Annotated in this window: 102 protein-coding genes, 1 tRNA gene and 7 pseudogenes (1 of these 110 only partly in view); 63 read left to right on the top strand and 47 right to left on the bottom strand. The window is 70.0% G+C overall.

What is annotated here, in order from left to right; translation table 11 throughout:
• From ACFYO2_RS31480 to ACFYO2_RS31525, 10 genes and pseudogenes are all read left to right on the top strand, one after another.
• On the top strand, positions 1-354 hold a 354-nt coding region (locus ACFYO2_RS31480), incomplete at its 5' end, for an ATP-binding protein (RefSeq protein ID WP_388355770.1).
• Positions 355-613: 259 nt separating this feature from the next.
• Entirely contained in the window at positions 614-1,702 is a 1,089-nt protein-coding gene (locus tag ACFYO2_RS31485) for a protein kinase family protein (RefSeq protein WP_388355772.1), read from the top strand.
• Between the two features lie 161 nt (positions 1,703-1,863).
• On the top strand, positions 1,864-2,010 hold the full coding sequence (locus ACFYO2_RS31490) for a hypothetical protein (protein WP_388355773.1): 147 nt from the start codon (positions 1,864-1,866) through the stop codon (positions 2,008-2,010).
• Between the two features lie 216 nt (positions 2,011-2,226).
• Positions 2,227-2,460, top strand: a pseudogene (locus ACFYO2_RS31495) (amidohydrolase family protein); the annotation flags it as partial.
• 468 nt (positions 2,461-2,928) lie between these two features.
• Entirely contained in the window at positions 2,929-3,156 is a 228-nt protein-coding gene (locus ACFYO2_RS31500; protein ID WP_388356025.1) for a phosphatase PAP2 family protein, read from the top strand.
• A 131-nt stretch (positions 3,157-3,287) separates the two neighbouring features.
• On the top strand, positions 3,288-3,707 hold the full coding sequence (locus tag ACFYO2_RS31505) for a phage holin family protein (RefSeq protein WP_388355775.1): 420 nt from the start codon (positions 3,288-3,290) through the stop codon (positions 3,705-3,707).
• A complete protein-coding gene (locus ACFYO2_RS31510; RefSeq protein WP_388355777.1) occupies positions 3,704-4,174 on the top strand; it encodes a DUF3618 domain-containing protein in 471 nt (156 codons plus the stop codon). The genes ACFYO2_RS31505 and ACFYO2_RS31510 overlap by 4 nt, the downstream gene beginning before the upstream one ends.
• Positions 4,171-4,437: a DUF4235 domain-containing protein gene (locus ACFYO2_RS31515; RefSeq protein WP_388355779.1), complete on the top strand. Its 267-nt coding sequence runs from the start codon at positions 4,171-4,173 to the stop codon at positions 4,435-4,437. Before ACFYO2_RS31510 ends, ACFYO2_RS31515 begins: the two co-directional genes overlap by 4 nt.
• 541 nt (positions 4,438-4,978) lie before the next feature.
• The gene (locus tag ACFYO2_RS31520; RefSeq protein WP_388355781.1) at positions 4,979-5,212 is read left to right on the top strand and encodes a hypothetical protein; all 234 of its coding nucleotides are present in this window, start codon (positions 4,979-4,981) and stop codon (positions 5,210-5,212) included.
• A gap of 73 nt (positions 5,213-5,285) precedes the next feature.
• Entirely contained in the window at positions 5,286-5,681 is a 396-nt protein-coding gene (locus ACFYO2_RS31525) for a DUF2267 domain-containing protein (RefSeq protein ID WP_388355783.1), read from the top strand.
• Positions 5,682-5,754: 73 nt separating this feature from the next.
• Here the strand turns inward: ACFYO2_RS31525 and ACFYO2_RS31530 are convergent, their stop codons facing one another.
• From ACFYO2_RS31530 to ACFYO2_RS31540, 3 genes are read right to left on the bottom strand one after another with little or no spacing between them, the layout of a single operon-like run.
• On the bottom strand, positions 5,755-6,945 hold the full coding sequence (locus ACFYO2_RS31530) for an SMP-30/gluconolactonase/LRE family protein (RefSeq protein WP_388355785.1): 1,191 nt from the start codon (positions 6,943-6,945) through the stop codon (positions 5,755-5,757).
• Positions 6,946-6,961: 16 nt separating this feature from the next.
• Positions 6,962-7,882: a sugar kinase gene (locus ACFYO2_RS31535; protein WP_388356027.1), complete on the bottom strand. Its 921-nt coding sequence runs from the start codon at positions 7,880-7,882 to the stop codon at positions 6,962-6,964.
• A gap of 50 nt (positions 7,883-7,932) precedes the next feature.
• Positions 7,933-8,553, bottom strand: coding sequence for a bifunctional 4-hydroxy-2-oxoglutarate aldolase/2-dehydro-3-deoxy-phosphogluconate aldolase (locus ACFYO2_RS31540; RefSeq protein ID WP_388355787.1), 621 nt, complete (start codon positions 8,551-8,553; stop codon positions 7,933-7,935).
• 148 nt (positions 8,554-8,701) lie between these two features.
• Here ACFYO2_RS31540 and ACFYO2_RS31545 point away from each other — a divergent pair.
• Positions 8,702-9,370: pseudogene (locus tag ACFYO2_RS31545) on the top strand (RNA-guided endonuclease TnpB family protein).
• Between the two features lie 84 nt (positions 9,371-9,454).
• Here ACFYO2_RS31545 and dgoD read toward each other — a convergent pair.
• Genes dgoD through ACFYO2_RS31560 form a run of 3 tightly spaced genes read right to left on the bottom strand, consistent with a single transcriptional unit; the run spans position 9,455 to position 12,160 of the window.
• Positions 9,455-10,600: a galactonate dehydratase gene (gene dgoD, locus ACFYO2_RS31550; protein ID WP_388355789.1), complete on the bottom strand. Its 1,146-nt coding sequence runs from the start codon at positions 10,598-10,600 to the stop codon at positions 9,455-9,457.
• Entirely contained in the window at positions 10,597-11,340 is a 744-nt protein-coding gene (locus ACFYO2_RS31555; RefSeq protein ID WP_388355791.1) for a FadR/GntR family transcriptional regulator, read from the bottom strand. The genes dgoD and ACFYO2_RS31555 overlap by 4 nt, the downstream gene beginning before the upstream one ends.
• Before the next feature lie 58 nt (positions 11,341-11,398).
• The gene (locus tag ACFYO2_RS31560) at positions 11,399-12,160 is read right to left on the bottom strand and encodes an SDR family NAD(P)-dependent oxidoreductase (protein ID WP_388355793.1); all 762 of its coding nucleotides are present in this window, start codon (positions 12,158-12,160) and stop codon (positions 11,399-11,401) included.
• Positions 12,161-12,277: 117 nt separating this feature from the next.
• Here ACFYO2_RS31560 and ACFYO2_RS31565 point away from each other — a divergent pair, with 117 nt between their 5' ends.
• The 4 genes and pseudogenes from ACFYO2_RS31565 to ACFYO2_RS31580 all read left to right on the top strand — a co-directional run.
• Positions 12,278-14,317: a beta-galactosidase gene (locus ACFYO2_RS31565; RefSeq protein ID WP_388355795.1), complete on the top strand. Its 2,040-nt coding sequence runs from the start codon at positions 12,278-12,280 to the stop codon at positions 14,315-14,317.
• A 218-nt stretch (positions 14,318-14,535) separates the two neighbouring features.
• Positions 14,536-14,726: pseudogene (locus ACFYO2_RS31570) on the top strand (PEP-utilizing enzyme); the annotation flags it as partial.
• Positions 14,727-14,799: 73 nt separating this feature from the next.
• Positions 14,800-15,711 carry an NAD-dependent protein deacetylase gene (locus ACFYO2_RS31575; RefSeq protein WP_388355797.1) on the top strand — a complete coding sequence of 304 codons (912 nt, stop codon included), beginning with the start codon at positions 14,800-14,802 and terminating at the stop codon, positions 15,709-15,711.
• A 149-nt stretch (positions 15,712-15,860) separates the two neighbouring features.
• Positions 15,861-15,953, top strand: a pseudogene (locus ACFYO2_RS31580) (aminoglycoside adenylyltransferase domain-containing protein); the annotation flags it as partial.
• A gap of 37 nt (positions 15,954-15,990) precedes the next feature.
• Here ACFYO2_RS31580 and ACFYO2_RS31585 read toward each other — a convergent pair.
• Positions 15,991-16,854 carry an oxygenase MpaB family protein gene (locus ACFYO2_RS31585; protein ID WP_388356029.1) on the bottom strand — a complete coding sequence of 288 codons (864 nt, stop codon included), beginning with the start codon at positions 16,852-16,854 and terminating at the stop codon, positions 15,991-15,993.
• 687 nt (positions 16,855-17,541) lie between these two features.
• Between ACFYO2_RS31585 and ACFYO2_RS31590 the strand changes: the two genes are divergently transcribed.
• The 4 genes from ACFYO2_RS31590 to ACFYO2_RS31605 all read left to right on the top strand — a co-directional run bounded on the left by ACFYO2_RS31590 (position 17,542) and on the right by ACFYO2_RS31605 (position 21,366).
• The gene (locus ACFYO2_RS31590) at positions 17,542-18,384 is read left to right on the top strand and encodes a UbiA family prenyltransferase (protein ID WP_388355799.1); all 843 of its coding nucleotides are present in this window, start codon (positions 17,542-17,544) and stop codon (positions 18,382-18,384) included.
• 314 nt (positions 18,385-18,698) lie between these two features.
• Positions 18,699-19,787 (top strand): type III polyketide synthase, encoded by a 1,089-nt coding sequence (locus ACFYO2_RS31595; protein ID WP_388355800.1) that lies wholly within the window; start codon positions 18,699-18,701, stop codon positions 19,785-19,787.
• Entirely contained in the window at positions 19,784-20,302 is a 519-nt protein-coding gene (locus ACFYO2_RS31600; protein ID WP_388355802.1) for an isoprenylcysteine carboxyl methyltransferase family protein, read from the top strand. The genes ACFYO2_RS31595 and ACFYO2_RS31600 overlap by 4 nt, the downstream gene beginning before the upstream one ends.
• Positions 20,303-20,313: 11 nt before the next feature.
• Positions 20,314-21,366, top strand: a complete 1,053-nt coding sequence (locus tag ACFYO2_RS31605) for an NAD(P)/FAD-dependent oxidoreductase (RefSeq protein ID WP_388355804.1) — start codon at positions 20,314-20,316, stop codon at positions 21,364-21,366.
• A 12-nt stretch (positions 21,367-21,378) separates the two neighbouring features.
• On the opposite strand, the gene ACFYO2_RS31610 is transcribed toward ACFYO2_RS31605, so the two are convergent.
• Entirely contained in the window at positions 21,379-21,774 is a 396-nt protein-coding gene (locus ACFYO2_RS31610; RefSeq protein WP_388355806.1) for a DUF6223 family protein, read from the bottom strand.
• Positions 21,775-22,029: 255 nt separating this feature from the next.
• Between ACFYO2_RS31610 and ACFYO2_RS31615 the strand changes: the two genes are divergently transcribed.
• Together ACFYO2_RS31615 and ACFYO2_RS31620 are read left to right on the top strand one after the other, a co-directional pair.
• Positions 22,030-23,157 (top strand): sensor histidine kinase, encoded by a 1,128-nt coding sequence (locus ACFYO2_RS31615; protein WP_388355808.1) that lies wholly within the window; start codon positions 22,030-22,032, stop codon positions 23,155-23,157.
• On the top strand, positions 23,154-23,813 hold the full coding sequence (locus tag ACFYO2_RS31620; RefSeq protein ID WP_388355810.1) for a response regulator: 660 nt from the start codon (positions 23,154-23,156) through the stop codon (positions 23,811-23,813). The genes ACFYO2_RS31615 and ACFYO2_RS31620 overlap by 4 nt, the downstream gene beginning before the upstream one ends.
• Before the next feature lie 221 nt (positions 23,814-24,034).
• Here the strand turns inward: ACFYO2_RS31620 and ACFYO2_RS31625 are convergent, their stop codons facing one another.
• Genes ACFYO2_RS31625 through ACFYO2_RS31640 form a run of 4 tightly spaced genes read right to left on the bottom strand, consistent with a single transcriptional unit; the run spans position 24,035 to position 27,083 of the window.
• Complete coding sequence (locus tag ACFYO2_RS31625) at positions 24,035-24,454, bottom strand: VOC family protein (RefSeq protein WP_388355811.1); 420 nt, start codon at positions 24,452-24,454, stop codon at positions 24,035-24,037.
• Positions 24,451-25,248, bottom strand: a complete 798-nt coding sequence (locus ACFYO2_RS31630; protein WP_388355812.1) for a metalloregulator ArsR/SmtB family transcription factor — start codon at positions 25,246-25,248, stop codon at positions 24,451-24,453. Before ACFYO2_RS31630 ends, ACFYO2_RS31625 begins: the two co-directional genes overlap by 4 nt.
• Before the next feature lie 34 nt (positions 25,249-25,282).
• Positions 25,283-26,377 carry a sensor histidine kinase gene (locus ACFYO2_RS31635; RefSeq protein WP_388355814.1) on the bottom strand — a complete coding sequence of 365 codons (1,095 nt, stop codon included), beginning with the start codon at positions 26,375-26,377 and terminating at the stop codon, positions 25,283-25,285.
• Between the two features lie 10 nt (positions 26,378-26,387).
• Complete coding sequence (locus ACFYO2_RS31640) at positions 26,388-27,083, bottom strand: response regulator transcription factor (protein WP_388355816.1); 696 nt, start codon at positions 27,081-27,083, stop codon at positions 26,388-26,390.
• An 86-nt stretch (positions 27,084-27,169) separates the two neighbouring features.
• Between ACFYO2_RS31640 and ACFYO2_RS31645 the strand changes: the two genes are divergently transcribed.
• The 7 genes from ACFYO2_RS31645 (at position 27,170) to ACFYO2_RS31675 (ending at position 37,596) form a co-directional block, all read left to right on the top strand.
• Positions 27,170-28,201, top strand: a complete 1,032-nt coding sequence (locus tag ACFYO2_RS31645) for an endonuclease/exonuclease/phosphatase family protein (protein WP_388355818.1) — start codon at positions 27,170-27,172, stop codon at positions 28,199-28,201.
• A gap of 471 nt (positions 28,202-28,672) precedes the next feature.
• Positions 28,673-29,758 carry a LacI family DNA-binding transcriptional regulator gene (locus ACFYO2_RS31650; protein WP_388356031.1) on the top strand — a complete coding sequence of 362 codons (1,086 nt, stop codon included), beginning with the start codon at positions 28,673-28,675 and terminating at the stop codon, positions 29,756-29,758.
• 431 nt (positions 29,759-30,189) lie between these two features.
• A complete protein-coding gene (locus ACFYO2_RS31655) occupies positions 30,190-31,548 on the top strand; it encodes an ABC transporter substrate-binding protein (RefSeq protein WP_388355820.1) in 1,359 nt (452 codons plus the stop codon).
• A 1-nt stretch (position 31,549) separates the two neighbouring features.
• Positions 31,550-32,446 carry a carbohydrate ABC transporter permease gene (locus ACFYO2_RS31660; RefSeq protein ID WP_388355822.1) on the top strand — a complete coding sequence of 299 codons (897 nt, stop codon included), beginning with the start codon at positions 31,550-31,552 and terminating at the stop codon, positions 32,444-32,446.
• On the top strand, positions 32,443-33,381 hold the full coding sequence (locus ACFYO2_RS31665) for a carbohydrate ABC transporter permease (RefSeq protein ID WP_388355824.1): 939 nt from the start codon (positions 32,443-32,445) through the stop codon (positions 33,379-33,381). Before ACFYO2_RS31660 ends, ACFYO2_RS31665 begins: the two co-directional genes overlap by 4 nt.
• A 74-nt stretch (positions 33,382-33,455) precedes the next feature.
• Positions 33,456-35,633, top strand: a complete 2,178-nt coding sequence (locus ACFYO2_RS31670) for a beta-galactosidase (RefSeq protein ID WP_388355825.1) — start codon at positions 33,456-33,458, stop codon at positions 35,631-35,633.
• Positions 35,634-35,790: 157 nt separating this feature from the next.
• Positions 35,791-37,596, top strand: a complete 1,806-nt coding sequence (locus ACFYO2_RS31675) for an RICIN domain-containing protein (RefSeq protein WP_388355826.1) — start codon at positions 35,791-35,793, stop codon at positions 37,594-37,596.
• Between the two features lie 346 nt (positions 37,597-37,942).
• On the opposite strand, the gene ACFYO2_RS31680 is transcribed toward ACFYO2_RS31675, so the two are convergent.
• From ACFYO2_RS31680 to ACFYO2_RS31690, 3 genes are all read right to left on the bottom strand, one after another.
• A complete protein-coding gene (locus ACFYO2_RS31680; protein ID WP_388355828.1) occupies positions 37,943-38,293 on the bottom strand; it encodes a signal peptidase I in 351 nt (116 codons plus the stop codon).
• A 338-nt stretch (positions 38,294-38,631) separates the two neighbouring features.
• On the bottom strand, positions 38,632-39,189 hold the full coding sequence (locus tag ACFYO2_RS31685) for a GtrA family protein (protein WP_388355830.1): 558 nt from the start codon (positions 39,187-39,189) through the stop codon (positions 38,632-38,634).
• A gap of 14 nt (positions 39,190-39,203) precedes the next feature.
• The gene (locus tag ACFYO2_RS31690) at positions 39,204-39,875 is read right to left on the bottom strand and encodes a DUF4097 family beta strand repeat-containing protein (protein ID WP_388355831.1); all 672 of its coding nucleotides are present in this window, start codon (positions 39,873-39,875) and stop codon (positions 39,204-39,206) included.
• A gap of 245 nt (positions 39,876-40,120) precedes the next feature.
• Between ACFYO2_RS31690 and ACFYO2_RS31695 the strand changes: the two genes are divergently transcribed.
• Positions 40,121-40,855, top strand: coding sequence for a helix-turn-helix domain-containing protein (locus ACFYO2_RS31695; RefSeq protein WP_388356033.1), 735 nt, complete (start codon positions 40,121-40,123; stop codon positions 40,853-40,855).
• A gap of 130 nt (positions 40,856-40,985) precedes the next feature.
• Here the strand turns inward: ACFYO2_RS31695 and ACFYO2_RS31700 are convergent, their stop codons facing one another.
• The 3 genes from ACFYO2_RS31700 to ACFYO2_RS31710 form a co-directional block, all read right to left on the bottom strand.
• Positions 40,986-41,447 (bottom strand): MFS transporter, encoded by a 462-nt coding sequence (locus tag ACFYO2_RS31700; protein WP_388355832.1) that lies wholly within the window; start codon positions 41,445-41,447, stop codon positions 40,986-40,988.
• 80 nt (positions 41,448-41,527) lie between these two features.
• Positions 41,528-42,562 (bottom strand): sugar ABC transporter substrate-binding protein, encoded by a 1,035-nt coding sequence (locus ACFYO2_RS31705; protein WP_388356035.1) that lies wholly within the window; start codon positions 42,560-42,562, stop codon positions 41,528-41,530.
• Positions 42,563-42,606: 44 nt separating this feature from the next.
• Positions 42,607-45,063, bottom strand: coding sequence for a SpoIIE family protein phosphatase (locus ACFYO2_RS31710; protein WP_388356037.1), 2,457 nt, complete (start codon positions 45,061-45,063; stop codon positions 42,607-42,609).
• 675 nt (positions 45,064-45,738) lie between these two features.
• Here ACFYO2_RS31710 and ACFYO2_RS31715 point away from each other — a divergent pair.
• The 3 genes from ACFYO2_RS31715 to ACFYO2_RS31725 are packed head-to-tail and all read left to right on the top strand — an operon-like array spanning position 45,739 to position 48,920.
• Positions 45,739-46,827, top strand: coding sequence for a substrate-binding domain-containing protein (locus tag ACFYO2_RS31715; protein ID WP_388355834.1), 1,089 nt, complete (start codon positions 45,739-45,741; stop codon positions 46,825-46,827).
• 33 nt (positions 46,828-46,860) lie between these two features.
• Positions 46,861-47,643 carry an ATP-binding cassette domain-containing protein gene (locus ACFYO2_RS31720; protein ID WP_388355836.1) on the top strand — a complete coding sequence of 261 codons (783 nt, stop codon included), beginning with the start codon at positions 46,861-46,863 and terminating at the stop codon, positions 47,641-47,643.
• Positions 47,644-47,648: 5 nt separating this feature from the next.
• On the top strand, positions 47,649-48,920 hold the full coding sequence (locus tag ACFYO2_RS31725) for a sugar ABC transporter permease (protein WP_388355838.1): 1,272 nt from the start codon (positions 47,649-47,651) through the stop codon (positions 48,918-48,920).
• Positions 48,921-49,028: 108 nt separating this feature from the next.
• Here the strand turns inward: ACFYO2_RS31725 and ACFYO2_RS31730 are convergent.
• Positions 49,029-49,198, bottom strand: a pseudogene (locus ACFYO2_RS31730) (helix-turn-helix domain-containing protein); the annotation flags it as partial.
• 167 nt (positions 49,199-49,365) lie between these two features.
• On the opposite strand from ACFYO2_RS31730, the gene ACFYO2_RS31735 reads away from it, so the two are divergent.
• The 3 genes and pseudogenes from ACFYO2_RS31735 (at position 49,366) to ACFYO2_RS31745 (ending at position 52,137) form a co-directional block, all read left to right on the top strand.
• Positions 49,366-50,178, top strand: a complete 813-nt coding sequence (locus tag ACFYO2_RS31735; RefSeq protein WP_388356039.1) for an oxidoreductase — start codon at positions 49,366-49,368, stop codon at positions 50,176-50,178.
• A gap of 129 nt (positions 50,179-50,307) precedes the next feature.
• Positions 50,308-50,754: pseudogene (locus ACFYO2_RS31740) on the top strand (nuclear transport factor 2 family protein); the annotation flags it as partial.
• A 270-nt stretch (positions 50,755-51,024) separates the two neighbouring features.
• Entirely contained in the window at positions 51,025-52,137 is a 1,113-nt protein-coding gene (locus tag ACFYO2_RS31745) for an ABC transporter substrate-binding protein (RefSeq protein ID WP_388355840.1), read from the top strand.
• Positions 52,138-52,406: 269 nt separating this feature from the next.
• Here the strand turns inward: ACFYO2_RS31745 and ACFYO2_RS31750 are convergent, their stop codons facing one another.
• On the bottom strand, positions 52,407-53,081 hold the full coding sequence (locus ACFYO2_RS31750; RefSeq protein WP_388355841.1) for a hypothetical protein: 675 nt from the start codon (positions 53,079-53,081) through the stop codon (positions 52,407-52,409).
• A gap of 384 nt (positions 53,082-53,465) precedes the next feature.
• Between ACFYO2_RS31750 and ACFYO2_RS31755 the strand changes: the two genes are divergently transcribed.
• The 4 genes from ACFYO2_RS31755 to ACFYO2_RS31770 all read left to right on the top strand — a co-directional run bounded on the left by ACFYO2_RS31755 (position 53,466) and on the right by ACFYO2_RS31770 (position 57,411).
• Entirely contained in the window at positions 53,466-54,113 is a 648-nt protein-coding gene (locus tag ACFYO2_RS31755) for a cysteine hydrolase family protein (protein ID WP_388355843.1), read from the top strand.
• Between the two features lie 117 nt (positions 54,114-54,230).
• The gene (locus tag ACFYO2_RS31760) at positions 54,231-54,971 is read left to right on the top strand and encodes a cysteine hydrolase family protein (protein WP_388355845.1); all 741 of its coding nucleotides are present in this window, start codon (positions 54,231-54,233) and stop codon (positions 54,969-54,971) included.
• Between the two features lie 187 nt (positions 54,972-55,158).
• Positions 55,159-56,901, top strand: a complete 1,743-nt coding sequence (locus ACFYO2_RS31765; RefSeq protein WP_388355847.1) for a regulator — start codon at positions 55,159-55,161, stop codon at positions 56,899-56,901.
• A 93-nt stretch (positions 56,902-56,994) separates the two neighbouring features.
• The gene (locus ACFYO2_RS31770; RefSeq protein WP_388355849.1) at positions 56,995-57,411 is read left to right on the top strand and encodes an AtzH-like domain-containing protein; all 417 of its coding nucleotides are present in this window, start codon (positions 56,995-56,997) and stop codon (positions 57,409-57,411) included.
• Positions 57,412-57,661: 250 nt separating this feature from the next.
• Here ACFYO2_RS31770 and ACFYO2_RS31775 read toward each other — a convergent pair whose 3' ends face one another.
• The 3 genes from ACFYO2_RS31775 to ACFYO2_RS31785 form a co-directional block, all read right to left on the bottom strand.
• Positions 57,662-60,016 (bottom strand): DUF4132 domain-containing protein, encoded by a 2,355-nt coding sequence (locus tag ACFYO2_RS31775; RefSeq protein ID WP_388355851.1) that lies wholly within the window; start codon positions 60,014-60,016, stop codon positions 57,662-57,664.
• Entirely contained in the window at positions 60,013-62,523 is a 2,511-nt protein-coding gene (locus ACFYO2_RS31780; protein WP_388355853.1) for a DUF4132 domain-containing protein, read from the bottom strand. The genes ACFYO2_RS31775 and ACFYO2_RS31780 overlap by 4 nt, the downstream gene beginning before the upstream one ends.
• Before the next feature lie 488 nt (positions 62,524-63,011).
• On the bottom strand, positions 63,012-64,259 hold the full coding sequence (locus tag ACFYO2_RS31785) for an acyltransferase family protein (protein ID WP_388355855.1): 1,248 nt from the start codon (positions 64,257-64,259) through the stop codon (positions 63,012-63,014).
• Positions 64,260-64,595: 336 nt separating this feature from the next.
• Between ACFYO2_RS31785 and ACFYO2_RS31790 the strand changes: the two genes are divergently transcribed.
• Complete coding sequence (locus tag ACFYO2_RS31790) at positions 64,596-67,274, top strand: glycosyl hydrolase (protein WP_388355857.1); 2,679 nt, start codon at positions 64,596-64,598, stop codon at positions 67,272-67,274.
• Positions 67,275-67,700: 426 nt separating this feature from the next.
• Here ACFYO2_RS31790 and ACFYO2_RS31795 read toward each other — a convergent pair whose 3' ends face one another.
• Positions 67,701-68,210 carry a hypothetical protein gene (locus ACFYO2_RS31795; protein ID WP_388355859.1) on the bottom strand — a complete coding sequence of 170 codons (510 nt, stop codon included), beginning with the start codon at positions 68,208-68,210 and terminating at the stop codon, positions 67,701-67,703.
• Between the two features lie 578 nt (positions 68,211-68,788).
• On the opposite strand from ACFYO2_RS31795, the gene ACFYO2_RS31800 reads away from it, so the two are divergent.
• Both ACFYO2_RS31800 and ACFYO2_RS31805 read left to right on the top strand, forming a co-directional pair.
• Positions 68,789-69,049 carry a hypothetical protein gene (locus ACFYO2_RS31800; protein ID WP_388355861.1) on the top strand — a complete coding sequence of 87 codons (261 nt, stop codon included), beginning with the start codon at positions 68,789-68,791 and terminating at the stop codon, positions 69,047-69,049.
• Between the two features lie 323 nt (positions 69,050-69,372).
• Complete coding sequence (locus tag ACFYO2_RS31805; protein ID WP_388355863.1) at positions 69,373-70,248, top strand: PhzF family phenazine biosynthesis isomerase; 876 nt, start codon at positions 69,373-69,375, stop codon at positions 70,246-70,248.
• Here ACFYO2_RS31805 and ACFYO2_RS31810 read toward each other — a convergent pair.
• Positions 70,245-70,532, bottom strand: a complete 288-nt coding sequence (locus ACFYO2_RS31810) for a hypothetical protein (protein WP_388355865.1) — start codon at positions 70,530-70,532, stop codon at positions 70,245-70,247. The genes ACFYO2_RS31805 and ACFYO2_RS31810 overlap by 4 nt on opposite strands.
• A 382-nt stretch (positions 70,533-70,914) precedes the next feature.
• On the opposite strand from ACFYO2_RS31810, the gene ACFYO2_RS31815 reads away from it, so the two are divergent.
• Complete coding sequence (locus ACFYO2_RS31815; protein WP_388355867.1) at positions 70,915-71,358, top strand: hypothetical protein; 444 nt, start codon at positions 70,915-70,917, stop codon at positions 71,356-71,358.
• Positions 71,359-71,509: 151 nt separating this feature from the next.
• Here the strand turns inward: ACFYO2_RS31815 and ACFYO2_RS31820 are convergent, their stop codons facing one another.
• The 3 genes from ACFYO2_RS31820 to ACFYO2_RS31830 form a co-directional block, all read right to left on the bottom strand.
• Positions 71,510-72,124 (bottom strand): dihydrofolate reductase family protein, encoded by a 615-nt coding sequence (locus ACFYO2_RS31820; RefSeq protein ID WP_388355869.1) that lies wholly within the window; start codon positions 72,122-72,124, stop codon positions 71,510-71,512.
• A 290-nt stretch (positions 72,125-72,414) separates the two neighbouring features.
• On the bottom strand, positions 72,415-73,032 hold the full coding sequence (locus ACFYO2_RS31825) for a TOPRIM nucleotidyl transferase/hydrolase domain-containing protein (protein WP_388355871.1): 618 nt from the start codon (positions 73,030-73,032) through the stop codon (positions 72,415-72,417).
• Between the two features lie 100 nt (positions 73,033-73,132).
• Positions 73,133-73,570 carry a cupin domain-containing protein gene (locus ACFYO2_RS31830; RefSeq protein ID WP_388355873.1) on the bottom strand — a complete coding sequence of 146 codons (438 nt, stop codon included), beginning with the start codon at positions 73,568-73,570 and terminating at the stop codon, positions 73,133-73,135.
• Positions 73,571-73,757: 187 nt separating this feature from the next.
• On the opposite strand from ACFYO2_RS31830, the gene nsrR reads away from it, so the two are divergent.
• From nsrR to ACFYO2_RS31855, 5 genes and pseudogenes are all read left to right on the top strand, one after another.
• Complete coding sequence (nsrR, locus tag ACFYO2_RS31835; RefSeq protein WP_388355875.1) at positions 73,758-74,198, top strand: nitric oxide-sensing transcriptional repressor NsrR; 441 nt, start codon at positions 73,758-73,760, stop codon at positions 74,196-74,198.
• 94 nt (positions 74,199-74,292) lie between these two features.
• Positions 74,293-75,486, top strand: a complete 1,194-nt coding sequence (locus tag ACFYO2_RS31840) for a globin domain-containing protein (protein WP_388355877.1) — start codon at positions 74,293-74,295, stop codon at positions 75,484-75,486.
• Positions 75,487-75,601: 115 nt separating this feature from the next.
• Positions 75,602-76,030, top strand: a complete 429-nt coding sequence (locus tag ACFYO2_RS31845) for a hypothetical protein (RefSeq protein WP_388355879.1) — start codon at positions 75,602-75,604, stop codon at positions 76,028-76,030.
• 81 nt (positions 76,031-76,111) lie between these two features.
• Positions 76,112-76,599: pseudogene (locus ACFYO2_RS31850) on the top strand (nucleotidyltransferase domain-containing protein); the annotation flags it as partial.
• Positions 76,600-76,690: 91 nt separating this feature from the next.
• A complete protein-coding gene (locus ACFYO2_RS31855; RefSeq protein ID WP_388355881.1) occupies positions 76,691-77,551 on the top strand; it encodes an alpha/beta fold hydrolase in 861 nt (286 codons plus the stop codon).
• A 263-nt stretch (positions 77,552-77,814) separates the two neighbouring features.
• Here the strand turns inward: ACFYO2_RS31855 and ACFYO2_RS31860 are convergent, their stop codons facing one another.
• From ACFYO2_RS31860 to ACFYO2_RS31875, 4 genes are all read right to left on the bottom strand, one after another.
• A complete protein-coding gene (locus ACFYO2_RS31860) occupies positions 77,815-78,537 on the bottom strand; it encodes a VOC family protein (RefSeq protein ID WP_388355883.1) in 723 nt (240 codons plus the stop codon).
• A gap of 152 nt (positions 78,538-78,689) precedes the next feature.
• Positions 78,690-79,715: an amidohydrolase family protein gene (locus tag ACFYO2_RS31865; protein ID WP_388355885.1), complete on the bottom strand. Its 1,026-nt coding sequence runs from the start codon at positions 79,713-79,715 to the stop codon at positions 78,690-78,692.
• Positions 79,716-79,945: 230 nt separating this feature from the next.
• Complete coding sequence (locus ACFYO2_RS31870) at positions 79,946-81,157, bottom strand: glycoside hydrolase family 1 protein (protein WP_388355887.1); 1,212 nt, start codon at positions 81,155-81,157, stop codon at positions 79,946-79,948.
• Between the two features lie 29 nt (positions 81,158-81,186).
• Positions 81,187-82,536: a mucin-1 gene (locus ACFYO2_RS31875; RefSeq protein ID WP_388355889.1), complete on the bottom strand. Its 1,350-nt coding sequence runs from the start codon at positions 82,534-82,536 to the stop codon at positions 81,187-81,189.
• Positions 82,537-82,717: 181 nt separating this feature from the next.
• Between ACFYO2_RS31875 and ACFYO2_RS31880 the strand changes: the two genes are divergently transcribed.
• Positions 82,718-83,740, top strand: a complete 1,023-nt coding sequence (locus ACFYO2_RS31880) for a LacI family DNA-binding transcriptional regulator (RefSeq protein ID WP_388355891.1) — start codon at positions 82,718-82,720, stop codon at positions 83,738-83,740.
• Between the two features lie 85 nt (positions 83,741-83,825).
• Complete coding sequence (locus ACFYO2_RS31885) at positions 83,826-85,166, top strand: ABC transporter substrate-binding protein (protein WP_388355893.1); 1,341 nt, start codon at positions 83,826-83,828, stop codon at positions 85,164-85,166.
• Between the two features lie 124 nt (positions 85,167-85,290).
• On the opposite strand, the gene ACFYO2_RS31890 is transcribed toward ACFYO2_RS31885, so the two are convergent.
• The 4 genes from ACFYO2_RS31890 to ACFYO2_RS31905 form a co-directional block, all read right to left on the bottom strand.
• Positions 85,291-85,623 (bottom strand): DUF202 domain-containing protein, encoded by a 333-nt coding sequence (locus ACFYO2_RS31890; RefSeq protein ID WP_388355895.1) that lies wholly within the window; start codon positions 85,621-85,623, stop codon positions 85,291-85,293.
• Entirely contained in the window at positions 85,620-86,012 is a 393-nt protein-coding gene (locus tag ACFYO2_RS31895) for a YidH family protein (protein WP_388355897.1), read from the bottom strand. Before ACFYO2_RS31895 ends, ACFYO2_RS31890 begins: the two co-directional genes overlap by 4 nt.
• A 150-nt stretch (positions 86,013-86,162) precedes the next feature.
• Entirely contained in the window at positions 86,163-86,678 is a 516-nt protein-coding gene (locus ACFYO2_RS31900; protein ID WP_388355899.1) for an NUDIX hydrolase, read from the bottom strand.
• A 59-nt stretch (positions 86,679-86,737) separates the two neighbouring features.
• Positions 86,738-87,625 carry a DMT family transporter gene (locus tag ACFYO2_RS31905; RefSeq protein ID WP_388355900.1) on the bottom strand — a complete coding sequence of 296 codons (888 nt, stop codon included), beginning with the start codon at positions 87,623-87,625 and terminating at the stop codon, positions 86,738-86,740.
• 425 nt (positions 87,626-88,050) lie between these two features.
• Between ACFYO2_RS31905 and ACFYO2_RS31910 the strand changes: the two genes are divergently transcribed.
• The 4 genes from ACFYO2_RS31910 to ACFYO2_RS31925 all read left to right on the top strand — a co-directional run bounded on the left by ACFYO2_RS31910 (position 88,051) and on the right by ACFYO2_RS31925 (position 92,179).
• Positions 88,051-89,004, top strand: coding sequence for a hypothetical protein (locus ACFYO2_RS31910; RefSeq protein WP_388355902.1), 954 nt, complete (start codon positions 88,051-88,053; stop codon positions 89,002-89,004).
• 34 nt (positions 89,005-89,038) lie between these two features.
• Positions 89,039-90,577: an APC family permease gene (locus ACFYO2_RS31915; protein WP_388355904.1), complete on the top strand. Its 1,539-nt coding sequence runs from the start codon at positions 89,039-89,041 to the stop codon at positions 90,575-90,577.
• A gap of 158 nt (positions 90,578-90,735) precedes the next feature.
• On the top strand, positions 90,736-91,503 hold the full coding sequence (locus tag ACFYO2_RS31920) for a molybdopterin-dependent oxidoreductase (protein WP_388355906.1): 768 nt from the start codon (positions 90,736-90,738) through the stop codon (positions 91,501-91,503).
• Positions 91,487-92,179 (top strand): cytochrome b/b6 domain-containing protein, encoded by a 693-nt coding sequence (locus ACFYO2_RS31925; RefSeq protein WP_388355908.1) that lies wholly within the window; start codon positions 91,487-91,489, stop codon positions 92,177-92,179. Before ACFYO2_RS31920 ends, ACFYO2_RS31925 begins: the two co-directional genes overlap by 17 nt.
• Positions 92,180-92,214: 35 nt before the next feature.
• Here ACFYO2_RS31925 and ACFYO2_RS31930 read toward each other — a convergent pair whose 3' ends face one another.
• The 4 genes from ACFYO2_RS31930 to ACFYO2_RS31945 are packed head-to-tail and all read right to left on the bottom strand — an operon-like array spanning position 92,215 to position 96,013.
• Positions 92,215-93,240 (bottom strand): L-idonate 5-dehydrogenase, encoded by a 1,026-nt coding sequence (locus ACFYO2_RS31930; protein WP_388355909.1) that lies wholly within the window; start codon positions 93,238-93,240, stop codon positions 92,215-92,217.
• A gap of 17 nt (positions 93,241-93,257) precedes the next feature.
• Entirely contained in the window at positions 93,258-94,016 is a 759-nt protein-coding gene (locus ACFYO2_RS31935; protein ID WP_388355911.1) for an SDR family oxidoreductase, read from the bottom strand.
• Positions 94,017-94,026: 10 nt separating this feature from the next.
• Positions 94,027-95,424 (bottom strand): GntP family permease, encoded by a 1,398-nt coding sequence (locus ACFYO2_RS31940; protein ID WP_388355913.1) that lies wholly within the window; start codon positions 95,422-95,424, stop codon positions 94,027-94,029.
• Between the two features lie 55 nt (positions 95,425-95,479).
• Positions 95,480-96,013 (bottom strand): gluconokinase, encoded by a 534-nt coding sequence (locus ACFYO2_RS31945; RefSeq protein ID WP_388355915.1) that lies wholly within the window; start codon positions 96,011-96,013, stop codon positions 95,480-95,482.
• 143 nt (positions 96,014-96,156) lie between these two features.
• On the opposite strand from ACFYO2_RS31945, the gene ACFYO2_RS31950 reads away from it, so the two are divergent.
• Positions 96,157-96,858, top strand: coding sequence for a FadR/GntR family transcriptional regulator (locus ACFYO2_RS31950; RefSeq protein WP_388355917.1), 702 nt, complete (start codon positions 96,157-96,159; stop codon positions 96,856-96,858).
• A 10-nt stretch (positions 96,859-96,868) separates the two neighbouring features.
• Here ACFYO2_RS31950 and ACFYO2_RS31955 read toward each other — a convergent pair whose 3' ends face one another.
• From ACFYO2_RS31955 to ACFYO2_RS31970, 4 genes are all read right to left on the bottom strand, one after another.
• Positions 96,869-97,294, bottom strand: a complete 426-nt coding sequence (locus ACFYO2_RS31955; RefSeq protein WP_388355919.1) for a YchJ family protein — start codon at positions 97,292-97,294, stop codon at positions 96,869-96,871.
• Between the two features lie 4 nt (positions 97,295-97,298).
• On the bottom strand, positions 97,299-98,642 hold the full coding sequence (locus ACFYO2_RS31960) for a M1 family metallopeptidase (RefSeq protein ID WP_388355921.1): 1,344 nt from the start codon (positions 98,640-98,642) through the stop codon (positions 97,299-97,301).
• An 89-nt stretch (positions 98,643-98,731) separates the two neighbouring features.
• Complete coding sequence (locus tag ACFYO2_RS31965) at positions 98,732-102,598, bottom strand: Pls/PosA family non-ribosomal peptide synthetase (RefSeq protein WP_388355922.1); 3,867 nt, start codon at positions 102,596-102,598, stop codon at positions 98,732-98,734.
• Between the two features lie 278 nt (positions 102,599-102,876).
• Positions 102,877-102,961, bottom strand: a tRNA-Leu gene (locus ACFYO2_RS31970).
• Positions 102,962-103,161: 200 nt separating this feature from the next.
• On the opposite strand from ACFYO2_RS31970, the gene ACFYO2_RS31975 reads away from it, so the two are divergent.
• The 3 genes from ACFYO2_RS31975 (at position 103,162) to ACFYO2_RS31985 (ending at position 105,883) form a co-directional block, all read left to right on the top strand.
• Positions 103,162-104,487: a M20/M25/M40 family metallo-hydrolase gene (locus tag ACFYO2_RS31975; RefSeq protein WP_388355923.1), complete on the top strand. Its 1,326-nt coding sequence runs from the start codon at positions 103,162-103,164 to the stop codon at positions 104,485-104,487.
• Positions 104,488-104,644: 157 nt separating this feature from the next.
• On the top strand, positions 104,645-104,878 hold the full coding sequence (gene chpH, locus ACFYO2_RS31980) for a chaplin ChpH (RefSeq protein ID WP_388355925.1): 234 nt from the start codon (positions 104,645-104,647) through the stop codon (positions 104,876-104,878).
• Positions 104,879-105,106: 228 nt separating this feature from the next.
• Positions 105,107-105,883, top strand: coding sequence for a chaplin family protein (locus ACFYO2_RS31985; protein ID WP_388355927.1), 777 nt, complete (start codon positions 105,107-105,109; stop codon positions 105,881-105,883).
• A gap of 101 nt (positions 105,884-105,984) precedes the next feature.
• Here ACFYO2_RS31985 and ACFYO2_RS31990 read toward each other — a convergent pair whose 3' ends face one another.
• A complete protein-coding gene (locus ACFYO2_RS31990; RefSeq protein WP_005485166.1) occupies positions 105,985-106,173 on the bottom strand; it encodes a DUF5703 family protein in 189 nt (62 codons plus the stop codon).
• Positions 106,174-106,220: 47 nt separating this feature from the next.
• Between ACFYO2_RS31990 and ACFYO2_RS31995 the strand changes: the two genes are divergently transcribed.
• The 3 genes from ACFYO2_RS31995 (at position 106,221) to ACFYO2_RS32005 (ending at position 109,055) form a co-directional block, all read left to right on the top strand.
• The gene (locus ACFYO2_RS31995) at positions 106,221-106,922 is read left to right on the top strand and encodes a hypothetical protein (RefSeq protein WP_388355929.1); all 702 of its coding nucleotides are present in this window, start codon (positions 106,221-106,223) and stop codon (positions 106,920-106,922) included.
• Between the two features lie 279 nt (positions 106,923-107,201).
• Complete coding sequence (locus ACFYO2_RS32000; protein WP_388355931.1) at positions 107,202-108,209, top strand: carbohydrate ABC transporter permease; 1,008 nt, start codon at positions 107,202-107,204, stop codon at positions 108,207-108,209.
• A 3-nt stretch (positions 108,210-108,212) separates the two neighbouring features.
• Positions 108,213-109,055, top strand: a complete 843-nt coding sequence (locus ACFYO2_RS32005) for a carbohydrate ABC transporter permease (RefSeq protein WP_388355933.1) — start codon at positions 108,213-108,215, stop codon at positions 109,053-109,055.
• 654 nt (positions 109,056-109,709) lie between these two features.
• Here ACFYO2_RS32005 and ACFYO2_RS32010 read toward each other — a convergent pair.
• On the bottom strand, positions 109,710-110,678 hold the full coding sequence (locus ACFYO2_RS32010) for a LysR family transcriptional regulator (protein WP_388355934.1): 969 nt from the start codon (positions 110,676-110,678) through the stop codon (positions 109,710-109,712).
• Positions 110,679-110,802: 124 nt separating this feature from the next.
• Here ACFYO2_RS32010 and ACFYO2_RS32015 point away from each other — a divergent pair, with 124 nt between their 5' ends.
• Together ACFYO2_RS32015 and ACFYO2_RS32020 are read left to right on the top strand one after the other, a co-directional pair.
• Entirely contained in the window at positions 110,803-112,050 is a 1,248-nt protein-coding gene (locus ACFYO2_RS32015) for an MFS transporter (protein WP_388355935.1), read from the top strand.
• Positions 112,051-112,253: 203 nt separating this feature from the next.
• Positions 112,254-113,345: a tetratricopeptide repeat protein gene (locus ACFYO2_RS32020; RefSeq protein ID WP_388355937.1), complete on the top strand. Its 1,092-nt coding sequence runs from the start codon at positions 112,254-112,256 to the stop codon at positions 113,343-113,345.
• A 539-nt stretch (positions 113,346-113,884) separates the two neighbouring features.
• Here ACFYO2_RS32020 and ACFYO2_RS32025 read toward each other — a convergent pair.
• Positions 113,885-114,279: the 3' end of an aminotransferase class I/II-fold pyridoxal phosphate-dependent enzyme gene (locus tag ACFYO2_RS32025; protein ID WP_388355939.1), read on the bottom strand. It continues 1,069 nt past the right edge of the window; the window shows 395 of its 1,464 coding nt (coding positions 1,070-1,464); the start codon falls outside the window, past its right edge — the gene reads right to left on this strand; it ends in the stop codon at positions 113,885-113,887.

Raw genomic sequence — 114,279 nt, forward strand, 5'->3', positions numbered from 1 at the left:
CGGATGCTCGGCCAACGGGCACGTCCGGTTCGGCGGGCGGGGACGGGAAAACCGACACTGGAAACAGTGCACGGCGTCTCGTCCCCGACCCAACATATGGAGCTTGACCGTCGCGGGGCGGAGCTCCTGTTCCAGGTATTGACGGAGCGTGAGGAAGAGAATTCTGTGGCGATCGCCTCCAATGAATCCTTCGGAGGGTGGACCAAGACCTTTACGGATCCGAGGCTCTGCGCGGCGATCGTGGACCGGCTGACGTTCGGCGGCAACATCATCGAGACCGGCACCGACTCCTACCGCCTCGCGGCCACCCGCGCCCGCGCCGAACAACAGGCCGCCGCGGTCGCCGCAGGCTGAAGAAGACGGCGCCGTCCTACGGCGCCGGGCGCGTCGGCGCCCTTCTCCAGTCCTCGACTTGCCGGGCAGAACCGACCGGTCAGGCGTCGAATCGCTTCAGCTGCACCTGATCTCCGCATCCTTCGAGAGTTGGTGGGGCCGCCCTGCAACCTGCCCAGTCCGTCGACTCCGCTGATCTCCTCATCGACCTCCATCTACAGTGCAGAGGCAGCAACTGGTGGGCACTCGCGTGCATGGTGGAAACGAGGTCGGCATTCCGATGCAGGTAGCGGTCGAGCATCCCGATATGTCAGAAGACACGCGCTTGGCCGCCTACAGCACAGTCTCCACCTCCCTCGCCCTGCGAAGTGATCGCCGACTGGGCGGGCTCGTGGACGCCGCCGTACCGCTTGGCTCCGGTATCGGCGGGAGGTCTGCGCTGCTGGAGGTTGACGGGAAGCCGGTCTTCGTGAAGCGGGTGCCGCTCACGGATATGGAGCGGCTGCCGGAGCATGCACGGTCCACGGCCAACCTGTTCGGGATTCCCACCTTCTGCCAGTACGGCGTCGGTGGGGGGCCTGGTTTCGGGACGTGGCGGGAGCTCGCCGTTCACACCATGACGACGAATTGGGTACTCGCAGGGCAGTACCAAGGGTTCCCGATGATGTACCACTGGCGCGTGCTGCCGGACACGGCCGCGCTTCCCGAGGAACTCGCGGACGTGGAGCGGGTCGTGGCCTACTGGGGAGGCAGTCCGGAGGTACGCCGTCGTATCGAGGCCCTTCAGCAGTCCTCTGCGAGCCTCGCGCTGTTCCTGGAGTACATCCCTCAGACGCTCGACGAGTGGCTTGCCAAGCAGGTACAGGCTGACGAAAAGTCTGCCGACCGGGCTTGTTCCCTGGTGGAGAGCGAGTTGGAGGCCGGCACGTCCTTCATGAACGCTCGCGGGCTTCTGCACTTCGACGCCCATTTTCAGAACATCCTGGTCGACGGCCGACGCCTCTACTTCGCCGACTACGGCCTCGCCGTCTCCTCCCACTTCGATCTGTCCGCGTCCGAGACCAGCTTCTTCGAACTGCACAGGACCTACGATCGCTGTTACACGCGCAGCTGGCTGGTGAACAGGCTGATCACAGCTCTATACGGCTACGAGCGGAAAGACCGCGAGGCACTTATCCGTGCATGCGCGGAAGGGGAGGATCCGCCGGACGGACCGCAAAAGGCCAGGGCGATCCTCTCCCGCCATGCACCGCTCGCCGCAGTGATGACGGACTTCTACGGCAAAATCCAGGACGAGAACAGGGAGACCCCGTACCCGTTGGAGGCGCTCCGCCGGGCCCTCCATGAGGACAGGTCACGACGCAGCTGAGCAGGTCTCAGGGGTCTTTGCGGCTGGAGATGCAGTCGGTCCAGTTGCCCCTGACCCGGCACGGGCTCAATCCGTCGCAGCGGGGCCCGCCAGGTGGAGTCATTTCTCACCTACAAAATCGGGTCCCCCAGGCACCGGGTGGAGTCAGAACTGACCTACAAGTGGCGTCAACCGTCACCTACGAAGCCACCTATGACGACGTGGTGCGTGTGCTGGAGGAGGAGGGCATCAGCACGTTCACGGCCTCCGGCAACGAGCTCTTCGAGCAACTGGATACCGAACTGAACACCAAGCGAGCCGCCGCCTGATGCAGCCGGTCGCCGGCCGGACCATCCCGGCGAAGCACTCCCGCGACCACCGATCAGCAGACACCGCGGACCGCGCCACCCTCGACCGGCTCCAGGACCCCTGCCATCGGCAAGGCGTACAACCCCGAGACGATGGACCCGATCTCGGCGTTCGAGAAGTCCGCTCGTGAACAGACCGGCGAGCGGCTACCGGTGACGGTGACGGTGACGAACTTTGTGGTCGGCCCGAGCACCGAGGTCATCTCCGGCAACGGCCGGATCCTCACCGCCGGGGGTGTGGACACCCATGTTCACTTCGTCCGCCCCGGGGAGATCCACGAGGCCCTGGCCTCGGGCGTGACCACTCTCATCGGCGGCGGCACCGGCCCCGCGGAGGGCAGCACGGCCACCACCGTGACCCCGGGCGCGTGGCACATCGCCCGACTCTTCGAGGCCCTGGACGAGTACCCGTCGAGGGCGCCGGAGGAGGCCACGCCCCGGACCTGGTCCACCGTGCCGGGCGCCCACTACTCGACCAGCACACGGCCTACGGGGCTGCCAGAACCCGGCTGGGACGGCCCGGCCGTCCTCAACAAGCACCGCGCCGTCGGCCAGCTCCTGCTCGTGGACCCGCGCCTCGACATCCGACGAGAGCCCGTACTCCTCCGCAAAGGCACCAAGGACGGGTGTGCCGTCCTCGCACCGCTGGCAGGCGGCCCCGCACTGCTCGCGACCGCCATCGCACCAACCACCTCGACGCTGCGGGAACTGCTCGACAAGGCACACGCACACGCCCTCACCCGCTAGCACGGACGGCCCGGAGCTCCCCTGGCGGGCGACGGCCCACAGCGTCGGACCAGTCCCACTGAGGTTTGTTCAGCCGCAGCCATCGGCACATGGCGATCATGGCCCACCGACGGATTTTCGAACCCTTTCAATATCCGTCCGCCGCACACCGCCGCGGCCTGCGCTTTCGCGGGTGCCGTCGCGCCGGTGTGGCCGGCTGCCGGTGCCGCCTGTGGGGTGTCGGCGGTGATGGTGGCCGCCGAGCGGGTGCAAGGCGGTGCCCACTACCCCTCCGATGTGGCCGCCGGGGGCGTGATCGGGCCGGCCGCGGCCGCCCTGGTACGCGGGGCACCGCATCTGCTGCGGCGACGTGTCCTCTGACGGGCGGTGATCCGCTGATGTGGGGGTACTCGGACAGCCGGTCAGACCACCGGGCAGGACACGGTCGCGCGAGGACGAACGAACGGCCGCCGGGCCTGCCACAAACGCCGCCGAAGGACAGGTGAGCACCCATGACAGCAGACAGCTCCCACCGCACCGGTGACAGAGCGCAGGAACCTGTGGGCGACCTGGTGCAGCGTGCCTCGCAGCAGTTGTCGCAGCTGGTCCGCGACGAGATGCGCCTGGCGCAGGCGGAGATGACCGAGAAGGGCAAGCGGTTCGGCAAGGGCGGCGGACTGTTCGGCGGCGCCGGGCTGATGGGTGTCCTCACCCTGCAGGCCCTGGTGGCCACCGTGATCGCCGCGCTGTCGCTCGCTATGGATGTGTGGGTGGCGGCTCTGATCGTCACCGGCGTCCTGGCCGCCGTCACCGCGGTGATGGCAGCTCTCGGCAAGCAGCAGGTCAGCAAGGCATCCCCGCCGACGCCCGAGCGGACGGTGGACAGCGTCAAGGCCGATGCGGCCGAGATCAGGGAGAGGGCACAGCGATGACCGAGGACAAGCCGCAGCCGGGCGATGAGGCAACACCTTCCCCTGAGGAACTGCGTGAGCGGGTGGAGGCGACCCGTGAGGAACTCGGTGAGACCGTCGAGGCACTTGCGGCGAAGACCGACGTCAAGACCCGCGCACAGGAGAAGACAACGGCCGTCAAACAACAGGTCGCCGAGAAGACCACACAGGTCAGGACCCAGTTGCGGGACAAGGCCACACACGCGGCCCACGCTGTGCAGGAAAGGACCCCCGAGCCGGTGCGCGCCAAGGCCGCCGCGGCAACCGAACAGGTCCGCGACCAGGCCGTGCACGTCGCCGAGCTGGCCCGGGACAAGGCTCCAGAGCCGCTGCGCGAGAAGGCCGGCCAGGGCATGCGGGCGGCGCGGGCCAACCGCACCCCGCTGCTCGCCGCCGCCGGTGCGCTCATCGCGCTGCTGCTCATCCGCCGCTCCAGGAGGCACCGGTGAAAGCCTCGAAGATCGCTTACAAGCCGGTCGGCATGGCCATGGGCGCCCTCAGCGGCGTCCTGGCCGGCACGGTGTTCAAGCAGGTCTGGAAACAGCTCCGACACGACGAGGACGCCCCCGACGCCACCGATGAGCACCGCACCTGGCGCGAGACCCTGTCGGCAGCCGTCCTGGAGGGCGCGATCTTCGCCGGCGTCAAAGCCGCCGTCGACCGCGGCGGCGCCACCGCCACCCGCCGCCTGACCGGCACCTGGCCCGGCTGACCTTCCCGTCGACGGCGAAAGTGCCCTATGAACTGGGACGATAGGGCTTGTCTGAGGCTTCTGCCGTTCCAGCAGGAAGGCAGATTCTGCATGCACACCACCGGTTCACGCCCCAGGCAAGTCGTGTCGGCCGACGGCAGGCCGTGGAGTCATCAGCCACCGCAGGCCCCGATCGTTCCCCGAAAACTGGGCGAGGACGCTGACCGCCATCACTCGCAGGGGGCGTCACGTCACGTCACCTGGTGCGCCCGGTCACCCCAACGGGCTAGTCGAAGACCTCGCAGCCGGCGGCCGACCAGTGTTGTTGTCACGGCGCCGCAGGGTCGGTCGGCGCCACCAGGGACCCGGCGAGCGGTACTCCCCGTCGGGCGATCTTCAGCTCCCTCGTAGACCCTGATACGGGCGGCTTCCGCGTGGGCGGCCTTTTCTCCGGGACGAGGCTTCCCGCGTGGTTCACCACTGCAGTAACCGGCACCGGCCGTTGTTGCGTCCTCCGGACGAGCGGGGCCGGCCCCACGATCAAGAAGGGCAAGGGTCACCAATGGTCAGTAGCACGGAAACCGGCGACGTCACCGGCACGAAGGACAAGGACTACAACCTGATCTGGTTCGTCGAGGCCTGCCTGAGCAACGCCCTGCGGATGGAGAGCTACCTCCAGGACGCGGAACGCGCAAACGACACCGAAGTCGTGGAACTGTTCCGCAAGGCCCAGGCCGACAGCCGTAAGGGCGCCGAACTCGGCAAGCAGCTCCTGCGCTCCCGGCTCGGCGGCTGACACATCCGAGCACACCGGGCCCGTGTGCCGCCGCGGCGGTACACGGAGGACAACCTGCCTTGGGAGGCCCACTGTGGCGATCACATGGGAAGAATTCCTGACCCAGATCCAAGAACGCGGCGAGTACGCCACCGGCAAGGAAGCCGAACGGGTCGCCCGCGCGGTGCTGGCCACCCTGGGCGCCCACCTCGAAGGCGATGAGCGCACGGAACTCGCCGATCAGCTGCCCGCCCAGTGCGCACCGCTGCTGCTCGATCCGCTGCCGGTGACCAAACCGCTCAGCCCACGGGAGTTCGTCGAGGCCGCCGCTGCATTGATCAAGGGAGCGACCCCGGACACCGCCCGCTGGGACACCGGCGCGGTCCTGAGCACCCTGGCCGACCACACCGACGCCGACCTGCTGCGGCGCATCCTCATCCGGCTCCCGCCCGGCTACGCGCTGCTTTTCGGCCGCGCCGAACTGGCCTGACCGCACCGATGGATCTGCGGGATCGGGGTGACACAACGCCGAACCGGTGGGCGATGTGATCACAGCCCGTCCCTCATTCGAAAGACTCGTCCCCGGCCCACGCTGGTGACCTTCGACCAAGCCCACAGACCGACCCACCGGGAGGTCCTGTGATTCTGCTTGCCCTGCTCGTACCAGCTCTGATGATGCTCTTCCTCTTCGCCGCAGCCGCGCTCGAAGACTTCCTCTTCCCGCCCGAATCGCCCAGAGACGATGTCACCCCGGCCGACAACGCAGGCTCCCCCACGTCCGGCCCGCCGCCCGACCAGTCGTGAATGGCAACGTCGTAGTCGTGCTCGTCGTGGTCGAACAAGGGGAACGTGATCGTCGACGATCCGCGTCCGGCAACCGAGCAGGCTGCCGTTCCTCCGACCGGTACGGGAACGCTCAGCACAGCGCCGGAAGCCGCAGTCGGGTTCTTCACCCGTGCCGGGCCGTGGTGATGAACAGGCGGTTGGCGCTGGGGTGCAGACACACCGACGCGGGGTGGGGGGGTGGGCACGGTCAGGGTGTGGAGCAGGCGTCCGTCCGGGTGGTACCGGCGGACCGCACCGGCGCCCCACATCGCACCCCACAGACAGCCCTCGGCGTCGACGGTCATTCCGTCGGGGCTGCCTTCGCCATCGTGATCGTGCAGGCGGGCGAAGGTCTGCGGACCGCCGGAGAGGTCGCCGGAGACGGGGTCGACGCGACGGCGGAGGATGGTGCCGACGGCGGTGTCGGCGAGGTACATCGTCGTACCGTCTGAGGTGAACGCCGGGCCGTTGGCGATGGTCAGGCCGTCGAGAACGCGTACGACCGTGCCGCTGCGGTCCGTCCTGTAGAGGGAGCCCGCGCCACGGGTGCCGTCGTAAGCCATGCTGCCGGCCCAGAAGCGGCCGGCGGGGTCCGCCACACCGTCGTTCATCCGGCTGGGGACCGGAGTGCGGTCCTCGGGGCGGTCCAGCCATTGCAGTGCGCCGTCGGCCGTGAGCCGCGCGATACCGGTGCCCGCAGCGGCGATCCACGCGTCCGGCCGGTCGCCCACCGGCGCGACGGCACCCAACGGCACGTCCAAGCGGGCCAGTTGGCGCGGAGCCGCCGGTCCGGAGTCGTGGCTCAGCTCGAAGAGTCGGCCGCTGAGGATGTCGACGTACACAAACCGGCCGTCGAACCAGCGGCCGCCCTCCGCGAGTTCGTACCCTCCGTCCACGACGACCGTCGCATGCGCTGCCGTGAATGTCATGAAGCAGTCTCCTGGGTCAGCGAATCGTCGTGCCGTCGGGCTGGTCGAACAGGCCGAGTTCGTCCTGTGTCGGCAGGCCCTCCCAGTCGCCCCGGGTGGCGACGGCGAAGGCCGCGGTGGTGACGGCTCGGTGCAGACGGCCGGGGATGTCCGCGCCGCCGAGGAGTCCGGACAGGTATCCGGCCACGAACGCGTCGCCCGCGCCGACCAGATCGACAGCGTCGACCTGTCGCGCCGCGCAGTCGGTCACCCCGTCGGCGGTGAAGCTGGTCGCGCCGTGTGCGCCACGCTTGACGACCACCTCGCTGACGCCTGCGGCCAGGATGCTGTGCACGGCATCGGATTCGCCTGCGCCGGGTCGTGCCAGCGCCAGCGGCAGCTCGTCCTCGGAGGCTATGAGCAGGTCGGTGCGGGCCAGCAGCGGGCGGAGCGCTGTGCGGGCACGGTCGGCGGTCCACAGCCGGGAGCGGTAGTTGACATCGAGGCATACGGTGATGCCGGCGTCGCCGGCGGTCGTGGCGGCGGCCAGGGCGGCCTCGGCCGCCGACGGACTGAGCGCCGGTGTGATGCCAGTCAGGTGCAGGATGCGGGATCCGGGAGCCAGGGCGGGCAGTACGTCGGCCGGAGAGACGGCCGAACCGGCAGATCCTGCACGGTAGTAGCTGACGCGGGTGAGCGTGCCCAGACGGGGTTCGGTGAGCAACAGCCCCGTGGCGCGGCCGGTGTCGTCGGTGACCGCGTGGTCGATGTCGACGCCCTCGGCGCGCAGTGTGCGCAGTACCAGCGCTCCGAGTTCGTCCGCACCGACCCGGCCGGCCCAGCGCACCCGGTGGCCGAGCCGGGCGAGGCCGATGGCGACGTTGGATTCGGCTCCCGCCACGGACAGGCCGAGGCTGCCGCCGAGCCGCAGCGTGCCGTGCGCCCGCAGCGCCGCCATCGTCTCGCCGAAGGTCACCACCTCGGGCGGAGCCTGGCGATCCGGTGCCGTCACGGCGTCTCCCCTGCGGTCACCTTGCGGAACACGGCCGCGCGGGCGCGGAGTTGGTCCAGGTCGCCGCCGTCGGCCGCGTCCCCGACGAGGGGTGAGCCGACACCCACGGCGATGGCGCCCCGGTCCAGGTAGTCGCGGGCGGCCTGCGCGTCCACTCCGCCGACGGGCACGAAGGGCACGTCCGGGAAAGGGTCGCGCAGGGCTCGCAGATAGCCGGGGCCGCCGAGAGTGCCGGGGAAGAGTTTGACCGCCGCGGCGCCTCGTGCGAGGGCTGTTTCGATCTCGGTCGGCGTCAGGGCTCCCATCAGTACGGGTACGCCGTAGGGCTCCAGCCCGTCGACCAGTGCCGGGGTGACGAGATACGACGCCCCGGCGTCCACGGCGCGGGCGGCGTCCGCGGCCGAGCGCACGGTTCCGGCGCCGAGGAGTGCGTCGGGCCCCAGTTCGGTGCGGGCCTGCCTGATCACTGTCAGGGCGTCAGCGGTGGTCAGGGAGACCTCGATGGCCGCGACGCCCTCCTCGGCGAGCGTGCGTACGGCGCGCAGGGACGCGGCGGGATCCTTGCCACGTACGATCGCCAACAGGCGATGGGCTCGGAGGGATTCCACCAGGTTCATCGGATTCCTTTCGTGGATACCCCCGGCTTGAGCCGGGGGAGGCAACGAAACGCCTGCGGAGCAAGGCAAGGAGCTGGGATGCGCCCCAGGGCGGATCACACTGCCCTGACCGGCAGGTTTGATCTCCACCTGCGGGTCTGGCTAGTTTTTGAGCGTGGCCGTGACCCATGCGAAGCGGGCGTTCAGGTACCGCTTCTATCCGAGTGATGCGCAGGCAGCGGAGCTGTCGCGCACGTTCGGGTGCGTGCGGAAGGTTTACAACCTGGCGCTCGCCGCCCGCACGCAGGCGTAAGCGCGGCAGGAGCGGGTCAACTACAACCAGACCTCGGCGATACGGCGTAAGGTCGCCAGGGTCCATGCGAGGATCGCCGATAGGCGCCGGGACATGCTCCACAAGCTGACGACTCGGCTCGTGCGTGACAACCAAACGCTCGTGATCGAGGACCTGACCGTGCGCAGCATGGTCAGGAACCACACGCCCGCCCGGGCCATTTCGGATGCGAGCTGGAGCGAGTTGCGCTCCATGCTGGAGTACAAGGCGGCCTGGTACGGGCGGGACGTGATCGCGGTGGACCGCTTCTTCCCCTCCTCCAGGCTGTGCTCCGACTGCGGCACTGTGCAGGAGAGGATGCCTCTCAGTGTCCGTACCTGGACGTGCGGCTGCGGTGCGGCCCATGACCGGGACGTGAACGCGGCGAAGAACCTTCTGGCCGCCGGGCTGGCGGCGACAGTCTGTGGAGCCGGTGTAAGACCTCAACGGAGTTCTCCGAGCGGGCAGTCAGCGACGAAGCAGAAAACCCCACGGCGCGAGCCGTAGGAATCCCCCTCGCTCACGAGGCGGAGGAAGTCAAGGGAGCGGGCTGTCCTTAGGCATGAGGTTCGGGAGTCGGCCTGACGGTAGTCACCATTCGGTGAACGCCCCGTCGGGGCCACGCCATACGGGGTTGCGCCAGCGGTGTCCGGTCTCGGCGGCGTGGCGTACCGCCTTCTCGTCGATCTCGACGCCGAGCCCCGGGCGGGTCGCTGCGACGGCGTATCCGTTCTCGAAACGGAAGGGTTCGGGGTCCATCACGTACTCCAGCAGGTCGGCCTGCTGGTTGTAGTGGATGCCCATGCTCTGTTCCTGGATGAGGAAGTTCGGCACGCAGAAGGCGATCTGGAGGCTGGCGGCCAGGGCGATCGGGCCGAGGGGGCAGTGGGGGGCCAGGGCGACGTCGTACGTCTCGGCCATTGCTGCGATGCGTCGTACTTCGGAGATGCCGCCGGCGTGCGAAAGGTCCGGCTGGGCGACGGCGATGCCGCTGGTCATGACCTCGCGGAAGTCCCAGCGGGAGTAGAGGCGTTCGCCGGTCGCGAGCGGGATGCTCGTGGACTCCACCAGGCTGCGCAGGTGGCCGGGGTGTTCCGGCAGGACGGGCTCCTCGACGAACAGCGGGTGCAGCGGTTCCAGCAGGGGGAGCAGGCGGCGTGACATGGCGGTGGAGACCCGGCCGTGGAAGTCGACGGCGATGTCCCGCTGGTCACCCAGTACTTCGCGGACGGCCGCGACGCGCTCGACGACCTCGGCGGTGCGGGCGGGGGTGTCGATCGGGGCGAGTTCGGCCGAGGCGTTCATCTTCACCGCGGTGAAGCCCGCCTTCATCTGCTCCTCGGCCAGCTCCGCGACGTCGCTGGGGCGGTCCCCGCCGATCCATGCGTACATCCGTACGCGGTCGCGTACCGGGCCGCCGAGAAGGCGGTGCACCGGGACGCCGTAGGTCTTGCCTGCGATGTCCCACAGTGCCTGGTCGATGCCGGCGACGGCGCTGGAGAGGATGGGGCCGCCACGGTAGAAGCCGCCCTTGGTGAGCACCTGCCAGTGGTCCTCGATGCGAAGCGGGTCCCGGCCGACGAGGTAGTCGGCCATTTCGTGGACCGCGGCGCGTACGGTCTCGGCGCGGCCCTCGATGACGGGCTCGCCCCAGCCGGTGATGCCCTCGTCGGTGGCGACGCGCAGGAACAGCCAGCGCGGAGCCACCAGGAAGGTCTCAAGTCCGGTTATCTTCAAGGAACTTCCTTCGGCAGGGGGTCGGTCTCGACGTCATCGTGGTCTTCCCGCGCCCGCACAGCCTCCAGGTCGTGGGACGCCTGCGCCAGCAGTGATTCGACGGCGGCCACCGCCGCGTCCGGATCACCCGCCTCGACCGCCTCCAGCAGTTCCTGGTGGACGGGGATGGAGTCGGAGAAGTGCCGGGCGCCGTGCACGATCCGGTCGCGCACGCGCAGGCCGGCCTCGATGACGACCTCCATCCGGCTGAGCAGTTCGTTGTGGGCGGCGTCCAGCAGGGCGCGGTGGAATGCCAGGTCCGCCTCGACCATCGCGTCCGCGTCCGTCCCTGCCGCCGCCATCGCGTCGAGGGCCTGCCGCAGCGCGTCCAGGTCGGATGCGGTGCGGCGAGCCGCGGCGAAGCGGGCTCCCGCGGGCTCGACTATCGCGCGGACCTCGGCGAGGTCTTCCAGGAAGCTGTCGGTGGGAGCATTGCTGCCCTGCCAGCGCAGCAGGTCGCTGTCGAGGAGGTTCCAGTCGGCGCGGGGCCGGATGGTCGTACCGCGTTTCTGCTTCGACTCGAGCAGGCCCTTGGACGCCAGCACCCGCAGCGCCTCCCGCACGACGGTCTTGCTGACGCCGAGCTCGGTTTCGAACTTGACCGGGTCCACGACGGAGCCCGGAGGGTAGTCGCCGCGGATGATACGTCGGCCCAGTTCCTCCACCGCCTGGCCGTGCAGCCCCCTGGTGGGATGGGTCACCACGTTCTCCGTTTCCGTTCAGATCCTTTCGGCGCGTTCCCGGCATGGTGCGCGCTGCTCACGAGGACTCCTTCATGACGCTCCATCCTCCATCGACCACCAGGCTTGCTCCGGTCACGTAGGAGGCGTCCGCCGATGCCAGGAAGGCTACGGCGGAGGCCACCTCCTCCGGTTGCCCGAACCGCCTCGCCGCCGTGGCCGCCACGCTGCGTGCCCGGTCGGGCTCCGGGATCTGCTCCCACGCGGCGGTGAGGATGGGGCCTGGGAGCACTGTGTTGACCCGGATGTCGGGCCCGTACTCGACGGCCAACTGCCGCCCCAGCGAGCACAGCGCGCCCTTCGCGGCAGCGTAGGCGGCATGGCCGGGCAGGCCGATGACCGCGTGCACCGAGGAGGTGAGGACGACGGACCCCGATGCCTCGCGCAGCATGGCCGCGAAGGTCTTCATCCCGCGCCAGGCCGGCTTCAGCAGTACGGCCATCTGGCCGTCCCAGTCGGCCTCACTCAACTCATGGGCGGGCTTGTTGAGTTGGGCGAAGGCGTTGCTGTGCAGCACGTCCAGCCGTCCGTGACGCTCGTCCACGTGACGGGCCAGGTTCTCCCAGTCGGCGGCCGAGGTCACGTCGCACCGTACGTACTGCGCCCGTCCGCCGCCGTCCTCGATGCCCGCGGCGAGCGCCTTGCCCGCCGCGTCGTCCACGTCCGTGACCACGACGGTCGCACCCTCGTCAGCGAGCCTTCGAGCCGTGGCCGCGCCGATTCCGTGCGCGGCGCCGGTGATCACCGCCACGCAGCCCGCCATCCTGCGGCACTCCGTCATCGTGTCCGTCTCCCCATCTGATGTCTGCCCCTCTGACGCCTGCACCCACCATAGCTCTTTCAATTAATTATGAATATATCTTGACGGCGTGGCGATGCCGCTCCAAGACTGACCGGCATGCATCAGGCACCTTCAGTTCCGATCGACGCCCGGCGGCGCCTGCGCCCGGCCGGGATCGCCTTCGGCGGCGACTACAACCCCGAGCAGTGGCCCGAGGAGGTGTGGGCCGAGGACGTCGCGCTGATGAAGGAGGCAGGCGTCTCCATGGTGACGGCCGGCATCTTCTCCTGGGCCAAGGTGGAACCAAGGCCCGGAGAGTACGACTTCACCTGGTTCGACCGGGTCATGGACAACCTCGCCGGGGCGGGTGTGGCCGTATGCCTGGCCACCATGACGGCCTCCCCGCCACCGTGGCTGTCCCGGCTGCACCCCGAGATCCTCCCCGAGACCTCCGACAGCCGCCGGATGTGGCCCGGCGGACGCCAGCACTACTGCCCCTCCAGCGCCGTGTACCGCAAGTACGCCTCACGCCTGGTCGAGCGACTGGCCACCCGGTACGCCGACCATCCCGCGCTGGAGATGTGGCACATCGGCAACGAGTACGGCTGCCACACACCGCAGTGCTGGTGCGACGAGTCGGCCGCCGACTTCCGGCGCTGGCTGTCCGACCGGTACGGCGACATCGAGGCACTCAACGACGCCTGGTCGACGGCCTTCTGGGCACAGCACTACGACACCTTCGACGAGGTGCTGCCGCCGCGGCTCGCGCCCACCTTCCCCAACCCGGCCCAGCAGCTGGACTTCGCCCGCTTCTCCGACGACGCGCTGCTCCAGTGCTATCTGACCGAGAAGGCGGTGCTGCGGCGGATCACCCCGGACGTTCCCGTCACGACCAACTTCATCGGGGTGCACAAGCCCGTCGACACCTTCCGCTGGGCGGCTGAGGAGGACGTCGTCTCGGTCGACGTCTACCAGGACCCGCACGACGAGGACACACACGTCTCGGCGGGCTTCATCTTCGACGCCACCCGCTCCGCCCGCGCCGGCCAGCCGTGGATGCTGCTGGAGCAGGCGCCCAGCGCGGTGAACTGGCGTGACCGCAACGGGCCCAAGCCGCCGGGGCGGATGCGGCTGTGGAGCTGGCAGGCAGTCGCCCAGGGCGCGGACGCGGTGCTGTACTTCCAGTGGCGCCAGTCCCGGGGCGGTGCCGAGAAGTACCACTCGGCCATGGTCCCGCACGGCGGCACCGACACCCGCACCTTCCGTGAAGTGCGTGAACTGGGCCGCGAGTTGGCCTCCCTGCCGCAGATCGCCGGCACCCGCTCCACCGCCGATGTCGCCCTCGTGCTGGACTGGAACAGCTGGTGGGCCCTGGAGCTGGACTCGCACCCGTCCACCGCGCTGAAACAGATGGACATCGCGCTCGCCCACTACCGGCCGCTGTTCGATGCCGGGATCGCCTGCGACGTCGTGCCCCCCGACCGGGATCTCTCCGGCTACCGCCTGGTCGTCGCGCCCAACCTGTATCTGCTGAAGGAACAGGAAGCCCGACACCTCACGGAGTTCGTACGCGGCGGCGGCCATCTGCTGGTCTCGTTCTTCTCCGGCATCGTCGACGAGTGCGACCGCGTCCACCTGGGCGGGTACCCCGGGCCGCTGCGCGAGGTCCTGGGCCTGCGCGTCGAGGAGTTCTGGCCGCTCGCGGAGAAGCAGACGGTCGACGTCCGGCACTCGGACGGCACGGTCAGCCGCGCCGACCTGTGGTCGGAGGTCGTCGTGGCCGAAGGGGCCCAGGCTGTGGCCGAGTTCGACTCCGGGCCCCTTGCCGGACGGCCGGCCGTCACCCGGCACTCCTTCGGCGGGGGAAACACCTGGTACGTCGCGACGCGCCTCGCCCCGGAGGCCATGCGGGAACTGATCGACGACGTCTGCCGTACGGCGTCCGTCGCCCCCGCAATTCCCGGTCTTCCCGAGCACGTCCAGACGACCGTGCGTGAGGGCGACGGGGGACGGTTCGTCTTCCTGCTGAACCACGGTCAGGAAGAGGTCGAGATCAGGCTTCCCGAACCGATGACCGACGCCCTGGCCCGAGCAACGACCCCCGCCGACCGCGTCACGCTGCCCGGAGCCGGAGTTGCCGTACTGGTCGAGCCGTAGACAACCGATCGAGCCGCAGAAGAAGCGTTCGCGCACTGGATCAACAGCGACCCCAAGGCCGTCGACCTCAACGTCGCCGTCGGCTACGGCTGGCCCGCCGCCACCGGCGTCTTCCGCGGATCGGCACTCGACAATCCCGACCCGTTCTTCGGCGGACAGCGGTACAACGACGTCTTCACCGCTTCCGACCGGGCCATCGACACCTCCTGGAAGTGATCTGGTCGCCGCTGTTCGTCGGCATCGCGGGCCTCTGACGGAGGTGGGCGGCCAGATGACCCATGGCGCAGTGATCGCCCGGGAATACGGCTTGCCGGCCGTCGTGGGCGTGGAGCGGGCCACCCGGCTGATCCGGGACGGGCAGCGGATCCGCGTGCACGGAACCGACGGGTACGTCGAGATCCTGCCTTGACCCACCACACCGAGAAGCCCCATCCGTAGGTTCCGACTGCAACGGGGGGCAGCCGGTTCCGTACCCTGGCGGTATGCGCATGCGCCCCACGGTGAGCTGGATCCCTACCGCAGACCTGCCACCTGGCTCCACGGATCTGGAGCCGGTCGCCAGTGTGCTGAGCACTGGTGGTGTGCTGGTGCTCAGCGGGGCGGGCATCTCAACGGAGTCGGGCATCCCCGACTACCGGGGCGAGGGCGGGAGCCTGAGCCGGCACACTCCGATGACTTATCAGGACTTCACCGCCAGCGCCCAGGCGCGGCGCCGGTACTGGGCGCGCAGCCATCTGGGCTGGCGCACCTTCGGCCGCGCCCGCCCCAACGCCGGACACCGGGCCGTGGGCGCGTTCGCGCGGCACGGCCTGATCGCGGGCGTGATCACCCAGAACGTCGACGGCCTGCACCAGGCCGGCGGCGCCGAGGGCGTCGTGGAACTCCACGGAAGCCTGGGTCGAGTCGTCTGCCTTTCCTGCGGCACCGTCAGCCCGCGCCGCGAACTCGCCCGGCGGCTGGAGGAGGCCAACGTGGGCTTCGAGCCGGCGGCCGCCGGAACCAACCCGGACGGTGACGCCGACCTCACCGATGAACAGGTCGGGGACTTCCGGGTGTTGCCCTGCACGGCCTGCGGCGGCATCCTCAAACCGGACGTGGTGTTCTTCGGCGAGAACGTTCCGCCGCCGCGGGTCGAGCACTGCCGCAAACTGGTCCGTGAGGCGGCCTCCCTGCTGGTCCTGGGCTCCTCACTGACCGTGATGTCCGGGCTCCGGTTCGTCCGCCAGGCCGCCCAGGCCGGGAAGCCAGTGCTGATCGTCAACCGGGACCCGACCCGAGGCGACCAGCACGCCCTCACCCGGGTCGCGCTTCCCCTGGGAACAGCCCTCACCACCGTGGCCGACCGGCTGGGCATCCCCGTCGACGACGAGGCGACGGCCCGGGCGAGGGAGTGACGGTGACGGGGCGTCATCGGAGTGCAACGTGTCAGCCCTTGTTGCCTCCCAGGCCGATCACGACCTCGCTGGGACGGACGTGTTGGCGCTCGGGCTGCGGATCCTGGGGGTCCCGGGAGAGCGATCAGGCGCCGTATGGCGGCGGATACAACGTCCTGCTGACCTTCGCCCGCATCTGGGCCACGCTCGCCACCGGCCAGATCAAGTCGAAGGACGCCGCCGCCGACTGGGCCCTCACCCAGCCGCTCTGTCTCAACGTTGACAGGGTGCACTTGGCCCTCACCGGGCGTCGGTCGAGGTCATGCTCCACCTGATCGCCCTGGTGAGGACCTGGCCGGTGAGCGGTATCGCAACGTCCTCGAGCACGGGGACGCGCGGAAGCCCCAGCAGCCTTCGGGCCCACTCCGGGAGGGACGTCACCGCATTGGCGGCGAGCAGGGCGTAGGCCGGCCGGGCGGCAAGCGGCAGCGGTGGCTGTAGCAGCAGGAAGCGCGCGGCCGCGCGGCACTCCGGGGTGGCACGGAGTGCCGGACGGTACGCGGCCAGGCGTGCTTCGAGCTCCGCCCGCGTCCGTGGCGGGTCCGTCACCCCGAGGGCCGTCGCCACCTTCGCCGTGTCCGCCACGTAAGCGTCGTAGTCGGTGGCTGCCAGGGGCCGGGCTCCGAAGCGCTCGTGGGCGCGCAGGAAGCTGTCCGTCTCAGTGACGTGCACCCACTCGAGCAAATGGGGATCGGCGGCCTGGTAGCGCTCGCCCTCCGCTGTCACCCCCCTGACCCGCTCATGGATCACGCGGACCCGTTCAACGGCGCTGCGGGCGTCTTCGGCGGTTCCGAAAGTCGTCACGGCGAGGAACGTACTGGTGCGCTGCAACCGCCCCCAGGGGTCGCCGCGATACCCGGAATGAGCGGCCACGGCGGCCATGGCCAGCGGATGCAGGGATTGCAGCAGCAGGGCCCGCAGTCCGCCGATGAACATTGACGCGTCACCGTGCACGACGCGGATGGGCCGCTCCGCGCCGAACCACCGCGTCCCCGGGGTGTTGTGGATACGAGCCCGCGTCGCGGGACCGTCCGGCCCCGCGACGCGGCTGAAGAGCGCCTTGCCGAGCCTGTCCCGCACGCCGGAAACCGTGAGGACGTCCATGTCCATGGCCCCATTCTGCGGCGTCGTCGTCCGCAGCGGAACAGATGACGGCGTTGTCGAAGTCTCGCGCCACTGATATAGGACTGGTATGACGTTTCCGGCCGCGGCCGCGCGTACATCGGTCCGCTGGGAACGCTGCCCGGAGCCGCAGCCGCGCGTGGTGCTCCCCCCGAAACGGTGGGGTGACCTCCTGCAGGAGCCACGGCGTGATCATCGACAGGATCGACGCCCTGCGCACGTCGGCGAACGAGCCGCTCAGGCGGTGGTGGGCACGACGCACTGCACAGCGAGGGCCGCCGATGCGGCGAACGTCCGGACGTCCGGAGGTCCACCAAATGCCGGAGTGCCTCGTGTGAGCGGGCGGGCAACGTGGCAGCGATCCTGCATGCCCCTCATGGTCACCCGTGCGACGGGAAGCATCGGCTCCGTTGTTGCACGGCCCCCGCATGCCGAGGGCACGCACGACCTCCTCGACCTGGCCCAGCGGCTGGCCGACGGCTCCGGCAGCCGTCGCGTCGACCGGCGCCCCGTCGGTATGAGTGCCAATTCCTGCCACGGGACATCGGCAGCACCCGCCGCGTGCTCCGAGCCGTCGCCAAGGCCGGCGTCCAGCGGCTGTTCGTGCCCCCGTACGGTGTTCGGCGCGCTCGGCGCCCCGATCCGGCACAGGCCGGTTGAGGTGCTGCGATGCCTGTGACCACCCGCGCGGTCCCGGCGCGCCCCGGACCGCCGCCCGTGCTCACGCTGCTCGCCGCCGCCCACGGCGGGCCTGCCCTTGCGGTCACCGCCGTCGCGGGTCTGCTCGCACTCCGCGCCGACCTGCCCCCGCTCGACGCCGTCGCTGTCACCGCGGCGGTGTTCACCGGCCAGCTCACGATCGGCTGGGGCAACGACCTGCTGGACCTCCGCCGTGACCGTGCCGTCGGCCGCACCGACAAGCCGCTGGCCACCGGAGCCCTCCCGGTCAGCCGGGTGGTGGCGGCCCTGGTCGTGGCCGCACTCGCCTGCCTCGTGCTGTCCATGCTGGCCGGCTGGCGCAGCGCGCTGGTCAACGCCACCCTTGCCACCGGTGCGGGCCACGTCTACAACCTTGGGCTCAAGGCGACCGCATGGTCCTGGGCGCCGTACGCCTGCGCCTTTGGGACGCTGCCCTCGGTCGTCACCCTCGCCGACCCCGCCCAGGGCTGGGCGCCGCTGTGGATGACCGGCGCCGGCGCCACGCTCGGTGTCGGGGCGCACCTGCTCAACACGCTGCCCGACCTCGCCGACGACGAACGCACCGGCGTCCGCGGCCTCCCTCACCGGATCGGCGAGCGTCGCTCGCGTGTCCTAGCCGCCGTGCTGCTGCCCGGAGCCTCGCTGCTCGCCGTGCTCGGCCCGGCAGGAACGCCCCCGGCGTGGGCGTGGGCGGTCCTGGCGCTGGTGACCGTCCTCGCACTGCTCACGCTGGTCGCCCGCGGTCGTACTCCCTTCCGAGCCGCGGTGGCCATCGCCCTGCTCGACGTCGTACTGCTCGTGGCGGCCGGGTGATGGCGCCCTCATCCGACCACTTCGACCTCCCGGTGGCCGGCGCCGCCACCCTGGGCCAGTTGCACACGATCCGGGCCGGCGCGTCGCCCTCCTGTACCGGGCGGACCTCACAGCAAACCGTGCCACGCCGCCTCGCCCGCAACACGCGGGTCCTCGGGGCCGGGCGGCGCACCTCGGCCGCCGACCAGCGTGTCCTCGACGGCTCCGTCGAGCTCCGCCTCGCCCGGCGGCCGGCTCACCCCGACCGTCGCGCTCGGCCTCGGTCGGGCACTCGTCGCGTCCACCCGCTCGTCCAGCCGACCACAGGAGCCAGCATGACCATGCGCGTCCTCAGCGTCCGCGGCGCCCTGCCCGAGCACCGCCACCGGCAGGAGGACATCACCGAGGCCTTTACCACCATGCTGGTCCAGGACACGGCCAAACGCGGCATCGTCGAACGCTTCCACCGCAACGTGTGCGTCGAGACCCGGCATACCGTGCTCCCGCTGGCGGAATACGCCCGTCTCGAGACCTTCGGCCAGTCGAACGACGTCTTCATCCGGGCGGGCGTCGAGCTCGGCGCTCGCGCGGTCGTCGACGCGCTCAAGGGCGTCGGCCTCACGCCGGCCGACGTCGACTACATCGTGTCGTGCACAGTGACCGGCCTGGCCGTCCCCTCGCTCGAGGCCCGCGTCGCAGCGGAGATCGGGCTGCGGCCCGATGTGGTGCGCCTGCCCCTCGTCGGCCTCGGCTGCGTGGCGGGCGTGGCCGGTATCGCCCGCCTGCACGACCTGTTGCGCGGCCGCCCGGACGGGGTCGCGGTGCTGATGTCGGTCGAACTGTGCTCGCTCACGCTTCAGCGCGACGACACCTCGGTCGCCAATCTCGTGGCCAGCGGCCTGTTCGGAGACGGCGCCGCGGCGGTGGTCGCCGTCGGGGCCGAGCACGCGCTCGCGCAGTCCGACGATCCGGCTCGTCCCGAGGTCCTCGCGTCGCGCAGCCGTCTCTACCCCGACTCGGAGCGCATGATGGGCTGGGACGTGGGCTCCGGCGGGCTGAAGATCGTGCTCGACCCCTCGGTCCCCGACCTGGTGCGCCGTCACATCGGCGGCGACGTCCGAGGCTTCCTCGCCGACCACCACCTGACCGGCGACAACCTCGGCTGGTACGTGGCGCACCCCGGCGGCCCCAAGGTCCTCGAAGCGCTGCAGGACGCCCTCGGCGTCGACCGGGACGCTCTGGGCATGACCTGGGACTCGCTGCGCCGGATCGGCAACCTGTCCTCCTCCTCGGTGCTGCACGTCCTGGCGGACACGCTCGCCGACCGTCCGCCCCCGCCCGGCTCCTACGGGCTCATGCTCGCCATGGGCCCGGGTTTCTGTTCCGAGTTCGTGCTCCTGCGCGCTCCGGGCGGTGAGCAGTGAGCAGCGAGGTCCTGTTCACCGTCCTGGTCCTGGCCGTCGGCCTGGAGCGGGTCGCCGAGCTGGTCGTGTCCCAGCGCAACGCCGCCCTCAGCCTCGCGCGGGGCGGCGTGGAGTGCGGGCGGGGGCACTACCCGGTCATGGTGGTGCTGCACACGGGTCTGCTCGTCGGCGCCCTCGTGGAGGTGTGGATGCGCCGACCGGACACGGCAGCGGTACTCGCCTGGTCCATGCTCATCCTCGTCGCGGCCTCGCAGGCGCTGCGCTGGTGGTGTATCGCCACCCTGGGGCGGCAGTGGAACACCCGGGTGATCGTCGTACCGGGCGCCGCACGCGTGACGGACGGTCCCTACCGCTGGATCCCGCACCCCAACTACGTCGCCGTCGTCGTGGAGGGGATCGCTCTCCCCCTGGTGCACTCGGCCTGGATCACGGCGGTCGTCTTCACCGCGCTGAACGGGTTCCTGCTCGCCACCCGCATCCGCACCGAGGACGCCGCGCTGGCACAACTGGCCTGAAGGAGACGCACATGGACCTGCTCGTCGTCGGCGGGGGGCCCGCGGGCCTGGCCACGGCCCTGCATGCGGCCCGGGCGGGGCTCGACGTCACCGTGTGGGAACAACGCGCCGGCACCGTCGACAAGGCGTGCGGCGAGGGACTGATGCCCGGTGCCGTCACCGCCTTGGCGGCGCTCGGCCTGCGCCCGCCGGGGCACGCCCTGCGCGGCATCCGCTACGTCGCCGGACCGCGCCGGGTCGATGCCGACTTCACCGCGGGCCCGGGCCGGGGGGTACGTCGCACGACGCTCCACGCGGAGCTGCGCGAGATGGTGCTCGCCGCCGGCGTACGGGTCGAGCAGCGCACCGCGCACCGTGTCGAGCAGGACGAGGCCGGTGTGTCGGTCGACGGCACCCGTGCCGGCCACCTCGTCGCGGCCGACGGACTGCACTCGCCGATCCGCCGGGCCCTGGGGCTGGACCGGCCACGCCGGGCCCGCCCGCGACACGGACTGCGGCGTCATTACGAGCTCGCTCCCTGGAGCGATCACGTCGAGGTGCATTGGTCACGATGCGCGGAGGCCTACGTGACCCCGGTGGCCGACGACCTCGTGGGGGTCGCGGTGCTCACCACCGCCCGCGGGTCGTTCGACGACCACCTCGCCGCCTTCCCCGAGCTGCGGGAGCGGCTGGCCGGGACCGGGCACGCCGGACCGGTGCGCGGGGCGGGCCCGCTCCGCCAGGACACGAGCGCGCGCACCGCCGGGCGAGTGCTGCTCGTCGGCGATGCCGCCGGTTACGTCGATGCGCTGACCGGTGAGGGCATCGCGCTGGCGCTCGCTCAGGCGCCGGCGGCCGTCCGGGCCGTCACCAGCGGTGACTTGGTGCGCTACGAGCGGGAGTGGCGGCAGCTCACGCGGCGCTACCGCTGGCTGACCCACGCGCTGCTCGGTGCGACGCGGATTCCCCCGGCTCGCTCAGCGCTGGTGCCTGTGGCACAGCGGCTGCCGTGGCTGTTCTCCGCGGCCGTCAACGCGCTGGCCTGCCCGGCCTGGCAGTATCAGGCGAGCCGAACGAGTGCATAGCGATCGGCGCGATCACCGGCTTCCGGACCCCCGCTCGTGTCCGACGCGGTCGGCGCTCCGTTCAGTGCGTCGGGAGCGGGCGAGAGCGCGTCGGCCGAGGGCCATGGCGGCCAGCCCCAAGGGGATGGCCACGATGGCTCCCACGATCCCGTTGCCGGTGCCGGGGCCACCACTGGAGGTGGCCAGATGCAGCGCAGCGAGGGCCGTGCCGACCAGGCCCACCGCCATGGCCGCCAGGGCGCCGGTGCGCGCGTTGCCGGTACTGACACGGCCGGCGACGCGGGCCAGCGACAGCCGGCCAATGGCCACGCCGATCAGCCCCACCCCGAGGGCCAGGTTGGCCCCCGTCCGCCCGTCGCCGATGACTCCGCCCTCGGCGGCCACCGTCAGCACATCTGTTGCGCTCATGCCACTCTCCTCCTCTGCGCGCGGCGTATACCGCTCCTCTGTGCGCGGCGTATTCCGCGGTTCAGCTGGGCCTTGAGCATGCTTGCCGACCCCACCGCTGGTCGTCCGGCGGGTGCAGTCTTTTCGGACTGCCGTCGACATGGCAGTCGACTGCTGCGCATGCGGCAGGCGACGGCCAAGTACCGCGGGTGCGGTAGCCGACCGCTCGTCCGCGAGCGGGACTCGCCCGCAGCGGCGTCCGGCTAGGGTGCGCGCATGGACACAAGGCGTTTTCGTGTCCCGGCCGGTGCCATGGACTGGGCGATTGCCGTCAGCGTGGCGGCGCTGCTGCTGGGAACCGGGTTGTCCGGGCAGCACCCGGCCGGGAAGCACGAACTGTTCGGCTCTGTGCTGCTGGCAGCGGGCGGTCTGACGCTGATCGCGCGTCGTAGGGCTCCGATCGCCGTGCTGGCTGTCACCGGCCTGTGCGCGCTGGGGTACGAGGCGGCGGGTTTTGAGGTGCTCTCCGTCTCGTACCTGGTCGCGGTGTACGGCGCCGTGCGGGCAGGGCACCGCACCCTGACGGTGGCGGCATCCGTGTCTCTCCTCGTCGTCCTCCCTCTCACGGCGCTGGTCTTCCGCGACGGGCCGGCCCGCGAGGCGTTCGCGCAGGCCCGGAACGTACTGGAAATCGCCTGGCTGATCGCCGCCGTTGCCGCCGGGGAGGCACTGCGGCAGGCCGAGCGGCGGGCGGACGAAGCCGAGCGCACTCGGGAGGAGACCGCTCGGCACCGCGCCGACGAGGAGCGGCTGCACATCGCGCGGGAGCTGCACGATTCCCTCACCCACCAGATTTCGATCATCAAGGTGCAGTCCGAGGTCGCCGTACACATAGCCCGCAGGCGCGGCGAACAGGTACCCGAGACGCTGCTTGCGATCCAGACGGCCGGACGGGAGGCAACCCGGGAGCTGCGCGCGACCCTGGAGGCCCTGCGCGACGACGACACGACCCCGCCGCAGAGCCTCGAGCACGTACCGGAACTGGTGGAGCGCGCCCGTTCGATGGGCCTGGAGGCGACGCTGACGACAGAAGGGCAACGGCACGACGTGCCGACCGCGGTGGGCCGGACCGCCTACCGCATCGTCCAGGAGGCGCTGACCAACACAGCCCGGCACGCCTGCGCCACCACCGCGGCGGTCCGGATCGAATACCGCACCGACGCGCTGTCCATCCGGGTGGACGACGACGGCAAGGCCACCCCCGACGACGCGCCCGTCCCCGGCCTGGGGCTGCTCGGCATGCGCGAACGCGTCACCGCCCTCGGCGGCCGGCTGCGCGCGCAGCCGCGCACCGAGCACGGTTTCACCGTCCAAGCCGAACTACCCGTGGAACGAACATCATGATCCGTGTCCTGCTGGTCGACGACCAGCCGCTCATCCGCAGCGGCTTCCGCGCGCTGCTCGACCTCGAGGACGACATCGAGGTGGTGGCCGAAGCCGCCCACGGCGAGGAGGGTTTGGCGCTCATCAAGGAGCATGCGCCCGACGTCGCACTCATCGACATCCAGATGCCGGTCATGGACGGCATCGAGGCGACCCGGCGCATCGCAGCGGACCCGGCCCTGGCCGGCGTGCACGTCGTCATGCTGACCAACTACGGCATGGACGAGTACGTCTTCGACGCGCTACGCGCCGGCGCCGCCGGGTTCCTGGTCAAGGACATCGTGCCGGAGGACCTCCTGCACGCGGTACGGGTAGCCGCCCGCGGCGACGCTCTACTCGCCCCGTCCATCACCCGCAAGCTGATCCACCGGTACGTCGCCCAGCCGCTCTCCACCACCAGTGCCGCACTCGAGGAACTGACCAGCCGCGAACGCGAAGCGGTCGCCCTGGCCGCACAGGGCCTGTCCAACGACCAGATCGCCGACCACATGGTGATCAGTCCGATGACCGCGAAAACCCACATCAACCGGGCCATGACCAAACTCCACGCCCGCGACCGGGCCCAACTCGTGGTTCTCGCCTACGAATCGGGCCTGGTCACCCCGCGCACCCGCTGACAACCGACCAGCGGCTGCCGACTTCGCGGTGGCGGGGACAGGTCAGGTGACCGGCCGACGGGGAGGAAGTCAACCAGTGGTACCGGTCCAGCTTGCCGACGCTCCCGGCACGCCTCTACGACACCTGTATCGCAGGACACGGACGGGCCCCGCGACGCACCACCGCGCACGGCGAGCGCGGCAGCCCGCAGCCCGCCGCCGTGCTGGAGGTGAGGGAGCGGTCAGCGTCGCGCCTGATCAGGTCCGGCCGGCGCGGTGGGCCGGCGGGCGGGCTGGAACAGCTCGATGAGGTTGCCTGCCGGGTCGGCCAGCAGGATCTGGCGTCCTCCGGGACCGGCAACGACCTCACTGCGGAAGGAGACACCGGCGCTGCGCAGCCGACCGATCTCGGCATCAAGGTCGTCGTAAGTGAGGTGGATACGATTGCCGCCCGGGACGGCGGCCTCCTTCGGGGTAGCGCGGGCACCCGAGCTCGCCGCACCCGACAGCAACAGCCGCAGCCGGCCACGGACCACGTCGGCGAAGGCAGGGACGGCACTGGAGTGAAGCGTGAAACCAAGGTGCGTGGTGTAGAAGTCGATGGCGGCCTGCACGTCATCGACGAGGTAGCGGACACTGACATATTCGTCGTGAGTGGTCATGGCTCGGACCTCGCAACGGTCTCGGCGGTGTTCAGCACCGGCATCAGGTGCTTGATACGGATGTCTATGTCGGCCGCCGCGTGCTGAAAGGCCTGATAACCGGCCTGGCCGGTGCCGCCGGCTGCGCCCGGGTCGGCCATGCTCCAGTGGACCCGCCCCGGGCCGAACTCCGGGCAGACCTCGCGAGCCCTGTCGCACAAGGTGATCACATGGTCGAAGCGGCGGCCGACCAGATCGTCCACGTGCTGGGTATGCCGACCGGAGAGGTCGATGCCGAACGACTCACGCAGCACCCGGACAGCATGCGGGTGCACCTGCGGCTTGGGACGGGTGCCCGCACTGGCCGCGATGACGCGGCCGGCGGTGTGGTGGCGCAGCAGGGCTTCAGCAATCGGCGAGCGGGCGCTGTTGCCGGTGCACACGAACAGCACCGCCACACGGTGGGCTCGCGCCCGGACGACTGGACGACGCGGCGGTGAGAAGGCCTGGCACAACGCCGGGTGCAGGGCGGCAGCGCCGGCCGCCAGGGCCTCACCGCAGCGCTCCAGGTCCAGGCGGTAGTAGCTGTCCCGACCGTCGAAGCTGCTACGCCTGGCCATGACCAGACCGGCGTCGCGCAGCAGCCGCAGGTGATAGGAGACCAGGTTCTGCGGCTCCCCGACACGCTCCACCAGTTCACGGACCCGATAGTCGCCGTCAGCGAGTTTCGTCAGCAGCCGCCAGCGCAGCGGATGCGCAGCCAGCCGGACGAACTCCGGTGGCGTGACGGCCACGCCACCTGGGTGAGATCCCATACACCGAAGATACATCAAGCCAGGTTGATGCACTTCAGCTGTCGGCGCGCGGGGACGTCGCGGGCAGTTCCACAGTGATACGGATCCCGCCTGCAGAGCGCGGGGCGAGGGTGAGGGTTCCGTCGTGTGCCTGCGTGATGGTTTTGACGATGGCCAGGCCGAGGCCGACGCCTGCGTGGTCGGCGTGTATGCGCTCGGCGCCGCGCTGGAATGGCTCGGTGAGTGTCGAGACCAGCTGTGGGATGACCTTCTCGCCGGTGTTCTCGACAGTGAGCACCACCGTCTTGGGACGGACGCCGGTATTCACCCACACGGTGCCCTGTTCAGGCAGGTTGTGGACGATCGCGTTCTGCACGAGGTTCATGGTCAGCTGCAGCAGGAGCGCTTGCGATCCGATCATGGGGGTGATGTCGCCGGAGGTTTCGATGGTGACGCCACGCTTTTCTGCCAGGGGCAGGAGTGTTTCGGTGGCTTCTTCCGCCAGGAGAGACAGGTCGACAGGCTCTCGGGTGAAGGACCGCTGGTCGGCACGGCTGAGCAGGAGCAGTGCTTCGGTGAGGTCGATGGCTCGGGTGTTGACGGCGTGGAGGCGGTCGATGATTTCGCCGGTGTCGCGGTTCGGATCGCTGCGGGCCACGTCGAGAAGTGCCTGCGAGATCGCCAGCGGGGTGCGCAACTCGTGAGAGGCGTTGGCCGCGAATCTCCGCTGTTCGGCGACGTGTGCTTCGAGCCGCGCGAGCATGGTGTCGAAGGCGTCGGCGAGTTCGCGGAACTCGTCTCTGCGGCCCGGTAGCCGGATCCGGTGGGAGAGTGATCCGTGCGTGGCCAGGCGGGTGGCGTCGGTGACGCGGGTCAGCGGGGCGAGCATCCGGCCGGCGAGGATCCACCCGCCCACCAGGCCGAACACCAGCAGGAACGCCAGTACTGCGGTTGCTCTCGGAGCGAAAACATTCAGGAGGGCGGACCGGATGGGGAAAACACCACCCGTGGGCTTGTCGTCGGGGTTGATGAGCATCGCACGATCGGGGACGTAACGCAGGAGGAACATCCACACCGCCGCGAGCAGCAGGACGCCGGCGATCATGAGGAAGCCGGCGTAGCTGAGGGTGAGTTTGACGCGAACGCTCAAACCAGGCTGCCTATCCACGGTCTCGTCCCTCACGTCCGGTGCCGGGGGCCGTGTCGATGCGGTAGCCGACGCCGGCCACGGTGGCGATCAGCCAGGGTTCGCCGAGACGCTTGCGCAGTGCCGAGACGGTGATGCGCACGGCGTTGGTGAACGGGTCGGCGTTCTCGTCCCACGCCCGCTCCAGGAGTTCTTCGGCGCTGACGACACCGCCTTCGGCGGCGACGAGGACTTCGAGTACGGCGAACTGTTTCCGGGTGAGCGCGACGTAGCGGCCGTCGCGGTAGACCTCGCGGCGGAACGGATCCAGCCGCAGACCGGCGATCTCTCGCACAGGCGGCCTGCTGTGGGCGCGCCTGCGGTCGAGTGCTCTGAGCCTGAGCACGAGTTCCTGGAGATCGAACGGCTTCGTGAGGTAGTCGTCGGCGCCGAGTCCGAATCCGGAGGCCTTGTCGTCGAGACGGTCGGCTGCGGTGAGCATGAGGATCGGCATGCCGCTGCCGGAGGCGACGATGCGTTTGGCGATCTCGTCACCGGACGGGCCGGGGATGTCGCGGTCGAGGACGGCGATGTCGTAGGCGTTGATGCTCAGCAGTTCCAGAGCGGTGTCGCCGTCACCTGCGATGTCCGCCGCGATCGCTTCCAGGCGCAGGCCGTCGCGGACGGCTTCTGCCAGATACGGTTCGTCCTCGACAATCAACACACGCATGCTCCGAGGCTACGAGCCGGCGCATATCGTCGACATATCGAAAACCGGATACGTGCCGGCAACACCGCGCTGCCTTGACTGGCGGTATGGCTTCGACCCCACCATCGGCACGGACACCGACCCGCCGGGCGATCCGCATCGGCTCCCGGCCGGGGCCCTGGAAGCGCGGCCCGGTGCTCGCGCCGCTGGCGCTGCTGCTCGGCCTGCTCATGCTGCTGCACGCGAAGATCCCGAACCGGATCGCGAACCTCGGCAGCCTGGCTGAGACCTTCCTGCCGTGGTTCGGCCTGTTCATCCCCGTGCTGCTGGCCGGGGCGCTGTGGCGCCGCTCCGCTTCCGCGGTGGTCGCGCTGCTGCTGCCGGTCACGGTGTGGCTGAACCTCTTCGGCGGGCTGCTCAGCGACAAGTCCCACCCGGGCAGCGACCTCACCGTGGCCGGCCACAACGTCGGCGCCGACAACCCCGACCCGGCCGGCACCGCCCGCGACCTGGCCGCCTCCGGGGCGGACGTGCTGGCCCTGCAGGAGATGACCGAGCAGGCCCGGGGCACGTACGAGAAGGGGCTGGCGAAGACGTACCCGTACCACACGATCCAGGGCACAGTCGGGCTGTGGAGCAAGCTGCCGCTGTCGGACACCCGGCCGGTCGACATCAAGCAGGACGTCGGGCCGCTGGGGGACACCAAGCCGGTCGACATCAAGATGGGCTACAACCGGGCGCTGCGCACCACGGTGGCCGCCGACCACGGGCCGCTGACGGTCTATGTGGCCCACCTGGGATCCGTACGCGTGAATCCCAGGGCGGGCTTTTGGACGGACTCGCGGGACAGAGGCGCTCAGGCGCTCGGAGAGGCCATCGCCGCCGAGCAGAACAAGCGGGTGGTCCTGCTCGGCGACCTGAACGGCACCATGGACGACCGCGCGTTCGCCGACATCACCTCACAGGTACAGTCGGTGCACGACGCGGCCGGGGACGGCTTCGGCTTCACCTGGCCGACGAAGTTCCCGGTGGCGCGGATCGACCAGATCCTGGTCCGCGGCGTGGAGCCGGAGAGTTCGTGGGTGCTGCCGGCCACCGGCAGCGACCACCTGCCGGTGGCCGCCGGAATCAGCTGGTGAACACCGTGCAAGGGCTTCGATTCCGTCCCTGGATCCGGTGTACGCACGCGACCGGCCCGGCTCGGCGCCGACGGGAACGTGCGGGGGATCACCGGTCCTTGCTCGTCGGCGCAGACGACCCTTGTGCCCTCGGGCGGGCAGGTGCAGAACTCGATGATCCGAGTCCTGTTCCGATCCAGGTCAGGACGTATGCAGCTTGGGGGAAGCCCCCAGGGCCGGCCGAGCCGGTCCGCGCCAGGCCCGAGAAACGCTGCTCCCTGCTGTCCGGCCGCTCCCCTCCTGCCCTGCTCTGACTTCGAACGAGGTTACGGATGTGTTCCGGACTCTTGACGGACGCCTTATGACTGCGTAGACATGGCTGCGCAGTCAGTCGGAAGCCGGCTGACATGATGGGGGCTCGGATCACGATCGTCGGGAGACACCATGACGCGAGGGGCAAGACGGGCCGGAGGTTCCGGCGCACCGCGCAGTGTGGACGTGGCCCAGCTGGCTGGTGTCTCGCAGAAGACGGTGTCCCGGGTCTTCAACGACGAGCCGTACGTCTCCTCCGAAGTGCGCCGACGCGTTCTGGAGGCGGCCGAGGAACTCGGCTACCGGCTGAACAACGCCGCCCGGGCGCTGGCCTCCGGGCGCACCCGGTCCATCGGCGTGGTGACGCTGGGGACCGCCCTGTACGGGCCCGCCTCGCTGATCATGGGGGTTGAGCGCGCCGTACGGGACACGGGATACACCCTCCGTGTGGTCAACACGATGGAAGGCGACCCGGCGGGAGTCGCCGGTGCCGTGGACTCACTCCTCGATCAGGGTGTGGACGGCATCGTCATCTCAGAACCGATCGACGATTGGCACAACGGAGACCTGGCAGTCCGGCTCGACGTGCCGGTCCTCGTCTTCGGTGCGCCACCGCTTCCCGCGCCGAGGGCCTTGGCCGCCGGTGTCGGCGCCGATCAGATGGCGCGCGCGGCCACCGAGCACCTGCTGGACCTGGGGCACGGCACCGTCCACCACCTTGCAGGTCCGCAACGGTGGTATGCCGCCCGGGACCGTCTGGAGGGCTGGCGGGCGGCGCTCGCCGCGCACGGCAGTCCCGAACCGCCCGTCGTCGAGGGCGACTGGTCGGCCGCCTCCGGCTACGCGGCGGGCCGCGAACTCGCCTGCGACACGGAGATGACCGCGGTCTTCGCCGCCAACGACGACATGGCGATCGGCCTGATCCGGGCCCTGGCGGAGGCCGGCCGGCGTGTGCCCGAGGACGTCAGCGTCGTCGGCTTCGATGACATCCCCGTCGCCGCCTACGTGACTCCTCCGCTCACCACGGTGCGGCAGCCCTTCGACGCTGTGGCCCAGGAGGGACTCAAGCGACTCGTGCACGCCATCGAGAACCCGCAGGCAGACCTCTTGCCGGCGAGCGACCCACCGGTCGACCTCGTGGTCCGCGTCTCGACCGCGCCCCCACCGACCCGGATGACCCCAGGTCGTGGTCGGCGTACCGCCTCTCGGTCAAGCGCCGGCCCGCACAGTCCGCCCCCGGGCGGAGGTCCATCCGCCCATGACTGACGAAGGCAGACCAGCCCGAGCAACGGTCTTCACCACGGGCAGGTGATCGCGAGGCAAGCCGCCGTACCGGTCTCTGCTCACACCGCCTCCTCTCCGACCACGCGGTTCGCGGTCACCTCTTTACACGGTTGACGCATCAACTTCTTTCTTGCGACAGCCGCTGAGCAATCTCGCCGCAACGGTTTTCTGCTCCACCCCGCTTTTCCCCGGCCAGGAGCTTCCACCTCGGTAGCAGGTGGAACGCCCACCGGGCGACGTCCGCGAGGACGTGCACCCGTGCCAGGCGACCTCCATGTCCTGGCCGTCACGTCCCAGCTTCTCTTTCCCTCATCACCCCTTGTTCCGCACGCCCTCGCTCGGCGTGCCATTCCCTCAGCCATTGGCGGGAGTTCACCATGCACCGATCCAACTCCACCCCCAGCCTCTCTCAGATGAGCCGTCGGCTCTTCCTCACCGCGACGGGAGCCGTGACGCTGAGTGCCACGCTGTCCGCCTGCGGCGGCAGCGACTCCGGCGGCTCCTCCGCCTCCGCCGCCAAGCCGGTCGGCCAGGCCGACATCGACAAGGCGATGACGACGCCGACCGAGCTGACGTTCTGGACCTGGGTCCCGAACATCGAAAAGGAGGTCGCGCTCTTCGAGAAGAAGTACCCGGCCATCAAGGTCAAGGTCGTCAACGCCGGTCAGGGCACCCCGCAATACACCAAGCTGCGTACCGCGCTGAAGGCCGGCAGCGGCGCCCCGGACATGGTGCAGATCGAGTTCCAGGCCATCCCGACGTTCACGATCACCGACAGCCTGCTGGACCTGCGGCCGTACGGTGCCTCCGCACTCAAGGAGAAGTTCGTCGACTGGACCTGGAGCCAGGTCAGCGGCACCAAGGGCGAGGTGTGGGCGATCCCGCAGGACACCGGCCCGATGGGCATGCTGTACCGGCAGGACATCTTCGACAAGCACGGCATCGACGTGCCCACCACGTGGGAGGAGTTCGCCGCGGCGGCGCGCAAGCTCCACAAGGCCGACCCCGACGCGTATCTGACCAACCTCGCCGCGAACCAGGTCGCCGCCTGGCACGGTCTGCTGTGGCAGGCGGGCGCCAAGCCGTACGTCACCTCCGGCAAGAGCGACATCGCCATCAGCGTCGACGACGCGGTGTCCAGGAAGCTCGGCGACTACTGGGGCGGGCTCGCGAAGGAGGGGGTCATCGGCGTCGAGCCGGACTTCACCGACTCCTGGTACGCCGCCCTCAACAAGGGCAAGTACGCCACCTGGATCACCGCCGCCTGGGGGCCGGTCTTCCTGTCCGGCTCCGCCAAGGCCACCGCGGGCAAGTGGCGGGCGGCCCCGCTGCCGCAGTGGGACGCGGCCAAGCCCAGCTCGGGCAACTGGGGCGGCTCGACCACCGCGGTCATCCGCTCGACGAAGAACCCCATCGCGGCGGCGATGTTCGCGCAGTTCCTCAACACCGACCCGGCCAGCGCCCGGATGTTCGCCACCGAGCAGTTCTTCTTCCCCGCCACCAAGACCCTGCTCACGGACGCCGAGTTCGTCGGCCAGGCGCCGTCGTTCTACGGCGGTCAGAAGGTCAACCAGCTGTTCGCCGACATCAGCTCCACGGTCAACTCCTCCTTCCAGTGGCCGCCGTTCCTCGACCAGGCGGCGACCGACTGGACCGAGACGGTCGGCAAGTCCCTCGCCGGCAAGACCGACACCGTCCGCGCGCTCGGCACCTGGCAGACACGGCTGACCACGTACGCCAAGGACCAGGGCTTCACCGTCAAGGGGAGCTGACATGGCCGTCACCACCGCGGGCTCCGCGAAGGGGAGGCGCCGTGCGGCAGGGCCGCTGTTCGTCGCACCGTTCATGGTGCTCTTCCTGCTGCTCTTCCTCGCCCCGCTCGGCTATGCCGCGTACCTCAGCCTGTTCGAGGAACGCCTCATCGGGGGAACGGCGTTCGTCGGGCTGGACAACTACGTCAAGGCCGTCAAAGACCCGCTGCTCATCCACGGCGTCGGACGGGTCGCGCTGTTCTTCGTGATCCAGGTCCCGTTGATGCTGGTGCTGGCGCTGCTGTTCGCCCTGGCACTCGACAGCGGGCTGCTGCGGCTGGCCCGGGTGATCCGCCTGGGCATCTTCGTCCCGTACGCGGTGCCCAGCGTGGTCGCCTCCCTGATGTGGGGCTACCTGTACGGACCGGACTTCGGCCCCTTCGCCCAGCTGAGCCGGAAACTGGACCTACCGGTCCCCCACTTCCTCAGCGAAGGCTGGATGCTCGGCAGCCTGGCCAACATCGTGACGTGGGAATTCGTCGGCTACAACATGATCATCCTGTACGCCGCCCTGCGCACCATCCCCCAGGAGCTGTACGAGGCGGCCGCGATGGACGGGGCGGGCGCCTGGCGGGTCGCCTGGTCCGTCAAACTCCCAGCCCTCCGGCCCGCGTTGACGCTCACCCTGCTGTTCTCGGTGATCGGCAGCTTCCAGCTGTTCAACGAGCCGAAGCTGCTGCTGAGCATCGCCCCGGACGTGATCAGCAGCTCCTACACCGCCAACCTCTACTCCTACTCCCTCGCCTTCACCGGCCAACGACTCAACTACGCGGCCACGGTGTCCTTCCTCCTCGGCCTCGTCATCGTGATCGCCTCCTACGCCGTCCTGCTCACCGCCAACCGCAGGAGGACCCCGTGACGACAACAGCCGTGCCCCCGGCGACCGCGAGCACGTCGTCGAAGGGCGGCAAGCCTGCCGTCCGTAGTCGGCGCAGGTCCTCCTCCCGGCGCCGCAGTACCCCCCTGACGATCGCCATGCTGGCCGTCCTGGCCTACTTCCTCCTCCCTCTGTTCTGGCTGCTGATCGCCTCGACGAAGAGCACCCAGGACCTGTTCAACAGCTTCGGCCTGTGGTTCTCACATGCCCCGCAGCTGCTGACGAACGTCAAGGAGACCTTCACCCAGGACGACGGGGTCTTCGTGCACTGGCTGCTCAACACGGTCATGTACGCCGTCGTCAGCTCCCTCGGCGCCGCCCTCCTCGCGGCCGCCGCCGGTTACGGCTTCGCCAAGTTCCGTTTCCGCGGCGACCGGGCCGCCTTCAATCTGGTCCTCGGCGCCGTCATGATCCCGGCCACCGCCCTGGCGATCCCGACCTACCTGCTCTTCGCGAAGGCGGGCCTGGTCAACACCCCCTGGGCGATCATCCTGCCCTCCCTCGTCAACCCCTTCGGCCTGTACCTCATGCGCGTCTACGCACAGGACGCCGTCCCCGACAGCATCCTCGAGGCCGCCCGCATCGACGGCGCCGGCGAAGCCCGGATCTTCTTCACCATCGCCCTGCGCCTGCTCGCACCGGGCCTGGTGACGGTCCTGCTCTTCACCCTCGTGGCGACCTGGAACAACTACTTCCTGCCACTGATCATGCTCAACGACCCGAACCTGTACCCGATCACGGTCGGGCTCTCCTCCTGGGCCGCCCAGGCCCAGAACGGCGGGGCCGGCTCCAGCAGCGACATGCTGGCGCTCGTCGTGACCGGCTCGCTGATCTCGATCCTCCCCCTCGTCGTGGCCTTCCTCCTGCTCCAGCGGTACTGGCAGAGCGGCCTGGCCGCGGGCGGCGTCAAACAGTAGGACACACGGGTCCTCGTATCCAGCCGTAGGGCGCAGCCCTCGTCCCACCCCCATCTCCTCGGAGGTTTCCATTCATGGCGGCTCTGCCTGCCCGCGTCCTCTTCGGCGCTGCTTACTACCACGAATACACGCCCGCCTACGATCCCGAGCTGCGGCCCGACGAACGCCTCAAGACCGACCTGGACCTGATGGCCGAAGCGAACTTCACCGTCATCCGGGTCGGCGAGTCGGTGTGGTCGACCTGGGAACCGGAGAACGGCCGCTTCGACCTCGACTGGCTCCAGCCGGTGCTGGACGGCGCCCACGAACGCGGCATCTCCGTCATCCTCGGGACCCCCACTTACGCCGCCCCGCCGTGGCTGGCCCGCCAGTACCCGGAGATCACCGCCGAACACGCCACCGGGCAGCGTCTGGGCTGGGGCGCCCGCCAGGAAATCGACTTCACCCACCCCGCGTTCCGCTTCCACGCCGAACGGGTCATCCGCAAGATGGCCGCCCGCTACGCCGAGCACCCCGCACTCATCGGATGGCAGGTGGACAACGAGCCGGGCCTGCACCTCCTGCACAACCACGGAGTCTTCCAGCGCTTCGTCGACCACCTGCGCGACAAGTACGGCGATGTCGAGACCCTCAACCGCGAATGGGGCCTGGTCTACTGGTCGCACCGGCTGTCCACCTGGGCCGACCTGTGGACGCCGGACGGCAACGCCCAGCCCCAGTACGACGTCGCCTGGCGCGAGTTCCAGGCCGGCCAGGTCACCGACTTCATCGGCTGGCAGGCCGACATCGTCCGCGAGTACGCCCAGCCCGGCCAGTTCGTCACCACCTGCATCTCCTACACCCGCCAGGGGGTGGAGGACGACGAGATGACCGACCGCCTCGACATCGCCTCCGGCAACCCCTACTACGACATGCAGGACGGCCTGCTGCTGCCCGACCCGACACCCGATGCCCATGAACAGAAGTGGAAGACCACCGGAGTCTGGTCGATGTACCAGACCGCCGACTGGATGTTCTCCTCCCGCCAGGAACCCTTCCTGGTCACCGAGACCAACGCGAGCTCCATCGGCTTTCCCTGGGACAACCGCCCCGGCTACGACGGCCAGTGGCGCCAGACCGCCTGGGCGCACGTCGCACGCGGCGCCCGGATGATCGAGTACTGGCAGTGGCAGACCCTGCGCTTCGGCGCGGAGACCTACTGGGGCGGCGTCCTCCCGCACAGCGGCCGACCCGGCCGCACCTACGCCGAAGTGGCGCGTCTGGGAGCCGAGTTCGACAAGGCGGGCCCGCTCGTCGCCGGAATCGAGCCGGACGCCGACATCACGATGGTCTACTCGACGCCGAGCAAGTGGCTCATGCAGAAGTACCCGCCGCTCGCGACACCCGACGGAGAACCGGACCCCGCCGCCTACCACCGCATCTTCGACCCCTTCTACCGCGGCGCCTTCGACGCCGGCCGCCAGGTCCGCATCATCCACGCCCGCCAGCTGCACGACCCGCGGGGCGAACGGGAGGGCATGACACCCGAGGAAGCCGTCCGCCGCCACCCCGTCCTCGTCGCGCCGGCGTTGTACATCGCCGCCGACACGACACTCGACTGGCTCGAGGCCTACGCCCGGGCTGGCGGCCACCTCGTCCTCGGCCCGCGTACCGCCTACGCCGACCACGAGGCCCGCGCGAGGCTCGAACCGGCCCCCGGGCGTCTCGCCGAGGCTGCGGGCGTCACCTACGACGAGTTCAGCAACCTCCCACGCGACATCCCGGTCCGCGCCGTGCCCGGCGGCCCGCTCCGGGTGCCGGCGGGCGCCACGGCAACGCACTGGGCCGAGGGCCTCACGGTCACGGACGCCGACGTCCTCGCCACCTACGAGCACCCGCACCTCGGCCGCTGGCCGGCCGTCACCACCCGCCGCCACGGTGAGGGCCGCGTCACCTGCGTCGGTACCGTGCCCGGCCGGGACCTCGCCCGGACACTGGCCGCCTGGCTGGCTCCGGTCACGCGCAGCGGATGGCAGAGTCTGCCCGCATCCGTGACCGCGACGACCGGCACCTCCCCCGACGGCCGCCGGGTGCACATCGTCCACAACTGGAGCTGGGAGCCCGCCCGCGTCCAGGCCCCGGTGGACCTGTCCGACGCCCTGAACGACGAGCCCGTACCGGCCGGCACCACCCTGGACCTGGGCCCATGGGACGTACGCGTCCTCGTCTGGGCCGACACCACCCCGGTCCCCGAAGCAGGCGTTCCCTCCTGACCGGGCCGGACCGTGCTCCGCGTCTGCTGAGCACCTGAACCCCTTTGTCGGCACTCAGATCCCCGCCCGCCCGGCTACGTGAGCGGGTTGCCGCGCGGACCCCACGCGGTCACCGCGCCGGTGACCGAAAAACGTGTCATCCCCTGAAGGAGGAATCATGCAGAGAAGCAGGCTAGGGAAAACGCTGGGAACCGTCGCCGCAACGTCTGTGTTGCTGGCCATACCCGCGTCCGGTGCGCAGGCGTACGCGCCGACGGGCGGGACCCTGTACCAGCTCGGCAGCGAACCGTGTCTGAAGGGCCGGGGCAACTGCGCGGTCTACCCGAAGTCTGCGCAGCTGCCGAGCGGACGTCTGGTCGCGTCGTTCGAGAAGTCCACGGTCGTGACGGCGACGGGTAGCGCCGACCAGCAGACGCTCCCCGTCTACAAGAGCGACGACGACGGCACATCGTGGCAGCCGCTGTCCGAGGTCAAGGCTCCGGCCTACATCTCCAGCGACCCTCAGTACGCGAAGTACACGAGCAACTGGACCAACCCGTATCTCTACTCGCTTCCGCAGGACGTGGGGAACCTGAAGCAGGGCACGCTGCTCCTTGCCAGCGTCGTGTCGGGGGATGACTACTACTACAAGGAGCACAAGGCCGCCGACCCGAACTGGACCCCGACCAACGACGGGGACCGCAAGGACCTGGCGATCGCCCTGTACTCCAGCACCGACGAAGGGGCGACGTGGAAAATCGTCAACGTCGTCGCAACGGGTGGCTGGCAGGGCGGCAGCGCCGGCGCGGTCGGCCAGAACATCGCGGCCGCCAACACCAACAACCAGGTGGATCCCCTCTGGGAGCCGTACCTGATGGTCTACAAGGGCCAACTCGTCTGCTACTACTCCGACGAGAACGACTACACCGGCTTCAACGCGACCACCGGTGTCCCGACCCTCGACCCCGCCAACAACACCGCCGCGGATTCGCACGGCCAGATCCTCGCCCACAAGACCTGGGACGGCCGCAGCGCGGCGTGGAGCGCCCCGGTCGTCGACATCGCCGGGCTGACCCAGGACATGGGTGGCGGCAAGTCGGAGATCGGCGGCGGCCGTCCGGGGATGGCGAACGTCGTCCGCACGACGGACGGCAAGTGGCTGCTCACCTACGAGTACTGGGCCGGCGGAGCCAACACCAGATACCGGATCTCCGACAATCCGCTGAATTTCTACACCGGCTCTGCCACCGGCACAGGGGTCGACACACTGCCGGTCGACACCGGTTCCCATGCCCTCGCGGCAGGCGGCAGCCCGGTCCTCATCAGGCTTCCCGGCGGGCGCCTGGTCTACAACGCCGCCGGCAGCGGCAACGTCTGGGTCAACGAGAGCGGACGCAGCAACGGCACGTGGAAGGAGTACCAGACGACCTCGCAGGCCGGATACAGCCGCAACCTGCAGTACGTCGATGGCACCGGCCGCATCTCGATCCTCAACAACCAGGGCACCTCGACGCTCAGGTTCGCCGAGGTCGATCTCGGCCACTCCAACGGCCCCTACTACCAGTTGGTGAACCGCAAGACCGACCAGGTGATCGGCACCGGGAACAAGACCAACGACGCGAACATCGGCAACGGCGACGTTCCCGATGTCGTGCTGGAGGCCCCCGGCTCGGCGGCGAACGCGGACACTCAATTCTGGCACCTGACCACCGAGCCGAACGGTGGCGTGACACTGCTGAACAAGTCGGGCGGCCGCGCGGCGGCCATCTGGACGGGGAACGCGACGGCCGGCCAGAAGATCGGCCAGTGGGTGGACAACAGCGCCACGGGCACCTGGAACCTCGTCAAGACCAGCGACGGGTTCTACAAGCTGCAGTCCGTCAAGAACACCAGCCTGTACTTGACCGGTGCGTCCGCCGGAACGCAGCTGACCTTGCAGAACGCGCTCACGGACGGCTCGCAGGACTGGGAGCTCGTCCAGTAGGTCACCTTCCTCCAAGGACCTGACACGACGTGCGGTCGGGGCCCGGCGATCGAGTCGGGCCCCGACCGGGTCCCCTGCCACCTGTCCCCGACAGCCCCACCACCCCCCACACCTCCTGAACCGCCACTTCACCCGCAAACACGGCCGCGACGCCTACTTCGGCAACCCGGAGAGGCGACCTCCATGTGACGACCCCCGTCCGTCACGCAGGGACAGCTCCAGCCGACCACCACGGCCGGCTGGCGCCCCTTCGCCCGAAGCGACGAGGACCGGACCGCAGGACGGGTAATTCCCGAAGGAAGCACGGTGAAATACTCAATTCTACTCACCCGTTCACCCATGCGAACTAATCCCGTGTCACCGCATAACCGGATACGGATGGCCAACGAACCGTCAACAACACAGATTCATCTTCCGCGAACCACGAGTGGTCGACTCCACGACCCCAGACAACGTAATCTCCTTGCTGTTCCAGGAGAACGCTGCGCCCCGGGAAATCCACGCGAAACCGGCCACTAATGAGGACCAGGAGAGCCGTTCGCTCTTCACCCCTCACCCACTGCAGCCGTTCGTCGCCGCGTGGATGAATCCCCCACTTCACCTCTACCGCAGGGGTGTGACGAGGATCATCGACGTCCTTGAAATGACCAAGAAGCCACCCGCTATCCAACGGCGCATCATATATGCGATCATCCATAAACCAGGACTCTATCACCCGCATCAAGAGCACGGTCTACGACTCAGATATCGAGTGGCCGTTCGTGAGGTGCGAGTCGGGCATGGACCACGGACGCCACGATTGCCGATCGGAGCCCTCATCTGGGGCAACTGCCATTCGAGTCACAGCCGGATTCAATTACTCCGATACCGCCGGGCCAATTCAGTGAGCCGACGTTCCAAGGCATCGCATTACCGCCCCGGCGCTGCCGCCACCTGCCAGAGCCTCGCCTCTGTCACCGACGGCAAGGTCCGACACGTCAGCCTCTCCGAGGCCGGGCCGGACACGTTCGCCGCGCTCACGGCTTGACATCAGCATCAGGCGGCGAGCTGCGGCTGCGACTCGTTCGGCCAGCTCTTGCACGGCGACTGCCGCACTCGCGCCGGGTCGGGTAGGGCCACCGCCTCCTGCTGCATCAGCGGTTGTGTGGTCTGGCCGCGGCGGCCGGCGAAGACGTAGAGGCGCAGGATGGTGAAGCGGGCTGCGCCGGCGAGGCTGGAGGCGCTGAGGTAGACGATCTGTTCGGTCAGCATGCCGGACAAGGGCTGCACCACATGCAAGCCGTACACGGCGACGCTGGTGGCCAGGTAGGCGGCGGTTGCCGAGCCCGCGGACTGCCAGTGCTCTCGCCATCGGGCGCTGCGTCCTTTGGCGAAGGTGAAGCGGGCGTGGAGTTCGGTGCACAGCAGGGTGGAAGCGGCGGTGATGACCGCGTTCGCGACCACCCAGGGCATGGTCATGGCCAGCAGCGGTACCGCGATGCTGGCCAGGGCCCCGACGCCACCTCCTAAGATCACAAACCGCATGAAGGCGGCGACGGGGCCAGGGGCGGCCGAAGTCGCCGTCTCGGGCTTGTGTGCGAGCGGCGACTTCATGGTGGGGGCTCCTTTCAGAGGCTGCGGGCGGTGATGTCGCCGTAGGCGGTGGTGGCGTGGATGTCGAGCTGGGCGTCGGCGCCGGCGGTGTTCACCAGCGCGTTGTGGATGCGGCCGTAGGTGGTGCCGGCGTCCAGGGATGCGGAGACGCCGCGGGCGGCACCGACCGAGATCTCGCCGGACTCGGTACGCAGTTCGACCGTGCCGCGCACGGCCTCGGTGATGCGGATGTCGCCCTTTTGGGTGCTGATCCTGGCGCGGCCGCCCAGACGGCCGACCGAGACGTCGCCGGCGAGGAGGGCGAGGCGGGCGCTCGCGGTCTCGTCGAGCTTGACCGTGCCCTGCGCGCCCTCGAAGGTGACGTCGCCGAGGCGTCCGACGCCCCGGAACTCGGCGCCGGCCGCCTTCGCCTCGATGTGGGAGCCGGCGGGCAGTCGGACGGTCACCTCGAGGGATCCGGAGGGGCCGAGGATCCGGTTCTTCGCCACCGGGGTCTCGATCCGCAGGATGCCGTCTCCGTATGCGACCGTGATCTGCTCCGCCGCCTTCACGTCGCGGCTCTTCGAGGCGTCCGCGGGCAGGACCTCGACGGTGGTGTCGGCCCGGTCGGCGGCGATGAACCGGATGCGTCCTGCAGGGATGTCGAGGACGGCGGAGATGGGCGTGGGGGTGTCGAACTTCTGCATCGGGTTCTCCTTCTTCTGCGGCGCGTGGCCCCGTCGGCCCCGCCGTTTCCGATGAGGGAAAAGCTACGTTGCATTCATAGAACTGGCAACGAACTCATTGCAGAGAATAGTCATCTATGCAGCTCAGAGCCGATATATCGTTGCAATGGTTTGGAGGCTAATGCAACAACAGTCACTCTCGTCGTTGCAATGGGTTAACGGTGAACGCTACACTCGAGGCACCACGGACCATGAAGGAGACCGCGATGCCGGGCGGCAGGCTCACCCAGACCGAACGCCAGCAGATCGCGCTGGGGCTGGCCGACGGCCTCGCCTACGCGGAGATCGCCAGACGCCTTGACCGGCCGACCTCGACGATCACGCGTGAGGTGATGCGCAACGGCGGCCCCACCGCCTACCGCGCCGACCTGGCCCACCGCGCCACCGAACACCGCGCCCACCGACGCAGGCAGACCGCGCCGCGGGGGACGGAGGCGCCCCAGCAGGCCCACGGGCGCGACGCCGAGGCCGTGCGCGAGTACGAGGAGGTTTTCACCACCGTCCTCATGGCTTCGGGCATGTCCACGATGACGGCCCGGGTGATGGCCTGCCTGACCCTCACCGACACCGGCAGCCTCACCGCGTCCGAACTCGTCCAGCGCCTGAAGGTCAGCCCGGCGTCCATCTCCAAAGCGATCGCGTTCCTCGACAGCCAGGGCCTCGTGCGCCGGGAACGCGACGAGCGCCGCCGCGAGCGCTACATCGTCGACGACGACGTCTGGTACCAGTCGATGATGGCCAGCGCCCGCTCCCTCGCCCAGGTCGTCGAGATCGCACGCCAGGGCGTCGGCGTCCTCGGCCCCCACACCCCGGCCGCCACCCGCCTCGAGAACGTCGCCCGCTTCCTCGACTTCGTCAGCGAGAGCACCACCCGGGCCGCGGAACAAGCCCGCGAGATTCTCCACACGAAACCCGCAACACCCCCAGACACCACTGCCTGAACGACGTCCGGACCACGGACGGACAGCCGCCTTGACGATCTCAGCCGGATGGGGAGTGGGCCGGTGAATGTCGCTGCGCCGGCCTTGGATACGGCGCGTGCCACCCCGGGCGGCCTGTTCGTTCAGCCGCTCAGCCCGGTACTGACGCCGGGGACTCCGCGTGCCGAAAGCCTGGCAGGACCAGGCACAGCACGGCCGCGACGGCGGTCGTGGCGGCGAAGGCGCCTACCGCCCAGGCGCCGGACATGTGCTGAGTGATCAGGCCGGCGATCAGTGGCGCCAGCGCCGCCAGCGCGGTGGCCGCCATCACCACGGTGCTGATGACTCGGCCGCGCATTTCCTCCGGCGCGCTGCGAAGCACCACCGCAACCAGCGCGCCGTTCGCGGCCGGCACGAGCAACAGCGCCAGGGCGACCGGCGCCGCCACCAGCGGCGACGGGACAAGCAAGGCCTCAGCGCCGAACAGCAGAGCCCCGGCCAGGGTGATCGTGGTGGCCAGGGTCGCCAGGCGCATGCGGCCTTGCAGCCGGGGTGCGACCACCGCGCCGAGCAGCCCGCCGACCGCGATGGCCGCCTGCACCAGGCCGATCACCGCGCTCTGCCCCGTTACCGCAGGGATTCCCCCCCTTCCTGGACACCTCAGCCGCACAGCAGAAACCGGACCGGCACCCCTTATCCAGTAAGTCCGGCCTCATCGCAGGCGGGCCGGAGCTCCCGGGTGCAGATCTGGTCGACGGTGTACACGCCGTTCTTGACGAGGGTCCGCTTGATGTTGCCGGCCGTCACCGCGGTCGGATTGAGCAGGACGGACGGAATGTCCTGGGTGGTGGGACTGTCGGTTGCCGTCCTGGCGACGTCGCGGGCGTCCTCGCCGCGGCCCAGGGCTACAGCCATGGCGGCGGCTGCGGCGGCTTCCGCTCTGAATGGTTTGTACACCGTCATGTACTGCTCGCCCCTGATGATGCGCTGCACAGCCGCGAGTTCGGCGTCCTGGCCGGTGACCGGAGGAAGCTCTCGCACACCGGCGCCTTTGAGGGCGGAGATGACGCCTGCCGCGATGGCGTCGTTGGCGGCCAGGACCCCGCCGATTCGGTCCGGGCCCAGAGCCGACAGGGCGGCAGACATGTTGACGTGGGCGTTCGCCGTGGTCCAGCCCAGGGTGTCGTACGACCTGGCGATCTTCGCCTTGCCCTTGAGGACGGACAGGGCGCCCTTGCGGTACGACGCCGCGTTGGGGCTGGTGGGATCGCCGTTCATCATGACGATGTCCTCATCCTCTGCTTTTTCGCCCATGGCCTTCAGGAGCGCCTCGCCCTGGAGTTTGCCGACCTGAGCACCGTCGAAGCTGATGTAGCCGGAGATCGGCCCTTCGGCGAGCCGGTCGTAGGCGACGACGGGGATACCCTCCTGCTGCGCCGCCCGGATCGAGGAGCGCATCGCCCTGGTGTCGGCGGCGTCGAGGATCAGGACTCCGACCCCCCTGGTGATCATGGAGGTCATCTGTTGCAGCTGCATCGCCGCGTCGTTCTCGGCGTTGGCGTACTGCATCGTGCAGCGGGGACAGAGCTTCTTCAGCTGCTGCTCGATGAATGGCTTGTCGGAGTGCTCCCAGCGCGGGAGCGCTCGGCTGGGCAGCAGCAGGCCGACAGCGAAGCTGTCCGCGCCCGCCTCGTCCTCTCCTCCGCAGGCGGCCAGGGGCATCGTCATGAGGCCGGCGACAAGCGCCGCGGCGACATACCGGATACGTCTCTTCACGGCAGGCCCTCTCGTTCTGCCCGGGGCTCCGAGTCCCTGGGTGCGGACTTGCGGCGCGGCACAGCGACCTCGCTCCACACCTGCTTACCGCCCGCTACGGGCATCGAGCCGAAGGACTCCGACATCGCCTCGACCAGAAGCAGGCCCCGGCCGCCGGTCGACTCCCAGTCCACGATCACCGGCTTGGCGGGCGCCCGCGGCGAGGAGTCGCTCACACTGACGCGCACCCGGTCACCGCGCAGCGTCAGATCCACGCGGACCGGGCCCTGGGTGTGCACCAGCGCGTTGGTGACCAGCTCGGACACGACCAGGAGCAGCGCGTCGGCTGCTTCCTCGGTTTTCCAGCGGCGCAGAGTGCGCGCGGTGAAACGGCGGGCGTGCATGACGGCGTCGGGCAGCCGCCACACCACCCAGTCGGCCCGGATCGGCCGCGTCTTCAGGCCGTCGTAGCGCAGCAGCAACAGCGCCACGTCGTCCTCACGGCGGCCGACGTCGCCGAGCAGTTCGTCGGCCATGCGCCCCGGGTCCGCCGGATCGGCCGCGGCGAGTGCGGTGCGCGTGCGGCGCATACCCTCGTCCAAGGGCAGGTCGGAGGCCTCGACCAGGCCGTCGGTGACCAGGGCGAGCACCGTGCCGGGCTCCAATGCGACGGCGGTCATGGGGAATTCCGCCTCCGCGAGGATGCCGAGCGGAAGCCCGCCTTCGACCTGCACCTCCTCGGTACGTCCGTCAGGATGGCGCACGAGCGGTGAGAGGTGGCCGGCCCGGACGAACAGGGTGTTGCCCTCCTCCAGGTCCAGTTCGACATAACAACAGGTGGCGAACAGATCGGTCTCCATACCGACGAGGAGGCGGTTGGCGTGGGACACGACCACGTCGGGTGGATGGCCCTCCACCGCGTACGCCCTGACCGCGGTACGCATCTGGCCCATGATCGTCGCGGCTCCGGCGCTGTGTCCCTGCACGTCACCGATGACCAGCGCGACCCGCTCCTCGGAGAGGGCGATGACGTCGTACCAGTCACCGCCCACCTGCAGCCCTCTCATGGCGGGCAGATAACGTGCGACGGCCGTGCACCCGGGCAGTTCCGGAAGGCGGCGGGGCAGCAGGCTGCGCTGGAGCATCGTCGCGAGTTCCTGCTCCGCGTCGTGCGCGTGCGCACGCTTGAGGGCTTGTCCGATCAGCGCGGCGGTGGCGGTCAGCAGGGTTCGTTCCTCGGGGACGAACTCGTGCGGCTGGTCCCAGCCGACCAGGCACACACCGGCGACCCGCCCCTTGGCGGGAAGCGGCAGCACGGCCAGACCGCCGCTGCCGATGCCTGCCAGTCCCGATTCGAGGGCCGAACCGGCGGGCCACAGGTCCATACGTCCGTCCTGCAGGGCCATCTGCAGGGTGGGAAGAGCACTGACCGGCGCGTCAGGCCATTCCGAGCGCCACTGCGAACGCCACATCTCCGGCCAGGCGGCGGGCTGCGGCGGATCCAGCACGCTGACCATCAGCCGGTCTTCCTCCAGCTCGGCGAGCGCCACGCGGTCGGCACCCAGCGGCACACGCAGCGCGGTGACGGCCACGCGGCCGACGTCACGGACCGTCGCGGCGCCATCGAGCGCGGCGGTCAGCCACTGGATCCTGGACACGTCATCTGCGCTCCGGCTCAGGACCGAGGTCGCCGTCACCACGCCCAGCACCTGCTCCGGCCGAGCGTCGGTGCCCGCCGCCACCCGGCAGCTCAGACTCAGCCAGCGCATTTCACCGGTAGGGCGCCGGACACGGAACTCCAGCTCCCGCCGGCCGTATGCCTGGCCCCTCGGCTCCAAGACCGACATCAGCGCGTGCATGTCCTCCGGGAAGGCGTGCGCGAGCAGGGTGTCAGCCTTGCCGTCGAAGTCGTCCGGCGTGATGCCGACCAGTTCGAGCAGCGTCTCGTCCGCCTCGATCAGGCCGGTGTCCGGCACCAGGACGAAAGAGCCCACGCGCAGACTCCGCAGCGCGGGATACAGGACCTCGGAAGGATCGGGGCGGCCGGTCCCGGCCTGCAACATGTCGGCGATCGCGTGGGCGTAGCGCTCGAGGAAGAGCCGTTGCTCGGCCGCGAAGCCGTCCACGGACCCACCCATCACGACCAGGCAGCCCAGTCGTCTGCCCCCCGACGCGAGTGGCAGCGCGCCGAGCGCCATCTCCGCTCGCGGCGGCGTCGGCGCGTTCTCGAAGTAGGAGGTGAGTACGGCCGGAGTGAGCCACACCGGCCGGTCGGTGTGGAAGGCGTGCACGGCGGGCGAGCCACCGGACAGAGACAGACGTCTCGGCACCCCCGTCGGCACCCCGTACGGGGAAGTGGGCCCGGCCGTGTCCACCAAACGAAGCGCTTCGTTCTCGGCATCCGGCACATAGACCGCTGCCAGCTCCACTCCGGCGAACGTCAGGGCCCGATCGCTCACGGCGGCCTCCGGCATCGCAGGCTGCGGAGAACCAGTTCCTGCCGTGCCGGCCTCGGCTGCCCGCAGCTCGGTGACTCCGGCCCGGGCCCGGCCGTCATGAGGCATGTCCGCAACGTACCTCCCGCCCATGGCACAGGTGCCGACGCGCTGGGAGAGCCAAGCACCCACCTACCAGAGTCTCATATGCCAACGAAACAGACAGATCCACTTCTGTGGTCTCTGGCCGCGGATCGCCGGTGCATTCGCAGATCGCCGCCCCCGGTGCCACACTGACGACGTGGTCGTCTTGCTACTTCCACGCGGTGCGTTCCCTCCCGACGTTCGGCTTCGGCATCGCGGCGGCCCGCCGACTGCCGATGCCGGGACAGTCGGGCGGAGCCCCCGGCACGCCGCCGCTATGGGCCGCGTCGCGCCGGCCATGGTCCCAGCCGCGCATGGCTGTTCGCGTGAGTCCCTCTGCCGATATGGCGACCCGACTCAACCAAGCGATTGCCGTCGTACCGCGCCACGCCCTGCCGATACGGCTCCGACCTCGTGTGGCCCCCGCACGCCGCGTCCCACGCGCGCGGACCACCGCCGGTCCTGCATGCACCGGTCGCCCGCCACCTGGCGAACGTCGGCGGAGCGCCGCCGCTGGACCTCACGCCCGTCGAAGACCGGTAACGGGAGCCGACCAAGGAGGTCCCCCGCATGAAGGCCTGCACACGGGACGCGGCCCTCGCCATGACCGCCGTCTCCACCGCCGTTACCCTCGCCGCCTGCGGACCCAGCACCGAGAGCGACGCCGACAAGCGCAACGCACCGAGGATCGGTCTGCTCCTGCCGGACGCCACCACGGCCCGTTGGGAGACGCAGGACAGACCCCTGCTCGAAAAGAAGATCGACGAGCTGTGCGCCGACTGCAGGGTCGAGCACGCCAACGCCAAGGGTGATGTGGCCATCCAACAAGAACAGATGGACTCGATGATCACCAAGGGTGTCGATGCCATCGTGCTCGTCGCCGTTGACGCCAGGTCACTCGGCGCCGCGGTCAGGAAGGCCGACCAGGCCGATATCCCGGTCATCGCCTACGACCGCCTCGCCGAGGGCCCGATCGCGGGCTACGCATCCTTCGACGGTGAAGAAGTCGGCAAGCTCCAGGGCAGGGCGCTGCTGAAGGCCATGGGTGACACGGCGCGCGGCAACCAGATCGTCATGATGAACGGCGATCCCAGCGACCCCAACGCGGCGTTGTTCAAGACGGGCGCACTGTCCGTGCTCGAGGGGAAGGTGAGGATCGGCAAGGAGTACGACACACTCCAGTGGAGGACGGAGACTGCGAACATGAACATGTCCGGCGCCATCTCGGCCCTCGGCGTCGGCAGCATCAACGGGGTCTACGCAGCCAACGACGGCCTAGCCGCCGGCAGCATCGCCGCCCTCAAGGCCAACAAGGTCGATCCGCTGCCCCCTGTCACCGGGCAGGACGCCGAACTCGCAGCAGTACGGCGCATTGTGGGTGGTGATCAGTACATGACCGTCTACAAGCCCTTCGGCCCCGAGGCGTCCGCCGGAGCCGCGCTGGCCGTGGCCGCGGCCCGAGATGAAACCCTCACCCGGGTTGCCACGGACAAGGTGAGGGCCAGCACTGGCGAAGAGGTTCCGGCCGTCATGCTCGTCCCCGTGTCCGTGACGGTCCACAACATCAAGGACACCTTGGTCAAAGACGGCATGTACACGATCCAGCAGATCTGTACGCCCCGACTTGGTGCCGCCTGCCGTGAGGCCGGGCTGACCTGACAGGCCGCTTCACGAGGTCCGGCCGGGAAGGAGATGTTCTCCGTGCCGAATCCCCCCTTGCTGGCGCTGCACGGCCTGTGCAAGCGCTTCGGCGTCGTCGAGGTCCTCAGGGACATCGAGCTGGAGATTCGCGCCGGGGAGGTCGTGGCCCTTCTGGGCGACAACGGGGCCGGCAAATCCACCCTGGTCAAAGCGATCTCCGGAGTGACGCCCGCGGACAGGGGCGTCATCGAGTGGGAGGGCCGGACGGTTCACATCAAGCGCCCCCACGACGCCCGGGACCTCGGCATCGCCACGGTCTACCAGGACCTCGCACTGTGCGGAAACCTCGACGTCGTGGGCAATGTCTACCTCGGGCGGGAGATCCGCCGGTTCGGCTTCCTCGACGAGGTGGAGATGGAGCGCCGCACCAGACACCTGTTGGAGGGCCTGACCAGGGGCATCCCCGATCTGCGTGCCCCCGTCGTCTCACTGTCCAGCGGTCAGCGGCAGACGGTCGCCATCGCCCGCTCGCTCCTCGGTGACCCGCGGCTCCTCCTCCTGGACGAACCGACCGCAGCGCTCGGCTTCGACCAGACGACCGAGGTCCTGGACCTCGTCGACCAGTTCCGTGACCGCGGTCTGGGAGTACTGCTCATCAGCCACAACATGGGGGACGTCAAAGCTCTCGCAGACCGGGCCGCCGTCCTGCGGCTCGGTCGCAACAACGGCTTCTTCAACGTGAACACCGCTTCTCAGGAACAGATCATCTCCTCCGTCACCGGCGCCACGGAGAACGTGCCTCGCCGGATGGCCCACCGGGAGGCGGGATGGTGAAAGGGATGCGCAACATGGCGGACAACACGCAGCCCGAACCCGCCGCGCCCACCGCCAAGCCCCCTCAGCCGCACCGCGGGCAGGCCGTCACCCGTGCGGTGCAGGGCTGGGGTGCCGTCTTCCGGCGCAAGCTGAGCGCCGGCGAACTGGGCTCGCTCCCTGTCGTCCTCGTCCTCGCCACGGTCTGGATCATCTTCCAGGCCCTCAACGAGAACTTCCTCTCGCCCCGGAACCTGTCCAATCTCAGTGTGGACATCGTGGGCACGGGACTGATCGCGGTCGGAATCGTCTTCGTGCTGCTGCTCGGTGAACTCGACCTGTCGGTCGGCTCGATCAGCGGCCTCGCGGCGGCCGTCTTCGCCGTCCTGAATGTGAACAACGGCGTGCCGGAATGGCTCGCCCTCATCATCGCGGTGCTCGCGGGCACCGCGACGGGAACCGTTCAGGGCTTCTCCTTCGCCAGGACCCGGGTACCGGCGTTCGTCGTCACGCTCGCGGGGCTGCTCACGTGGAACGGCTTCATGCTCTTGATCCTCGGGACCAGGGGCACCATCAACCTCGACGAGAACGGGCTCGTGGCCAAGCTGACCAGCTACTACTTCACCAATGACGGCGCCGCCTACGGCGTGGCTGCGGGCGCAGCGGGGGTGGTCTTCCTCGTGTCCGACCAGGACAGACGGCGGCGCATGGCCGTCGGCATGCCGCACCGCTCGCTCGCCGGAATCGTGGCACGCACGGGAGCACTGGCGGTGATCGCGTTCGCGGCCGCGTATGTGCTCAACCGGTTCCAGGGCCTGCCGCTCGCTCTCCTGCTCTTCCTCGCACTCGTGGCCGGTCTCGACGTCGTTCTCCGCCGTACGCACTACGGGCGTCAGGTCTACGCACTGGGCGGCGGCGTCGAGGCGGCCCGCCGCGCCAGCCTCAGCGTGACTCGGGTACGAACCGCGGTCCTCGCGGTCTCGGGCACCATGGCGGCGATCGGCGGCCTGTTCCTGGCCTCGCGGATCACCTCCGTGAGCCAGAACTCCGGCTCCGGCATCCTGCTGCTCAACGCCATCGCCGCAGCCGTCATCGGCGGCGCCAGTCTGTTCGGGGGACGCGGTTCGCCGTGGAACGCGGTGCTCGGCATCCTGGTCATCCAGTCGATCGCCTCAGGCATGTCGATCACGGACACCCCCACCGCCGTCCAGTTCATCATCACGGGCGGAGTGCTCTTCGCCGCGGTGGTCATCGACTCCCTGTCACGACGCTCACACGAGGCACACGGCCGGGCTTGACTCTCTGGGCAATGTTGCGCGGACTGCACCAACGGGTTGGCCGTGAAGTGCCTGGACAATACCGCTTCTCGTGGTGGGTCGCGCCGAATGGTCCCTCGATCCGGTCAAGGCAGCGACGACGATCGCCTTCTTGCCCGGAAAGAGTCGGAAGAGGTACGGCTGCGTGACGCCGACACGCTTGGCAATCGTCTCGGCAGAGGTGCCGTAGTAGCCCTTGAGTGCGAACTCGGCGACAGCACTGCGGGGATGGCGCTCTCGCGCCTCTCCTGCCTGCTCACCAGGCCCGTGCCGCCATGCCTGCGGGCGCCGGTCGGCTCAACCTGAAGCCGGCCGGTGACGCGGCCCGGGATCAGTTCCCTGCTCGAGCTTGCGCGCAGAAACCGATCGGTTTACAGGGAGGCGAGGGTAAACCGATCGGTTTCCCAGGCGACTTCGGGAGTGCATGATGACGACAAATCGGCCGGTGGCCCTGGTGACGGGCGCGTCCTCCGGCATCGGCAAGGAAACGGCGCTCGCACTGGTCGCAGCGGGTTTCGAGGTCGCCGGCACAGGCCGCGACACCTCGCGCGTCGCCCCGCTGGGCGGTGTGACGTTCCTCGACCTCGACGTGGTCAGGGACAAGTCGGTCACCGCCGCGGTCCAGCAGGTGATCGAACGGTTCGGGCGGATCGACGTCCTGGTCAACAACGCCGGCGTCGGCTCGATAGGTGCGGCCGAGGAGACCTCCGTCGCGCAGGCCCAGGGTGTCTTCGACATCAACGTCTTCGGGGCCATGCGCATGGTGAAGGAGGTCCTGCCGCACATGCGTGCCCAGGGACGCGGGCGCATCATCAACCTCTCGTCCGTGCAGGGGTTCATCCCCGCTCCCTACATGGCCGTCTACGGCGCGTCCAAACACGCGATCGAGGGCTACACCGAGTCCCTGGACCACGAGGTCCGGGAGTACGGCGTCCGGTCGCTCCTCGTCGAACCCGCCTACACCAGGACCGGATTCGAGGCCAACAGCGCGAAGCCCGACACGCCCCTGCAGGTCTACGCGGACCAGCGGCACGTCTTCGACCGCCTGATGACGCAGGCGATCAAGGACGGTGACGACCCCGCCGTCGTCGCCAAGGCGGTCGTCGCGGCAGCGACCGACGCGAAGCCGAAACTGCGCTACGCCGCCGGCCCCATGGCCGGACGCGCGCGCCTCCTCCGCTTCGTTCCCGCCTGGGTCCTGGACAGGCAGATCCGCACGATGAACAAGCTGGCCGGCTGACCCCCGCCACTCGCCGCCCCACGCACCCCATCGCGCCGTTGATACCGGGAGAGACCCATGTCCGAGACCCTGCACTCCGCCGCCGCTACTGTCGCGAGCTGGCGCGCAGCCTAAGAACGCGGTGACGTCGACGCCGCGGTCGCGTGCCTGAGCCGGGACGTCGTGCTCAGCTCGCCGCTCACCGAGCAGTTCCGCTTCGAGGGACCTGACCAGCTGCGCTCCTTCCTGACCTCGGCGTTCACGGCGGTCGAGGACATCCGCTTCCACACTCAGACCGGCGAGGGCGGCGCGTACGCGCTTTTCTACCGGGCGCGGGTGGGATCCCAGCCGTTCGAGGAGGCGCAACTGCTGCGGCTCGACGACGAGGCACGCATCAAGGAGATCACGCTCTTCGGGCGTCCGATGCCGGCCCTCACCGCCCTGATGATCAGCGCGGGGTCGGAGCTCGCCCGCCGACAGGGCCGCCGGGGCGTCGCGGCGCTCATGCGCGCCAGCGCCACGCCCGTGCACGCGATGGTCACCTTCGGGGACCGCCGCGTGGTCCCGCTGACCCGGCCGCCAGCCCGGCGGACCTGACAGAACCAGGTCCACGGGACGTCTGGCCCCGTTCCCCTTCCAGGAGTTGGCGGTAGCCGCAGGCGAAGTCCTCGGCGGACGGCTTCGGGTCGGCGGAACGCAGGAGGTACTTGGGTGGTCATGCCCTTCTATGTGGCAATGCCGGCCGCGGTGACCTCCTGGCCGCGGCTCGAACGCCCTGCTCGCGTAACGTCCTCTGTCGGCTGACCGGACGTTCACTCGGCGATCCGGGCAAGCTGCGACCGATCGTGACACGGGAGACGCCAACACATGAATACGCCGGCATCGACACCTGGTACGGAGCGGACTGACGGATCATCCGTCCAGATCGGCGCTCTCGTTCCGCTGACTCGGCCTGGCTGGGTCGAGGCGGGCCAACACCTGCTCGCCGGACTCAAGCTGGCCGTTCGCGAAGTCAATGACGCCGGCGGGATCGTCGGAAGACCACTCGAGCTGGTGGTCCGAGACACCGCGGCTGATCCACAGAGGGCCGCGGCGGCCGTGGACGAACTGGCCCGCCTGGGCGTGGCCGCCGTGGCGGGCGAGTACCACAGCGTCGTCGCTCGCGCCGCCGCCGCCAGGGCCGACGCCCTAGGCCTGCCGTTCCTCTGCTCGTCAGCGGTTCTCGACGCGCTCACCGAACAGCCAACGGAATGGGTCGCGCGCCTCGCCCCGGCGCAGTCCCACGGCTGGCGGATCTACGCGGACTTTCTCCTCAGCGCGGGCCACAGTCGCATCGCCGTAGCAGCCGAGCCGAGTGTCTACTGGGCATCCGGGGCCCGCATCCTGCGGGACTACCTCGCCCCACGTGGCGGCACCGTCATCGAACTCGACATGCGCGCGCTCGCCCCCACGGCCGTGTGCGACGAGCTCGTCGACCATCGCGCGACAGCTCTCCTTCTTCTGGTCGGCCACCCGGAGCCGGCAGTGTCGATCGTCAAGTCCGTCCGCCGCGACCAGCGCCTCGCCGAGATCATGATCGGTGCTCCGGCCGGGCAGCCGGAGTTCGCCGAATGGGCGACGCTGCTGGGGGACGACAGCGCCGCGATCCCCTTCTTGCGCTACCTGCCCGAGCGCCTCAGCCCACTCGGCGCACGAGTCGAGACGGCCCTCCGCGAGCGGCTGGCCGAAGCGCCCTCCTTCGTGGCCTTCGAGGGGTACGACACTGTCCTCGTCCTCGCCGATGTGCTGCGTTCCCACGGCGCGGACCGGGCGCGCACTGCATCATGCTGGCCGCGCGTTGCCGTCGAAGGCACCCGCGGGCAGATCCGGTTCTCCCGCGTGCCAGGCATCAGCGTGTGGCAATGGGCTTGGACGTCAGTCCAAGTCGTTGATCGAGATCCGGCGGAACCCGATCGCTTTCGGATCCTTCACTCCGGCTGAGAGAGCACGGAGGTCTTGGCCAGTTCCTCGGGGACGGTGCCGCGCCATGAGGCGAGACAGTTCAGAGGGATTCCGGGTAGCTGATGACGTCCCGGTTGTGGTCGCAGTCAAGGATCCCGGTGGACAGGCCCTGCTTCTTCAGCGTCAGTACGAGGTACCGGGTGATGAAGGTCTTTTCCTGGTCCGCGGGCGGGGACCTTCCCGGGTAGGTCGAGGGTTCGTACAGCGGCTCGTTCTGTGGAGTGAGCGGCAGTCCCCAGCTGTCCCTTTCAGGCGAGGTGGAGGACGCTCAGGGCCGTGGTCCAGTCGGTGACGATGGCCTTCTGTGCGGCGGCGAGGGTGACGGTGCCCTTGCAGACCGCGGTGTGCAGCTTCGTCTCCACCGGGTCCTTCTTGTTGTTGACCCCAGCCCCTGACCGGTGGCCGGGATCGGCGGGCTCCACCCACAAGTTGCGGTAGTCGTTGGGGTCGCCGCCGAGTTGCAGGCTGATCAAGTGGTCGTACTCGGCGTCCCCCATGCGGCCGGTGTAGCCGTAGGAGGCGGCGTTGAGTTCCTTCTCCTTGCCGGTGACCGACGTGGACGGGCGGATGCCGGAGGTGTAGCCGCCCTTGCGGCAGATCGTCGACGCGACGTTGGACTGCGTGACCGCCGGCGATATGGCGCCGGGTGTGCACTTCGGATCCTCCAGCGGCTCCCCGTGCTCGTAGCGGTAGTGGCAGGAGCCCGAGGCCGGCTGTTGCTGCACCATGTACCTCTTCCGCGGGCCGGCTCCGACCGCGATGTCCGATCCGGTGGTTGAGCCCGAGGCCGCCGCCCCTGAGGAACCCGCCGCCGGACTCCGGGTCCCGGACACCACCGAGCCGCCGAGCGCGGTCGGCGAGCAGCCCGCCAGCAGCAGGCAGGCGAGCACCGCGCACGAAGCGGCACCGTGGGTTGAGCGCATGATGACCCCTCACGGTCGGGAAACAGCTGAGCCGATGCTGCACCACCAGGCCGGCGGCCTACCACGCGGGGTACGGCGCGAAGGAACACAGATCGCAGACGGCAGACGGACTACACAACACAGCGGGCCCCACCCCGCGCAACGCGGGATGGGGCCCGTATCCGCCGCGTGTTTTCTCCGTAACCCGGCGAACGTCTGGCCGAAACTAATTTCCACATAATCACCATGTACGGAATACCAGAAATATGGGCGCTACTTTCCCATACACCGCTTCACCGGCTTGGGGGGTCAATGGCTGACATAACGCACACAAGTCCGCAAAACCAGACAGTAATCGTTGGCCCGGTCACCGCGAAGCCCTACGCATGGCCCTACGACACCTCCGTGCCCGCCAAGCGTGTCGCCGTGCTCTGCATCGACTGGCAGACGGATTTCTGCGGACCCGGCGGTTACGTGGACACGATGGGATACGACATCTCGCTGACCCGGGCCGGGATCCCGGCGACGCAGAGGCTGCTCGCGCACGCCCGCAGCACGGGCATGCTCGTCGTCCACACCCGTGAGGGCCACGCACCAGACCTGGCGGACCTGCCGGCCAACAAGCGCTGGCGGTCCGCGCAGATCGGCGCCGAGATCGGCGCCCCCGGACCGTGCGGCCGCATTCTGGTCCGGGGAGAACCCGGCTGGGAGATCGTGCCCGAAGTGGCCCCGTTTCCCGGTGAGGTGATCGTGGACAAGCCCGGCAAGGGGGCGTTCTACGCCACCAACCTCGACCTCGTACTGCGCACCCGGGGCATCACCCATCTGGTCCTCACCGGCATCACCACGGACGTCTGCGTCCACACCACCATGCGTGAGGCCAACGACCGCGGCTACGAATGTCTGATCCTGTCCGACTGCACCGGCGCGACGGACCCTTCGAACCATGAAGCCGCGCTGCACATGGTGACCATGCAGGGCGGCGTCTTCGGATGCGTCTCCACCGCAGACGACCTGATCGCCGCCACGACTGAGACCACCCCCCTGAGCTGACCCACCGGGCGGGCCCCGCACCGCTCCAACACTCCTGCACATCCGGACGCGAGGTCCGGATCCGCCCGAGCCGACCGCGTCGACCCGGAATTCCCCTCGACGAAAGCAGGAACCGCCATGGCAGTCGCAGAACCGCTCAGTGTCGAGGCCGCCCCGTACCCGTTCTCCTTCGACCCCGCCGAGACGGCACTCGTTCTCATCGACATGCAGCGGGACTTCCTCGAACCCGGCGGATTCGGCGAGAGCCTGGGCAACGACGTGGAACAACTGCGGAGAACCATCGCTCCATTGCGGACCGTACTCGACGCCTGCCGCGCCGCGGGCATGGCGGTCATGCACACCCGCGAGGGACACCTGCCGGACCTGTCCGACTGTCCCCCCAGCAAGCTGCTGCGAGGAAACCCCAGCATGCGCATCGGCGACCCGGGCCCCAAGGGCCGGATACTGGTCCGGGGCGAGGAGGGCCACGACATCATCGAGGAGCTCTACCCGGTGGCGGGTGAGCCGGTGATCGACAAGCCCGGCAAAGGCGCCTTCTACGCCACCGGGTTCGGCGATCTGCTCACTTCCCGCGGCATCCGCCGTCTCGTGATCACCGGCGTCACCACCGAAGTGTGTGTGCATACGACAGTCCGCGAAGCCAACGACCGCGGATACGAGTGCCTGGTGCTGTCGGACTGCGTCGGCTCCTACTTCCCTCAGTTCCAGCAGGCGGGCCTGGAGATGGTGGCCGCGCAGGGCGGCATCTTCGGCTGGACCGCGCCATCCGCCGCGTTCCTGGCGGCACTGGCCACCGCATCGCCCGCAGGCCACGACGCTCCGGAAACCGCCCTCGAACCGGCGCCGCAGCCGCTCTGACAGGGCCTCGGACCAACGCCCCGGCCGCACACGCGCCCCACCCCCGTCCCCTCGGCCGACCCGGCGACCCGGCGACCCGACCGCCCCGCCACCTCAGCGGTGCCTCGGTGTCCGCCGAACTCCGTTACCGGACCGGCATACCCCGCGCCAGAATCCACCGCTCCACCCGACGAAGGGTGATCCCGCCATGCTTTCGCTCCGCCGCAACGCCCCCACCGAGAACAGACCCATGCCCCTCCCGCTGTGGGTACGGGGCGACACCAACGCGTTCTTCGGACTGGCCGTCAACGTCCTGGTCAACGTGCTGACTTTGACCGGGTTGTGCCTGGGAGTCCTCAAGATCCCCGGCGACGACGTCTTCCACACCATCCTGCCGGCACTGGGCATCGCCCTGATCGCGGGCAACATCTACTACGCATACCTCGGCCGCAGACTCGCGCGGCGGGAGGGGCGGCAGGACGTCACCGCGATGCCCTACGGGCCGAGCGTGCCGCACATGTTCATCGTCGTGTTCGTCATCATGCTGCCGATCTACCTCAAGACCAAGGATCCGCTGCTGGCCTGGAAGGCCGGTGTCGCCTGGGCCTTCATCATCGGTGTCATCGTCCTCATCGGGGCCTTCATCGGCCCGTACATACGCCGGTACGCACCCAGAGCCGCCCTGCTCGGCACCCTCGCCGGTATCTCCGTCTCCTTCATCTCCATGCGGCCCGCCGGCCAGATGTGGGACAACCTGTGGATCGCCCTGCCGGTTTTCCTGCTGCTCCTGATCGGCCTCATGACCGATCTGAAGCTGCCCGGCAACATCCCCATCGGACTCGCCGCGCTGCTGGTGGGCACCGCGATCGGCTGGGCGGGCGGAGCGATGGACGGCTCCGCGGTCTCGGCGGCGGCCGACGACATCACTTTCGCTCTTCCGGGCCTCCACCTCGGCACGCTGTTCTCCGGTCTCTCGGACGTCGCACCGTTGCTCGCCACCGCCATCCCGCTGGGTGTCTACAACTTCACCGAGGGCATGAGCAACGTCGAGAGCGCCGCTGCCGCCGGTGACAACTACAACCTGCGTTCGGTACTGCTGGCCGACGGCGCGGGCGCCGTCATCGGCTCCGCGCTGGGCTCTCCCTTCCCGCCCGCCGTGTACGTCGGTCACCCCGGGTGGAAGAAGGCCGGCGGGCGCACCGGCTACTCGCTGGCCACCGGCGCGGTCATCGCCCTGATGTGCTTCCTGGGCATGTTCAGCCTGTTGGGCGCGATCCTCCCGGTCGCCGCGATCGTGCCCATCCTGCTCTATATCGGCCTGCTCATCGGTGCCCAGGCCTTCCAGCTCTCACCCAAGGCACACGCCGCGGCCGTGGTCGCCGCACTCGTGCCGAACCTGGCCTCCTGGGCCGTCGGCCAGGTCGACAACGCCCTCGCGGCCGCCGGCACCAGCGCGTCCAAGGTCGGGGAGGCCGGTCTGGAGTCGTCGGGTGTCGTCTACCACGGGCTGATGGTCCTCGGCCAGGGCGCGATCCTGGCGGGCCTGATCCTGGGCGCGCTCGTCGCGTTCGTCATCGACAAGCGGTTCGTCCCGGCGGCAGCGGTGGCCCTGGCCGGAGCGGCGCTCTCCTTCATCGGGCTCATCCACGCCCCGCAGATCGACTGGAACGCCAGTGGGAGTGTCAGCCTCGGTTACCTCTTCGCCGCCGTCCTGTGCGGAGCCTTCGCTCTGACCCGGCCGGCACCCCGCGAGCCGGACGCCGAAGAACTGGCACTCGAGCGGCTGCACGGCGGCGGCTCGGTGCCCGCAACGCCGGAGCCGGAACCGGAGCACGCACCTGCCCCAGCCCCGGAACCCGTGCTGGCCGGCGCCGGCGCCGGTGCTGCGGCGGTCCTGCCGGACGAGGCCACCGAGATCGCCGAGCCGGACCCCTCGGCGGCCACCGACTGACGACGGCTCATGACAACTGACGACAACTCAGACGACTCCCGTGCGGCCGGGTGACCACCTGGCCGCACGGCCGCTCGGGGACGGATCGGACCCATGACGAACGGAGAGCGGATGGATGTGGACCTGCCACAGACGGTCGCCGAAGTGACGGTGGCTTTCGCCGGCTACGAGGAGGCCCTGGTCACCGACGACCGCGACGGCATCACCGGGTACTTCTGGAACTCACCCGACACGGTCCGCTTCGGTATCGCCGATCAGCAGGCCGGGATGGAGGAGATCCGGGACTGGCGAGGGCAACAACCGCCGCTTCCCCCGGGCCGAAAACTCTTCGACACCAGAATCAGCACGTTCGGGACCGATTACGCCGTGGTCACCACCCTGTTCGCCTACCCCGGGGGTACCGCCGTCGGCCGCCAGACGCAGACGTGGACACGTTTCCCCGCAGGCTGGCGCATCGTCAGCGCGCATGTGTCGGAGGTGCCGGACGAGACCTCCCGGCCGGGCGCGTGAGGGGCCTTGTGCCGGCTTCGAACCGGGGCCAGGCCATCCCGGATGTCGGGCTGGACCGGAACAGAGCGGCCGACACGCGCCCCGTGTATCCCCCTGGTCCACCCCGCCCCTGACGCCGCAGGGCCCGGACGGCCCCGGGCCCGCCGGCACAGCCCTCTTCACGGACACACGCCGATCATCTGCTCGGGCAGCCCGTGCGAGGTGAGCGGCCGGCCCGTCGCGGTCTCGTCCCGCAACGCCACGGTGGCCGTCAGGCACCTCGCTTGATCTGCGTGAGGATGGACTCGTCGGTGATCTCGGTGTCGGCGGCGAGCAGCAATGCCTTGCTGAGGATCAGCGAGAGCCGGTCGTCCCCGAACGGCAGGAACACCTTGCCGTCCCCCGAACGCCGCGCCGGGACGACGCACAGATAGCTGTCGTCCGGTTCCATCAGGATGTTGGCCGAGCCCAGGTGGATCTTGTACGTGCGCAGATCGCCATGGACGATCAGGAAGCGGTCGTCGAGCGAGCACCGGCCGGCGATCTTCAGGCGCGGAAGGATCCGCTCGAGCACGTCGCGGCGCGACGCGGCGCTCTCGGTCAGCTCGGCGAAGGACGCCCGCTCCCAGTAGATGCGCTCAGGGCCGCCGTCGATCCAGTCGGGATCGGCGGCGATCGAGGTCACGCCGACGAAGAGGTCCACGTCGCGCATCGCCTCGCTGAACACCAGCGGGGGCACGTCGGCCAGCGGTGCCTCGCGCCAGGCACCCTCCACACGGCGGTCGAAGCGCACCTGGTCGGTCGAGGCCAGTTCGTCGTCGCCCGCTCGGTCGGCCCAGGTGTGGAGGAAGCGGACCCGCCACTGACCCGCCGCCAGGGTGCGCTCGGCCTCGTCGCCGTCCCCGGCGTCCCAGGGGCCGAGCAGGTCGCTCTTCCATCCGTGGGCCCGGAACAGGGCGAACATCTTGCGGTAGTGCACGAGGTGCGCGGCGAAGCGGTTGGAGTAGACGCGCGTCAGTTCCTCGGCCGGGGTGAGGAGGTATATCTCGCGGAACGCCTGCTTGAACGGCTGCCGGATCCGCCGTTCGACGAGCAGGTCCCGCCAGGCCCGCACGGTGTCCGGCTCGGAGCGGATGGGGTGCCACAGCCGTACGGAGGCGTCGTCGCGCACATCGGGCAGATGCTCGTCCGTCTCGGGCAGTACGCCCCGCCACTCGCCGGGCGCGACCTCGATCTCCCAGATGAGCCGGCGTACGAGGGTCCGGGCGAGGGGGTGCCCAGCCAGCTCGGTGCGCCACCAGCCGTACGGGTGAACCGCCTCGACGGTGAAGCCACCCTCCAACGCGCGTACCAGAGTCGTGAGTTGGGCGTTCACCCGCTTCACCAGGTCGCGCAGCTCCTTGACCAGGGCGGCGTGGTCGCGGCGGACCGGCGCCGGGACGCCGCGCAGCGGGCGGCCGTCCTTCTCCCAGGTCAGCGTCGCGGTGTCGGTGACCATGACGACGGCCTGGTAGTCGCCGGCCGGCCGGCCCAGGACACCGCCCACGGCGGAGCCGCTGACGGATGCGGTGTCGAACTCCAACCTCGGCAGCCGTAGCGCCACTTCGGTGCGTTCGGCCAGGGCCGCGTCGACCTTCTTCAGCATCTTGTCGAGCTGCTTGGGCACCCCGGCGTGCCGGACGGTCCGGCGCACGGTGCGGATCGCGGTCACCAGCTCGGGCGTCGGGAAGTCCTGCGCGGCGCGGACCACCTCGTACAACAGGGCCTGCGACGGAAGCGTCTTCGCCGCCGTCGGGGCGACGGAGATGCCGGGCAGGAGCCGCTCGAACAGCTCCGGCAGCCAGGGCTCGTCGCACGACAGCGCCACCCGCAGGGCCTGTCCGAGCGAGGTGATCTCCCGGTCCGTGAACGCCTTGTCCGCCCGGTAGAGGATCTCGCCCGCCCGGATCGCGTCGGTGCGGTCGGCGGCCGCTTCCAGCGCGCGGCGGGCGAACGCCACGTAAGCGGGGTTGTCGGCCGACCTGCCCCACGTGTGCGCGAGCGGCGAGACGAATCTGTGGCCCCGGTCGATCTCGGACAGCAGCGCCTGTTCGGCCGGGGGGAGGCCGGCGATGACGGCGATCTCTTCCGCGACGATGGGGCCCACATCACGGGAGAGGCGCTCCACCGCCGCGCGCAGTGTTCCGTCACCGGCGAGCCCCGCGACCGCCAGTAGCGCGTACGGCTGGCGCACGGTGTCCTTCTCCAGCCACAACCCGACCAGGCGGCGGGCCGGTCCGGACACGTCGGGCAGCGGCCCCGTGCAGCGCTGCAGCGCACCCAGGCCCAGGGTGAGGTCCGCCCAGCCGTGCTCCTCGCACTTCGCGACGAGCGCCTGGAACATCCGGCGGCACGCGTCGGGTGTATAGCGCGGCTGCCGTTCCCCGGCCGCGTGCTCGACCGTGAAGCGGACCGTCATCATCGCGTGCGGGGCCGAGGCGTCCAGGCCGTAGGCCGCCACGAGGAGGCTGCCGAGCTCCTCGTCGGAGACCTGCGACAGATCGGGGTGCCTGTCGTTGTCCTCAAGGTGCTTGAGTGCGAAGTCCGGTTCGGTCAACGCGCGCATCAGCCTGGCGGCGAGGTTCATCGGGCATCCCTCTTGATCTGGCGGAGGATGGTCTCGTCGGTGATCCTGGTGTCTGCGGCGAGCAGGAATGCCTTGCTGAGGATGAGGGAGAGCCGTTCGTCCTCGAACGGCAGGAACACCTTGCCGTCGCCCTTGCGGCGCGACGGGACGATGCACAGGTAGGCGTCGTCGGGCTCCATCAGGATGTTGGCCGAGCCCAGATGGATCCTGTACGTGCCCACATCCCCGCGGACCACCAGGAAGCGGCCGTCGAGCGAGCACCGGTCGGCGATCTTCAGGCGCGGCAGGATCCGTTCCAGTGCCTCGCGGCGGACCTCGGCGCTCGCCGTCAGCACACCGAACGTGGCCGTCCGCCAGTACACGGCGTAACGGTCCTCGCCCCGGTCGGCCCAGTCGGGGTCGGCGGCGATCGAGGTCACGCCCACGAACAGGTCGACGTCGCGCATCGCCTCGCTGAACACCAGCGGGGGCACCTCCGCCAGCGAAACCTCCCGCCAACGTCTGCCGTCCCGCCGCTCGAAGCGGACCTGGTCCGTCGCGGCGTGGTCGGGTGCGTAGCCGCCGCCGTCGTCGTCCGCGGCGGGCTCGTGGTGGAAGCAGGCCCGCCACTCGCCGTCGCCGAACTCGGCCCGCGCCTTCCCGTCGTAGCCGCCCTCGTGCCGGCCGAGGAAGTTGGCCTGCCAGCCGCGTTCCTTGAACAGCGCGTAGAGCTGCGGGTAGTGGACGATGTGGGCGGCGAACCGGTTGGAGTAGACGCCGGTCTCCTCCTCCGCAGGGGTGAGCAGGTAGATCTCCCGGAAAGCCTGCTTGAACGGCTGCCGCAGCCGCTCTGCGACGAGCCGCTCCCGCCACGCCCTGACCTCGTCCGCCGACGCCCGGATGGGATGCCACAACCGGACGCGCCCGGGCTCGCCGGACGGCTCGGCCATCGGCGCCACCGCGCGCCACTGGCCGTCGGCATCCCCGACGTTGTGGAACTCCCAGATCAGACCGCGGACGAGAACGCCGGTGACCGGATGGTCACGGTAGTAGCGGCACCACTCGTCGTACGGCCACTCGCGCCCGGCCGACATCAGCGCCTCGACGCGGGCCCGCTCGGCCGACAGTGTCCCCCGCACCTCCTTGGCCAGGGCCTTCAGCTCCTGAAGTTCGTCCGGGAAGCCGTCCTTCACTGCCGCCGGAGCGGTGCGGGTGGTCCCCCCGTCGGGGCGTGTGAAGGTGAGCCGCACGGTCGCCGCGTCCTCGATCGCCACCCGTACCCGGTAGCCGCCCAACTCGCGCTCCAGCGAACCGTCCGACGCCAGGCCGTGGTCCGGCACGCTGCGTTCAATGAGCTGCTCCGGTGTGATGCCCTGCTTCCCGGCAGCCGTCACCAGCGCTGTGTCGAGCTGCTTGCGCAGGGCCCGGTGCTTGATCCGGGACCGCAACCGCCACAGAGCCTCCAGAGAGGTCGGATCGCCGCTCTCGGCCAGCGCGTTGATCGCCGCGCCCGCGAGCTTGAGGTCCTCGATCAGGCCGTTTCCGTGGCCGGCGGTCCGCAGGGCAAGCGCGTCGAGGTGCCGCACCGCGGCCGGGCCGCCGGTCAGCGCGGCGGCCCAGACGACGCCGCGCGCCAGGTCCCCGTCCTTCTGGTGCACGACGTAGTGGTAATGGTGATCGCCGTGGATCCAGCCGGTGTGCGCACCGCTTCCCGTGCTGCACAGCGGATCGTCGCCCGCCAGCGACCGAAGGACATCGGCCACGAGGTCCCGCGCCGACGCCGCGTCCGCCCGTTCCAGGCACGTCCGCCGCCACCTCTGCGTGGGACGCGGCCCCGACGGGATCGCCAAATGCCGTACGAAGCTTGCCAGTTCTCGCGTCGGCGAGGTCTTCGCACGGTCGCGCAGCGGGGCGGCCCAGGGCGCGTCGGCGGGGATGAGTCCCTCGGGGATGTGCGCCTCGTCCACGCTCGCGAGCAGCGCGCGCAGGCGCTGGACGAGCGAGGCGCGCAGGCGCGCCTCGACCGTGGTGTCCATGAGTTCGGTGTGCGCGTGCCGCAGCCAGGGCATGACCGCGCGGCGGCCGTCGGCGTCGAGCTGGTCGGCGACGTTCAGCACCGGCTCCAGCGCATCGGCGAACAGATAGCCCCTGGCGTATTCGGTGACGCGGAGCAGCATCACCGCGACCTCGTCGGGCGTCCAGCCGGTAACCCGCGCGATCAAGGGCTCGATCTCGGCGTCGTACTGCCAATAGCTCGTGTTGTCGAAGCGGGTGGCCAGCATGAGGCACAGGACCGCGGCCCTGCCCTCCTCGTCCGCGCAGGCCGCGAGCCGCCCGTCGATCTCGGCCTGGGTCGCCGCGCCCGCGGCCCTGGATCGCCGGTGCTCGTGCCCCATGGACCGACGGAACTCGGTCCGTTGACCTTCCAGGAGGTCGACGAGCCAGCGGACGCGGCGGAGCGCGTCGGACCTCACGTCGTCGAGCGAGTCGTTCCTACGGGATTCGGCCACCAAGGCGTCGTACAGCATGGCGGGATGATGACAGAGGGCACTGACAACGCCATCGACTCAAGGGATCCTCACCTCTGTTCATGTGAGCTCCCGGGTCCGGCTACCGGTGGCCCGGAGGTGGCCCACGCACGGCGTGCGGGGCGCGAGCCGCATCTCGTCGCGCGGCGCCCGAGGTCGAGCGGCGAGCGGTGATTCGACGCGTCCGGCGGGAGAGTGTGCAGCCGTATGCCCTCCCACACGCGCCAGTAGGTGGATGAGCGGACCGCTCCCCGCGCTCGTTGCGCGGGCGGCGCTCGGCGCGACCGGACCCGGGGCGGCGCAGCCCGCGAGCGGGTCGAAGGAAGGACAGCATGCCGGTGGTCACCACCACCCGGTCCCTCGCCGCCCGGGAAGGGCGCAGCGTATGGCGGCGGGTCCTCTCAGCTGTCTGCGGATCCTCGTCAGACGACCCGCCCCCGGCACAGGCGCCGACGGACACGGCCCGACGTTCCCTCATGAGACGCCGGTCACACAACTGGGGAGCGAGCCGGAGAGACGACCGGCTCCAGCCGGCGCACGCCGTACCGGCTGCGTCGCAGCAGGGGCCGTTCGACAAGGACGTACGAGGCGAGCGCCGCCGCGACCGTCGCCGCGAGGCCGGCGCAGAGCAGTCTGCCGCCGTCCACGCCGAGGTCGGAGAGCAGCCGGATGACAGGGTAGTGCCACAGGTACATCCCGTAGCTGAGGTTGCGCCCGACCCAGGCCAGCGCGGACACCGACAGCAGACGGGAGAGCCATGACTGCGGGCTCAGATCCAGCGCGGCCACCACCGTGGCCGACAGAACGGCGGCGGCCAGGATTCCGACCGTGTACCACACGGGGTTCCACCCGCTCGCCTCGGTGATCGGTACCTGCCAGGCGATCAGCCCCAGCAACGCGAGCGCGGGCCAGCAGAGCCGTCCCGCCCATCGGCGCAGCAGCGCCAACCGCGGGTCGTCGGCGCGCAGTCGGGCCAGGACGACGGCCAGCAGAGCCCCGACGAGGAGCTGGTCGGCGCGGGTGTCAGGGCCGTTGTAGATCCGGTGAGCCGCCGTGGGGTCCCAGAGAACCATGCGCCAGAGCACCGGCAGGACGCACAGCGCCGCGACCCAGCCCAGCACCGTCCGCGCCGTCGCGTGCCGTAGCAGCACCAACAGCAGGAGCGGCCAGGCCACATAGAACTGCTCCTCCACCCCCAGAGACCAGGTGTGGCTGAGCGGCGCGGTGAGGTCCGAGTACGGGCCGGGCTGCCCAGCCCGTACGAGATTGGTCACCGAGGCCGCGGCCAGCGCCGCCGCCACCCACGCCCCGTCGAACAGTGGCAGCGGGAGCGCCACGGACAGCAAGGCGGTGACCGCGCACACCACCAGCATGGCCGGCACCAGCCGCAGCCACCGCCGCCGGTAGAACGACCGCAGGCCGATGCCCCCGGTACGGGCGTACTCGGCGACCAGAAGCCGGGTGATGACGAAACCGCTGAGCGTGAAGAAGACGTCCACGGCCACCGACCCCCCGGGCACCGGATCCGGCTCCACGTGATACACGATCACCAACACCACGGCGACCGTCCGCAATCCGTCCAGCCCCGCCACCCGCCCGCCACGCAGTGCCGACGAAAAGCCCCGCCCACCGCGTCTGAGCCGTTGCGCCGATGAGGAAACGAGAGGCGGCGCCGCTCGCACGCCCAGGCTCTGCTCCGTGGCCTCGTCTACCGTGCTCGGGTGGGGGGTGTTCATAACGGCGGCGCCTTCCCAGCGCAGCAGAGATCACACCAATTCTCATGTTCCGCACAGGTTCAGCACCGCCTTCCGGCCGCCGAAGCAGCGGCGCGGGCTGCCCGCGCCGCTGCCGGGTCCGCGAGCCGAACGTGTCGAACGCGTCGAACGCGTCGACTGGGCAGGTCGATTCACTCAAAATGTGTGTTCCCCCCTCGCCGGTCCGCTCAGCAGAACTGAAAGCGAGAGGCAAAACCTGACAGGTGCTGGCCAAGATTCGGCAAGCATCGGGGTGAGCCCTCGCGGGCGTGATCAGGTCTCCCGACGGCTGTATCAATGCCCGTTTGGGAGGACCTGGTGTCAGCACCAATCCGCAAGGCCCGTAAGAGACGATGGTTCACGATCTGTGCCATCACCGCATCCGCCGCGCTCGTCGCCCTACCCGCAGGCGCCGCCCCCGGCCACGACAGCAGCCCGTTCGGGGCTCGCACCCTTACCCAACTCGCCTACCAGCGCGATCGGTCGACAAGCAGCGTCACCGCTGAGGCTGTCACGCAGGACGGTGACGGCGATGACGGCGATGACGGCAACGAGGCCGACGAGATAGCCGAGGGCGCCGACCAGTACGCCGAGGCCCGTACCTCGCCGGGCATCGTGGCACCGGGCGCGTACGGTGCCGCCTGGAGCAGCCTGAACAAGCTGCCCAGCACCGGCGGCAGTTGGCGCAACGTCACCGATCTTCCCTACAACTCCGACGACTCGCGCTACCGCGACTACGACTCCAACTCCAGTGGTGGATCCGGATATGTGACGGGCCGTATCGCGGCGATGGCTGCCGACGACGACGGTTATGTCTACGCGGGCAGCGCGGGAGGCGGGGTGTGGCGCTCCCAAGGCGGCGGCGGGCGCTGGAAGCCGATCAGCGACAGGCTGTCCTCGCAGTCGACCGGGGCACTCGCGCTGGACGGCGGGGGCCGGCTGTGGCTGGGCACCGGCGAGGCGTCCACCAATGCGGACGCCTATCTCGGCAGTGGCGTCTACGTCCTGTCGAACCCGCACGACGGTACCTTCTCCTCCCGCAGCCGGGTCGGCGGGGACGAGCTGGAGAGCACCACGATCCACGAGCTGCGCTTCGGCGGCGGCAAAGTCTGGGCGGCGACCAGCGCGGGTGTGTGGAGCCACTCCGCGAAGAAGTACAGCGGCGCCTGGAAGCTGGAGTTCGCACCCAACCCCGGCTATCTGCCCGGTGGTTCGCTGGCGAGCGATCCCGACGCTCCGTACAAGAACATCGCCAACGACATCGCGATCGACCCGAAGGACCCCTCGAAGGTGGTCCTGGCGGTCGGTTGGCGCAGCGGTGACGACTACAACGGCTTCTACACCAAGGACTCCGACGGCACCTGGACGCGGATCACCAGTGGCCTGGGTGACCTGCCGTCCGACGCGGACGACGTCGGCAACGTCACCTTCGCCCGCTCCGCCGACGGCTCGCGCTACTACGCCATCGACCAGTCCCCGGAGCAGCTGAACACCAACCCGGACAGCGGCCTGGAGGGCATCTACGTCTCCAAGTCCGGCTCCCCCGCCGGTCCCTGGACGAAGATCGCCGACTACAAGGGCCTCGCCTCCGACGGCTCAGCGCTGACCTCCAGCGGCTACATGCCCGGCGTACAGGCCTGGTACAACCAGTTCCTGACCGTCGACCCGGCCGACCCGGAGCACGTGTACGCGGGACTGGAAGAGGTCTACGAGACCAAGGACGGCGGCAGCACCTGGTCGACGGTCGGCCCGTACTGGAACTTCGGCTTCTCCTGCTGGAACATCGACCCGGCCAAGCAGACCGGCGACTGCCACCAGACCACCCACTCCGACCAGCACGGCGTCGCGATCGGCCGCTACCACGGCAAGAGCTTCGTGTACGTGGGCAACGACGGCGGCGTCTACAAACGCCCCGTCGACGGCCGCCAGGACGCCTCCGGCCACGCCACCGACTGGACCTCGCTCAACGACGGCACCATCGACACCCTCCAGTACTACTCGGTGGGCATCGGCAAGGACGTCGACCACGGCGGCGTCTCGGTCACCGGCGGCCTCCAGGACAACGGTCAGTCCCTGCTGCGCAGCAATGACACCGTGATGGGCTCCAACTTCGGCGGCGACGGCGGCGACACCCTCACCGACCCGGCCAACGGCTGCAACATCGCCGAGGAGTACGTCTACCTCGCCGTCCAGGTGACGCAGAACTGCGCCGTCAACGACGGCTCCTGGGTCGACGATCCCAGCAAGATCACCTCGTACTCCGTCGCCCCGCCGGACAACGAGACGGGCGAGGCCCGCTTCATCGCCCCGCTCGCGGCCGACGCCAAGAACAGCTCCACCTGGATCGCGGGCGGCCGCCATGTCTGGGTGCAGACCCACGGCTACGCCATTCGCAGCGGCGACGAGTGGACCAGCGCGTACGACCTCGGTGCGGGACACACCGCCACCGCCGTCGCCGCGTCCGGCGGCAAGGTCTACGCGGCATGGTGCGGCCCCTGCAACAACCAGGGCTTCACTCGTGGCATCGCCGTCGGCAACGCGGACGGCACCGGCTGGCACGACATCACGCTCCCGGCCACCGGTGCGGCCGGCACCGTCCCCAACCGCTACCTCAGCGGATTCGCCATCGACCCCACGAACGCCGACCATGTGTACCTCACCGTCAACGGCTTCTCCCGGCATTGGACCGAAGGGCCCGGTGCCGGTGTCGGCCACGTCTTCGAATCGAAGGACGGCGGCACCACCTGGACCGACATCTCCGACAACCTCCCGGATGTGCCCGCCGATTCCGCGGTCGTCACGCCAGGCGGCGGCCTCGCCGTCGCCACCGATCTCGGCGTCGTCTACCGGGCCCCGGGCCGCACGACGTGGCAGCGCGTCGGCTCCCTTCCGGCGGTCGCCGTGCTCCAGTTGAAGCTCAGCCCGAACGGAAGGACCCTTTACGCGGCCACTCACGGCCGCGGTATCTACACCATCGGCGTACGCGGCCTCAAGTAAGCCACACGCCATGAGGAGGGGATCCCGGAGCGGCTTCGCACTCCGGGATCTCCTTGGTGACGCGGCCGACGAGGCACGACTGCGGTGAGAATGTCATGAGTCGGGTTCGGTCGGGTGCTCGGGACCGGTGAGCTCACATGCCGGCGCGTAGGGCGGGATCGTCCAGCGCATCGTTGTCCGGCCTCCGGCACCACGTCCAGGAGTCACGGGATGGACCTGCCCGAAACGACGTACCGAGAGCGGCGACGAACGTACGTCTGCGCAGGACTCAACCTCCAAGGAAGACACGGAAGTTGCCCGGATTACGGCTGGGCCGACTTGTGAGACAGTGCGCCGATCTTCGTACGGTTGCGCCGAACTGGACCCGGTGCGGCGGCAGTGAGCGTGAGCGTCGGTGTTACTCCTCATGTCCCGCTTCCAGAACCTTCAGGCGTCAGGGCCGGCGGCCTGCCCATCACTGTCGGCGGTGGTCTCGGCGGACGGCCACTGCGCCAACGAGATCATCCCCATCACCCTGTGGATCAAGTAGCCGGCCAGCGGCAGCTCCGCGAACACCGCGAGCGCGGCCGAGAGCCAGACGTCCGAGGTACCGAAAGCGAGCGACACGTCGAACCAGGCGTCACAGATCAACAGCACCGCCGTCGCCAGCCCCGACACGATGACGAAGCGGTGCCGCAGCCAGCCGAGAATCACGGTGGACGCCATCGCGACCACGAGCAGGACGTCGAATCCCACCCAGGTCACACGCCACTGGTGAACCTCGTACCCGGACGGCAACGTGAACGCCAGCAGGACGGTCCACGGGACGAGGCCGATGGCACAGACGGTGAGCAGCTCCAGGGTGTGCCTTCGATGACGCCGTACCCGCTCGAGCAGGTCGGCCGAGGGAGCGGGTGCCACAGCCCCCTCGCGGGTACCGGCGTGCGCGTCGCTCACGTCGCCTGCTCCGTTCTCGTATGTTCCGCAGGGACACCGGGCGAGGGTGCTCTGCGGGCGTCCAGGCGTCCAGGCGTCCAGGCGTCCAGGCGTCCGGTGATGATCCAGCAGCCCCGCCAGGCTATCCGCCCGCGCCTGCCGCTGTCAGGCACCGGCTGAGGGAGGGAAACGTCGGCGCCCAAGACCATCATCACGGCGACGACGAGCACCCCAGGGAAGCTATGACGGCTTGAGCAGAACCTACGGCTGAGCTGGGCCCTCGGCGGAGGCCGTGGCGTCGGCGGTCCCCACACGGCCCACGGCCACCCGCAGCGTCACCGCAGCCCCTACTCCCGCCGCCACACCCCAGGTCAGGGCGGCGGGGACGCCACCACCGAGGCCGCTCGGACAGATACATCAGGTCCCACCGCAGACCCTGGCCGTCCAGCGCCACCCGCAGCAGCCGGCTCGCCAGCAGCCCGAGGACGGTCGCACAGACCGCGCCCGCGACGTCCTCGGCTGACCGGGCGTCATTGACGGGGGCTCGCCAATGGGTCCCCCTCCGTCATGGCGGCCCCCGCTGTGCAATGGTTCGGCTCATGAGTAGCGACTACGACCGCATCCGCGCCGGCATCGAGTTCATGACCGCCTACGTCTCCGGAGACGACCTGCTGTCCACGTATGTCGCCGAACGGCGACGCGAGGACCCGATGGCGACCGAGGCCCTCATGGACGGTACCGCGGCCCTGTGCGCGCAACTGCTGCGAACGATGGCCCGGATGACCGGGAAGAGCGAGCACGACATCCTGCAAGAGCTTGCCCGTGGGACCCATCGGCACGAGCAGCAGTCCGGCGACTGACGGGCTCCGTTGTGCGAGGTCGGGCGGGCGTTCGTACGGCGACCGCCGCCGACGGGCGACGCGAGGACGGGCCGCCCGTTGCTCATGGCCGAAGCGGCCGGGCCACGAGGCTCACACGCGGGTGCCGACCGCGATCCCGTCGGACCGCGATCCTGTCGTCGCCCGCCACTCGCAGGTTCGCCCGCCGGATGATGGGCAGGCGCCGCTCGTCAGGGTGGGTCAGTGTCGATGTGGGGCTGGTCGCGTAGGCCCTCAAGGCGCGCCATCTCCGCCTCCGCCCACGTCCAGGAATAGCCGCGGGCCGGGCCCGCGTTGCCGCGTGCATGACGACGAATGCGACGCGGCCCGAGGTGCTCCGATACACCGCCTTCTCCAGTGTCCCCGACGGCGGAAACCCCGCCGGAATCGTTCTGGACGCCACGGCCCTGAACGACAGCGACATGCTGGCCATCGCCGCCGACCTCGGATACTCGGAGTCCGCGTTCCTGACCGCGCCCCCGGAGGGCCTCGGCGGCCAGGAGGGGCGGGCGTACAGCATCCGTTACTTCAGTCCCAAGGCCGAGGTGCCGTTCTGCGGGCACGCCACCGTCGCGGCCGCCGTCGCGCTCGCCGAGCGGATGGGCCCCGGCAAGCTGGTGTTCGCGACGCGCGCCGGCACCGTGCCCGTGGAGGTGGCCGAGGAGGGCGGGACGGTCAGGGCCACGCTCACCAGCGTCGAGCCGCACATCGAGGAGGTCGCCGACGCCGACCTCGCGGAGGCGCTCGCCGCACTCGGCTGGCCGGCCGCCGATCTGGACCCGGCCTTCCCGCCCCGTATCGCGTTCGCGGGCGCCCGCCATCTGGTTCTCGCGGCGGCGACGCGCGCTCGCCTCGCGGATCTCGCGTACGACTTCGCGCGCCTCGAAGCCCTGATGCACCGCCTGGATCTGACCACGGTCCAGTTGGTGTGGCGGGAGTCGGCCACGGTCTTCCATGTCCGTGACCCGTTCCCCGTCGGCGGCGTCGTCGAGGACCCGGCGACCGGCGCCGCGGCCGCCGCGTTCGGTGCGTACGCCCGTGAACTCGGCCTGGCCCCCCAGGAGGCCGTCCTCACCCTGTACCAGGGCGAGGATCTGGGCCGCCCCGGCGAGCTCACGGTGACGCTGCGCGCGGGTGACCCGCGCGTCCGTGTCAGCGGCGCAGGAGCCCGCATCAGCTAACGCGCCGGCCATGACGGCAGTGCAGGCGCGCGTCTACTGCCCGCCCACCGCGCCGACGACCTCCCCGTCAGCGCGCGCTTGCGCACCGCCCACCCGGCCGCATCGTGCACCAGTCCCTGCCGGGACCGCTCCGCGAGATCACCCGCGGCCAGCGAACCCAGGAACACCCCGCCCTCGGCGAGCACCGCCGCGTCCGCCTCCGACACCCGCAGCCGGTCCCGGATCGCCACCCCGGCCGGGCCGGGCGCCACGAACGACGCCGCCACCTCCCGCAGTCCGCTCACCCGTTCACCCCCGCCCGGCCGAAGATCCCCGTCACCGCAGTCAACGAGCAGCCCCCGCAAAGGTCACCCATTCGACCCGAGAACTCCCGTTCCCCTGCCGAAACCGCAGGCCACAGCACACCCCCGCCGGCGGACCCTCCTGGCGCGCAGATGAACCACCGCATCCAGCCCCGGCACTCACTCACGCTCACCAGAAGTCACTTCTGCTCAGAACAGCTGCAGCAGTTCCCAACCCCTCAGTCGGCCATTGAGTGCGCCGCCTGGCAACTTCGCCGCTCAGAGTCGGCCGGCTCGGCATGCCATCCGGAGGAGCTGCGCCGAGGCCTTATGAGTACTGGAACTCATGTGCGAGGTCATTCGCGTTGGGCAGACTGTGGTGTCCATGACGGATCAAGAAGGAGTGAACGTGGGACAGACGAGGAAAGCTCTGGCCGCGGCGGCGCTTGCGGCGTTGGGGCTGATGGGTGTGGGGGCGGGGCCTGCCGCCGCATCGGCCGGTGATGTCTTATTGCCCCACCCTGGTCCCGAGGGCTTGGTGTGGGTGGAGGAACGCACGGGAGATGGCGGTCTTGTGTCGGGGGGCGCGTGGGAAGGGCTGCCGACCGTACTCACCGTGGCCTGTGAGGGTGGCGGCAGCGTGCGGGTGACGATGGAGTCCCAGCAAATGGAGGTTGCCGCGTTCTCGGTCGATTGTCCGGCCGGAGATGCGGCGGTGGGCTCGGTAACCATGGAGGCCGGCGTGGTTCGTCCGGGATCCTTCTCCGTGGCTGTCGACGCTTCGACGGAGTCGATTCGGTGGGCGCTGACCGTGACACAGCCGGAGTAGCCGTCTGCTGCCCTGTGGTCACCCACCCGCGGGCGGGTGACCACGCGTCGGCCCTCACCAGGTACGGCAGGAGACGGTCCGGGTCGACCGTCGGTCGATTTTTTCTGTCACGCTGGGTGGCTGCCGGGGTTCGGGCCTCGTCCGTGCCTCGTCACTTCACGAAGCGGTACTTCAGGTGGGTGGCGAGGGGGGTGTCGACCACCCTGGCCGGCTCGAGGTTCAGCCGCGTCGCGCCCAGTCCTTCGAAGAGCCGCAGTCCCTCTCCGAGGAGCGCGGGCACCACGTGCAGTTGCAGCTCGTCGATGAGCCCCTCCCTGAGGTACTGCTGCACCGTGCTCGCGCCGCCCGCGATGTCGACGTTCCTGTTCCCGGCGGCTGCCTTCGCCTGGTCGAGGGCGCTGTGGATGCCGTCAGTGACGAAGGTGAAGGTGGTGCCGCCCTCCTTGACCAGGGCCGGCCGGGGGCGGTGGGTGAGCACGAAGACCGGGGCCCAAAACGGCGGGTTGTCGCCCCAGAACTCCTCGCCCGTGTCGTACATCATCCGGCCCATGACCACCGCTCCGGTGGCATCGAACCACTCGCGCATCAGCTCGGAGTCGCGGTTCTCCTCGCCGCCGGTCATGCCCTGGCGCTGCCGCCAGCTCGCCAGGTTGTGGATCCACTCGAAGAGCGGTTCGGCGCCGTCGCCTCCCGGGTTGTCGAGGGAGACGCCGGTGCCGGCGACGTAGCCGTCGAGGGAGATGGCCATGTCCGCGGTTACGGTCACGATGGGGTGCTCCTCAAGTCCTGGTCCTGGGACGTACTGCCTTCGCTCTCACGTCGATCGGGAACCGGCGCATTCGACACGGATCTGCCCTCGCTCCCGCGAAGGACCGACTCGACGAGATACCGGCCGGTGACGCATCGGGCGGGGCCATGGCGGAAGCGCGGCCAGAGCCGGCTGAGGCACTCGGTCACAGTCACCGATGGATGGCCGTCGGCGCCAGTCGGCCATCTCGGACGGTCGTGGGACAGCAGAATGCTCGAAGTGGCTGTGCGCGCGCTGTCGTGTGTCGGTCACAGGCTCCTGAGGAGGTCGTCGAGCGGGGCCGGAACCTGGCCGGGGTCGAGGGCCTCCACCAGGAGACGGCCGTAGCGGATCTTGCGGCCCTTCTTCGTGCCGAGGAAGCGCCGCAACTGCTGCCGGCGGGGCCGACCGTGCTGTGCGGGCTGGTGCAGGAAGGTCTGCCAGGCCCGCAGGTCGCCCTCGGCCCGGATGGTCTCCTCGACACGCGCCGTGCCCAGCGCGCGGATCAGCTCGTCCTCCAGGTCCGCGACGCACACGAAGAAGTCCCGGTGCGGCACCCGGGCCCGCTTCAGGCCGCGGTCGTAGAAGCGCTTCTCGCCCTCGTCGCACAGCCCCGCCAGACGCAGGCCAAGACCGGGCGGCCCGAGAAGGCCGGCGTAGCGGCCGACACTCATAGCCCCACCCATCGGCACCACGCACACGCCTTCGGCGGCCAGGTCCCGGCCACGGCGTACGGCCAGCGCCTCGACGGCCGCGAGGTCACTCGGGCCTTCCAGCAGCACCGCCGTCCGCAGCCCGAGTTGCACAACCAGATCACTCGCCGGTTCGCCGGGACCGCCGGCCGCCCAGCGGCTGACCGCGTCCCTGAATGCGTGCATGTCCGCCATGAAGCGAGTCTGCACGCCCGCCGACCGGCACGGAACGGAATATTCGTCGGCCCCGCTCGACGTGCCCGCGGCCCTCAGTTCGTGAGCGCCAGGCACAGGGTCATGCGCCGGGCTGCGTCCTGCCGGCGTCCCGGTCCCGGCTTTCGAGGGGCTGGATCCGCATGCCGGGTCGGCGCCGGTGGACGGTCAGGTACGACATGCCCTGCTCGCCCGCGAGCAGGCCGCGGGTGGAGCCGTGCGGCAGCCAGGCGAGGCTGCCTGCGCCCAGAGGGTGCGGTCCCTCAGGGGTGACCAGGGTGCCGTCGCCGGCCACGACCAGCAGGAGCACGTCCAGGTCCGGCTCGGCATGGGTCTCGACGCGCTGTTCGGCCGGGATCCGGACGATGTTGGCGTCGAGTTGCCGGCCGGGCTCCGACAGCCGCCACACCGCGCCGGTCGATGCCGGTCCGAACGCCTCCAGTGTTCCGGTGTCGAACAGGATCCGGGGCACCGGCGCCCCATCGGCCGGGTCAGAGGAGTCGCCGTCCGCCACAGTCACCGCTGCCACCATCCGATGCGCCTTGCCTTGTCCATGTGCCTTGTCCCTGTGCCTTGTCCATCGCCGGAACGGACCCCCGTCCTGCGCCGGGAGAACGCCGGAAAGCACTGGCCCGTGACGCACTCCACACGCACGCGACCACCCTTCAAATAGGAATCTAGCATTCGTATTTGCTAACGTCCGGGTTGTGCGACTGACGAAGTTCACCGACCTGGCGCTGCGTTCCGTCATGCGTCTGGCGGTCTGCGCCGACGACGAGCTGCTCACCACCCGCGAGGTGGCCGAAGCCATGGACGTGCGACCTACGCACGCGGCGAAGGCGATCACGCGCCTGCAGCACCTGGGCGTGGTCGAGGCCCGGCGCGGCCGCGGGGGCGGTCTCGCCCTGACCGGCTTCGGCCGGCGAGCCTCGGTGGGCTGGCTGGTGCGGGAACTCGAGGGCGAGGGCGAAGTCGTCTCCTGCGACGACCCGCCGTGCCCCTTGCGCGGGGCCTGCCGCCTGCGGCGCGCACTGCGCGACGCCCAGGAGGCGTTCTACGCCACGCTCGACCCGCTGACCGTGGCCGACCTCGTCACCTCGCCCACCGGGCCGGTGCTGATCGCTCTGGCCGGCCCTTCCCCGCAGTAGCCAAGCCCCTGGCGCACACTCCGGCCATCGGGACCCATGGGCGCGGTCACACGCACATCAAAATACGAAGATCATTTACCTATTAGGAGTCGCGGTGCTTTCCGAGCAGTCTGCTCCCGTCGTCCGGGCCACCCTTCCGGCGGTGGGAGCCGCCATCGGGGACATCACCGAGCTGTTCTACCGGAAGCTGTTCGAGGCCCATCCGGAGCTGCTGCGGGACCTGTTCAACCGAGGCAACCAGGCCAACGGAGATCAGCAGAAGGCACTGGCCGGCTCCATCGCCGCGTTCGCGGGCCTGCTGCTGGACAAGCCCGACGCCCGCCCCGACGCGATGCTCGCGCGGATCGCGCACAAACACGCCTCCCTCGGCATCACCTCCGGCCAGTACAAGGTCGTCCACCGTCACCTTTTCGCGGCGATAGCCGACGTACTCGGCGACGCCGTCACCGACGAGGTCGCCGCAGCCTGGGACGAGGTCTACTGGCTGATGGCCAACGCACTGATCGCCATCGAGGCGCACCTCTACCAGGAGGCGGGCGCCGCGGACGGCGAAATCTGGCAGCGCATGGAGATCGCCGAGCGATGCCAGGAGACGCCCGATGTCGTCTCCCTCCTCCTTCGGCCCACCGACGGCCGCCCGGCTGCCTCCTTCCGGCCGGGCCAGTACGTCAGTGTCCAGACCGAACTCGCTGACGGTGCCCGGCAGATCCGCCAGTACAGCCTCTCCGGCGTCCCCGGCCGGCAGCATTGGCGCATCAGCGTCAAGCGCGCCCACGACGCGGCGAGGCCGGACGGCGAGGTCTCGACGTGGCTGCACGAACACGCACAGCCGGGCGACATACTGACCGTGTCGGCGCCGTTCGGCGACCTGGTCCTGCCCGAGGGCGACGGCCCGCTCCTGCTCGCGTCCGCGGGGATCGGCAACACACCCATGCTGGCCATGCTCGGCCACCTGGCCGCCACCGGCTCCGACCGCCCTGTCATCGCGATCCACGCCGACCGCTCCCCCACCGACCACGCGCACCGCGCGGAGCAGCTCGGCCTGGTGCGGGCACTGCCGAACGCCCGCCACCACCTGTGGTACGAGGTGCCCGGCGACCAGGCACCAGAGGCAGCGGCCGGACAGGCCGACGTGAGCAGCCTGCACCTCCCGGCAGACCTGACCGCCTACCTGTGCGGGCCGCTGCCCTTCATGCGGGCGGTGCGTGGCGACCTGCTGCGGCGCGGCGTGCCCGCCGAGAGGATCCACTACGAGGTCTTCGGCCCGGACCTGTGGCTGGGCCAGTAGAAGCCGATCCTCCAAGGCGGTGGGACCAGGCCTGCGGAGGCGACTGCCGCACCGCGAGCGGAGACCGTCTCCACACCAACGGGAAGAGATCGCACGAGAAAGAGGTGCACCGCGTATGAACGCCACTTCGGCGGCCGTGGCCGCCGCGGCCGTCTTCGTCTGGCTCGGGATGGTGCTGGCCATCTCCTTCCTGGAAGCGCCGCTGAAGTTCCGGGCGCCCGGCGTGAGCGTCCGGATCGGACTCGGTATCGGCCGCCTCGTCTTCCGCGCGCTCAACCGCGCCGAAGCGGTCCTGGCCGTCGTCGTGGTCGTGGCGGTCGCCGCCGGCGGCCCCCCAATGCCTGTCCTGGTTCTGACGGTCGTCGCCGTCGCGCTGCTGGTAGTGCAGATCGCCGCGGTCCGGCCCGTCCTCAACCGCCGCTCCGATCGCGTCCTGGCGGGCGAGGACGTCCCGCGCTCCCGCGCTCACCTGGTCTACATCGCCTGCGAGTCGGTCAAGTTGGTGACGCTGCTCGCGCTGGGCACCGCCACCCTGGCCGCGTGAACGACCCGCACACAACGGCTCCCGCCGGGCTCACTGGCGGTTCGTTCGGGCAACAGGCGCTGGACTAGCCTGCCTCCCGTGATGACAGCCGACGACGTACTGCACGTCCTGGCCCTGTTGCGGCGAGCGGAGGCAGATGTCTGGGTCGCCGGCGGACGGGGAGTCGACGCTCTGGTCGGCGAGCAGACCCGAGACCACCGCGACCTGGACGTGATGCACCGTCAGGACCAGGAGGCCGCTGTGGTGGCGGCCCTCGCGGAGGCGGGCTTCGTGCAGAGCCTGGACTGCAGGCCCATCCGATTCGTCGTGACGGCTCCGGACGGGCGGGAGATCGACCTTCATCCACTGGTCTTCGTCGAGGACGGCTCGGCAGTACAGGCGTCACCCGAACCGGAGCGTCCTTTCACCTATCCCTCCTCGTGCTTCGTCACAGGCGTGATCAACGGGACGCCTGTCCCGTGTCTGTCCGCCGAGCAGCAGGTCTACTTCCACCAGGGGGACAGCCGTCACCACGCGACCGGCACGACATGGCACAACTGCGGCGCGTCTTCGGGATCGCCACGCACTTCCGATCCAGCATCGCAGGTGCGCACTTCGCGTTCGACGGAGATCTTTTTAATCCGGTGTTCGAAATGCCGTGTGCCCCTACAGTGAAGCCCGATGACATTCCTTCATGCTCATGACTACGGGGGCGATGGCCCTCAACTCGTTCTACTGCACGGCTACGCACGATCGCTCACCGACTGGGACTCCTCGGCCGCCCTGCTCGCCGCCGGGCACCGTGTCCTCGCCGTCGACCTTCCCGGGCACGGCCGCTCCCCCGGCATCTCCCCCTGGTCCATCCCCAGCGTGGTGGGGCACATCGCGGACACGCTCGACGCGCATGGCGTGCCGGAGGCCGTTGTGGTGGGCCATTCCCTCGGCGGACTGGTCGCGGTCGAGTACGCCCGGGCGAACCCAGACCGTGCCCGTGCCCGTGCCGCCGTGAATCTCGACGGCTTCTGGTGGGGGCGCGAGTACCCCGGTGCCGAACGGGTGAGCGAGTTGCTGGTGGCGTCGGCCGGGACCATCGCGCCACCCGAGTACATCGAGGAGCAGGTCAGCAACTCCGCCCGGCTCGGGATTCCCGCCGACCGTGCGGAGGCCGCCGCCCGCGCGGCCGCACGCCTGTTGCCCGACGGCAGGTGGCAGACGCTGCCGGCACGGGCGGAGACACTGGAGATCCTCGACGAACTCCACAGGCTCGGTGCGCTCGGTGTCACCGCATGGCTCGACGGGATCGGCTGCCCGCTGCTGCTGGTACAGGCCGGCCGACGGCCACCGCCTGCGCCCGGCATGGAGTGGTTCGGCGAATTCAGCGCGCGGTTGGCACGAGGAGTCTCCGACGAGCTGGCCGCGCTGTGCAGTATCCGGCCGACGATCAGCGTCAACCGGATTGACGCCACCCATCCCATGATCCTGGAGACTCCGGAAGCGGTGGCGACGCTGGTCGCCGAGTTCGTTCGAGGTCTGCCGGACTGACGAATCCGGCACAGCTCGAACCCCGTTCTCGCCCGTTTTCACCGTCGCTCGAATGCGGGCTCCAGCAGCCCCGTTGACCTGTTTGCGCAGATCAACGGGGTGGGTTTCACCAGCGGTCGCGGACGGGAGCATCCACGTCGTCACGCACGAGGGCCACCTCCAGGTCCAGGTCTCCGAGCAGCCCCTCCCGCAGCGGCAGCAACGCCTCGACTCGGCGAACTGAACTGCCTGGGGATTGCGCCGGTCATCGGACCCTGATCGTGCTATCGGGGCGTCAACACCCGGAACTCGTTGCCGTCGGGATCGGCCATCAGGACCGGGCCGGCCTCGCTCTGGGCGGTGTCGATTCGAGTCGCCCCGAGGGAGAGCAGTCGGTCGACCTCTGCCTGCCGATCACCGTGGGCAGGTGGAGCGAGGTCGAAATGCAGCCGGTTCTTGCCTGTCTTCGGCATCACCGGTGGACCACCCCACGTGATCTTCGGACCGCCGTGCGGCGAGCGGATCGCGGTCTCCTGGTCCTGATCCCACACCAACGGCCACCCCAGCGCCTCGCTCCAGAAGTACCCGACTTCCTGCGAACCGTCACAGGCCAGTGCTCCGATGAATCCGCAGTCGGCGAGGAAGTTGTTGCCCGGCTCGATGACGCAGAACTCGTTGCCGTCGGGGTCGGCGAGCACCACATGCCCCTCCTCCGGGCGCTGGCCGACATCGATGTGCCGTGCGCCAAGCGCCAGCGACCGGGCCACCGTCTGCTGTTGGTCCTCAAGGGATGTGCTCGTCAGATCGAAGTGCATCCGGTTCGGGCCGACCTTCCGCTCCCGGGTCGGAAGAAAACGGATTCTGAACCCGGTGTCGTCACTGGGCAGGAGCACCACGTCGTCGTGGGAGTCGTCGGCCATCTTCCAACCCAGGACCCCGGACCAGAACCGCGCCAGACCCAGCGGCCGGCCCGCGTCGAGGCAGAGCGCGTGGAGGTGACAAGTCATTCCGTCGGCATCTCCGATCCGCTGGCTCACAGCCGCCGACAGGGCCCGTTCTCCTGTCCGCGAGGAAGGCAACGTAAAGCGCTCGGGAACTGCCGTGCAACGCAATTACGGTGGTCATCCCTCCCGGGCTACCGGAGGTCATGGCCACGGCGTCAGGCAATGACGCGGCCGCGCAGGATGACGCGGCTGGGATGGGCCAGAGCGGAAGCGTCGAGCGTGGGGTCGGTCTCGTAGGCGACGAGGTCGGCCGGGCCTCCGTCGACGAGGCCGGGCAGGCCGAGCCAGGAACGGGCCGACCATGACGCCGCGCCCAGGGCCGCTTCGGCCGGCAGGCCCGCACGGACCAGCCACTCCACCTCCGAGGCGACGGTGCCGCACGGGAAGCTGTCGGTGCCGGCCAGGACGGTGACGCCGGCCTCATGCGCGGCCCTGACGTTGGGCAGCATGGCCTCCCAACCGGCCAGCCACCAGTCTCGAGCGGCGCTCGGCTCCGCGGCCCGCTTGCTCTCGGCCCCGGCGCCGAAGACGCTGAGCGTGGGGACGAAGGCGGTGCCCTGGGCGGCCATCCGATCGATCAGTCCCGGGTCCAGGTGCATGCCGTGCTCCAGGCTGTCGACTCCGGCCACAACGGCGTTGCGACTGCCCTCGCTGGTCTGGCAGTGCACGGCCACCCGGCCGCCGACGGCATGAACGGCCTGCACGACGGCGGTGAGGATCTCCAGCGGCAGCGCCGGCTCGTTGTGCTTCCAGTCGCCGATGACTTTGCACCAGCCCGAGGATGCCTGGGCTTCCTCCACTGCCGCACGGACAAGGCCGGACTCGCTCACGTCCCGCCCCAGGCCGGGAAAGAAACGGCCGGGGGTGGCCAGCCAGCGGCCCGCCGAGCGGACGCGCGGCATGGCCGGATCCTCGTCCACCCAGGCCGGGATACGGGCGGCCGATCCGGGAGTGCGCACCAGCAGCACCCCGGCGTCACGGTGATCGGTCAGGTGCCGGCGAAGCGTCTCGTCCCCGAACGGATCCTCGAGGCTCTCGGTGCCGGGGTGGGTGTGCGCGTCGACCAGGCCGGGCAGCAACCAACCGCCGTCGACGACGAGATCCGCACCCGGGACAGGCTCGGTCCTCAACCGGTCTCCGTCGATCCAGAAGGACCGCTCCTCCCGCTCCGGCAAGGCCATTCCTCGCACCCGCAGCACCACTGGCGATCGCCCCCTGGAACTCCCCTGCGCATTGGTCGATTTCGCTGATCCTACGGGCGCTCGAGGCAGCAGAACCTCGGCCGTCGGGCAGCCGCACGGGCGGACCGCTCAACGAAGACTCGTCCTTCGAAAAGGCTTCAGCCGGAGCGATCAGGGCAGTTGGTGTCCTCCACGGCAGGGTCAGTGCAGGTAGGAGCCGCACGGGTCGATCAGGAGGTGGCTCGGGGCAGTACGCCGACGCGGGCGAGTCCGCCGAGCCAGGCGGCCGAGGGCTTGGGGGTGCGTTGGAACGTGTCGGGGTCGACGGAGATGAGGCCGAAGGTGGGTTTGTAGGAGCCCCATTCGTAGTTGTCGAGTGCGCTCCAGTGGAGGTAGCCGTGTATGGCGAGGCCGTCCTCCAGCGCGGCGGCGACTTCCTGGAGAGCTCCGGTGGTGTAGGCGATGCGGCGTGTGTCGTCGTCGGTGGCGATGCCGTTCTCGGTGACGATCAGGGGGACGTCGCCGACGATCTCGGCGGTGTGGCGCAGGGCGTATCCGATGGCTTGATGGTAGTACTCCCAGCCGGTGAGGGTGCGTTCGGCGTTGTCGGGCGCCGGGATGGGGCCGTCGACGGTGATCCTGGTGCGGGTGTAGGACTGGACGCCGATCCAGTCGTCGTCGCGGGCGGCTTCGATGAAGACGTCTTCGCGGGGGTGGCTGTAGGCGGCGGTGGCGGCTTCGGCGCCGGGCAGGGCCTGGTAGACCTGGTTGGCGATGGACCAGCCGACCTGGATGTCGGCGGAGATCGCCTTGACGGCGGCCGTGGCGCGGTGGTGGGCCCGGATCAGGGCCTCGGTGGTGGCCTTGTCGGGGAGCGGGAGGCCCGCCGCGGGGGGTGCATCGGTGCCCAGTTCGCGGATGGCGCCGGCGACCGCGATCATGTTGGGTTCGTTGATGGTGCACACGTGCCGTACGCCGGTACCGATGACCGGCGCGGTCGCCCGCACGTACCGCTCGAACAGGTCCACCGCCCCGTCCGCGGTCCAGCCGCCGCGCTCGGCGAACCAGCGCGGGACGGTGAAGTGGTGGAGGGTGACCATGGGGCGCAGGCCGCGTTCGATAGCGCCGTCGACCATGCGCCGGTAGTGGGCGATCTCGGCGCGAGAGAAGTGGCCGGGGGCGGGCTCGATGCGGGCCCATTCGATGCTGAAGCGGTAGTCGGTGAAACCGAGTTGGGCGAGCAGGTCCATGTCCTCGCGCCACCGGTGGTAGCTGTCGGCGGCGTCGAGGCTGGGCTCGGCGATGGCGCCGCCACTGTGTTCCATCTGCCACCAGTCGCTGTTGACGTTGTTGCCCTCGATCTGGTGGGCGGCGGTGGAGGCTCCCCACAGGAAGCCGTCGGGGAAGCGGAGACCGTCGGCGGTGACGTTCACGGCGGGCATGACTGAGCCTTTCCGGAGGGGAGTTCGGGTCAGCGCGGTGACGGGCCGGGCCAGATGGCGGAGGCATCGTCGCGGTGCGGGTCGGGCAGCCGGACCGGGCGGACCGGCACGGTCTGTTCGCTTCCTTCGGTGACGGCCGTCCATGAGGCGGGGTGTCCCGAGTAGCACAGGGTGGTGAGGGCGAAGAGGTTGTCGGCGTAGACCTCGACGTATTCGCCGATGGTGAGGATGCGCAGGGTGGTGGCGGGTTCGGTCAGGATGGTTTCGCCGAGCGGGATTCCGTCCGGGCCCGTGATCCAGAGGTTCTTGCCGTCGCAGCCGACGGCGAGGGCGGCATGGTCGCCGCCCGGGACGTCGGTGCGCAGGGTGATGTCGACCGGCCCGGATATGCCGATGTCGCCGACCGCGTGCAGGGCGGGGCGGTCCGTCTCCTCGCCGAGCCAGGCGTTCACACCGGGCCACCATTCCAGACGGGGAGCCGAATCGCCCTCCACCACAAGCGACTTCGGCTGGGCCAGCATGCCGCGGCAGCGCTCCCCGGTGTCGGTGAGGCCGACCCGGCGGGGGGTGGTGTGCAGCACGACGCGGGAGCCGTCGGGCGCGGGGATCACGCGTGGAGCGTAGGCGCCGGTGGGTCCGAGCGGGCCGCGGCGGGTCCAGGGCCCGCGCAGGCTCGGGGCGGTCCATGCTTCGAAGCCTCGGGTGGCGCCGATGGAGCCGAGGAGCAGCCAGCTGCCGTCGTCGAGGCGTTCCAGGACCGGGCACTCCAGCTCGTCGACGTCGCCGGGTGAGATGAGCGGAGGGTGGACGGTCCAGTGCTCCAGGTCGTCGGAGGTGGCCCAGGCTACGCAGCCGCTGATCTCCACCGGGAGGGAGGCGTCGCTGGCGCAGACGACCATGACCCAGCCGTCCGACTCGTCATCGCGTACGACGAACGGGTCGCGCCAGCCCATGCGTTCACCGGTGCGGTACCAGCTCGGGTCCGCCTCGGCCACCGGCCCGCTGCCGTGGCGCCGCCAGCCCGTGCCGTCCGTGCGGTCGGAGTACGCCAGTCCGACCGACTGGAGCGGCCAGCCATCCGGCGTGAGGCCGGAGACGCCCGTGTAGAACATCGCCATTCCGTCGCCGTGCCGGATGGGGTGCATCGTCCACACCGCCTGCTGGTCGAAGCGGCCGGGCAGGCCGTTGCCGAAGGCGGTGCCCTGGGGCTGCCAGCCGACCAGGTCGGTTGAGGTGGCCCGGCCGTAGGAGGTCTCCATCCGCAGATGGTCGAACTCCGGTGTCCAGGGACCCTGCAGATGCAGTACCGCGTACCTGCCGGCCTCGTCGCGCAGCAGGGCGAAGTCGTTCACGCAGAGGCCGGGTGGGGCGTATCGCATGCACAGTTCCTGTCGGCTCCGCAGCGCCCAAACGTGTGCGCTGACGCGTGATAACGAAGAGGTCAACTGAAGGTCGGCCCAAGTAAATATGAACGCAAACGCTTGCGCAACAAGGTGGGCGGGTTTACGGTCACGTCACCCACAGATCACACCGACGTGAAATCAACGGGAGGTTGCCGCCGTGACGGCCAGCATCACCGATGTCGCCCGCGCCGCCGGAGTCTCGGCGTCCACGGTGTCCCGCGCGCTGCGCGGCCGGCCGGGGGTGTCGGAGGAGGTACGGGCACAGATCACGGCCCTCGCCGCCCAACTCGGCTACACCGCCTCCCGCTCCGCCTCCAGCCTGGCGAGCGGGCGCACCTTCACCATCGGCGTCCTGGTCCCCTATGTGGGCCGCTGGTTCTTCGGCACCGTGCTGGACGCCGCCGAGCAGGTGTTCAGCGCCGCCGGGTACGACGTGCTGCTGTACAACCTGGGCTCGCCGGAGACACGCAAGCGTTTCTTCACCAGGCTGCCGGTCCGCAAGCGGGTGGACGCTGTGCTGTCGCTGCTCATCCCCGACGAGGAGGAGTCGGCCGCACTGCGCTCACTGAGGGTGCCGCTGGCCACCACGGTCGGCGGCACCCGGCCCGGCTTCACCGTCGTCGGCATCGACGACCGGGCCGGCGCCGAAAGCGCCGTACGGCATCTGGTGAACCTCGGCCACCGCCGCATCGGCATGATCAGCGGAACCAGCGGCCCGCTGCACTGGACCACCCCCATCGAGCGGCGCAACGCCTACCTGGACGTGCTGGCCGACGCCGGGATCGAGCACGATGCGGCCCTGGAGGCGGACGGCGACTACACCGTCGAGGGCGGCGAGCGGGCCATGACCGAACTGCTGGCCGTCTCCCGTCCGCCGACCGCCGTGTTCGCGCAGTCCGACGAGATGGCGATGGGCGCCCTGCGCGCCCTGCGCAGGCACCGGCTGAAGGTGCCGGAAGACGTGTCCGTCGTCGGCTTCGACAACCACGAACTCGCCGACGTGGTCGGCCTGACCACCGTCGCCCAGCCGGTCGCCGAGCAGGGCGCCGAGGCAGCCCGGCTGCTGCTGCGTCAGCTGGACGAGCCCGACGCCGAACCGCCCGCCGAGCAGGTGCAGATGCCCATCCGCCTCGTGCTGCGCGAGACCACCGCCCCGCCGCGCCCGCGCGGACCGCAGTAACTCCCTGAGCCCCACACCCCTACGCCCGCGAAGCACCTCAGCACCTCAGCACGTCGAACCCTCACCAAAGCACGGAGGCACAGCCATGAGCTCGACCAGCAGAAGGTACCGCCGCACGGCCCGTACGGGCCTGGCCCTCGTCCCCCTGGTGGCGCTGGCCGCCTGCGGCTCGGGCGGCGGTAACGATGCCTCCGCAGAGGCCGGGAGCGGCAAGGGCACCATCAGTGTCTGGGCCCACCAGGGTCAGAAGAACGAGGTCAGTGCGCTGCAGAACGCGGTGAAGTCCTTCAACTCCTCACAGGGCAAGATCAAGGTCGACCTGAAGCTGATACCCGACGCCGACTACACCAAGACCATCACCGCCACCAGCGCCTCCGAGTTGCCGGACGTGATGGAGTTCGACGGCCCGACCATGGCGAACTTCGTCTACAACAAGAAGCTCGCCCCGATCGACACGTACGTCTCCGCCAAGACCTTGGACAACGCCACCGACGCGAGCAAGGCGCAGGGCGAGATCGACGGCAAGCACTACGGCCTGGGCATGTTCGACTCGGGTCTCGGGATCTACGGCAACAAGAAGCTGCTGGAGGCGGCCGGGGTGAAGTACCCGACCAGCCTGGCCGACGACTGGACCGCTGAGGAGTTCACCGCCGCGCTCAAGACGCTGAAGGCCAAGGACTCCGACGGCAAGACCCTCGACCTCCAGGAGAGCGGCGGCTATGCCAACGAGTGGGGCACCTACGGCTTCGCCCCGATCGTCTGGTCCGCCGGCGGCTCCCTCCTCAAGGACGGCAAGGCGGAAGGCGCCCTCGACACCCCGGCCGTGGTCTCGGCCCTGAAGACCTTCCAGTCCTGGAAGACCTACGTCGACCCCAACACCGACGGAAACGCCTTCGCCAAGGGCCGCGTCGCCCTGAGCTGGGTCGGCCACTGGATGTACCCGGCCTACAGCGAAGCGCTCGGCGACGACCTCGTCGTGCTGCCGCTGCCCGACTTCGGCAACGGCCCCAAAACCGGCCAGGGCTCATGGGCCTGGGGCATCGGCGCCGACACCAAGAACGCCAAGGCAGCCGGCACGTTCCTGGACGCCCTCCTGGACGACACCAACGTCACCGCCATGACGACGGCCAACGGGGCAGTGCCCGCCACCAAGACCGCACTCGCCAAGAGCAGCCTCTACAAGCAGGGCGGCCCGCTCCAGCTCTACGCCGACCAGCTCGCCAAGCCCTGCGGCGACAGCGACATCACCAAGTCCTGCGTCGCCGTCACCCGCCCGGTGACCGCCGGATACCCCACCGTCACCGCGAAGTTCAGCGAGGCTCTGAACTCCATCTACGGCGGCGCCGACCCCAAGAGCGCCCTGGAGAAGGCCGCCCGCGCCATCGACCAGGACTTCTCCGACAACGCCGGCTACCAGATCCCGTAGGACCCATCGGCCGGGGGGGGGGGGGGGGGGGGCCGGCCCCCCCCCCCCCCCCCCCCCCCCCCCCCCCCCCCCCCCCCCGGCCCCGCCCCCCCCACAACCGCAGGCGCAACATGCACCCCCACCGCTAGAAGACCAGCGCCGCCGCGCACACCGCGAGCCCCACCGTGAGCAGCGCCCCCGCCGTCGCATGCCGGGGATCGAGCGCCCGAGGGCTGCTCGTGGCCGCCAGGGCACGGATGCGGCGGTGGGCGACCAGCAGAAAGGCCAGCCACAGGACGCAGCACAGGGCGCCGACGACGATCCCGGACGCCGAGACCCCACCGTGCAGCGTGGTCTTCATGGCGAGGATGGCGGCGGCAGTGCTGGACAGGGTCGTACGCCGCCAGGCCAGCCGGGTCCGCTCCGGCTGCAGCCCTGGGTCCCGGTCCAAGGCATCCTGGGCGGCCGTCCCGCTCACCCCTCCCACCCGACGAGCACCACGACGACCATCGCGACGGCCACGACCGCGACCGCGAGGCTCAGCAACGCCGGGAACCGGGACACCGGCAGGTCCTCGCCCCGACGCATGGCCCGCTCGCAGCGCACCCAGTGGTTGACCGCCCGCAGCGAGCACAGCACGCCCGCGGCGAGCAGCGCGAGCGCGAGCCCGACCCGCCAGCCCCAGCGCAGATCCGGCAGGAACTGGTCCACGGCGAAGCCGCCGCCGATCAGCGCGAGCGCGGTGCGCAGCCAGGCCAGGAAGGTGCGCTCGTTCGCCAGCGAGAAGCGGTAGTCCGGGGTGACGCCCTCCTGCCGGATCTCCCGGGGGTCGAACCACAGCCGGACGGTGCGTGCGAAACCGATCACGTGCAGGACCCTACCGGGGCACGTTGTCAGTGCCGCCCGCCGGAGCCCGGGACATGGATGTCGCTCCCGGCATCGAATCGGCTCACGGCCTCACTCGGCTCACGGCCCCACTCGGCTCACGGCCCCACTCGGCTCACCGGCTCACGAGGCTCACCGCCTCAGCCGGTAGGCCCGCAGCCGCTCGTACGCGTCCATCCCGTCCGGCACCCACTCCCACTCCGTCAGCCGCCGCAGGACCTCGTCCTCCGGCAGGAAGTCGTGCCATGCCACCTCGTCGGCCTGCGGGCTGACCGGCAGGTCGCAGCGGACCTTGTACACGGAGGACCACCAGGTCCGGCCGGCGCCGTCGTCGTAGAGGAACTTGAAGAGGTACTCGGGGCGCGGGAGTCCGCTCACGCCCAGTTCCTCCTCGGCCTCGCGCAGGGCGGCCTCGTCGTAGGACTCGCCCGCGCCGACCACTCCGCCGACGAACATGTCGTACAACGAGGGAAAGACCAGCTTGGTAGGCGTGCGGCGGTGTACGAAGATCCGGCCTTCGCCGTCCCGGGCCTGGATGAAGACGCACCGGTGGCGCAGGCCCTCGGCGTACGCCTCGCCGCGCGGGGACTGCCCGATGACGTTGTCGTTCTCGTCGACGATGTCGAGGATCTCGTCAGCAGCGCTCATGGCCCTATCCAAGCAGGGGCGGCAGGAAGGCCGAGCAGGGGCGGAAGAAGGCCGGCCCGTCAGTTCGGCTGAAGGTTCCGCGCCCGCTCGGTCTGCGTGCACGGCATCGCCGGATGCATACCGAGGAGCACGATGCCCACGACGATCGCCGCGAGCCCCGCGGCCTCCGAGGCCAGCGCGCCCGTGTCGGTGCGCAGCCGGTCGCCGAGGAAGCCGACCCCGCAGATGATCCCGGCCAGCGGCTGGGCGGCGGTCAGGGCGGGCAGCGACATCCGCAGGGGAGCGGTCTCGAAGGCGCTCTGCACGAGGATGAGGCCGGTGACACCGAGCACCAGCACGCCGTACGGCTGCCAGCCGGTCAGCAGCTCCAGGAGGCCGCCCTCGGAGAAGCGTTGGCCGCTCACCCGGGTCAGCGCGTCCTGGACGCCGTACAGCAGACCGGCGGCCAGCGCGAGCAGGACCGGGCCGGAGCTCAGCCGGGAGCGCTTTGCGTACGTCGTGAACAGCAGGGCGAGGCCGACCATCACGCCGATGATCAGCCAGTGGCGCAGGGGGTCGGTGACCGCGCTGCCGCCGCGCGGCTCGCCCGCCACGATGAACGCGGTCACTCCGCCGGCGAGCAACAGGAGACCCGCCCAGCCCTGGCGGCCCAGTGGCTGCTTGCTCTGCTTGCGGGACAGGGCGAGAGCGAACAGCAGGTTGGTGGCGAGGAGGGGCTCCACCAGGGAGATCTCGCCCTGGCCCAGCGCGATCGCGCCCAGGACCATGCCGGCCACCATCAGCCCGATGCCGCCGAGCCAGCGCGGCACCTTCATCAGGTCGAGCAGCAGGCGGGGGGAGAGGAAGTCGCTCAGAGGGGCCTGGCGGGCGGCGTTCTGCTGGAGCACGAACCCGAAGCCCAGACAGCAGGCCGCACTCACGGCGAGAACAAGAACCAGAACCGACACGCTGCGTACCTCGATCATCCGGCGGGGCCACGGGGTGCGTAGGCGCCGACTGTAGCGAACCAGGGCCCGCCGTGCCCCTGCGAGTGCCCGAGAACCGGGCGGTTGACTCGATCCCGCTGCCCCGGTCGACCGGGGGGTGCGTGACCGTCCCGCCAGGGTGCGGGGCGACGGCGGGTCGGCGCCATGGCGTAGGCCACACACAGAACCGGCAATTCATGTTCGGCGCTCCTGGCAGGATCACAAGTCCCTTGCCGGTCACGGAAGTTGACGCGTGTAACGCCCGTATCCCCCTTGACGGAAAGCGTTGGCTCAGGCTTGACTTTGCGTAATCGGCTGATGGCAAGCCGAAACGCCCAGACCAGAAGGCCGGCCCCGCGTCGGCCGCATACCGACGCCGAGTCGCGTCGCGTGAGGAAGTCCCCGCGGTGTCCCCACCCCCGCCACCCCTCGGGCGCAGTCGCAGACGCGCCGCCGCTCAGGCTCTCGACGCGGCCCTCGACGACACGGAACTCGTCGCCGCGCGGGCCGCCCTGGCGCAGGGCCGGTGGCAGGCCGCCCGTGCGCTGCTCGCTCGGACGGGGGACGACTGGGACCGGCGGGGGCACCGGGTGACGGTCCTCGCCCTGGAGCCCTACAGCGCCGCGTGGGCCGATGACTGGCTGCTCGCCGAGCCGGACTCCGTCGACGCGGCCGTGCTGCTCGCCCTCGCCCGGGTCCGGCGAGCCCTGCGGGGCAAGGAGGAACCGGCCGCCGCCCGCGAGGCATGCCGGACCGCCGCCGCCCTCGCGCCCGCCGACCCGACCCCCTGGCTCGGCCTGCTCATGCTGGAGAGGGACCTGGGTGCCCACGAGGAGGCCGCCCGGCTCTTCGGCGAGGTCCGGGCGCGGCACGCCGACCACCACCACGCCCACCACCTGATGGTCGCCCGCCTCGCCGAGAGCCGCTCCGACGCGGGTCTCGACCCCCTGCACGCGGTGTACGACTTCGCCCACTGGGCCGCCGAGCAGGCCCCCGCCGACTCCCCGCTCGCGATCCTCCCGGTCGTCGCGCACGCCGAGCGCTACCGCGTGCTGGCCGCAGCCGGGCACGAGCCGCCCGACCCGGCCGCCTCCGGCCACTGGAGCGGACGCCGGGCCCGGCAGGTGATGAAGGCCGCCTTCGACTGGTGGCTGGAGTGGGAGCACGAGGGCCATCCCCGCCGACTGGTCGACCTCAACTTCCTCGCCCACGCCAAGGTCTGCGAGGGCCGGGGCGCCGAGGCCGCCGCCCTCTTCCACCGCATCGGCGAACACGCGACGCCGGCACCGTGGTCGTACCCGGACCGCGACCCCTACTCCGCCTTCCGTGCCGCCCGCGCCGGCGCGCTCGGCGCGGCGTAACCCCGTTTCATTCCCGGAAAAGGACGGTCACTCCATGACGACGGACAGCTCGAGCACGAGCAGGACCACCGACGGCATCAGTACCTTCAAGGGGCAGGAGCGCGCCCTGCGCTCCGACCGCCTGGGCACCGGCGGCCTGCTGCTCTCCGTGCTCGCCGCGACCGCCCCCCTCATGGTCGTCGCGGGTGTCATGCCCACCACATTCGCGGTGATGGGCATCGTCGGACAGCCGCTGCTCTTCGTCGTCCTCGGCGCCGTCCTGGTCCTCTTCGGCATCGGCTACGCGGAGATGAGCCGCCACGTCCACAACGCGGGCGCCTTCTACGCGTACATCTCCCGCGGGCTCGGCGGCACTGCAGGCGCGGGCGCCGCCCTGGTCGCCCTCGTCGCCTACAGCGCGCTCCAGGTCGGCATCTACGGCATCTTCGGCTTCGAGGTCTCCGGGCTGTTCGCCACCTACGCCGACCTGGAGGTCGCCTGGTGGATACCGGCGCTGGCGGCCGCCCTGGTCGTCGGCGTGCTGGGACGGCTGAAGATCGACGTCAACGCGCGCGTGCTCGGCGTCCTGCTGGTCGTCGAGGTCGCCCTGGTCGTCATCTTCGACATCGCGGCCGTCGCGGACCCCGGCCCCCAGGGCCTCTCGCTGCACGCCTTCAACCCGGACACGCTCACCGGCGCGGGCCTCGGCACCGCGCTGTGCTTCTGCATCGCCGCCTTTCTCGGCTTCGAGCAGGCGCCCGTGTACGCCGAGGAGACCAGCCGCCCGCACATCCTGGTGCCGCGCGTGATGTTCCTGGCGGTCGGCGGGGTCGCCGTCTTCTTCGCGCTCAGCAGCTGGGCCCTCACCGTCGCCGCCGGGCCCTCGGCGATCGTCGGCCAGGCGCAGCAGCAGAGCGCCGGACTGCTCTTCTCCCTCACCGAGTCCCGGCTCGGCACCACCTTCACGGACGTCCTGCACGTCCTGTTCGTGACCGGCATGTTCGCGGCCCTGCTCAGCTTCCACAACGTCGTCGCCCGCTACGCCTTCGCCATGGGCCGTGAGGGCCTGCTGCCCGCGGCCTTCGGCCGTACGACGGGCACGAGCGGGGCCCCCGGCACCGGCTCCCTGCTCCAGACGGCCGTGTCGGTGCTGGTCGTGGCCGCCTTCGCGGTCGCCGACGACAAGCCGGCCGGCGACCCCACCGCCCCCGTCCTGCACCTGTTCACCTGGTGCGGCAACATCGGCGCGCTCGGCGTGATCGTGCTGATGGCGGCGGCCTCGCTCTCGGTCGTCGTCTTCTTCGCCCGCCGTGGCGCCGCGGGAGCCCAGGCCTGGCGCCTGGTCACGTCGGCCGTCGCGGGCATCGCCCTCCTGGTGATCGCCGGCTACACGGTCAAGGACTTCGACGTCCTGGTCGGCGCCGGCCCCGGCTCGGCCCTGAGCTGGGCACTGCCTGGCATCATCGGCCTCGCCCTGGTGATCGGCCTGGCCCAGGGCCTGGTCCTGCGCTCCAGCGCACCCGAGGCGCACGCCCGCATCGGTCTCGGCAACGAGGCGTTCCAGCTGGAGAAGGCGGCCGAGAAGGCGCCGTAACCACGGTCGTCACCACCGGAGACCCGGTCGTCACCACCTGGGACCCCAGGGATTCTCGGTCATCACCGACTGGGATCCACGGAAGAAGTGATTACGGAACCCTGACGAGCACCCGCGACCCCTGGCCGCCCCCGGGTCGCGGGTGTTCGAATGAACCCGTGAACTCCGAACAGCCCGAGGAACCGAGCGAAACGGCCGAAACGGGCACGGGCCGGCCCGAGCCCCCCGGCACCCCCATCGGCCGCCGCGTCCTCCTCGGCACCCTCGGCCTGGGCGCGCTCGGCGTCGTCGCCGCGCCCACCCTGCAACGCGGCCTGGAGGCCTTCCTCGGCAACGCGGCCGACAAGGACCCCACCGGACTGACCGGCCTGCTCCCGAACGGCGGTGGCTTCCGCTACTACTCGGTCACCTCCTCGGTGCCCCACAAGAACGCCGAGAACTACCGCCTCACCATCGACGGCCTGGTCGACCGCCCGAAGACCTACACGCTGTCCGACCTCCGAGCCCTGCCCCAGACCCGGATGGTCAAGGACGTCCAGTGCGTCACCGGTTGGCGGGTCCCCGACACCCCCTTCGAGGGGGTACGCCTGTCCCGGCTCCTGGACGCCGCGGGAGTGCGCCCCTCGGCCGGGGCGGTGCGGTTCACCTGCTTCGACGGGGCCTACAGCGAGAGCCTCACGCTCGAACAGGCCCGCCGCGCGGACGTCCTGGTCGCCCTGCGCATGCAGGACAAGGACCTCGGCCATTCCCACGGCGGTCCGGTCCGCCTCTACGTGGCCCCCATGTACTTCTACAAGTCCGCCAAGTGGCTCTCCGGCATCACCGTCACCGAGGACGTGAAGCCCGGTTACTGGGAGGACCGGGGCTACGACATCGACGCCTGGGTGGGCCGTTCGAACGGGCGGGACGATGCCCCCACGAGCTGACGCCGACACCCCGGTGACCACGCGGATCCGCCGCTTCACCCGCGCCGAACGGTGGGTGCACCGCACGACGGCCGTCCTGATGAGCGTGTGCGTGGTCACGGCCGCCTGCCTCTACGTTCCCCAGCTCGCCGAGCTCGTCGGCCGCCGCGAGCTGGTCGTCCGCGTCCACGAGTGGGCCGGCCTCGCCCTGCCGGTGCCGGTCCTGGCGGGCCTCGCCTCCCGCGCGTTCCGCGCCGACCTGCGCTTCCTCAACCGCTTCGGCCCGCACGACCGTGTCTGGCTGCGCGCCGCCCTCCGCCGTGACAAGCGGCGCGCGTCCCGCCCGGCGGGCAAGTTCAACGCCGGCCAGAAGGTCTACGCGGCCTGGATCGCCGGCGCGACCCTGGTCATGGTCGGCACCGGTCTGATCATGTGGTTCACCCACCTCGCCCCGCTGATGTGGCGCACCAGCGCGACCTTCGTCCACGACTGGCTGGCACTGACCATCGGCATCGTCCTCGCCGGGCACATCGGGATGGCTCTGGGCGACCCGGAGGCGCGGCGGGGGATGCGGACAGGGGCGGTGGACCGGGACTGGGCGGAGCGGGAACATCCCCTCTGGCGCCCTGCCCCGGACGCGGCTCACCCGACCGACCCGGCCAGGGACACTCCCTCGCCCGGTGAGCGCGCACGCTGACCTGCTCACCCGCACCGGCAGTGGCCCAAGGGTGCTCAAGAGGCGAAGTCGAGCAGCACCTTGCAGGACCGCCCCCGGTCCGCGGCCAGCGCGAAGGCATCCTCGGCCTTGGCCACCGGCACGACCGAGCTGACCAGGGCGTCGAACGCGGGCTCGGCGGCGAGCAGGTGCAGTGCCTCGTCGAACTCGCCGTCGAAGCGGAACGCGCCCCGCAGCTCGATCTCCCGGCTCACCACCAGGTTCCCCGCGAACGGACTCGGCCCCGGCGGCAGCATCCCGAGCTGCACGACGACCCCGCCCCGCCGCACCAGCCGCAGACAGGTGTCGAGACCCGCGGCCACCCCGGACGCCTCCAGGGCCGTGTCGACCTCGGCCGGCCACCCGGGATCGGACGGATCGTCCGCCCGTACGACGGTGTCGGCGCCGGCCGCCGTGGCGTACCGCAGCGCCGCCGGAAGGAGGTCCGTCGCCGTCACCCGCGCCGCACCGGCGGCCTTCGCCGCCGCGACCACGAGGCACCCGATGGGCCCCGCCCCGGTGACCAGGACGTGGCGTCCGCGCACGTCCCCGGCCCGCCGCACCGCGTGCAGCGCCACCGAGAGCGGCTCGGCGAGCGCCGCCCGACGCAGGCCCAGCCCGGTCGGCAGCGGCCTCAACTGCTCGGCCGGGACGACCACTCGGGCGGCGAAACCGCCCTGGACATGCGGGAAGCGGGCCGCGCTGCCGAGATAGCGGGTGTCGCGGCAGACGTTCCGGCGCTGCTCGGCACACTCCGGGCACACCCCGCAGGGAGTCGCCGGGTGGACGGCAACGTCCGTACCGGCAGCGGGGCCTGACGCACCGTCGCTGTACGACACCACGGTCCCGACCACCTCGTGGCCGAGCAGCATCGGCTCCTTGAGCCGGAAGTCCCCGACGCCGCCGTGCCGCCAGTAGTGCAGATCGGACCCGCACACCCCGCCGTACCGCACGGCCACCAGTGCCTGCCCGGGCCCGGGGACCGGCGCCGCCAACTCCTCGACCCGCAGGTCACCCTGGCCGTGGATCACACAACCCAGCATCACACTCTCCCCGCGGGTCACAGCACGCTCGTCATGCCGCCGTCGACATACAGCACCTGTCCGCCGACGAAGTCCGCGGCGGGTGAGGCGAGAAACAGCACCCCGCCCACCAGGTCCTCCGTACGGCCCCAGCGGCCGGCCGGGGTGCGTCGCCGCACCCACGCGCTGAACTCCTCGTCCTCGACGAGGGGCCTGGTCAGCTCGGTCTCGATGTAGCCGGGACCGAGGCCGTTGACCTGGACGCCGTACGGCCCCCAGTCCGCGCACATGCCCTTGGTGAGCATCTTCAGCGCGCCCTTGGTGGCGGCGTAGGGCGCGATGCCGGGCCGGGCCACCTCGCTCTGCAGCGAGCAGATGTTGATGATCTTGCCGTGGCCGCGTTCCGTCATCCGGCGGGCGGCTTCCCGGCCGACCAGGAACGCGCTGGTCAGGTTGGTGTCCAGGATCCGATGCCAGTCCGAGTCGGTGAATTCCAGCAGCGGGGCGCGCAGTTGCATGCCCGCGTTGTTGACCAGGATGTCGAGCGGTCCGACCCGTTCCTCCACGTCGGCCATGCCGCCCGCCACCGACTGCCCGTCGGTGACGTCGAACACGGCGGTGTGGACGTCACCGGGCAGCTCCGCGGCGGCCTTGGCGAGCCGGTCGCCGTCCCGCCCGTTGAGGACGACCCTGCAGCCCGCCTGAGCGAGGCCGCGGGCCAGCGCGAGGCCGATGCCCCGGCTGGAGCCGGTGACCAGGGCGGTCCGGCCGCCGATGTCGAACAAGGGGTGACTCATCGCCGTACTCCTAGATGATCAGCGAGAGGAGGAGGACCGTACCGCCCGCGACCACGGAGATGATCGTCTCCATGACGGACCAGGTCTTGAGGGTCTGGCCGACGGTCAGTCCGAAGTACTCCTTCACCAGCCAGAATCCGGCGTCGTTGACATGGCTGAAGAAGAGCGAGCCGGCGCCGATGGCCAGGACGAGCAGGGCCGTGTGGGTCGTCGACATGTCGGCGGCGAGCGGGGCGACCAGGCCGGCCGCCGAGATCGTCGCCACGGTCGCCGAGCCGGTCGCCAGCCGGATCGCGACCGCGATCAGCCAGGCCAGCAGCAGGGCCGGGATCGACCAGTCCTTGGAGATGTCCAGGATCATCTGGCCGACGCCGGAGTCGATCAGTGTCTGCTTGAAGCCGCCGCCCGCACCGACGATCAGCAGGATGCCCGCGATCGGCGCGAGGCCCTTCTCGACGAGCTGGGAGACCCGCTCCTTGGCGAACCCGGCGGGTCGCAGGAGGGTGAAGATGCCCACCAGCACGGCGGCGAGCAGGGCGATCAGCGGGGAGCCGATGACGTCGAAGGTGCGCTGCACGGTGTGCGTCGGGTCGTCGATGACGATGTCGACCAGCGCCTTGGAGAGCATCAGGACGACCGGCAGGAGGATCGTGGCGAGGGTCGCGCCGAAGCCGGGAGTCCGCTCCAGTTCCTCGGAGGCGCGCTGCGGGACCATCCGGTCCGGGGCGGGGACGTCCACCCAGCGGGCCGCGTACTTGGAGAACAGCGGTCCGGCGATGATCACGGTCGGGATGGCGACCAGGACGCCGAGCGCCAGCGTGACACCGAGGTTGGCCTTGACCGCGTCGATCGCGACGAGCGGGCCGGGGTGCGGCGGGACCAGGCCGTGCATCACGGACAGACCGGCGAGCGCCGGGATGCCGATCCGCATCAGCGAGTAGTTGCCGCGCTTGGCGACCATCAGCACGACCGGGATCAGCAGCACCACGCCGACCTCGAAGAACAGCGGCAGCCCGATCACCGAGGCGATCAGGACCATCGCCCACGGCATCGTGCGACCGGTCGCCTTCGCGAGGATCGTGTCGACGATCTGGTCGGCGCCGCCCGAGTCGGCGAGCATCTTGCCGAGGATCGCGCCCAGGGCTATCAGCACGCCCACACCGGCCACGGTCGAGCCGAGTCCGGTGGTGAAGCTGGTGATCACCTTGTCGAGCGGCGCCCCGGCGAACGCGCCGAGCGCCAGTGACCCGATGGTCAGTGACAGGAAGGCGTGGAGCTTGAACCTGGTGATGAGCACGACGATGACGGCGATACCCGCCAGAACGGCGATACCCAGCTGAGCGTGGCCGGCCGAGGTGATCGGCTCGGGTGCGTCCGCTGCCAGCATCTCCACACTGAGTCTGGTCACGGGGGGTTCCCTTGCATGTACGGGGACGGGGGAGGGGTGTTATGGGAAGAAGGTGTTACTGCGCCACGTCGGGAAGGGACGTCTCCGAAAGCGCGTCCAGCGCCACGGCGGCCCGCTCGGTGATCTCCTCCGGGCTGCCGGAGACGTCCACGGCGACTCCCGCCTCGTCCGCCTGGAGCGGCTGGAGCGTGGCGAACTGGGAGTCCAGCAGCGCGGTCGGCATGAAATGACCCTGCCGGTGCCTCATACGGTCCTCGATCAGCGCCCGGTCGCCCGCGAGGTGCACGAACACGACTCCGGGAGCAGCGGCCCTGAGCCGGTCGCGATACGACCGCTTCAGCGCCGAACAGCTGACCACCCCGCCGAGCCCGGCCCGCCCGTGCGCCCAGGTGCCGATGGCGTCGAGCCATGGCCACCGGTCCGCGTCCTCAAGGGGGTTGCCGGCCGACATCTTGTCGATGTTGGCCTGCGGGTGGAAGTCGTCGCCCTCTGCGTACGGGACGCCCAGCCGGGCCGCGAGCAGGGGACCGATCGTGGTCTTGCCCGTGCCGGCGACGCCCATCACCACGACGACGTGAGGGGTACGCATCACTGCCTCGCTGTCTTCCTCGACATCCGACGTCGACATCTGACGTCGGCCACACTGAAACCCATTAGGTACGACGAATTCAAGAGTCTGTGACAAATAAGTCTGACTTTTTCTTCCTGTGACGTGCCCCGTACGCTGAGTGCATGAGCACATCGGGCCGCGGGCTGCACGGCCGCGTACTGGAAACCCTCGGCCCCGCGATCACCGCGGGCGAGTACCCGCCGGGCAGCGTTCTGCGCACCGACGAGCTGGCGCAGAGGTACGACGTCTCACGGTCCGTGATGCGTGAGGCGGTCCGCGTCCTGGAGTCCATGCACCTGGTCGAGTCCCGCCGCCGGGTGGGCGTGACGGTCCGTCCCACGAACGAGTGGAACGTCTACGATCCCCAGGTCATCCGATGGCGCCTGGCCGGCGCCGACCGCCCCCGCCAGCTGCGCTCGCTCACGGTCCTGCGCTCCGCGGTCGAACCGATCGCCGCGGGCCTCGCCGCCAAGTACGCCACGGCCGACCAGTGCGCCGAGCTCACCGAGTGCGCCCTGGGCATGGTGGCCCACTCACGCGGCCACCAGCTGGAGGGCTACCTCGTCCACGACATCGCCTTCCACCGCGTCATTCTCAACGCCTCCGGCAACGAGATGTTCGCCCGCCTCGGCGACGTCGTCGCCGAGGTCCTCGCAGGCCGCACCCACCACGAGGTCATGTTCGAGGACCCCGACCCGGCCGCCGTCACCCTCCACGTCCAGGTCGCCGAAGCGGTCCGCTCGGGCGACGGATCCCGCGCGGAGGCGCTGACCCGGGAGATCACGGTGGGCGCGCTGCAGGAACTGGACATACTGGCGCCGTAGCCCGGGTCCCTTACCGATCGTCGTCGAGGAACTCCCCGTCCACGTACACCCAGGCACCGTCCACCCGCTCGAACCGGCTCCGCTCGTGCAGCGTTCCACCCCGGAACGAGGCGCGGAAGGTCACGGTGCCGGTGGTGTGGAACGCGGACCCGTCGCTGGTGCCGAGGATCTCCAGCCCCGTCCACCGCATCCCGGGATCGAACTCGACCCGCGCGGGCCGCGTCCGCGGATGCCAGGTCCGCAGCAGATACGCCTCGTCCCGCTTCACGAAAGCGCTGTAGCGCGACCGCATGAGGGCCTCTGCGGTGGGCGCGGCGACACCGATGGGGGTCCCCCCGGTCGAGCTTGTTCGAGACTGGGGGAGGTAACGGCCGCAGCACTGGTCGTACGCCTGAGGCAGCCCGCACGGGCAGGAACGCGTGGTCATGCCGGCCATTCTGCTAGACGGCCGCCCGTCGCTCGGGCATGGGCAACGGCGGCAGCGCCGCCCCGTACACCCACGCCTCGAACAGCTCGTCCGGCGGCTCGGCCGCGAAGCGGGCCACGTGCGCGGCGAACGTCGTCGTGCTCACCGCCCCGCCCCGGTGCAGCGAGGCCCATCCGCGCAGCATCCGGAAGAAGTCGGCGTCGCCCATCGCGCACCGCACCGCGTGCAGGGTGAGGCCGCCGCGTTCGTAGAGGCGGTCGTCGAACATCGACTTGCGGCCGGGGTCCGCGAGCCGCAGGTCCTGCGGGAGCGACGACAGCAACCGGTGGGCGGCCGCGGCGAGTTGGTGGGCCGTGCGGCCGCCCGAGCGCTCCGACCACAGCCACTCGGCGTACTTGGCGAACCCCTCGTTCAGCCAGATGTGCCGCCAGTCGGCGATGGACACGCTGTTGCCGAACCACTGGTGGGCCAGCTCGTGCGCGACCAGCCGTTCCGAACCCCGCGCCCCGTCCACGTGGTTGGCGCCGAACAGCGACAACCCCTGTGCCTCGACGGGTACATCGAGTTCCTCCTCGGTCACCACGACCGCGTACTCGTCGAACGGGTACGGCCCGAACAGCTCCTGGAACAGGTCCATCATCCGCGGCTGCCGCGCGAAGTCCCTCGAGAACTCGGCCAGCAGATGCGCCGGGATGTGCCCGTGCTGCGGTACGCCGCCCAGCCCCGGATCGCCCAGCAGCACCGTCTGGTACTTGCCGATCGACAACCCGACCAGATAGCTGGACGTCGGCGCGGCCTGCTCGTACACCCAGGTGGTCGTCGAGGCCTTCGTCGTACGGGTCAGCAGGCGCCCGCCCGCCACCACCGCGTACGCGGACGGCGTGGTGACCGAGATCTGGTACGACGCCTTGTCGGCGGGCCGGTCGTTGCACGGGTACCAGGACGGCGCCCCGACCGGCTGGCTCGCCACCAGCGCCCCGTCCGCCAGCTCCTCCCAGCCGAGCCCGCCCCAGGGACTGGACACCGGCTTGGGGTTGCCCGACCAGTGCACCTCCACTGTGAAGGCGGCCCCGGCGCGGATCGGCTTCGCGGGGCGGACGCGCAGCCGCCCGCCCCGGTGCGTGTAGTGCGTCTGACGGCCGTCCACCCGGACCCGGCCGATCTTGAAGTCGGCGAGATTCAGCACGAACTCCGCGAGCGGCGACCGTCCCGCTATGCCGTTGATCCGGGCCGTCCCGGACAGCCGGTTGGGGCCGGGACGGTAGTCCAGCGCGAGCTCGTAGCGGTGCACCCGGTAACGGGGATCGCCGTTGGCCGGAAAGTACGGGTCCGGACCCACTGCCTGCTGAACGGTCACTGCTGCGTCTGCTCCCTGCGCTGTGCTCGAACGTCGTGCCGGTGCACCGTCGTCGTCAGGCCCCGACCCGAACGAGCCGCGCAGCGTCCTCAGGAACGCCATGACTCGATCGGATTGCCCAGCCAGCGGGTGTCGTCGGGAACGGACTCCGCCGCCATCACCAGCGACGCCGGACCCAGAGTCGTACGGGCGCCGACCGTGCTGCCGGGCAGGACGATTCCGCCAGGACCCAGCGTCGCGCCCTCACGGAGGACCACAGTATCCGTCCGCAAGATCCGGTCGTGGAAGAGGTGCGTCTGCAGCACACAGCCGCGGTTCACGGTCGCCGCGTCCGCCAGCGTCACCAGGTCCGTCTCGGGCAGCCAGTAGCTCTCCACCCACACGCCCCGGCCGATCCTCGCGCCCAGCCCACGCAGCCACGCCGTCATCACCGGCGTACCCGGCACCGCCCCGGCCAGCCACGGCACGGCCACGACCTCGACGAAGGTGTCCGCCAGTTCATTGCGCCACACGAACCCGCTCCACAGCGGATGCTCCCCACTGCGGTGCCGCCCCACGAGCACCCACTTGGCCACGACGGACAGCAGCCCCGCCGCGACCCCGGCCGTGAGCAGCACGAGCCCCGACAGCAGCGGCGCCCACGCACCCAGCGCGCTCAGCGCCGCGACCGTCAGCACGGCGATCCCCGCCGAGCAGAACACCGGCACGATCCGGCACAGCTCCACCAGCCCGCGCGCCCACAGCAGCCGCGCGGAGGGTTCGTACGTGCGGCTCTGGTCGCCGCCGGCCGCCGAGCGCGGCAGCTTCACCGGCGGCAGCCCCAGATACGAGCTGCCCTTCTTCGCCTTCTTCGGCGTCGCCGACAGCACACCCACAAGGCCGCCGTCCGGCACCGACCGCCCCGGCGCGGTCATCCCCGAGTTCCCGAGGAAGGCCCGCCGCCCGATCTCCGCCCGTCCGATCCGCACCCAGCCGCCGCCGAGCTCGTACGGTGCGGTCAGCGTGTCGTCGGCCAGGAACGCGCCCTCGCCGACCGTCGTCAGGCTCGGCAGCGCAAGGACGGTCGACACTTCGGCGCCCTTGCCGATCCGCATCCCCAGCAACCGCAGCCACACCGGGGTGACCAGCCCGGCGTACAGCGGGAACAGCGTCTCCCGCGAACGGTCCATCAACTGCGTGACCGTCCACGCCTGCCAGCCGATCCGGCTGTGGGTGGGATGCGTGCCCTCGCGCAGGCCCAGGCTGAGCAGCCGTACGGCGATCAGGAGCAGCAGCGCGTACGTCAGCCCGAAGGCCAGGGTCGCCGGGACGAGGGCGAGCGCGGCGCCCTTGAGCGCCTCGCCGAGCCCGGCGCCGGGGGCGACAAAGCCGTAGGCAACGAAGAGCGCCACCGCCCCCGCCAGGACCGGCAGCAGCGTCAGCCCGAAGCCCGCCACGCCGTACATCACCCGCCAGTGGGTTCCCCGCACCGGTCGATCCTTCGGCCAGTTCCGCTTGGCCTTGCCGAGCTTGACCGCGGGCGCGCCCGCCCAGCGCTGACCGGTCGTGATCTGACCGGTCACCGCCGAACCCGGCGCCACCTCGGCCCGCTTGCCGACCCGGGCACCGGGGAAGAGCATGCTGCGCGTGCCGACGACGGCGTGCGCGCCGACCTTGACCGGCCCGATCTCCAGCCGGTCGCCGTCCAGCCACCACCCGGACAGATCCACCTCGGACTCCACGGCCGCGCCGCGCCCCAGCTTGAGCATGCCGGTGACCGGCGGCAGCGAGTGCAGGTCCACGTCGGGACCGATCCTGGCGCCGAGCGCCCGCGCGTACCGCTCCAGCCACGACCCGGTCAGCGAGGTCGCCCCGCTGAACTCGGCCAGCCGCTCGGCGACCCACAGCCGCAGATGCACGCTGCCGCCGCGCGCGTACCGCCCCGGCTGCACACCCCTCAAAAGCAACCGTGCCCCGCCCGCCGCGAGCGCCAGCCGCCCCGGCGGGCTGAAGAAGAGCAGCGCCCCGGCCCCGACGAGCCACCAAGGGGCGCTCGGCAGCCAGGAGTAGGCGGGCAGCAGGTTGCCGACCGCGGCGAGCGCCACGCTCCAGCGCAGCCCGAGCAGCGTGAACAGGGGGAGGAGTACCAGGAGTTGGAACACCTGGGCGCGGACCGGAACCGGAGCGACGGTCCGCTCGGCACCGTCGTCCTGCGCCGACTTCTCCAGATGCCGTGCCAACTTCCGCAGTACGGGCTGCTGGTAGATGTCGAGGACGGCGGCGCTCGGGTAGCGGGTACGCAGCCGGGTGGTCAGCTGGGCGGCGGCGAGGCTGCTGCCGCCGATCGCGAAGAAGTCGTCGCGCGCACTCGACACGGGGATGCCGAGAACCTCGCTCCACTGCTCGGCGAGCCAGGCCTCGGTGCCGTACAGCTGCTCGGCCGGCCCACCGGTCGTCAGCCCCTCCAGCGGCCAGGGCAGGGCGCCGCGGTCCACTTTGCCGCTCGTCCGGGTCGGCAGGTCGTCGACCGGCGCGAGCAGCGGAACGAGCGCGGCGGGCAGCTCGGCGCGCAGCTTCTCGACGGCCGCCGCGTGGTCCCAGCCGTCCTGGGTGACGACATAGCCGACGAGGAGCTGGTTGCCGCTGCGGGCGGTGCGCACGGCGGACGCGGCGCTCGCCACACCCGGCAGCGCCTGCAACGCGGCATCCACCTCACCGAGCTCGATGCGCCGCCCGCCGAGCTTGATCTGCTCGTCGCTCCGCCCGAGGAAGACCAGCCCCTCCGGCTCCGCCTTGACGAGGTCCCCGCTCCGGTACGCCCGCTCCCACCCGAGGGACTCCAGCGGCGCGTACTTCTCCGCGTCCTTGTCTTCGTCGAGGTATCGCGCGAGTCCGACCCCGCCGATCACCAACTGTCCGGTGCCGCCCATCGGTACGGGCTCGCCGGCCTCGTCCACGACGGCCAGCTCCCAGCCGTCCAACGGCAGCCCGATGCGGATGGGCTCCTCGCCGCTCATCAGCGACGCGCAGGCCACGACGGTCGCCTCGGTCGGCCCGTACGTGTTCCAGACTTCGCGCCCCTCCGTCACCAGCCGCTGCACCAGCTCCGGCGGGCAGGCCTCACCGCCGAAGATCAGCAGCCGTACGTCGTTCAGCGTCTCGGGCTCCCACAACGCGGCCAGCGTCGGCACCGTGGACACGACGGTGATCTCCTGCTCGACCAGCCAGGGCCCGAGATCGGCACCGCTCCTGACCTGGGAACGCGGCACCGGCACCAGGCAGGCCCCGTACCGCCACGCCAGCCACATCTCCTCGCAGGACGCGTCGAACGCGACCGACAGCCCCGCCATGACCCGGTCCACGGGCCCGATCGGATCCTCCGTGAGGAACAGGGCCGCCTCGGCGTCCACGAACGCGGCGGCACTGCGATGGCTGACGGCGACACCCTTGGGCTTCCCGGTGGACCCGGAGGTGAAGATGATCCAGGCGTCGTGGTCCGTGCCGGGCCGGGCCGCGGGGACGTCGCTCCGCGAGAACACGGTGAGCTCGTGCCCGGCCCCGACGACGGCCCGCACCTGCGCCTCCCCGAACACCAACTCGGCCCGCTCCTCCGGGTCCTCGGCGTCCACGGGCACATAGGCGGCCCCGGCGGCCAGGACGGCGAGAATCGCGACGTACAGGTCATTGGTGCCGGACGGCACCCGGACCCCCACCCGGTCACCGAGCCCGACCCCGGCGCCGGCCAGCGAGCGCCGCAGGTCCTCCACCTCGGCGGCCAGCTGCCGGTAGGTGAGCCGCGTCGCCCCGTCGTCCAGGGCGAGTTCGTCGGGGTACGACCGCACCGACGCGTCGAAGACGTCGACGAGCGTGCGCGGCGAGGCCGCCGGCCCCCCGGAGAAGCGTGCCGTGTCGCCGAACCGTTCTCGGAGCTCTTCGTCGAGTAGGCCGAGAGCACTGCTCTCGTGTATGGCTGCCATCGGGCCCTCGCGTCTCCATCCCGGAAGCCTCCGGGGCGCTGGCGGGGCCCGCAGGTCTGCCTGGGGTTGTCCGGCTCCAGCTCCATTCCGTAACAAGCCGGAAATTTTAGTACGACGCTAGGCTCAGGCCCTTGTGTCAGCCACTCGGAACGGCCTTTCGGGCGCCTTGGGGCCTGGCCCCAGGGGTGTTGACCTGGTGATCTTTGAGTCGGGGAGAGATGGCCCACACAACGAGCGAGGGCCGTGACCAGGTGGTCACGGCCCTCGCTCATCTCGTGTGTCCGAGGGGGGACTTGAACCCCCACGCCCGATAAAGGGCACTAGCACCTCAAGCTAGCGCGTCTGCCATTCCGCCACCCGGACAAGGTGTCTGTCGTGCGGGGTATCCCTCGCGGCGACGGAGGAAACATTACCAGGCTTTCGAGTGCCCCCTGGTCACCCCCCCGGGTGCGTACCGGCCGGGCGTGAACGACGTGTGACGGGCCGGGACCGGCCTTGGGGGTGAGCGGCGGGAGGGGGAGGATGAGGGGGACCACCAGCAGCGACGGCGCGGGAGGAAGAGCGTGAGCGAGTCGGACACGGCCAGGAGCGTCACCGGCGAGGACGAGGTCGTGGACCTCTGCCGCGAGCTGATCCAGATCGACACCAGCAACTACGGCGACCACTCGGGCCCGGGTGAGCGCAAGGCGGCCGAGTACGTGGCCGAGAAGCTCGCCGAGGTGGGGCTCGAACCACGGATCTTCGAGTCGCACCCGGGCCGGGCGTCCACCGTCGCCCGCATCGAGGGAGCGGACCCGTCCCGCCCCGCGCTGCTCATCCACGGCCACACGGACGTCGTACCGGCCAACGCGACCGACTGGACCCACCACCCCTTCTCCGGCGAGGTCGCGGACGGGTGCGTGTGGGGCCGTGGCGCCGTCGACATGAAGGACATGGACGCGATGACCCTCGCGGTCGTACGGGACCGGCTGCGCAGCGGGCGCAAGCCGCCCCGGGACATCGTCCTCGCCTTCCTGGCGGACGAGGAGGCGGGCGGCACGTACGGCGCCAAGCACCTCGTCAAGAACCATCCCGATCTCTTCGAGGGCGTCACCGAGGCGATCAGCGAGGTGGGCGGGTTCTCGTTCACGGTGAGCGAGGAGCGGCGGCTCTATCTGATCCAGACGGCCGAGAAGGGCATGCACTGGATGAAGCTGACCGTGGCCGGCACGGCGGGCCACGGGTCGATGATCCACCGGGACAACGCCATCACCGAGCTGTCGGAGGCCGTCGCGCGGCTCGGGCGGCACACGTTCCCGGTGCGGGTCACCAAGACCACCCGGGCCTTCCTCGACGAACTCGGCGACGCGCTCGGCACCGAGCTGGACCCGGAGGACATGGAGTCGACCCTCGTCAGGCTCGGCGGCATCGCCAAGCTCATCGGCGCCACCCTGCGCAACACGGCCAACCCGACGCAGCTGGGCGCCGGCTACAAGGTCAACGTCATTCCGGGGGAGGCCACCGCGCACGTCGACGGGCGGTTCCTGCCGGGGCACGAGGAGGAGTTCCTCGCCGACCTGGACCGGATCCTCGGACCGAAGGTGCGGCGCGAGGACGTGCACGCCGACAAGGCCGTCGAGACCACCTTCGACGGGGCGCTGGTGGCGGCGATGCAGTCCGCGCTGGTCGCCGAGGACCCGGCCGCCAAGGCGATCCCCTACATGCTCTCCGGCGGGACCGACGCCAAGTCCTTCGACGACCTGGGCATCCGGGGATTCGGCTTCGCCCCGCTCAAGCTGCCGCCGGAGCTGGACTTCGCCGGAATGTTCCACGGTGTCGACGAGCGGGTGCCGGTGGACGGGCTGCAGTTCGGCGTGCGGGTGCTCGACCGGTTCATCGAAGCGTCCTGAATTGCCTCACTGAAACGAAACTTCAGTAATCGATCGCACGTACGGAACCTACTGGGAAGAGTGAATGCGACGATAAGCTCGTAGCTCGATTACTCCCTCCTCGTTACTGGTGATGTGATCCGCTAATTGGGATCGCATTGCCAACGAGGAGAAAATAATGATCAAGAAGATCGTCGCCGCTGCCGCCGCCACTGGTGGCCTGGTTCTCGCGGGTGCGGGCATGGCCGTTGCCGACTCGGGTGCCCAGGGTGCCGCGACGCACTCCCCGGGCGTCCTGTCCGGCAATGTGGTCCAGGTTCCCGTACACGTCCCCGTGAACGTCTGCGGCAACACGGTCTCCGTGATCGGGCTGCTGAACCCCGCCTTCGGCAACACCTGCATCAACCAGTGACGTTGCGCCTCGCCCCGTGAGGCGTTGAGCCCGTCGGCCCCGGAGCGCGCGCCATGCGCTCCGGGGCCGACCGGCCTATTCGGAACGGTTCTTTTCGAACAGCGAGAACTTGAACGTCGGAACTCGAATGCCGGAACCCGGACTTCGAGAACTTGATCATCGGGAACTCGGCCGTCGAGAATACGAACTTCGGGAATTCGGGACAAGGTCGAAGGCAGGGATTCAGTAATGCGACAGGTCACCCGCAAAGGCCTGATGACCATGGCCGCCGCCACCGGCGTGATCGCCGCCACCGGCGGTGCGGCGCACGCCGACTCCGGCGCGAGCGGATCGAGCACGAACTCACCCGGCGTGCTGTCGGGCAATTCGGTGCAGGCGCCGGTGCACGCACCGGTGAACGTGTGCGGCAACACGGTCAACGTCGTCGGGCTGCTCAACCCGGTGATGGGCAACCAGTGCGTCAACACCGGCGTCGAGAACGGCGGCGGCAGCGGCTCGTCCGGTGGGCACGGCGACTCCGGTGGGCACGGCGACCACGGCGGCTCGGACGCGGGCGGGCACACCGGCGGTTCGCCGGGCGTCGGCTCGGGCAACCACGTCGAGGCGCCGATCGACGCACCGGTGAACGTCTGCGGCAACAGCGTCGACATCATCGGTCTCGGCAACGCCGCCACGGCCAACGGCTGTGCGAGCGACGGTGGTTACGGCGAGACGGAGACCCCGGGGGCCGGTCAGGAGACGCCGCCCGGCGATCCCGGGCAGCCGGGCAACCCGGTGGAGCCCGGTCGGCCGGGCGCCCCGAACACGCCGCCCAGCTCGGGCGACGAGACACCGGGCGATTCGCACCCCAACCAGCCGGGTGCCCAGTCCGTCACCCAGTCGGGAGCCACCGCACAGCTCGCGCACACCGGCAGTGACCTGCCGATGGGTCTCGCGCTCCCCGTGGGCGCGGGGGCGCTGCTGGCGGGCGCGACGCTCTACCGCAAGGCGCGCGCTTCGGCATAAACCGGGCTAGGGGGATCAAAGCCCCGCGAACTTCCCCGGTGATGCGCACAACGGAGCGGGCCCTGCCTCGGTGGGGCCCGTTCCGTTTCTGTCGCCTCAGCTCACCACGTGGCGCGAACCTGGCGGATGATCCGCCGGCGCAGCCGCACCCTGCGGCTGCCGTCGCGCAGCAGGCTCAGACGGTCCAACTCCCAGTGTCCGTACTCGGCATGGTCTGTCAGCAGGCGTGTGGCGTCCTTGCGGGAGACCCCGCGCGGTACATACACGTCGACAAATTCGTATTCCGGCATCGCATCTATTGTGCGGTCTGGGGCTCGGTACGGATAGCGTCTGCACTATGTCTGATGCTGCGCAGCCCACCGCTGCCGAGGTACGCGCCGCCGCCGAGGCGGTCAAGACCGCGCTCGACCGCCACCTGGCCGCGGTCGAACGCCGGTCGGGGGAGGACGACCCGGCTGTATACGAGGCGTTCAACCAGCTGGCCGCGGCCGCGGAGGCGTACGACGAACTGCTCTACGACCGCTACGACGAGGTCACGCCCTTCGAGATCCCCGGCGCGGAGGACTCGCTTCCGCCGTACATCGGCCCCGAGGAGCCGAACGCCCTCAGCGTGCTGATCCGCCGCGACTACGCCGTGGTGGAGCCCCAGCGGCTGCTGGCCCAGGCCCAGCGGGTCGAGGCGGCGGACTACGACGAGAGCGGGCAAGCCTCCAGCACGGTGCACGGGGCGCTCGGCATCCTGTTCGGCGAGTTCGAGGCGGACGAGATCGCTTCCCGGCACAAGGAGTTCGGGCTGGAGGAGGGCGACTCCACGCTCTGGGTGACGGCGGCCGACGAGACGGCCGAGCCGGGGGAGTGGCTCGAGGCACCGTTCGAGCAGATCGATCCGCAACGGGTGGTGTGCCGCTTCGACGTCAGCGCGGTCTTCGACGACGACGTGGACGACATCGACGACGAGGATGACGAGGACGTCGAGGAAGCGGAAGAGATCGACGACGCCGAGGACGAGGATCTGGAGCGGCTGGACGCGGATCGCTGAGCAGACCCGCGCCGCGACACCGGCTGTGACCACGGCGGGGGGGGGGGGGGGGGGGGGGGGGGGGGGGGGGGGGGGGGGGGGGCGCGCCCCCCCCCCCCCCCCCCCCCCGCCCGCCCCCCCCCCCCCCCCGCCGGCCCCCCCCCCCCCCCCCCCGCCCCGGGGGGGGCGGCCCCCCCCCCACCCCCCCCCCCCGCCGGCGGCCCCCCCCCCCGCCCTCCCCCCCCGCGCGGGGGGCGGCCCGGCCCCCCCCCCCCCCCCCGCCGGGAACAGGACCCTCCCGTGACATCCGTGGAACCCGCGCACGCCGCGCCGCCCGGCCCGGAGCAGGCCCCCTCCGTGACATCCGTAAAGCCCGCGCCGTCGACGCGATCGGCACGGCCGGGCCGCAAGAACCGCGACTGGCTGCACGGACTGCTCATGTCCGCCCCGGCCGTCGTCGGACTCATCGCCTTCGTCGGAGTGCCGTTCGGCTACGCCGTCGTCCTCTCCTTCTACAACGTCCGCCTCGGCTCCCCGCTGGCACCGTCCTTCTTCGGCCTTGAGCAGTACCGAAGGCTGTTCACCGATCCGGACCTGTCCGGCCCGTTCCTGCGGGCCCTGCTGAACAACCTGACCTTCGCCGTGGTCGTCGTACCGGTACAGACGGCCCTGGCGCTCGGGCTGGCGATCCTGCTCAATCGCAAGCTCAAGGCCATCGGATTGTTCCGGTCCCTCTTCTTCATGCCGGTCGTCTTCCCCATGGCGCTGGTCGCCGTGATCTGGCGCCTCATCCTCGCCCGCAGTGACCAGGGCATGCTCAACTCCGCGCTGCACGCGGTGAGTTTCGGCAACTGGGGCGCCTTCGACTGGCTCGGCGACTCCGCCACCGCCATGGCCTCGATCATCGTGCTGTCCGTCTGGCAGGGCGTCGGCTTCCAGATGGTCATCCTGCTGGCGGGACTCCAGCAGATCCCGGGTGAGCTCTACGAGGCCGCCGAACTCGACCGTGCCTCCCGCTGGCAGCAGTTCCGCCACGTCACCCTGCCCGGCATCCGTGGCACCCTCGTCTTCGTCGCGATGCTCACCTCGGTGCTGTCCTTCCGGGTCTTCGACCAGGTCTACGTTCTCGTCCGCGGCGGCGGCCTGGACGAGGACGCCACCCGCACCGTGATGTACCAGGCCGTCACCACCGCCTTCGACCAGAACAACATCGGCCAGGCGTCCGCGATCACCGTCGTCTTCTTCGTGATCGTCGTCGTCCTGACGCTCATCCAGCGCCGCGTCGTCCGGCCCGGAAACGAGGACTGACCCATGGGCACGACCCCTACGCCCCTGCGCCGCTTCATGGACTACGCCGTACTGAGCGTGCTGGCCTTCATCTTCGTGCTGCCCGTGATCTACCTGTTCCTGGGCAGCCTCAAGCCGTCCGACGAGGTCCTGAACGGCCTGTCCGGGTTCCTCCCGACCCACCTGTCCTTCGACAACTACTCCGCGGTCCTCGACAGCCTCAACTCCGACAGCACCGGCTACTTCTGGCGCTTCATGGGCATTTCGCTGCTGCTGGCATTCGTCGTGGTGACGGGGGGTCTGTTCGTCAACTCGATGGCCGCCTACGGGCTGTCCCGGCTGAAGTGGCGCGGTCGGGAAGCCGTCTTCACACTCATCCTGCTGCTGATGCTGGTCCCGTTCGAGTCGGTGGCCGTGCCGCTCTTCTACATGTTCAACGACCAGCGCAACACCCTCTTGATCCTGGCGCTCCCGTTCATCGCCAACGCCTTCTCGGTCTACCAGTTCCACACGTTCTTCCGCTCGATCCCACCGAGCATCGAGGAAGCAGCACGGATCGACGGCGCAGGTCCCTGGCGCACCTTCTTCGCGATCATCGTCCCCATGTCGAAGCCTGCCTTCGCCTCCGTGGCGATCCTGACCTTTCTCATCCAGTGGGGCTCGTTCCTGTGGCCGGTGCTGATGGTCTCGGACCCGTCGGTCCGCCCACTGCCGCTGGAGATGAGCGTCTTCCAGGGCCAACAGCCCCCGGACTGGGGCCAGATCCTCGCCTTCGGCGTCCTCTTGGTCCTGCCCGTCCTGGTCGTCTTCGCCTTCTTCCAACGCTGGTTCGTCCAAGGCGTCGCCAGCTCCGCCGTCAAGGGCTGAGGATCCGTTCCGGCGGAAAGGCACTCCGCCACCGTGATCGGGTTCGCGGCCGACGGAATCGACGAACCCACCACCGGCCGGCCGGACACCCACCATGACCGCCCTCCAAGGGCCTGGCCAACGGGCACCCCCAGGTCGTCCGCTTTCGCAACCGGGTGGCGACACGGATCCTGTCCGTGGTCCGATCCCGGAAGGGCGGAGTCCCTTACGACCTGGCCATGTGGATGCAGCCAGAGGCGACGGGGAGGCCCTGAACCATCACGCTGGTGGAGCAGGGGCCCCGCACGCCGGCACCGCACCCGGCGTCCCAGATCGCGCTGCCCGGGCCCGCACCACCCCTCGCAAGCCCGAAAGCCGACCATCACACGATCGAGCTAAATCACCCTGCAGGTCCCGCCCTTCTCCGGCACAGATGCTCACCGCCCGGAGAGGACCGGGAGAACTCGCCTCCAGGGCCAGTCCGATCCGTTCCCGGACAACATGAAGCCGCCGCCCAAGGAAGGAGTCCGGGAGATCGTAATCGCCATGCCACACATGCCAGTCCATTGGTAGTTGGAGGCGCGGTGCCCTCATGGGGCCCGTAGCCTCCGTCCCCTTTCGATCCGTGCGTACGGTTTCCCCGCACACGACCCGTGTGTGCTTTGGAGGCGACCGTCAGCGTCGAGTGTGTTCGATGTTCCCGCCGCTACCGCGTGGTGTCATTGCCCAGGATGGCAGCCAGGCTGTCTCGGGAAGGGGTGCCAGGCTTCCGAGGTGGTTGATGATGGCCCGGAGTGCTGGGTGTGGATTCGCTCGGGGGAAGATGAGCGACAGCGGGTATGCGAGCGTCGGATTCACAATCGGGATGCGGCGTAGGTCGTGATTCGTCGGCCAGATGTACCGGTCGCGCGAGCCTACGAGGGTTGCCACGTCTGCGGAGTCCGCGAGGATGTCGAGGAGTACCTCGTCGCCGAAGTTCGGGCCCGCGGCGTCGATGCGGAGGTCGAAGTCGGTGGCGAGCTGGTCGTAGAACTCTGCCCATTCGCTTCGCGGCGCGATACCCGGCACCCAGATCCGGTGCCGGCGCAGCTCGGACGGTGTCAGTGTTCGTGCGGAGGCGAGCGGGTGTCTCGGGCCGACGAGGAGTTCCAGCGGAGAGTCGAACGCGTGGATCATTTGCACGTCGCGCGGCAGTGCGGCCGGGTCGGTGACCGAGCGGAACGAGGCGTCGATATCGCCTGCTCGGACGGCGGTGACCGCCACGCGCGGGTCATTGACCCTGAGGGTCACCACGTCGAGGTCGGTTTCGGGATGCGACCGCCAATAGTCGTGCAGGACGACGGCCTGCGCGGATCGCAGGCCGAGAACGTCGATCCGAAGGGCACGCGAGCCCGGTCTGATCGCGGTGACGGCGCGATCAACACCCGTGATGATGCTCCGGGCGTGCGGGAGGAAAGCCTGGCCGTCGAGTGTCAGCTCGACCCCTCGGGCGGTGCGGGTGAACAACCGGACGTCGAGTTCGCGCTCAAGGGTTGCGATCCGCTTCGACACGGCCTGCTGCGTGACGCCGAGTTCGTCGGCCGCTTGTTGCAGTTGTCCGAGCTCGGCCGAGCGGACGAACGATCGCACTGCCTCGGTATCCATTGATCCAGCGTAGACGTGCCCAACTGATGGTTGTGGCTCGCCCGGGAGTCGGTTGTTTGATCCCACGACGGTGCGGCCGGTGTGATGCAGAGACCCGAAACATGGGTTGTCGCGAGGGAGTCGCATGCGCGTGCAGTTGGGGCCCGGTTTCGGTTGGCTGTGGTCGGCCTACGCCGTCAGTACATACGGTACGTGGATTGCCTTCGGCGCGTTCCCGCTGATCGCGGTTCGAGTGCTGCACTCGCCGGCATTCGCCGTGTCGCTCCTGGAGGCGGCCGGGCTTGCCGTCGCGGCGCTTGTCGCGCTCCCGCTCGGACCGTGGGTTGAGCACCGGGCCAAGCGTCCGGTGATGATCGCGATGGACCTGATCCGGTTCGTCGCGATGGCAAGTGTCCCGATCGCGTACATCCTCGGCTTGCTCTCGTACGGCCAACTGCTGGTTGTCTCGGTCATCTCCGGGACCGCGAGCATCGCCTTCACCGCGGCATCCGGCGCGCACCTGAAATATCTGGTCCCCAGCGACCACCTCCTTGTGGCGAACGGGAGATTCGAGGGCACGAGCTGGGTGGCGACCGCGGCGGGCCCGCCCCTCGGCGGTGCCCTCATCGGGTTGCTCGGCCCGGTCATCACTGTCATGGCCGACGCCCTCAGCTACCTGCTGTCCGCGCTCGGGGTCCTCCGCATCCGCGGAGGCGACGTCGCGGCACCCCGCGACCGGGCCACCAGGCTGCGCGGAGCCGACCTTCTCGGCGGCTGGCGGTTCATCCTCCGCGACCGCGCACTCAGGCGCCTGTTCCTCAACTCGATCCTGGTCAGTGGCCTGATCATGGCCACCGTCCCGCTCCTGTCCGTCCTCCTGCTGGGCCAATACCACTTTTCGGCCTGGCAATACGGTCTTGCCTTTGGCATCCCGGCACTCGGCGGCTTCGTGGGCGCCCGCCTCTCCGCGCGCCTCGCGACCCGCTACGGCCGACACCGGGTCATGATCGTCTCCGGCCGGCTGCGATCGCTCTTCCCACTCGGTCTCGCGTTCGTCCGTCCCGGCATCCCCGGACTCCTCACCGTGATCATCGTCGAGGGCCTGCTGATCACCTGCATGGGCGTCTTCAACCCGATCTGCACAACAGAACGCCTGCAACGGACTCACGCGGATCACACCGCCCAAGTCATCAGTACATGGGGTGCCATCAGCAAACTCCTACAAGCTGCCCTGATGGTGATCTGGGGCATTCTCGCCACACTCACCAGCCCGCTCGCCGCAATCACCATGTCCGGCGTTCTCCTCCTCGCAACCCCGCTCTTGCTGCCCAAGCGGATACATCTGTCCGCCACTGCGCCGGCCGCATCGACCGAAGACGTCCGGATCGCATGACTCACCGCCCCCACCCCGCAAGGCGCTCCAGGGGAACCGTCCGCCCCGTGAGCCGCTCCTCGCCCCCCGGCGATCCAGGGCACAACTGCCACACGGCCGGGTCGTGTTGGGTTGACCAGGCACCTGGCGACGGCTCGTCCATCGCCAGGTCGGCGAGAACGGAACCAGCCCATCTGTCGCCGTCCCGCCGGTAATGTGGTCGCATGTCCCGCAAGCGCCGCCCCGCAACGCCACGACACGTCCCCGCCCAGCGGACTCCCGTCATGGAGGCCGAGGAACTTGAGGCCCTGGCGCGGGAGTATCCCGAGGACCGGGAAGAAATCCTCGTCGAGGCCGCGGGCCACTGGAGCGAGGCCGGCCAGTACGACCGGGCCCTCGCCCTCCACCAGCAGCTGCTGGACGCCGGATGCGAGGATGCCCACCTGATCGAGGCGTACCGGATCAACACCCTGTGGGACGCCGGGCGGACCGACGAGGCCCGGGACGCGGCCATACAGTTGCGACGCCGGCATCCCACCGACGCCGGGGCCTGGAACTTCGTCGCCGAGATGTTCGAGACGGCTGGTGAACTCCACGACGCCGCCGACTGGTTCACCGCGGGCATCACCCATCTCCTCGGCCCTGCCGCTCCCCTGACCCGCACCGCCGTCGAGGACACCCCCGATCCCAGTGGGATCGAGCTGCTCGCCGTCGGACGCCACCGGGTCCGGCGCCGCCTCGCCCAGACCCACGACGACCTCGACAACCTCGCCGACGAACTGCACGAGCACCGCCCGACCCTGCTCCGCGGTCCCGCCACCCTGGACGACCTGCACGATCCGGACCGCCTCGCGGCCGCGGAGGACGGTGACCCGGACGTCCTGCAAGCCGAGTTCGAGAAACTCACCACCGAGGCCGCCGCACGCCGCGCCGCACTCTCCGAGCCCCGCATGACCTGCGCACTGTTTTGGCCCGAGTCCGAGTTCACCCGGCTTCCGACCCGGTGGCCCGTCCTGGGAGAGGCATACGCTGGTGACCACAAGGATCACATCAGCCGCGTCGAGGGAATCTTGCGCGGCCTGTCCGAAGAAGGCGAACCGCATCTGGGCATCGCCCAGGGCAGCGTGAGCGACTTCGAGGAATTCACCCGTGCCGAGGGCCTCTCCCCGCAGGACGGGGACACGCGGGCCCGATACGCCGCCGACCTCGCCGCACGCGGCAAGGCCAAGGCATGGCCCCCGCCCCGCAACAGCCCCTGTTGGTGCGGCTCCTCACGCAAGTACAAGAAGTGCTGCGGCAACCCCGCCCTGAGCTGACCCTGACCCTGACGTGACCTGACCTGACCTGACCTGACCTGACCTGACCTGACCAAGCCTGGTCACGCCACCGGCCACAGCGCCCGTTACCGGCAGCACTCACTCCCGCTCAGCCTTTAGGAACGGTCGATCGCCCAGCGGTTGCTCCGCAGAACCCGGTCCGCGAACGTCACGTCGCATTCGGCGATGAACCGGAAGCCGAGAGACCGGCAGATGCCGCCCGACGCGCCATTGCCCGTGGCAGGCAATCGCGCGCGCTCAGCCCTCGGATCGTCCGCTCCGCCTGGCGTACAACACAGCGCCCGGCCGTGAGCGCCGATGAGGCGCGCCCGCCCGGAAGGGCCACGGCGTCCTTCCGTGGAGAGCGCCGAGGAATCGGGGTGGGCGGGGCTCACCAGGAAGCAACGCCGTCCGTCACCTTCTGGTGTGCGGAGCGAGTGCCTGGATGCGGTTGTTGCGCTGGGGCCAAGGGATGGCTGGACCACGGGAGTTGGCGGCGTCGCCCGGCTCAGCCGGGGTGGCCATCCAGGGTCCCGTCCTCAGTGCCGCGCGACGACCCGCAGTGTCTTGACCGAAGGGTCGGCCGCGTCCGGGATCAGGACGCCGTGTTCGACACCGCTGCGCAGGTAGTCGAGGACCTCGTCGGTGATCACCTCGCCGGGCGCGATCACGGGCACGCCCGGAGGGTACGGGCTGATCATCTCCGCGGCGATCCGTCCCGCGGCGCGCTCCGCGGGCACGTGGTCGACCTCGGCGAAGAACGCCTCGCGCGGCAGCATGGCCTGCTCCAGTTCCAGAACGGAGGGCTCCGGCAGACGGACCGGTGGTCGGCGTTCGATGGAGTCGGCGCCGTCGACGAGGGCGCGCAGGGCGTCCAGGAGCATCTTCTCGGTCTCGTCGTCGTCGGCGTATGTGATCGAGGCGCTGATGCGGC

Origin of the sequence: Streptomyces sp. NPDC006602 (genome assembly GCF_042870385.1) — a bacterium.
Lineage (GTDB): Bacteria > Actinomycetota > Actinomycetes > Streptomycetales > Streptomycetaceae > Streptomyces.

Coding starts and splice junctions, on each gene's coding strand:
- ACFYO2_RS31690 (WP_388355831.1), bottom strand. CDS start 39,875: ATGCAGAAGTTCGACACCCCCACGCCCATCTCCGCCGTCCTCGACATC.
- ACFYO2_RS31765 (WP_388355847.1), top strand. CDS start 55,159: ATGCTTTCGCTCCGCCGCAACGCCCCCACCGAGAACAGACCCATGCCC.
- ACFYO2_RS31775 (WP_388355851.1), bottom strand. CDS start 60,016: ATGAACCTCGCCGCCAGGCTGATGCGCGCGTTGACCGAACCGGACTTC.
- ACFYO2_RS31945 (WP_388355915.1), bottom strand. CDS start 96,013: ATGCGTACCCCTCACGTCGTCGTGGTGATGGGCGTCGCCGGCACGGGC.
- ACFYO2_RS31720 (WP_388355836.1), top strand. CDS start 46,861: ATGTTCTCCGTGCCGAATCCCCCCTTGCTGGCGCTGCACGGCCTGTGC.
- ACFYO2_RS31750 (WP_388355841.1), bottom strand. CDS start 53,081: ATGCGCTCAACCCACGGTGCCGCTTCGTGCGCGGTGCTCGCCTGCCTG.
- ACFYO2_RS31590 (WP_388355799.1), top strand. CDS start 17,542: ATGCCTGTGACCACCCGCGCGGTCCCGGCGCGCCCCGGACCGCCGCCC.
- ACFYO2_RS31780 (WP_388355853.1), bottom strand. CDS start 62,523: ATGCTGTACGACGCCTTGGTGGCCGAATCCCGTAGGAACGACTCGCTC.
- ACFYO2_RS31770 (WP_388355849.1), top strand. CDS start 56,995: ATGACGAACGGAGAGCGGATGGATGTGGACCTGCCACAGACGGTCGCC.
- ACFYO2_RS31630 (WP_388355812.1), bottom strand. CDS start 25,248: ATGGGATCTCACCCAGGTGGCGTGGCCGTCACGCCACCGGAGTTCGTC.
- ACFYO2_RS31565 (WP_388355795.1), top strand. CDS start 12,278: ATGCATCAGGCACCTTCAGTTCCGATCGACGCCCGGCGGCGCCTGCGC.
- ACFYO2_RS31825 (WP_388355871.1), bottom strand. CDS start 73,032: ATGGCGGACATGCACGCATTCAGGGACGCGGTCAGCCGCTGGGCGGCC.
- ACFYO2_RS31505 (WP_388355775.1), top strand. CDS start 3,288: ATGACAGCAGACAGCTCCCACCGCACCGGTGACAGAGCGCAGGAACCT.
- ACFYO2_RS31995 (WP_388355929.1), top strand. CDS start 106,221: ATGTCTGATGCTGCGCAGCCCACCGCTGCCGAGGTACGCGCCGCCGCC.
- ACFYO2_RS31760 (WP_388355845.1), top strand. CDS start 54,231: ATGGCAGTCGCAGAACCGCTCAGTGTCGAGGCCGCCCCGTACCCGTTC.
- ACFYO2_RS31990 (WP_005485166.1), bottom strand. CDS start 106,173: ATGCCGGAATACGAATTTGTCGACGTGTATGTACCGCGCGGGGTCTCC.
- ACFYO2_RS31645 (WP_388355818.1), top strand. CDS start 27,170: ATGGCTTCGACCCCACCATCGGCACGGACACCGACCCGCCGGGCGATC.
- ACFYO2_RS31595 (WP_388355800.1), top strand. CDS start 18,699: ATGACCATGCGCGTCCTCAGCGTCCGCGGCGCCCTGCCCGAGCACCGC.
- ACFYO2_RS31640 (WP_388355816.1), bottom strand. CDS start 27,083: ATGCGTGTGTTGATTGTCGAGGACGAACCGTATCTGGCAGAAGCCGTC.
- ACFYO2_RS31845 (WP_388355879.1), top strand. CDS start 75,602: ATGAACGCCACTTCGGCGGCCGTGGCCGCCGCGGCCGTCTTCGTCTGG.
- ACFYO2_RS31935 (WP_388355911.1), bottom strand. CDS start 94,016: ATGAGTCACCCCTTGTTCGACATCGGCGGCCGGACCGCCCTGGTCACC.
- ACFYO2_RS31915 (WP_388355904.1), top strand. CDS start 89,039: ATGACGACGGACAGCTCGAGCACGAGCAGGACCACCGACGGCATCAGT.
- ACFYO2_RS31675 (WP_388355826.1), top strand. CDS start 35,791: ATGCAGAGAAGCAGGCTAGGGAAAACGCTGGGAACCGTCGCCGCAACG.
- ACFYO2_RS31865 (WP_388355885.1), bottom strand. CDS start 79,715: ATGGCCTTGCCGGAGCGGGAGGAGCGGTCCTTCTGGATCGACGGAGAC.
- ACFYO2_RS31965 (WP_388355922.1), bottom strand. CDS start 102,598: ATGGCAGCCATACACGAGAGCAGTGCTCTCGGCCTACTCGACGAAGAG.
- ACFYO2_RS31530 (WP_388355785.1), bottom strand. CDS start 6,945: ATGACATTCACGGCAGCGCATGCGACGGTCGTCGTGGACGGAGGGTAC.
- ACFYO2_RS31535 (WP_388356027.1), bottom strand. CDS start 7,882: ATGGCGGCGCTGCGGGCGCACGGCACGCTGCGGCTCGGCGGCAGCCTC.
- ACFYO2_RS31735 (WP_388356039.1), top strand. CDS start 49,366: ATGACGACAAATCGGCCGGTGGCCCTGGTGACGGGCGCGTCCTCCGGC.
- ACFYO2_RS31925 (WP_388355908.1), top strand. CDS start 91,487: ATGCCCCCACGAGCTGACGCCGACACCCCGGTGACCACGCGGATCCGC.
- ACFYO2_RS31900 (WP_388355899.1), bottom strand. CDS start 86,678: ATGAGCGCTGCTGACGAGATCCTCGACATCGTCGACGAGAACGACAAC.
- chpH (WP_388355925.1), top strand. CDS start 104,645: ATGATCAAGAAGATCGTCGCCGCTGCCGCCGCCACTGGTGGCCTGGTT.
- ACFYO2_RS31510 (WP_388355777.1), top strand. CDS start 3,704: ATGACCGAGGACAAGCCGCAGCCGGGCGATGAGGCAACACCTTCCCCT.
- ACFYO2_RS31860 (WP_388355883.1), bottom strand. CDS start 78,537: ATGACTTGTCACCTCCACGCGCTCTGCCTCGACGCGGGCCGGCCGCTG.
- ACFYO2_RS31870 (WP_388355887.1), bottom strand. CDS start 81,157: ATGCCCGCCGTGAACGTCACCGCCGACGGTCTCCGCTTCCCCGACGGC.
- ACFYO2_RS31715 (WP_388355834.1), top strand. CDS start 45,739: ATGAAGGCCTGCACACGGGACGCGGCCCTCGCCATGACCGCCGTCTCC.
- ACFYO2_RS32015 (WP_388355935.1), top strand. CDS start 110,803: ATGCGCGTGCAGTTGGGGCCCGGTTTCGGTTGGCTGTGGTCGGCCTAC.
- ACFYO2_RS31660 (WP_388355822.1), top strand. CDS start 31,550: ATGGCCGTCACCACCGCGGGCTCCGCGAAGGGGAGGCGCCGTGCGGCA.
- ACFYO2_RS31950 (WP_388355917.1), top strand. CDS start 96,157: ATGAGCACATCGGGCCGCGGGCTGCACGGCCGCGTACTGGAAACCCTC.
- ACFYO2_RS31695 (WP_388356033.1), top strand. CDS start 40,121: ATGCCGGGCGGCAGGCTCACCCAGACCGAACGCCAGCAGATCGCGCTG.
- ACFYO2_RS31540 (WP_388355787.1), bottom strand. CDS start 8,553: ATGAACCTGGTGGAATCCCTCCGAGCCCATCGCCTGTTGGCGATCGTA.
- ACFYO2_RS31875 (WP_388355889.1), bottom strand. CDS start 82,536: ATGCGATACGCCCCACCCGGCCTCTGCGTGAACGACTTCGCCCTGCTG.
- ACFYO2_RS31655 (WP_388355820.1), top strand. CDS start 30,190: ATGAGCCGTCGGCTCTTCCTCACCGCGACGGGAGCCGTGACGCTGAGT.
- ACFYO2_RS31800 (WP_388355861.1), top strand. CDS start 68,789: ATGAGTAGCGACTACGACCGCATCCGCGCCGGCATCGAGTTCATGACC.
- ACFYO2_RS31610 (WP_388355806.1), bottom strand. CDS start 21,774: ATGAGCGCAACAGATGTGCTGACGGTGGCCGCCGAGGGCGGAGTCATC.
- ACFYO2_RS31670 (WP_388355825.1), top strand. CDS start 33,456: ATGGCGGCTCTGCCTGCCCGCGTCCTCTTCGGCGCTGCTTACTACCAC.
- ACFYO2_RS31805 (WP_388355863.1), top strand. CDS start 69,373: ATGACGACGAATGCGACGCGGCCCGAGGTGCTCCGATACACCGCCTTC.
- ACFYO2_RS31605 (WP_388355804.1), top strand. CDS start 20,314: ATGGACCTGCTCGTCGTCGGCGGGGGGCCCGCGGGCCTGGCCACGGCC.
- ACFYO2_RS32005 (WP_388355933.1), top strand. CDS start 108,213: ATGGGCACGACCCCTACGCCCCTGCGCCGCTTCATGGACTACGCCGTA.
- ACFYO2_RS31955 (WP_388355919.1), bottom strand. CDS start 97,294: ATGGCCGGCATGACCACGCGTTCCTGCCCGTGCGGGCTGCCTCAGGCG.
- ACFYO2_RS31680 (WP_388355828.1), bottom strand. CDS start 38,293: ATGGATGATCGCATATATGATGCGCCGTTGGATAGCGGGTGGCTTCTT.
- ACFYO2_RS31710 (WP_388356037.1), bottom strand. CDS start 45,063: ATGCCGGAGGCCGCCGTGAGCGATCGGGCCCTGACGTTCGCCGGAGTG.
- ACFYO2_RS31930 (WP_388355909.1), bottom strand. CDS start 93,240: ATGCTGGGTTGTGTGATCCACGGCCAGGGTGACCTGCGGGTCGAGGAG.
- ACFYO2_RS31745 (WP_388355840.1), top strand. CDS start 51,025: ATGAATACGCCGGCATCGACACCTGGTACGGAGCGGACTGACGGATCA.
- ACFYO2_RS31725 (WP_388355838.1), top strand. CDS start 47,649: ATGCGCAACATGGCGGACAACACGCAGCCCGAACCCGCCGCGCCCACC.
- ACFYO2_RS31620 (WP_388355810.1), top strand. CDS start 23,154: ATGATCCGTGTCCTGCTGGTCGACGACCAGCCGCTCATCCGCAGCGGC.
- ACFYO2_RS31560 (WP_388355793.1), bottom strand. CDS start 12,160: ATGACGGAGTGCCGCAGGATGGCGGGCTGCGTGGCGGTGATCACCGGC.
- ACFYO2_RS31520 (WP_388355781.1), top strand. CDS start 4,979: ATGGTCAGTAGCACGGAAACCGGCGACGTCACCGGCACGAAGGACAAG.
- ACFYO2_RS32010 (WP_388355934.1), bottom strand. CDS start 110,678: ATGGATACCGAGGCAGTGCGATCGTTCGTCCGCTCGGCCGAGCTCGGA.
- ACFYO2_RS31855 (WP_388355881.1), top strand. CDS start 76,691: ATGACATTCCTTCATGCTCATGACTACGGGGGCGATGGCCCTCAACTC.
- ACFYO2_RS31575 (WP_388355797.1), top strand. CDS start 14,800: ATGCGCATGCGCCCCACGGTGAGCTGGATCCCTACCGCAGACCTGCCA.
- ACFYO2_RS31985 (WP_388355927.1), top strand. CDS start 105,107: ATGCGACAGGTCACCCGCAAAGGCCTGATGACCATGGCCGCCGCCACC.
- ACFYO2_RS31625 (WP_388355811.1), bottom strand. CDS start 24,454: ATGACCACTCACGACGAATATGTCAGTGTCCGCTACCTCGTCGATGAC.
- ACFYO2_RS31815 (WP_388355867.1), top strand. CDS start 70,915: ATGACGGATCAAGAAGGAGTGAACGTGGGACAGACGAGGAAAGCTCTG.
- ACFYO2_RS31885 (WP_388355893.1), top strand. CDS start 83,826: ATGAGCTCGACCAGCAGAAGGTACCGCCGCACGGCCCGTACGGGCCTG.
- ACFYO2_RS32020 (WP_388355937.1), top strand. CDS start 112,254: ATGTCCCGCAAGCGCCGCCCCGCAACGCCACGACACGTCCCCGCCCAG.
- ACFYO2_RS31615 (WP_388355808.1), top strand. CDS start 22,030: ATGGACACAAGGCGTTTTCGTGTCCCGGCCGGTGCCATGGACTGGGCG.
- ACFYO2_RS31705 (WP_388356035.1), bottom strand. CDS start 42,562: ATGACGATGCCCCTGGCCGCCTGCGGAGGAGAGGACGAGGCGGGCGCG.
- ACFYO2_RS31685 (WP_388355830.1), bottom strand. CDS start 39,189: ATGAAGTCGCCGCTCGCACACAAGCCCGAGACGGCGACTTCGGCCGCC.
- ACFYO2_RS31585 (WP_388356029.1), bottom strand. CDS start 16,854: ATGGACGTCCTCACGGTTTCCGGCGTGCGGGACAGGCTCGGCAAGGCG.
- ACFYO2_RS31485 (WP_388355772.1), top strand. CDS start 614: ATGCAGGTAGCGGTCGAGCATCCCGATATGTCAGAAGACACGCGCTTG.
- ACFYO2_RS31785 (WP_388355855.1), bottom strand. CDS start 64,259: ATGAACACCCCCCACCCGAGCACGGTAGACGAGGCCACGGAGCAGAGC.